This window comes from Novosphingobium sp. Chol11, from assembly GCF_900218065.1.
In the GTDB taxonomy this organism is placed as follows: domain Bacteria; phylum Pseudomonadota; class Alphaproteobacteria; order Sphingomonadales; family Sphingomonadaceae; genus Sphingobium; species Sphingobium agri.
Window position 1 is genome coordinate 1 of sequence record NZ_OBMU01000001.1, and the last position, 112,213, is coordinate 112,213.

Consider the following 112,213-nt stretch of genomic DNA (forward strand, 5'->3'; position numbering starts at 1 on the left):
TCCGTTTCAGCGCCGTGTTGGCGTCGTTCCGTCCGGTGAGGCGGCATATATGGAGGGGTTCTCGAACCGTCAAACAGTTTTTGCATTTTTGTTTCAGAAATTTTTGGACTTCCTGCTTTAGGGGTCGATCGGGCGCATGGTGCGCCAGAGGGATGGGTTTAGAATGGCTTTGCAGGATGCCGACGCAGATGATGCGGGCTTTGGCGCGCGCATAAGAAGCGCGCTCTTCTGGCGATCAGGCAGCCAGATCCTGTCGCAGATGATCAGTTGGGTCGTCACATTGGCAGTGATCCGGCTGCTCGATCCTGCGGATTACGGCCTGTTCGCGATGACGCAGGTGATCCTGAACTTCGCGACTTTCCTCAACGGCTATGGATTGGTGAGCGCGCTGGTTCAGTCGGAGACGCTCGATTCGCATAAGCTGCGCCAGGCATTTGGCATCATGCTGCTGCTGAACGGCGGCCTTGCCCTGGCGCAGTTGATGATCGCGCCGTGGGCAGCCGATTATTATGACCAACCCATGGTGGCGGACCTGCTGCGGGTGCAGGCGCTGCTTTACCTGTCGACTCCCTTCATCTCCATCCCTGAAGCGCTCATGGGGCGGGCGCTGGATTTCAAGCGGCCTGCCCTGGTCAACCTGATAGCGGCAGCGGCATCAGCCGCTGTAGCCCTGACAGGTGCGCTGTCAGGATGGGGGGTCTGGACGCTGGTATTTGCACCGATGGCGGGCTTTTGGGTCAAGGCGGTGGGCTATATCATCGCTACGGGCTTCCGACCGATTCCCAGCTTTGATTTTCGGGGTACGGGCGCGATGGTCGCCTATGGCGCATCGCTGCTCGGCGGCCAGCTTTTCTGGATCATCCAGAGCCAGGCGGATATCTTCATCGGCGGTCGCGCGCTCAATCCCCATCAGCTTGGTCTTTATGCCGAAGCCCTCTTTCTGACGCAGATCTTCGTGTCCAAATTCATCCCCCCGCTGAACGACGTCGCCTTTCCCGCCTATGCGCGGATGCAAAAGGATCCGGCGCGAATCGCCTGGTCATTCTGCAAGGCCGTGCGGCTGCTGCTGCTCATTTCCTGCCCTGTATATCTCGGCATGGCGGTTACTGCCGAGCCGTTGGTGGAAACCCTTTTCGGAGCGAAGTGGCTGGAGATGGCGCCCTTTGTGTCGGTCCTGGCGCTCTCCATGCCGTTCATGACGCTGCAGGTCATGTTCGCCCCGGTGAGCAATGCCCTCGGGCGTCCTGGGACTACGGCGCGAATCGCCGCCGTGGGGGCTGTGCTGATGCCGATCGCATTCCTGCTGGGCATTCGATTCGGAGCGATCGGCTTGGCCTGGGCGTGGCTTGGGGCCTTCCCGTTGCTAACCGCGGTCACTGCGCGCCTTGCCGGGGGAGCGATGGGATTGCGGCTGATGGACCTGATTCGCGCTGCGGCTCCGGGCCTTGGCTGTTCCATTATGATGGCGGGGATAGTGCTGATTGTCGATTCGCTGCTGCCCCCACTGCCGGCACTGGTGCGGCTTTGCGTCCTGGTGCCTTCAGGCGCCCTCGCCTTTCTTGCCGCGCTGATGCTTTGCGCGCGCGGTACATTGATGGAACTCGTCAGCCTGGTGGTGAGGCGGACAGCGCCACAGCCCGCCCCCGCCTGACTTACGCCGACTGTATGTAATCGCGCAGTGCTGCTGCTTCCGATTCGATGCTGTCGATCCGGAATTTGACGAGGTCGCCAATCGACACGAGACCTGTCAGCCTACCATCGACAACAACAGGAAGGTGGCGGACCCGCTTCTTCGTCATGAGTGACAGGCAATGGATCACCGGTGTCTTGTCATCGGTGGTTATGGGAGGAGCGGTCATCACATCCCCCACCCTGCGTTCCAGCACCGACGCGCCATCTCGCGCAATTTGATGGACGAGGTCGCGTTCGGAGAAAATCCCGAGCACCTGACCATCATCGACAACAGGCACGCAGCCGATCCGCCGTTCGGACAAGAGCTGGACTACCGATAGCACGCTGTCCTCCGGTCGGACCTGGGTGACCTCATGGCCTTTGCCCTGCAGTATCGCGGTGATCGTCATGCCCCGTCTCCTTGCGTTCAGACATTATGCGTCCGTCCCTTGATGATCCCACTTTCGTTCCCCAAAGAAAAGGGATGAGAGATAAACAGGGCCTGGACGATCCACGGATCGCAGCGACCGCCTGGGGGCGGTTTCGGCGCATCATGCTTTGGATGGCGCTTGGCGGAGCCTTGTGCGTTGGCGTGGCACTGGGCTGCCTTCGCCTATGGGCTGGCCCGATGCCCTTGCACATGGTCCTGGCCACCGTCATCGGCGTCTGGTTGACCTTCATGCTGGGGACCGGCCTGATGGCCTTGGTATTCCTTTCGAGTGGGACGGGCCACGATGATCAGGTCATGGACCCACTAAAGGACGAGGTATCCATCGATGACTGAAAAGAGGGGCGAACTGGTTCTGCGGGTGGTGCCCGGCATTACCGAGATCAACAGCAACGGCCATATTTTCGGCGGATGGATCTTAAGCCAAATGGATATCGCCGGAGGGATCGTGGCGGGCCGATTGGCTGAAGGCGCAGTGGCGACGGTGGCTATCGACGGCATGAAATTCATTTCGCCGATGCTGCTTGGCGATATCGTGACAGTATATGCGCATGAAGAACGGCGCGGTCGAACGTCCCTCGGCATTCGCGTAGATGTGGTGGCGACACGTGGGACGGATCAGCGGCAGATCGACCTGACGAGCGGTATCTTCACCTTCGTCGCGCTTGACGATCAACATCGGCCACGCGTGTTGCCCGCGCGCTGAGTTGCCGCAGCCGAAAAGAAAAAGGGAGCGGCGCGTACGCCACTCCCTCTAAAACCCGTTTCGCTGTTTATCCGAAGCGAAACGCTAGATCATTCCGCCGCTTCGGCAGCCGGACGCGCGCGGCGCGTACGCTTGCGCGGCGCTTCCTCGGCAGCGGGCTCGCTGTCATTGTCGGCACGGGCAATCGAAGGCGGCAGGACGGAAAGGTCGAGCCCTTCGCTGCCTTCAGACTTTGCCACATCCACCTTCCGGGGACGGCCGCGACGGGCGCGGGGCGCTTCCGCTGCTGCCGCAGCTTCCGTTTCAGCCTGAGGTTCAGGCGCACGCTCTGCGACCGGTGCCGGAACTTCCGGGGCTTCTTCCTCCTGCCGCTCGGCCACTTCATAGGCTGGGCGCTCGCGGCGCGGGCGGTCGCGGCGGTTACGGTTGTCGCGATTATCCTGCTGGTCACGCTGCTGATCGCGGCGGCGATCGCCTTCATAGCCACGCTCGAACTGCTGCTGCGGTTCGCTACGATTGTCGTCGCCCGCGAAGTCCGGGGCGTCGAAATCATCGCCTTCATAATCGCCATTGTCTTCCGGACGGCGGAAGCGCTGCTGCTGCTCCTCCTGCCGGGCGCGATTGTCGGCCAGCACGCGGAAATAATGGTCCGCGAACTGCAGATAATATTCCGCATTCACACGGTCGCCCGCCATCTGGGCGTCGCGAGCCATATTCTTGTACTTTTCGAGAAGCTGGACCGCGTTACCGCGTGCGCGGCTATCAATCCGGTTGCCGCTATCGCCGCCGCCCCGGTTGCCGCCACCCGGACGTCCGTTATTGTTCCGGCCGCGATTACGGCGACCGGCCTGCCTGTTGTTGATCAAGAGCTGGTCCTTGCGTTCACTTTGCCATCATTCACTGAAAACATCGTTCAGTCGCATCCTAAAACACCGCCTGCTCATCAGGCCGGGTAGGGCTCCGCCGGACAGGGGCTGTGCGACAACCCTTGCCCTTACGCTGCCAGAGGCGCCTGCGCAGCAGCGCCATCGTGACTTTGAAGGAGCGGGAAAACGGCCTTTTCTCAGCTAAGCCCCACAGGGCAGATCCTCAGGATAATGCCGTCCCTGCTCTCCATGTAGTGTCTTTGCGGAGATAAACCAAGCAATTTTCACTTGAGCCGAAGCGATTCCGGCGAGTTTGGCGGGCGAACCCATAGGTGGTCGTCCGCAGCCGTCAACGCGGCGCGATACAGCGCGGTAAAACCAGCATATTTCCCGCTCTTGAAGCGGCTCCGGCGCGCCCTCGCCTTTCAGGATTCCGAGGGGCGAGTGGCGATCAGGCAGCGGTCGTGCCCTGCCATGTCCTTGCGGACCGCTACGCCAAGTCTCTCCGCGCGAAGCAGCCCGGATACGCTTTCCCTCTGGTCATGGCCGATCTCGATGGCAGCCACGCCGCCATCCGTGAGAAGCCCGGCGATCATGGGCGCGATACGCCGATAGTCGTCCAGACCATCTGCTCCCGCAAAGAGAGCGCTTGCGGGTTCGTGCAGCACGTCGCCGGTCAATTCCTCTTCGCTCGCAATATAGGGCGGGTTGGCCAGGATGAGGTCAAAAGGTTCGGTCATCCCCTCCGCCCAATCCCCCAACCGAAAAGACGCCCGCCCGGCAAGGCCGAGACGTTCGGCATTAACTTGCGCCACGGCGAGCGCTCTAGAGGAAAGATCTACTCCAATCCCGCTCGCTCGCGGCCATTGATCAAGCGCCGCGAGCAGCAGCGCGCCTGATCCAGTGCCCAGGTCCAGTATCCGTTCCGGCGAACGATCCTTGAAATGCTCGATCGCCGCCTCGATCAACGTTTCGGTATCGGGGCGAGGGATCAGCACATCGGGCGTGACCCGCAGGCTGATCGTCCAGAAATCCCGAACGCCGGTGATATAGGCGATGGGTTCACCGCCAAGCCGCCGGTCGAGAAGAGCGGCGAAGCCATCGGGCACGGACAGATCCTGCTGGCGAAGCAGCAACGCATTCCGATTCAGGCCCAGCGCGTGCGCGAGCAGCAGTTCGGCATCAAGGCGCGGCGTGCCGCTGACCTTGTCGAGACGCGCAGCCGCATCGCGGAGCGCTTGGGCGATGCTCACCCGATGCCATCCAGCTGGGCAAGGCGTGCGGCTTCATCCTCGGCAATCAGCGCATCGATGATTTCGGCCAGGCCTGCGCCTTCCAGGATTTCCGGCAAGCGATGCAGGGTCAGGTTGATACGGTGATCCGTCACGCGCCCTTGCGGGAAATTATAGGTGCGGATGCGTTCGGACCGGTCGCCTGATCCGACCATCGCCTTGCGCGCGCCTGCCTGCTCGCTCTGTGTCCGCTCGCGTTCCGCTTCGTAAAGACGGGCGCGCAGCACCTGCATGGCCTTTGCCTTGTTCTTGTGCTGCGATCGTTCGTCCTGCTGCGTCACGACGATGCCGCTGGGCAAGTGCGTGATCCGCACGGCACTGTCGGTCGTATTCACATGCTGCCCGCCAGCGCCCGATGCGCGGTAGATGTCGATCTTGAGGTCGCTGTCGGCGATCTGCACATCGACCTCCTCGGGTTCCGGCAGGACAGCGACGGTCGCGGCGGAGGTATGGATGCGCCCGCCGCTTTCGGTCACGGGCACACGCTGCACCCGATGGACGCCACTCTCGAACTTGAGCTTGGCGAACACGCCTGCGCCCGTGATGCTGGCAACCACTTCCTTGAAGCCGCCGACTTCAGCAGCATTGGCGGAGATCATCTCCATCTTCCAGCCTTGGGCGTCGGCATAGCGCTGATACATGCGGAACAGGTCGCCCGCGAACAGCGCAGCCTCATCTCCACCGGTTCCGGCACGGATTTCCAGCATCGCCGGGCGCGCATCGGCTGCATCGCGCGGCAGCAGTTGCAGGGCCAGCGCACGCTCGGCGCCCGGCAGCTGGCTCTTGATCAGCTGCATTTCCTCCTGCGCCATCTCGCGCATCGCTGCGTCTGCGTCGGCGCCATCGCCACCCGCCATATATTCGAGCGCCTGAAGTTCCTGCCGAAGCCGCCGCACTTCATGCGCGGCGCGCGCGACCGGCTCGATCTCCGCATATTCCTTCGACAACCGCACGAACTCCTCGGGCGCGAGGTCGGCACGCGTCATCGACGCCTGCACCTCGTCCCGGCGCGCCTCGATCTGCGCGATGCGTTCGGCGGAAATATGCATCAAAGGGCCGTCAGCTTCTCGACCAGTCCGGCCAACGGCACGGCCTGCTGTTCCCCGGACCGCAGATCGCGCAGACCCGCTTCTCCCCGAGTCAGTTCATCCTCGCCGATGATGACAGCCCAGGAGGCGCCCGAAGCATTGGCGCGCTGCATCCGCTTCTTCATATTCCCCCGAAAACCTATGTCGCACATAATCCCGGCGCGGCGAAGATCAGCGACAAGGCCCGTCGCCCTCGCTTCTGCCACCTCGCCCAGCGGGATCATGACCACTGTAGGCGCGGAAGGTTCCGGCGCATCCACCAGCATGGCGAGCCGCTCAATGCCCGCAGCCCAGCCAACGGCGGGCGTAGCCGGGCCGCCAAGATTCTCGATCAACCCGTCATAGCGTCCGCCGCCAAGCACGGTGCCCTGTGCGCCCAGCCGGTCGGTGATGAACTCGAACGCGGTGTGGCGGTAATAATCAAGACCGCGCACCAGCCGGGGGTTGCGCTGCCAAGCGACGCCCGCCGCGTCCAAGCCCGCCGTCACCTTATCGAAGAAAGCACGGGCCTCGTCGGTCAAATAGGCATCGATCTCGGGGGCGGTGTCCGCCACAGGCCGATCGCGCGGGTCCTTGCTGTCGAGGATGCGAAGCGGGTTGCGGCTCAGCCGGTCGAGACTTTCCTCTGAAAGCTGATCGCGATGCGCTTCGAAATGGGCGACTAGCGCGGTGCGCCAGGCGTCACGGCTTTGCGCGTCACCCAGCGTGTTGAGGTTCAGCGTGACGCCCTCGGAAACGCCAAGTTCGCGCAGCAACTGATCGGCAAAGACCAGCAGCTCGATATCCGCTCCCGCCTCACCTGCGCCGATGATTTCGGCGTCCAGCTGGTGGAACTGGCGAAAGCGGCCTTTTTGCGGACGCTCGTAACGGAACAGTGGGCCATGGGTTGCCACTTTGAGCGGCGCATATTGCTGCCAGCCTTCGGTGACATAGGCCCGCGCGATCCCCGCGGTGAATTCGGGACGAAGCGTGATGCTGTCCCCGCCGCGGTCCTCGAAGGTGTACATCTCTTTCGAAACGACATCGGTACTTTCGCCAAGCGAACGGGCGAATACGGCCGTTGCTTCAAACACCGGCACTTCGACCCGATGAAAGCCATAGAGCCTGCGGACGCGATCGAAGGTCGCGATCACATGGGCAAAGCGTTCCTGGAACGCGTCAGCGGTGCCCCCCAGCATGTCCTGCGTGCCGCGCACCGCATTGGGTGTCTTTGGGCGCGGATTTTCGATTTTCGCCATGGGGATGCGCCTTTAGCGGCAAAGAAGGCTCAAGGAAACGCGCTTTTTTATCACATAATGTCGCCGCTCTTCTTCCGGGTGGACGCGGTCATCTTGGTTCGTCATGCTAATTTCATAAGGCATTCCTGCCGCGTCTTTTTTCGGAGACAGACATGATCCGCAGCCTCGCTGCCGCCCTCTTGCTTTCCACCGCCATCATCAGCCCGCTTGCTGCCCAGGATGCCGTAAGGTCAAAGCCTGCCGCACTGCCAGTGAACGACGCCGCTCCGGCGCCCCGCGACGCACCTTACCCCGGCGGCACGATCCGGCTGGAAGTCGATGCGACCGACACAACCCAGAGAATCTTTCGGGTAAAGGAGCATATTCCAGTCGCGACGAGCGGCCCCATGACGCTGCTGGTGCCCGAATGGCTGCCGGGCAATCATGCGCCGCGCGGGCAGATCGAGAAGATCAGCGGGCTGACTTTCACCGCCGATGGCAAACCGGTCAGCTGGAAGCGCGATCCGCTCAACGTCTACGCCTTCATCATCGACGTGCCGCAGGGCACGCGCGAAGTCACAGCATCTTTCCAATTCCTGTCGGCTACCCAGCCCAATCAGGGCCGGGTCGTGGTGACGCCCAAGATGCTGAACATCCAATGGGAGTCGGTCTCGCTCTACCCCGCAGGCTATTATACGCGGCAGATTCCGATCCAGGCGACAGTGACCTATCCCGACGGTTGGCAGGCGGCCACCGCCTTGCGTGGACAGAAGACCGGATCGACCGTCACCTATGAGACGATCGACTATGAGGCGCTGCAGGATTCGCCGGTCTTCGCCGGGCGCTATTTCAAGCCGGTGGACTTGGGCCACAACGTCACCCTCAACATCGTCGCCGACGAGGCGGATGAGCTGGAGGCCAAGCCTGACCAGATCGCCAAGCACAAGAAGCTGGTCGATGAAGCGGGGGCGCTGTTCGGCACCTATCATTTCGACCATTATGATTTCCTGTTCGCGATCACCGATGAAATGGGCGGCATCGGCCTTGAGCATCACCGTTCGTCGGAGAATCAGGTGGAACCGGGCTATTTCAAGAAGTGGAGCGACAGCGACGCGCTGCTCGATCGCAACCTTCTGCCTCATGAATTCGTCCATAGCTGGGACGGCAAGTTCCGTCGCCCGGACCTTTTGTGGACGCCCGATTTCAACGTGCCGATGCAGGACAATCTGCTGTGGGTCTATGAAGGGCAGACGCAGTTCTGGGGCTATGTGCTGGGCGCGCGGTCTGGCCTGTTCACCAAGCAGGAAACGCTCGACGCCTATGCCCATATCGCGGCCAAGCTCGACACCACGCGCGGCCGTGAGTGGCGGGCGATGGAGGATACGACCCACGACCCGATCATTTCGGCTCGCCGTCCCAAGGGCTGGACCAGCTGGCAGCGGTCGGAGGACTATTATAATGAAGGATTGATGATCTGGCTGGAGGCCGACGCCATCATTCGCCGCCAAACACGCGGTGCAAAGGGGCTGGACGATTTTGCAAAGGCATTCTTCGGCATCAATCCGGGCGATTGGGGACAGGTCGTCTATAATCGCGATGATGTCATCCGGACGCTGAACGGCGTCGCGCCCTATGATTGGGGGGGCTTCTTTTCCCGACATGTCGACAGTACGACGCGGGAAACGCCCAAGGGCGGCTTCAGCATGGGCGGCTACAAGCTCGCCTATGGCGACACGCCCAACGCCTTCACCAAGGCGGCGGAAAGCGCAGGCAAGAATGTCGATCAAAGCTTTGGCGTCGGCATGATCGTCAAGAGCGACGGCGAGATCAGCAACGTCGTCTGGGACAGCGCTGCCTTCAAGGCCGGTCTGGTCACTGGCGCAAAGATCGTCGCGATCAATGGCGATGAATATTCGGGCGAGGTCTTCAAGGCTGCGCTCAAGGCCGCCCAGCCGATGCAGATAATCGTCAAACAGGATAAATACTACCGCACTTTGACGCTCGCTTATTCCGGCGGCCTGCGCTATCCGCGCCTCGAAAAGACAGGAGAGGGTGACGGCAGCCTCGACCGGCTGCTCAAACCAAGGACATAATCACCCGCAACGCCAACGTGCATCAAAAGGCTTTGAAGTCCATGAATATCGAACTGATCCCGGTCGGCGACGATCCGCCCAACAGCCTGAACGTCATCATCGAGGTGCCGACTGGCGGCGAGCCCGTGAAATATGAGTTCGACAAGGCATCGGGCGCGCTGTTCGTCGATCGCATCCTGCATACGCCGATGCGCTATCCGGCCAATTATGGTTTCGTGCCGCACACCCTTTCGCCCGATGGCGATCCTCTGGACGCGCTGGTAATCTCGCGCTCGCCCTTCATCCCGGGCAGCGTCGTGCGTGCACGCCCGATCGCCGTTCTCAATCTGGAAGATGAAGCGGGCGGCGATGAGAAGCTCGTCTGTGTGCCTGACGACAAGACATTCCCTTATTATTCCAAGGTTGGTGAAAAGGACGACCTGCCCGGCATCGTCATGGAGCAGATCGAACATTTCTTCACCCACTATAAGGATCTGGAAAAGCAGAAGTGGGTGCGCATCGGCACATGGGGCGGCGCTGAAGACGCTCGCCAGATCACGCTGGAAGCGATCGAGCGTTACAAGGCTGACAAGAAGGCGGCATAAAGCTGCGCAGTGAGTTAGGAGCCGCGCAGGATATGTCCTGCGCGGCTCTTTTTCATCAAGGCTGTTGCGTCCCCAATCCGTCCTGCCAGCGATAGCTGGCATCTCAGTAGATGGCGCGCAAGTTGGCCTGAGATGCCAGCTTCCGCTGGGAAGATGCTTAAATCGGGGCCTGCCCCCGATCCCACCTCAAATCAGCCGATCCGCCTCCAGCGCCGCCGCCAGCGAATCACGCCCACGCGGCAGACGCGCATGGAGGCGCGCATCCGCCTCCGCCAGCCGCTCGACGCCCAAGGTCAGCTGCTCCTCCGGCAAGGTGAAGGGCAGGCGCAGGAACCGCTCAAAAGCGCCGCTCACTCCAAAGCGGGGCCCGGGCGCAACTCGCACGCCATGGCTTTCCGCGATCGCGGCCAAGGCAGTCGCTTCCGCGCGGGGCAGTTCCGCCCAGAGCGACAGGCCGCCCGCTGGCGATTCGACGCGCCAGTGCGGCAGATGCTTCTCGATCTCCGCGATAAGATGGTCCCGCCGCGCCCGGAGAACCTCCGTGCGCGGCCCCAGCCCTTCCTCGCTGTCGATCAGTTGCGCGGCGGCAAGTTGCTCCACTACCGGGCTTGCCATGTCCATGGTCGTGCGCAGCCGTCCAAGCGCGGCGATCGTCTGCGGATCGGCCCGAATCCAGCCAACCCGCAAGCCACCCCAATAGATCTTGCTCGCTGATCCCATCGAGATGACCTGCCGTCCTGACGGATCATGGATCGCGACTGGCGGCGGGGCGGGGAAATCGAGCCCCATCGCCACCATGGTCTCGTCAATGATCAGCGGCGTATGCGTCCGCGCGGCCGCAGCGACCAGGGCGCGCCGGGTCGCCGGATCCATGCTGCGACCGGTCGGATTGTGGAAATCGGCGATGATATAGGCGAAGCGCGGGCTTGTCTGGCGAAACGCCGCCTCCATGGCGTCAATGTCCCAGCCCTGGACGGGGAGTCCGACCGGCACAGGCACGACATGGGAGCGCTGCAAGGCCTGGATCACATTATGATAGGTCGGATGGTCGATCACCACCCGGTCGCCCGGTCCCGTCAGCCATTGCATCAGCAGTGCAAAGCCCTGCTGCGCACCATTGGTGACGATGATCTGGTCGGGACTGGTAGGACATCCACGCCGCTCGAACTGTGCCGCAATCGCACGGCGCAGCGGCGGCAGGCCAAGCGGGTCATAGCCAAGTTCACCGAGGAAAGCAGGTAGCGCCTCCACGGCAGCCTTACAGGCGCGCCCCACGCCAGCGGCTGCGGGCAAAGCGGCATGGGTCCAATTCAGGACATTGCCCTGCGAGGAGATATCCATTTCGGGCGGCTCTACCTCCATCCGCCCCGTTGGCAGCCGAGTAACGCTGCCCGACCCCTGCCGGCTTTCGAGATACCCTTCGTCCCGCAGCCGATCGAAGGCGGCAGCGATAGTCGTACGGCTGAGGCCGAGCGCAGCGGCCAGCTCCCGCTCGCCCGGCAAGCGGACATTCAGCCCGACGCGCCCATCCAATACCAGCATGCGCAGCGCCTGCGCCAGTTGGCGATAGGCTGGTTCGGCGCTTTCCTCCACACGCCAGGCGCCAAGCAAGCGGAGCAGAGAGGGCGGACGGAGCGCAGAGGTGGACATGGCCAATAGTCATCCAAATGGGATCTACAAAGTCCACTTAAGAAAAAATGGACGTTTTGTAAAAGGCCATTTGGCGCCACATGTTGATCGAGACCCTTGTCCCCTGACCGGCCAGCCTGAACCCGCTGGCCGGTTCTTTTCAGTTTCAGTACGCAACAAACCGGATCGAAGCGCTCGAGACCCAGCCGCTAAGGCATGGCCCTTCATAAGGCTGCCTGCGCTCGACTGGTTCAGACAGGCCACAATCATGGGGAGCGGGCATCAGCACGACCACGCCCAGCCATTTCTGATCGAGACTGCGGGTACAAACATGAACGCGCCCGCCCTCAGCCAGCCGTCCGACTTCCTGCGCATCGGCAAAGGGGGCCGCGCGGATCGCAAGACCTCGCGTGCCCACGCGCGCCGCCTGCCCCATCGCGCCGCATGCATCGAGGCGGGGACCATCTTCTCCGATCGTCACCGGACGGATGATCTTTGCCTCCAGCCGCGTTTCCGGCATGGCGTCGCGCGGCGCACCGGCGATGGAACTGTTGGGCAGCTCCTCCAGGACGTCGCTGCTGTCGGAGCAGGCGCCAAGCATGAGAAACAAGGGAAAGATGGCGCGCATACCACCCTGATAGACCGCCCCACCCCCAAGCGGAAGCAGGCATGTTTCGCTTTAGTTTCGGCGGGCCTTTCCCTATATGCTCGGGCATGAGCGAGGAAAGTCAGAGCAGCCCCAACAGCAACGCCTATGGCGCCGACAGCATCAAGGTCCTCAAGGGCCTCGACGCAGTACGCAAGCGGCCCGGCATGTATATCGGCGATACCGATGACGGGTCGGGCCTGCACCATATGGTGTTCGAGGTCAGCGACAATGCAATCGACGAAGCGCTGGCCGGGCATTGCGACCGTATCCTGATCACGCTTAATCCCGATGGATCGGTCAGCGTTGAGGACAATGGCCGCGGCATTCCGACCGACATCCACAAGGAAGAAGGTGTGTCAGCGGCCGAGGTCATCATGACCCAGCTGCACGCTGGCGGTAAGTTCGAGAATACCTCGGACGACAATGCCTACAAGGTTTCGGGCGGCCTGCATGGCGTGGGCGTCAGCGTTGTGAATGCGCTCAGCGAATATCTCGACCTCAACATCTGGCGCGAAGGCAAGGAGCATTATATGCGCTTTGCCTATGGCGATGCCGTGGCGCCGCTCAAAATTATCGGCGATGCGCCGGAAGGCAAGAAGGGCACGCGCGTCACCTTCCTCCCTTCGACCGAGAAGGTTCCGGGTGACGGCGGCACGTTCAAGAACCACACCGAGTTCGATTTCGACAAGCTGGAGCATCGTTACCGCGAGCTCGCTTTCCTGAACTCCGGCGTGCGACTGTTCCTGATCGACGCGCGGCATGAGGAAAAGAAGGAAGTCGAGCTGTTCTATGAGGGCGGCATCGCGGCTTTCGTGAAGTGGCTCGACCGGAACAAGCAGCCGCTGATGCCCGATCCCATCGCGATCGCGGGGAGCCGCGATGATGTGACGATCGACGTAGCGCTGGAGTGGAACGATTCCTATTATGAGAACGTCCTTTGCTTCACCAACAACATCCCTCAGCGGGACGGCGGCACGCACCTGGCCGCTTTCCGCGCGGCGCTGACCCGTACGCTCAACAGCTATGCCGACAAATCGGGCATGCTGAAGAAGGAGAAGGTCTCGCTGACTGGCGAGGACATGCGCGAGGGCCTCACCGCCATCGTGTCGGTGAAGCTGCCCGATCCCAAATTCTCGTCGCAGACCAAGGACAAGCTGGTCAGCTCCGAAGTCCGCCAGCCCCTGGAAAGCCTGATGGCCGACAAGATGGCGGAGTGGCTGGAGGAGAACCCCAGTCACGGCAAGATGATCATCCAGAAGGTGATCGACGCCGCCGCCGCACGCGAGGCCGCGAAAAAGGCGCGCGAACTGACCCGGCGCAAAGGCGTGATGGACATCGCATCGCTCCCCGGTAAGCTCGCTGATTGTCAGGAGCGCGATCCTGCCAAATCCGAACTCTTCCTCGTGGAAGGTGACTCGGCGGGCGGCTCTGCCAAGCAGGGGCGCAACCGCCATAACCAGGCCATCCTCCCGCTCAAGGGCAAGATCCTGAACGTGGAGCGTGCCCGTTTCGACCGGATGCTCTCGTCCAAGGAAGTCGGCACGCTGATCCAGGCGATGGGCACCGGCATCCGCGACGATTTCAACCTGGAAAAGCTGCGCTACCACAAGATCGTCATCATGACCGACGCCGACGTCGACGGCGCGCATATCCGCACGCTGCTGTTGACCTTCTTCTATCGCCAGATGCCGCAGATCATCGAGGCGGGGCATCTCTACATCGCTCAGCCGCCGCTCTACAAGGCGACGCGGGGCCGTTCTGAGGTGTATCTGAAGAATGAAGCGGCGCTGGAAAATTATCTGGTCGACAATGGCGTTGAGTCCATGGCGCTGGAAACGAGTGGTGGCATGCGTTCGGGCGAAGACCTGCGTCACCTGATCGAACATGGCCGTCGGATGCGGGCGGTGATGCGCTACGTGCCGCGCCGCTATAATCCCGCCATTATCGAAGCGCTGGCGATCAATGGCGCGCTTGATCCGGAACTCAGCCAGCAGGCCCAGGCCGAGCGGCTGGCCGCGACTGTCCGCTGGATGGACGCGCAGGATGAAGAAGGAAAATGGAGTGGGCGGATCGCCGAAGAAGGCGGCTTCCACTTCGAACGGCTGTGGCGCGGCGTGACCGATCACCACATGATCGAACATGGCTTCATCGGTTCGGCCGAGGCGCGCAAGCTGCACGCGATCGCCGCCGAAGAAGCGGACAGCTATCGTACCACCAGCCGCCTCGTCACCGCAAAGGCCGCGGCCGCCGCTGAAGAGGCTGGTGACGATGATCTGCCGGTCGTATCCAAAGGCGCGGTATCAGTCACCCGGCCGAGCGAATTGCTGGAGGCCATTCTCAGCTCGGGCCGTAAGGGTCTCGCGATCCAGCGCTATAAGGGCCTAGGCGAAATGAATGCCGAGCAGCTTTGGGAAACAACGCTGGATCCGGACAACCGCTCGATGCTGCGCGTCGAGGTCGAGCAGGCGGATGTGGCGGACGAAATCTTCACCCGGCTGATGGGCGACGTCGTCGAACCCCGCCGCGAATTCATTCAGGACAACGCCCTCAACGTCGCGAACCTGGACGTTTGATCTTAGTAGAGTGAAGCGGCTCTTGCAGCCGCTTCAACTTATCAGCCGGACGGCGCTTATCGACCATTTGGATGCTCCACCTGGAGGATCGCACGTGTTCGTGATGGTAGCGTTTCCGCTGAAGGACAATCGCATCGCGACCATCTGAAAGCAGGTGAGCGACATTCCGGATGTGCCGTTGAAAGTAAGCGTATCGTTGGGGAAGTAAAAAGCGCCGCTCAGAGTTGAGTATGAATTGCCGTTGACCTGACAGCACTGATTGCTCGCCGCGGCCCTGCTGTCCCTGTAGATGGTGATGCCATTATAGGTGCCACTGGTCGATTGGGAAAGGTCCACTTCCGCACCACCGTTTATGTCCATCGTGGCAAAACTGTTCGCATTGTTGGGCGTGGTGCTGGTCAGCACGAAAGTACAGCCCATGCAGGTAAGATGCCCCTGAGCACCAACCTGAAGACCCGCGTTATTAGCCCCGTTGGCCAGGTAGTAGACGCCCGGCTTCAGCGTCAGCGTGCCTTGCACATTGATCGTTCCATAACAACCCGGAGCATAGGGACTTCCGCTGCTGCTATCGACCGTCGTTCCTGAAGAGACGCTGATGACGTTCCAGTTGCTGCCATTTTTGCACTTGCCATTTGAGACATCACTGGTCGTCGGGTCATAGTTGTTCCCCGCAAACGGATCAGTGAGCGCTGCATGGTTAGGCATCAGCATCGTGCCGGACGCATAGGCGGTAGATGATGGAATACCGCCCATGGCTACGATCGGCGACACCCTGACGGTCGGCTGGCCGTTAACATTTACAGCATTATTGCTGATCGAATTGGTCCCGGCCCCGCATCCCAGGTCCAGCGTCGAATTGCCCGCGAAGGTGATCCCCGTGTTGTTCCCATTCTCCTTGGCGAAAAAGCAGACTTTGCCATCGGAAACGACCGCCGCCCGCGCTTCGGCAGCCACCGTGGAGGTCGACATTCCGAACAGGGCCATCAAGGCAGTGGGCTGCGTGCTCACCAGCCGGACGTACATTGCCGAGGTATAGGTGATGCTGCCGCTGGTATAAGCCCCCGGCGTGATCGTAGACGTGGCCCCCGGCACGAGGGCATTTTGCGTCAACGCCTTGTTCGCCTGAGCTGTCGCGGCGCTATTCCCCTGGTCCTGATACAGCGAATAGGCCCCAGCCATGGCCGCGGAGTCAGCTTCGCGCTGCAATTCCCGCTTCACATGCGCCAACTGCATCGTATGCACGCCAAGGCCCGCTGCACCGATCATGACCGGCAGCGCCAGCGCCGTGAGCATGAGGGCATTGCCTTGGGCATCAGGCCAAAGTGTGCGCAGGCGGGACAGGCAATTGGAGAGGGGCATCGTCAGGTCCTCGGCTTTAGCTCGCGACATAGGCTCGACGCGTTTCAGACAGCGTGATTGTCTTGCTGACGAACAGGAAGTTCACGGCCAGATTGTAGCCCATGGTTATCGTCACATAGCTGGGGGACGAACTGCTGGTGCCAGAGGTAAAGGTGACGGTCGGCCCAACGATGTCCGCCGGATTTATTCCGAACCGGTTCGACGCGATTCGCGCTTGTATGTCTGCTTCGCCTGGCTTGGGCCAGGTCGTCGCATATCGCGCAGCATCCTCGACGGTGCTGCGCAAACCTGCTTGCGCATAAAAGAGGATGCCGAGCGCCGGAATACCGATCAGCATTGCGAGCAGGACGGGCGCCACGATCGCGAATTCGAGCACGCCGACGCCGCGGCAGTCGCGCGCGAGTCGGTTGAGAAGGCGAAAAAAGCGGGTCATTGGATCCTCAGGACGCCCGTTGCCGAAATAGGTACGACGCCATTGGAATTGCCCAACATCTTCGCCAGCGCACTACCCGCAAAGGACGGGGTGAAGGTCGTCGAAATCTCAATTTGGGTATAACGGGCAGCTTCGCCCGAAGCGCAGCTGGTGGTGCTCCAGCTCGTCGCCGTGCCACCGCACTCGAACGTCTGGGTTACCGTCACAGCGCTGGCTGGCACGTCCGCCTGAGCGGCCGCCTGCGCTTGAATATCGCTCGTGGTCACGTTCGGGCCGCCCATCCACGACATTTCCAGCCCACGGTTTACGGCCTGCTGAACCTTCATCTTGGCCGCGCCATAGCGGGCGGCATCTGTCGTTCCCATGATGATCATGGCGAGAAACGGAGCGACCAACGCCGTTTCCACAAGCGCCATGCCCGATTTGTCGATCCGCAACCGGTTCATCACGGCACGAACAGGCGCCCGATCAGCATCGAGCGCCGGAACGCGAGGCGAAACACTGATCGCACCGCTCGACAACGCTTGGCTGAACATAAAAGGACGCATCGAAAATCCCTTCGCACCGGGATTTTCTACTCAGCATATGCTGTCCATTGCGTTAAACGGCATGCTTAATAATATGCTAATATGCTGTTTATGTTCAGGTATATATCTGAGGTTATATTAATTAGCGGTAAAGAAGCGGGGGAGTTTATGAAGCTTTGGCTTGTTGTTGCGAGCGGCTTGCTCCTCACCGGCTGCGGTCGGAATGAGGATATGGCTGATCGGCCCGCAAAGGACCTGCACATGGCAAATGCGCAGATCGTCGAGGGCCAGACGACGGAGCAGCAACCGGCCATTTTCTCCAAAGCTGAAGCTCATGCCGACCCGGAGATCGCTTCACCGCCGCCACAAACTGTCGATACGGCGCCGCTGAGCAGCGAAACACGCTACAGGGCGCTCGGCACGGAGCCGTTCTGGTCCGTGACCGTCAAGGGATCCGTTGCAACCCTGGAACGTCCAGACAAACCTCCAAGACATTTCACTGTCAGCCGAACGGATGATGGCCGCGCCATACGCTATTTGGCAGACGGATTCGCCATGACGGTGACCGAAGGTCCGTGCAGCGACGGCATGAGCGACGCGCATTGGGCCGATAGCGTCGCGCTGTCCTTCGGCGAAGGCACCTTGAAAGGCTGCGGCGGCGTACGCGAGGACTTCTAATCCGTTCGCATCGCCTCTGCCACCAGCGCCTCGGCTTCCATGAGCAAGGCGTCCTCCGCCGCCGCCTGCGCCACCTGTTCACGGCCGATCAGGATCAGCACCGGCACGGCCAACGGACTGACCCGATCAAGGTCGACATGCAACATCGTCGCCGAAGCGCGGTCGATCAGATCACCGAGCCGCCCGACATCCGTCATGCGCGCACGGGCGTCGGCCCAGGCCGCCTTCAACAGCAAATGATCCGGCTGATATTTGCGCAGCACGTCATAGATGAGGTCGGTCGAAAAAGTGACCTGCCGCCCGGTCTTCCGCTTGCCGGGATGCTGGCGTTCGATCAGGCCCGCGATGACGGCGACGTCCCGGAACGCCCGCTTCAACAGGCTCGATTGTTCAACCCATTCGACAAATTCATGATCCAGAATGTCTGCGGAAAACAGGCTTTGCGGGTCCGTCACCGGTTTCATCCCATAGACGGCAAGCGCATAATCGTTGGACACGAAGCCGAGCGGCATCAAGCCCTGCGCATCCATGCGGCGGGTCAGCAGCATCCCCAGTGACTGATGGGCGTTCCATCCTTCAAAACTGTAGCAGACGAGATAATGCCGCCCCTCATGCGGGAAGGTTTCGATAAGGAGTTGCCCCGGCTCCGGCAGGGCCGACCGATATTTCTGGACTTCCAGCCACTCCCGCACATCGTCGGGGAAGCGATGCCATTCCTCCGGCTCGGCCAGAAAGTGGCGCACCCGGTCGGCAAGCCGCGTAGACATGGCCATCCGCGTGCCACCCCAGGCGGGCACCCGCGCCTGCTTTGAGGTGGAGCGCACGACCAGGTCGGTGACGTCCATACGCACCACTTCCAGCGCCAGCCCAGAAAAGAAGAAGCTGTCGCCGGGACGCAGCGTCGCGGCAAAGCCCTCCTCCACTGTGCCAAGCTTGCGTCCATTGGCGAACCGCACATCCAACACCGGCTGATCGACGATGATCCCGGCATTCATGCGGTGCTGTTGAATGAAGCGCGGATGCGACACGCGCCACAAGCCGTCCTCGTCATGGGTCAGCCGCTTGAACCGGTCATAGGCCTTCAGCGCATAGCCGCCCCCTTCAATAAAGTGCAAGACGTTGGCGAACCCCTCATCGGTGAGCGCACTGTAGGGCGTGGCCGATCGGACTTCGTCCAGCAACTCCGGTTCCGCAAACGGTGCCGCGCAGGCCAGCGCCATCACATGCTGCGCCAGAACGTCGAGGCTGCCCGTGCGGAAATCATCAGCATCCCGCTCCCCCGCCTCCACCGCATCCAGCGCCGCGCGGGCTTCCAGATATTCAAAGCGGTTGCCCGGAATGATGATGGCCTCGCTCGACTGGTCCAGCCGGTGATTGGCGCGGCCGATGCGCTGGAGCAGGCGGGATGAACCTTTAGGCGCACCCATCTGGATCACGCAATCGACATTGCCCCAATCGACACCAAGATCGAGGCTGGCCGTGGCGACAAGCGCGCGCAGCCTGCCGTCGGCCATCGCATTTTCCACCTTCCGCCGCGCCTCCACCGACAGGCTGCCATGATGGATGCCGATCGGCAGGTTGGCCTCGTTCGCGGTCCAAAGCTCCTGAAAGATCAGCTCCGCAAGTCCACGCGTATTACAGAATATCAGCGTCGTCTGCCGCCGCTCGATTTCGGCCATGACCTGCTTTGCGGCATATTTGCCCGAATGGCCCGACCAGGGAATGCGCCCTTCCGGAATGAAGATGGCGATGTCCGGATCAGCGCCCTCCTCCCCCATGACCGGCGCGACGCTGTTGATGTCACCGTCGGGCGCAAGCCAGGCGCGATAAGCGTCGACATCCGCCACAGTCGCCGACAGAGCGACGCGGCGCAGTTCGGGATTGATCCTCTGCAAGCGCGCAAGCGACAGACTGAGCAGATCCCCCCGCTTCTGCGTGGCGAAGGCATGGACCTCGTCGATGATCACCGTCTTCAACTGCGCGAACATCAGGAAGCTGTCGGGGTAACTCAACAGGAGGGACAGGGATTCCGGCGTGGTCAGCAGGATCTGCGGCGGCCGAGCGCGCTGCCGCGCCTTGCGGTCCGAGGGCGTGTCGCCGGTGCGCGTTTCGACCCGGATGGGAAGGTCCATCTCCTCGATCGGGGCAAGGAGATTGCGCCGCACATCGACCGCCAGCGCCTTGAGCGGTGATACGTAGAGGGTATGAAGACCCTCGCCCGGTTCTTCGATCAGATCGGCAAGCGTTGGCAGGAACCCCGCCAATGTCTTCCCCGCACCCGTCGGCGCCACGAGCAAGGCATGATCCCCTGCCCGTGCGGCTGCCAGCATCTCCATCTGGTGGCGTCGCGGCGACCAGCCGCGCGCGGTGAACCATTGCTCCAGCTGTTCAGGAAGGCCTTGGTTCATATCGACAGAGGTAGGAACGCGCACCGGCGCTGTCACGATCCCTCCCTCGCAAGATCATGAAGGCGGCGAGATAAATGCCGGATGGCTGCTCTCTTTCCCTCCCAAAGGCGTTACACTCCAGGACATCAGAGCAAGGCTGCAAAGCCGCCAACTCAGGAGAACAGCGATGACCGGCGAAACAGAGGCCGACCTGTCCGGGGCCGAGCCCACCCGCAACCGGCGCCGTGCCAAAGCCGCCATCATGGAGATCGGCGGGCGCAAGCTGAAACCAGCGACGCTCATGATGGGCCATGGCTATGATCCCATGTTGTCGGAAGGATCGCTGAAGCCTCCCATCTTCCTGACATCGACTTTCGCCTTTGAAAGCGCGGCCGCTGGCAAGCGGCATTTCGAAGGGGTGACGGGGATCAGGCCGGGCGGCGCGGAAGGACTGGTCTATTCCCGCTTCAACGGCCCCAATCAGGAAATCGCCGAAGACCGGCTCGCGGTGTGGGAGGAAGCGGAAGACGCCCTGCTTTTTTCCAGTGGCATGTCAGCGATAGCGACAACGCTCCTCGCGCTCGTCCAACCCGGCGATGTCATCGTCCATTCGGCGCCGCTTTACGCAGCGACGGAATCACTCATCGGCCGAATCCTCGGCAAATTCGGCGTGCAATGGCTCGATTTCCCGGCGGGCTCGACCGAGGAGGAGATCGGCGCGGTAATCGAACAAGCAAAGTCGCTTGGCCGCGTCGCGCTTATCTATCTGGAAAGCCCCGCCAATCCCACCAATGTGCTGGTCGATGTGGAAGCGGTCGTGGCCCGGCGGGACCATCTCTTTGCCGGAGAGGATCATATTCCGCCGGTAGCGATCGACAATACGTTTCTTGGGCCGCTCTGGCATCATCCGCTCGCCCATGGCGCCGACCTCGTCATCTACAGCCTTACCAAATATGCGGGCGGCCATAGCGACTTGGTGGCAGGCGGGGTGTTGGGGCCAAAGGACCTTATCAACACCATCCGGCTGATGCGCAACACCATCGGCACGATCCTCGACCCGCACAGTGCCTGGATGCTGCTCCGCAGCCTGGAAACGCTCGAACTGCGCATGAGCCGGGCTGGCGACAACGCAGCGAAGGTCTGCGCGTGGCTCAAGGACCAGCCGCAGGTGGAAAAGGTCGTCTATCTCGGTTTCCCGGAAACGGAGCGCCGGGCAGACATATACAGGCGCCACTGCAAGGGGGCGGGCTCGACCTTCTCCCTCTATCTGAAGGGCGGCGAGGGCGAAGCCTTCGCCTTCCTCGACGCGCTGAAGATCGCGAAGCTGGCGGTCAGCCTGGGTGGCACGGAAACGCTGGCCAGCCACCCGGCAGCCATGACGCACCTGTCCGTGCCGCCTGAGCGCAAGAAAGCTCTGGCGATCAGCGACAATATGGTGCGCATATCGATCGGCTGCGAAGATGCCGACGACCTGATCGCAGACTTTGCGCAGGCGCTGAAAGCCGTGGGATGAGCGGTAGCCGTCCTGTCGTCCTAGTCGGACAGCCGCTCTTGGCTCCGCTGCTACCAATTCTGCGGCCACTCTATGACGCCTGGCCGCTTTGGGAAGACGAGGGCGAACGCCGATGCCGTGATGCCCGGGCAGTTGTTTGGGCCGGAGAATTCCCGCTGGCGCCAGCACTGCTCGACATCATGCCGCAACTTGGCCTCATCGCCTGCTTCACCGTAGGCTATGACGGCGTCGACCTGATGGAGGCGGATCAGCGCGGTATAGCGGTGACCCATGGTGCCGACGCCAATGCGGAAGATGTTGCGGACCACGCTATAGGGCTCATGCTCTCGCACCGCCGGGGCATTGTCGAAGGCGACCGGCTGTTACGGGCGGGCCTGTGGATCGCTGGCCCCGAAAGGCTGTCGCATTCGATGGCCGAAGCAAGGCTCGGCGTCGTCGGCATGGGCCATATCGGGCGAGCAGTCGCCAGGCGCGCGGAGTCGATGCGGATGCAGATCGGCTGGTGGGGCCCGCGCGACAAGCCGGCCCTACCTTGGCCGCGATCGGAAAGCCTGAACGCGCTGGCGCGCGATAGCGATATATTACTCGTCGCAGCCCGTGCCGACAGCGGCAATCGCGGGATGATCGATGCGGGCGTTATGGATGCGCTCGGCCCGGACGGGCTCCTCGTCAATGTCGCGCGCGGACAGCTGGTGGACGAACCGGCTTTAAGGCAGGCGCTGCGACAGCGAAAACTCGGCGGCGCGGCGCTGGACGTGTTCCAACAGGAGCCTACTCCGGCCGATATCTGGGCGGATGTCCCCAACTGCGTCCTGACGCCGCACATGGGCGGTGCCACGCATGAAGCGGTAGCGCGCATGACCGGGATGGTGCTGGCGAACCTTGAGGCCTTCTTCGCCGGAGAAGCACTGCCGAACCGCGTCAGGCCTGATTGACTAGGCGAGCCTTAGAGCCAGTCCACGCGTGGCCACCCCTTCGCCGCCGCCAGCCTGGCGAGCGGCTTGTGCGGATTTGAGGCAAAGGCCATGTCGGCAAATTCCAACATCGGCGCGTCGGACACATGGTCTGAATAAGCCCTGATCTGCGCCTGCTCGCGGTCGATGGCCTCTGCCGCCATCCACGCCTTGATCATCCGCAGCTTGCCGGTGTCATAGCAATTCTCGCCCGCGATCTTCGCGCGAACATAGCGCAGGTCCTGGCTCAGATGGTCGGTCGCGATTACGGCGTCGAACCCCAGCCTGCGGGCGATCGGTTCCACATAAAGGCGGTAGGACGCGGTGGCGAGCACCAGACGGTAGCCATCGGCTCGATCTCGGGCGATCTGGTCGAGAGCGCCGGCGCGAACGTTGGTGGCAACGACCTTCGCCGCATAGCTTTCCACATGTGGCATCAGCTTGGCACGTTCGACATTGAAGCCGATCATCAACGCCTGATTGAGTTCTTTCAGCCGCTGGCGGCTGATCAGCTTAAAGACATAGGCCAGCATCAACAGGATGACGCAGGGCAGCAGGACCAGCCGCCATGGCGCCATCGCTTTGGATACATGAATGAGGAAGCCGGTATAGGTGCCCGAAAAGGTCACCGTTCTGTCCATGTCGTAGATTGCCAGGCGGTGCGTCATGCCGTGTCCGAAACTTTTTGGCCGCTATTGTCGTTCTACCGTGCGGATGGGCCGTTTCGGCTTGCCGTGCAACCGATAATGGACCACTAACCGCCTTTGATGAACAAAGCCGCCGATCTTGTCGAAGAAACGCGCGATGGCGGTGCTGTCATTCGGCTTCTCGGGCATCTCTCCATCGCCTGTCTGCGCGATCTGCCTGCGCGTCTGGATGCTGTGACCGGCCCCGTCTCGGCCATCGATCTGTCCGGCGTGGAACATATGGACACGATTGGCGCCTGGACCGTGCACCGCACGGCCAAGCGGCTGGGTTCGGAGGTGACTGGCGGCAATGATGACGCACAGCGCCTGATCGAGGCGGTGGGCAAGCTGGATGAACCGGTCAACATCCGCCCCGATTATGTCCCCCCCCTCCAACGCGTCATCGGCCAGATCGGCGAGGCGGTAGTCAACTCCTTCACCACGCTCCTTGGGCTGCTCGGCTTCTTCGGCGCGACCTTGGTGGCAAGCTGGAACGTCATCCGGCACCCCAGCAAGTTCCGCGTCAACGCCGTCGTGCAACGCTTCGAGGTCGTCGGTGTCTCGGCGCTTGGCATCATCGGCCTCATGAGCTTCCTGATCGGCATCGTGATCGCGCAGCAGGGTTCGGTACAGCTGCGGCAATTCGGCATGGAAATGCTGACGATCAACCTCGTCGGCCGGCTAACCTTCCGCGAATTGGGCGTACTGATGACGGCGATCATGGTCGCAGGCCGTTCGGGATCAGCCTTCGCGGCGCAGCTTGGCACCATGAAGCTGACCGAAGAAGTGGACGCGATGCGCACCATCGGCGTGTCGCCCATGGAGGCGCTCGTCCTGCCCCGTACGCTGGCGGTGGTCATCATGATGCCGCTGCTCGGCTTCTATTCGTCCATCGTAGCGGTCATCGGCGGCGGTTTTCTCTGCGCCGTGTCACTCGACATTCCGCCCATTACTTTCATTCAGCGGCTGCGAGAGGTCGTACCAATTACCGACCTTTGGGTCGGCTTGCTCAAGGCGCCCGTGTTCGGGATCATCATCGCGCTTTCCGGCTGTTTCCAGGGCATGCAGGTAAAGGCCAATGCCGAGGAAGTAGGACTGCGGACGACCTCTGCCGTGGTCCAGGCCATTTTCCTCGTGATCGTGATCGACGCTTTCTTCGCCGTCTTCTTCACTTGGCTGGGGTGGAATTGATGGCTGAGGAAGAGGAAGCGGCGGCCGAAGAAGCGCGGGTCGACAAGGCTGTCGAGAAAAGCGATGTCGCCATTTCCGTAAGGGGCCTCAAGAACAGCTTCGGCGATCAGGTCGTGCACGAGAATCTTGATCTCGATGTGCGTAAGGGCGAGATTTTGGGCGTCGTTGGCGGCTCTGGCACCGGCAAGTCGGTGTTGATGCGCTCGGTCATCGGTCTTCAGACGCCGGATGAAGGCGAAATCCACGTTTTCGGCGAATCGATGATCGGCCGCCTGGATGACGAGGCCTTGGCGATCCGTAAGCGCTGGGGCGTGCTGTTCCAGGGCGGCGCGCTGTTTTCGACCCTGACGGTGGCCGAGAATGTCGAAGTGCCGATCCGCGAATATTATCCCAACATCGGGCCGCAACTGCGTGACGAGATTGCCGCCTACAAGATCCGGCTGACTGGCCTCCCAGCCGAAGCTGGCCCGAAATATCCGGCCGAATTGTCAGGCGGCATGAAGAAGCGGGCGGGCCTCGCCCGCGCACTGGCGCTGGATCCGGACCTGCTGTTCCTTGACGAGCCCACTGCCGGGCTAGATCCGATCGGCGCAGCAGCCTTCGATGATCAGACGCGCAAACTCCAGCAAACGCTCGGCCTCACCGTATTCCTCATCACCCATGACCTCGACACGCTCTATTCGATCTGTGATCGCGTCGCGGTGCTGGCGGATAAGAAGGTGATCGCTGTCGGCACGATCGATGAGCTGCTGGCGACGGATCACCCCTGGATTCAGGAATATTTCAATGGCCCGCGCGGGCGCGCCGCGACGGCGGCCGTGACCCGCGAACGGGAAAAGACGGCGCCGCAGCCATCGGACGGAAGGCGATAGGATATGGAAACCCGCTCCAACCATGTGCTGGTGGGCACGGTCACATTGCTGCTGCTGGCGGCAATCATGGTCGCCGCCTTCTGGTTTTCGCGCCTCTCCGAGGGCGACAACATGGAGTATGACATCTTCTTCAAACAGTCGGTGAACGGCCTCGCTAAGGGGTCGAGCGTAAATTATTCCGGCGTTCCATCGGGACAGGTTGAGAAGATCGAGCTTTGGAAGCGCGATCCAAGTTTCGTCAAGGTACGCATTTCCGTCAAGGAAGGCACGCCGGTCCTTCAAGGGACCACCGCAACGATCGCCGGGGTCGGCTTTACCGGGGTCAGTGAAATCGTGCTCGATGGCGCTGTGAAGGGCGCCCCGCCCATCACCTGTCCGGAAGAAAATCCCCTGACTGCCTGCCCTGACGGCGTGCCGGTCATCCCCACAAAGCCGGGTGCGCTGGGTGAATTGCTGAACAACGCTCCGCAACTGTTGGAGCGGCTCTCCACCCTGACCGAGCGGCTGACCGAACTTCTGAACGACAAGAATCAGCAATCGATTGCGGGCATCCTCGCCAATGTCGAACGCGTATCGGGCGCTCTCGCAGATCGCAGCCCCGAAATCGCCGCCACGCTTGCCGAAGCGCGCATTGCGGTTCAGCGCACGGGCATAGCGGCGGAGCAGATCGGCAAGCTCGCCGCGACGACGGACTCGATGCTCACCGAAGAAGGCAAGCCGCTGATGGCCGATCTGCGCAAGAGCGTGCAATCGGCCACCCGCAGCATCGAAACGCTCGACAAGACGATTGCCGAAGCGCAACCGGGCGTCCGCGCGTTCAGCAATCAGACGATGCCCGAAGTCAATCAGCTGGTGCGCGACCTGCGTGAAATGTCGCGCGCGTTCCGCGGCGTTGCCGAAAAACTGGATCAACAGGGTGCGGGTTCGATCGTCGGGTCACCCAAACTCCCCGACTACAAGCGATGAGAGGGACAGCGATGACGTTCCACAAGAAACCTGCCACCCTCCCGATCCTGCTGGCTTTCGCCGCGTCCCTGTCAGGCTGCGTTTCCTTCGGCGGCAAGCCGCCCGAACGGCTGCTGTCGCTGGATGCCGCGCGGAAGGTCGCACCGGGCACGCTTCGCAGCACCGCTGCGGGAACAACCATCACGGTCGCGGATCCGGAGTCTCCCAAGCTCCTCGACACGGTTCGCGTTCCCGTACGCACGTCGCCCACGTCGCTCGCCTACGTGACAAAGGTGCAGTGGGCCGACACTCCGCGCCACCTGTTCCAGAAGCTGCTGTCCGAAACGATCGCCGCCAGCAGCAACCGCATCGTGCTCGATCCCGGTCAATATTCAGCGGATGCAGGCCAGCGACTGATGGGCGAATTGGTCGATTTCGGCCTGGATGAGGCAAGCAACAGCGCCGTCGTCACCTATGATGCCATCCTTGCGGGCCCCGGCGGCACGGCAATTGCGCGGCAGCGCTTTACTGCCAGCGTGCCTGTAGGTGGCAAGATCGACGCAACGACGATCGGCGCGCCGCTCAACAGCGCGGCGAACAAGGTTGCTGCTGACGTGGCCGCATGGCTCACTGCTAGCGGACGCTAAGCCCTCTGAAGGATGCCATTCTGAATGACGTTCAGCATGGCATCCTCAGCCTTACTCCAGGCTCTTGCTCACTTGTTCGGTGACGTCCTTTGACAGACCGGGCTGCGACAATATTCTCTGCAATTCCCCACGCATCAAAGCGGCTCGCTCCTCGTCGAAACGCCGCCAGCGCCCGAGCGGCGGCACCAGGCGCGCAGCCGTTTGCGGATTGAGTTTGTCGAGCGCGATGATGCAGTCCGCCACAAGCCTGTAGCCCTTCCCAGACTGATGATGGAACGCCCACTGGTTGCCTGCAAAGGCGCCGAAGAGCGAACGCACCCGGTTGGGATTGGCCAAGGTAAAATCAGGATGTCCGGCCAGCTCCTCGACCAGATCAACGGTGTCCGGATGCGAGGCAAAGGCTTGCGTCTGGAACCACTTGTCGAGCGTCAACGCATCATCCCGATACCGATTGTAGAAGATGTCGAGTGCCGCCTCGCGCTCGTCACTGGGGTCATTCGCCAAGGTAGCGAGCGCCGATTGCCGCTCCGTCATATTGTCGGCTTCGTCAAATTGCGAGAAGGCCACTGCGGGCCCATCCGCCGCGCCTGACGCCACCAGATAGATCAGGGCGATGTTGCGCAGCTTGCGAGCGCCTTTCGCAGCAGCCGAGAGCGAGAACCCGTTGGCTCCGGTCCGGGCATGGACATCGCGCCAAAGTGGTTCCAGTTCCTTTCCGACGCGCCGCTGCAACGCGTCACGCGCCGCATGGATGGCGTCTGGATCGACTTGCACCATCTGATCGCCAATATAGGCTTCGCTGGGCAACCGAATGGCTTCGGCGATGAAGGCGCTGTCGAGATGCGGATCGTTAACCGTATCGCGGATCGCCGCGATGACTGCTGTCTCATCCACCGCCTGCCCCGCCACTCTGCCCACCAGCGCGTTGACCATCAATTGCTGCATTGCCTCATAGCGGGCGAAGGGATCATCATCATGCGCGGCGAGGAAGGCGAGATCGGCCTGACTCCTGCTGGTCTCGACAATCACCGGCGCTGAAAAGCCCCGGTTGATCGACAAAACAGGAGCCACAGCAAAGCCATTGAAGGTGAAGCGCTGTTGCTCCTCCGTCAGCATCAACAGCGTCTCGCCACTGCTGCGGCCGCTATGCCGGTCGAACAGTGCGGCGCGTAGCGGTATGGCCAGCGGCGCTTTGTCGGGCTGCCCCGGCGTCGGCGGCGTATTCTGCTCCAGCACCAGTTCCACTGATTGCGTGATAGGATCATGCGTCAAGCTGGCCCTGACACGGGGTGTCCCCGCCTGTTCATACCAGCGGCGAAATTGGGTGAGATCGATCCCGCCGCCCTCTTCCATTGCCCGGATAAAATCCTCACAGGTCGCCGCTTCTCCATCATGCCGCTCGAAATACAGGTCGGTAGCTGTGCGAAAGCGATCCGGGCCAAGCATCAGGGCAACCATCCTGATCAGTTCGGCGCCCTTGTTGTAGATCGTCGCTGTGTAGAAGTTGCTGATCTCCATATAGGATTCCGGCCGCACCGGATGAGCCAGCGGTCCTGAGTCCTCCTGAAACTGCGCGGCTCGCAAAACGCGTACGTCTTCGATCCGCTTGACGGCGTGGCTGCCCATATCCGCCGAGAAATTCTGGTCCCGAAAGACGGTGAACCCTTCCTTCAGCGACAGTTGGAACCAGTCGCGGCACGTCACTCTGTTGCCCGACCAGTTGTGGAAATATTCATGGGCCACCACCCCTTCGACGCCATCATAATCGGCGTCCGTAGCGGTCTCCGCGTCGGCAAGAATGTAGCGCGAATTGAAGATGTTAAGCCCCTTATTCTCCATCGCTCCGAAATTGAAGTCAGCTACGGCGACAATGTTGAACACATCGAGATCATATTCGCGGCCATAGACCCGTTCATCCCAGGCCATGCTGTCCTTCAAAGCCTGCATGGCGTGGCTGGTGCGGGGCGAGTCGGCCTCCTTGACCCAGATGCCCAGCTTAACCGCGCGTCCGCTCATCGTGGCAAAGCTGTCGCTGTTGCAGGCAAGATCTCCGGCGACGAGGGCAAAAAGATAGCAAGGCTTCGGGAATGGATCGATCCACTTCACCCAATGCCGCCCGTCCGGCAGCTCGCCTTGCTCTGTCGGGTCGCCGTTCGAAAGCAGGATCGGATAGCGGGCCTGGTCGGCTTCCAGGCGGACGGAATAGCGCGAGAGAATATCAGGCCGGTCAGGGAAGAAGGTGATCCGGCGAAATCCCTCCGCCTCGCATTGCGTGCACAGCAGCCCGCCGCTGGCATAAAGGCCCATCAGTTTGCTGTTTTGCTCAGGAGCCAGCTCGACCACAGTTTCCACCTGATGCGCGGTTTCAGGCAGAGGGATGACCAAAGCGCCCTGTTCGATACTCCACTCGCCCGGCCCGAGCGCGCGCCCATCGACTTTCACCTCGATCGGCGTCAGCTCGTCGCCGTCGAGCTTGAGTGGCCGGTCATGCCCTCCGTTGCGAGTGACGCTAAGGCTCGCCCGGACGATCGTACGCGCCGGATCGAGGCTGAAATCAAGATCGATAGTGGGGACAAGCCAGTCGGGTGGACGGTAATCCCGACGCCGAACAACTACAGGAGAGGAAGCACTTGTCGATTGAATGTCAGCCATGACCGCAACCTAAGAAGCCCGCAGTCAAAAGGCCAGTGGTTCGCGTTTGTCAGACGGCAGCCAATCCCATCAGATCCGTTCGCCTGAAAGCCGCTGGCACAGCATGTCCAGCTGGTCGAGCGTCGAATAGCGCAAGGACAATGTGCCGCCCGCACCTTCACCATGCCCGATCTCTACCTTGACCCCCAGAATGTCGGCAAGATGCTGCTCCAACGCAGCGATGTCGGGATCCTTGCCTGATGAAGGCGCGGAGGGCGCGCGGCTGCGCGGGGCTGCCCCTTCCCCCTTCTTCGACCGGCGAACCAGTTCCTCGGTATCTCTGACCGACAGGCCCTTGGCTTCGACAGTCTGCGCCAGCGTTTCGCAATCGGGAGCGCCAATCAAGGCCCGAGCGTGCCCCATGGACAGCTTCTGCTCCACCACCTGCCGCTGTACGGATGCTGGCAAGTCCAGCAGCCGGATCAAATTGGCTATATGGCTGCGCGATTTGCCGACGATCCGGCCCAACGCTTCCTGGCTGTGATGAAAGTCGGCGATCAGCTTGCGGTATGCCTCCGCCTCTTCAATCGGATTGAGATCCTCGCGCTGGATATTTTCCACAAGCGCGATTTCCAGTGTCTCTGCTTCATCAAAATCACGAACGATTGCTGGAATACGATGCAGTTGCGCACGCTGGGCGGCACGCCAGCGGCGTTCGCCCGCCACGATCTGAAATCCGCCACCATGCGGACGGACGATGATCGGCTGTATGACGCCGCGTTTCCCGATGCTGTCGGCCAGTTCCGCCAAAGCGCCTTCGTCAAAATGGCGGCGGGGCTGTTCCGGGTGAGGCTGGATCAGCGCGACCTCGATGCTCTGGATCGCCTTGGTCGAAGCTGAGGGGGCTTGAGGCGCCACCGGCTCCTCTCGAGAAACATCGCCCAACAATGCTGACAAACCGCGGCCAAGTCCGTGAGGACGCTTGGCCACCTTCAGCTTCTCATCACTTTCACTGCTCACGCTGCAGCCTCCTGTCGGGGCAGTCGTGAAATCAGTTCGCGGGCAAGGCGCATATAGGCTTCCGATCCGGAGCAACGAAAATCATAGATAAGTGCGGGCACGCCATGACTTGGCGCTTCAGAAAGCCTGACGTTACGCGGAATCACCGTGGAAAATACCAAGTCTCCCAAGCACGCCCGAACATCATCAGCGACTTGATCAGTCAGCCGGTTTCGACGGTCATACATCGTAAGAGCCACCCCCAGGATCGAAAGACCGGGATTGAAACGCCCACGTATCCGCTCGACCGTTTGCAACAACTGCGACAGCCCTTCCAACGCAAAGAACTCACATTGAAGAGGGACAAGAAGTGATTGCGCCGCCACCATCGCGTTGATGGTGAGCAGACCAAGGGAAGGAGGACAGTCGATCAGGCAAATGTCCCACCGCCCTGCCTGGGCTTCACTGAGAACCCGCTCCAGCCTGTGGGTCCGCTCTTCATATTCGATCAACTCGATTTCAGCACCAGACAGGTCCTGGGTTGCAGCGACGATATCCAACTTGGGCACGCGCGTAGGATGGATAGCATCTTCGATGGCGCAATTACCAACCAGCAGATCGTAGCTCGACCATGTCCTGTCAGCTTGATTAACGCCCAAACCCGTGGATGCATTTCCTTGCGGATCGAGATCGATTAGCAGCACCCGCAACCCCGTCGCTGCCAGCCCTGTAGCCAAATTTATCGCGGTCGTGGTTTTCCCCACACCGCCTTTCTGATTGGCAATAGCGATACGGATCATTTGCGACCTTTCTTGCCCCTTGGCGCGACTGACCGTGCTATAATAATTGCACTTTCCGGATCAGTGATGCTGCGTTCCACGTGAAACACACCTTGCCATGAGGATCGCGCCGCCTCCAGTTCAATTTGCGCATTGCGCCCTTTCGGTAAGATCCACAGGCTTTTATCCGTGGATAAATGCAGCGCCGATGAAAGCAGTCGGTCCAGTGGCGCATAGGCCCGCGCGCTAATCACAGCTGCCTCCGTCGCCGGGGCACTCTCGACCCGACCGCCATACACATCTGCATTGTTGAGCGACAATTCACCGACAAGCCGGTTCAAAAAGTCGATCCTCTTTCTGCGCGACTCTATCATCAGAACGGGCCGTTTGCTCAATATAGCGACCACGATCGCCGGCAGCCCTGCTCCTGATCCCAGGTCGATCCATAGTCCTTCATTCGCGGCGCCATCCAACTTCATCAACTGGGCAGAGTCTACGATGTGCCTCGACCACACATGCTCGCGCGTCGATTCCGCGATCAAATTCTGCTGATCCATCTCCGCCAAGAGCATCTGCACATAGCTGTCCAAGCGTGCCCATGTTTCACGTGGAACGTCGAAATTCGCCTTCAGCCACGTCTTCGCTTCGTCCTCGGTCATGCCGCCTGCCGACGCACATGAACCAGCAATGCCGCCAAGGCCGCAGGCGTAACACCCCTTATGCGCGCTGCCGCTGCGAGCGTATCGGGACGAGCCCGGTCGAGACGCTCCACCATTTCACTGGAAAGGCCACCGACTGAGGCGAAATCAAAATCCATCGGAATGATCACCCGCTCGTCACGGCGCAGAGCCGCAATCTCGGCAGCCTGGCGCTCGAGATAGGGAGCATAATGCGCATCTTCCAAAATCTCTTCCCGGAGGTCAGGGTCGATGTTGGTAAGCGACGGCGCGAGGGCAAACAGTAGTTCCCGCTGCACCTCCGGAAAACGCGCCCATTCAAACAGGCTTCGCCGCGCGCCGTCTTGCCGGACATTTGCTCCGGCACGGGCAAGCTGGGTGGCGCTGAACTGCTCTGCGAGCTCCTTGTCGACAACGACCCTTTGCGCCGACAAGTTATCATGGTGAGCGAGCCGCTTTTCACCCAGAAGGCCATGCTCCCGGCCGATATCCCCAAGCCTCGAACCCGCATTGTCTGCCCGCAGTCGTAGCCGATACTCCGCACGCGCAGTCAACATCCGATAAGGCTCAGTCACCCCTTGAAGAACCAGATCATCGATCAGCACGCCGATATAGCTACTCGCCCGGTCAAGGATCATCGGCTCGACCTCTAGCGCCCGCGCCGCCGCATTGACGCCAGCGACGAGCCCCTGAGCAGCGGCCTCCTCATACCCGGTCGTGCCATTGATCTGGCCTGCACAGAAGAGACCCGGCACGTCCCGCATCTCCAACGTATGCTGAAGGGCGCGCGGATCGATATGATCATATTCGACCGCGTAGCCCGGAACAACGATCTCCACCTGCTCCAGCCCGATCATCGAGCGGACCATCCGTTCCTGGACATCTGCAGGCAGGGACGTGCTGATCCCGTTCGGATAGACCAGCTCTGTATCCAACCCTTCAGGCTCGAGGAAAATCTGGTGACCATCCCGATCCCCGAAACGGATCACCTTGTCCTCGATCGACGGGCAGTAGCGCGGCCCCCGCCCTTCGATCGCGCCACTGAACAAAGGTGACCGTCCTAAGCCATCCCGTATGATCGCGTGCGTAACCGCGTTCGTACGCGTGATTGCACAAGTCAATTGAGGAAGCTGCCGGTGCTTCGACAGCGCCGACATCGTCCAGCCCCCCTCATCCGATGCCTGCTCTTCCAGCACAGCCCAGTTGATTGTACGACCGTCGAGCCGCGGCGGCGTACCAGTTTTCAGACGCGCCATCGGCAGCCCAAGCTCACGGAGTTGCAGCCCAAGCGCCGCCGCAGCCCGCTCTCCCGTCCTCCCGCCAAAGCTTGTTTCTTCGCCTCGGAAAAGCTTTCCGCCAAGGAAGGTGCCGGTTGCCAGAATGACGGCCGGTGCCGACAGGCGCGTGCCATCCGCCAGCGCCAGTCCAGCCACTTCACCCTTGTCCAGCAACAAGGCGGAGGCTTCACCTTCAACTAGGGTCAATCCCGGCTGAGCCTCGAGCATGCGATGGATGGCGGCGCGATAATGCGCTCGATCCGCCTGCACTCTTGGCCCCTGAACCGCGGCGCCCTTACTGCTGTTCAGCATGCGATAGTGGATGGCGGCAGCGTCCGCAGCTCTCGCGATCAGCCCATCGAGCGCATCGACCTCTCGGACCAGATGGCCCTTGCCCAAGCCGCCAATGGCAGGGTTGCAGGACATCGCGCCTACGGTCGCCTTCTCGAAGGTGAGAAGTGCCACTTGCGCACCCTTTCGGGCAGCAGCAGCCGCCGCTTCGCACCCGGCATGGCCGCCGCCAACCACAATCACATCAAAAGCTGTCCGCATGGCCGTGCCCATAACAGACTTGGCGGAGCGGGGCAAAACTGTTCCACGTGGAACAGCACTCATTTGCCGATGCAAAATCCTGCAAAAAGGCGGTCGAGCATATGCTCGGTACTGGCCCGGCCGGTCAGACGGTCGATGGCTGCTCGAGCGTGGCGTAATTCCTCCGCAACTATCAGGAAGTCGCCACTTGCCGCTGCGCTGCTCAAATGTTCGGAAAGCGACAAGACCCCCCGCCGCTGGCGCTCATGCAACGCATATTCGCTTTCGCCAGGCAAGAGCGCAGCGGCTCGCTCCAGCAATGTGGATATGAGTTCGGCCATTCCTTCCCCTGTGACGGCCGATATCGGCAAGCCTTGGGCAACGCCCCGGCGGTCGCACTGGGCGGCCACCAATATTGCGTCGGGCCGGGGCAGTTCCGCAGAGTCTCCAAGCCACAAGATGATATCCGCGCTCTCCAAAGCCGCGCGTGCGCGATCCATTCCGATCATCTCGATGGCGTCCGACGTGCTACCCCGCAGTCCAGCGGTGTCGGTAAAGAGGAAGGCTGTGCCCCCCAGCGCCGCAGGTACTTCGATCCGGTCGCGCGTCGTCCCGGCAACTTCGGAAACGATCGCGGCATCCCGCCCAACGAGCGCATTCAGCAGTGTCGATTTCCCGGCATTGGGCGGTCCGGCAAGCACCACCCTGATACCGTCGCGCAGCCGCTCGGCCGAAGGGGCAGCGAGAACCGATCTCACCTCAGTAGCCAACTGCCGGGCACCACTGGCAACAAGCTCTTCGGCACCAGCCTCCGGTACGTCGTCCTCGTCGGAGAAATCCAGCACAGCCTCAACCATCGCGGACAGATCAAGCAGCCGTGTCTGCCACGCCTCCAGCCGTCGAGAAAAATGCCCTTCCGACATGAGCAAGGCCGCGCGCCGCTGCTGCTGTGTTTCGGCAGCGAGCAGATCGGCCAACCCTTCGACCTCATTCAGATCCATGCGCCCGTGAGCAAAAGCACGCCGCGTGAATTCACCTGGAGCCGCAAGCCGCAGCCCGGAGAAGGATTTAAGTGCGTCTTGAATACCGGCCACCACGGCGCGCCCGCCATGACAATGGATTTCAGCCAGATCTTCACCCGTCGCGGTTGCCGGCCCAGGAAACCACAATATCAGCGTCCGATCGAGCGGCATCCCATTGCGGGGGTCCTTCAATAATGCCAAACGCGCGCGCCTGGGCTTGGGAAGGTGTCCCGCCAAACCCTGAAGCACCGCAGCCGCAGAAGGCCCGCTAATCCGGATGACGGCAATGGCTGCCGGCGGCGCACCGCTCGACAGTGCAAAAATCGTGTCAGCCATCAACGGCTCAAGGCTTGTCGCCATTCTTCCCCGGAACGCTGGCCAAGCCGATATCCATCATCTGCCGGAACAAGCGCATCCCCGCATCACCGAGCGGAGAGAAGCTTTTGAACATGGTTTCCATCTGCTCGACATTGGCGATGCCGTCGAAACTGTCGAGCATGGTCTTCACATATTTGTCGTGTATCGGCGTCACGTCAGGCAGGCCCAGGAAAGACCGTGCTTCGGCTGGGGTACAATCTACGTCCACGGTCACTTTCATGTCATGCGCCTTCGTCTGCGGAGCCCTGATCGTCATGCCGCAACATGGGCCTCAAACGCAAATAAATTGGCAAAAGCGGCGTTGGCGGCTCACCCAAAGCCGATTATCCTCACCATAAACTCCGATATTAGGGAAGGATAACAGCCATGGGATCATTCACGTCAGTTTCGACCCTGGAAGGCGATGGCCAATTCGACGCCTATGTCGCGCAGCCGCAAAGCACGCCCCGCGCGGCGATCATCGTCATTCAAGAAATCTTCGGAGTGAATGAAGGCATCCGGCGCAAATGCGACAATTGGGCGGCCCAGGGCTATCTGGCCGTCGCGCCCGATCTGTTTTGGCGCGATACCCCGCATGTCGAACTGAACGCGGATGTCGCCGAGGATTTCCAGGCAGCGATCAACCATATGCAGAAGCTGGATCAGGACCGCGCCATTTATGATATCGAAGCAGCGATCAAGTTCGCGCGGGCCCAGCTTGGCGGTGATGGCAAGGTTGGCGTTGTCGGCTACTGCCTCGGCGGCCGCCTGACGTTCATGGCTGCCTGCCGGACCGATGGCGACGCTTTTGTCGGCTATTATGGCGTTGGCATCGACAATCTCCTGAGTGAGCAACATGCGATCGGCAAGCCGGTGATGCTGCATATTCCCACCGCTGATGGCTTCGTGCCGCCGGACGTGCAAAAGAAGATGCATGAGGGCCTGAAGGACAACCGCCATGTGGTCCTCCATGATTATGAAGGGCTCGATCACGGCTTCGCCGCCGAGATGGGCGACCGCCGGGTGGAAGAAGCCGCTCAATTGGCGGACCAGCGGACAGCCGACTTCTTCGCTACCCATCTCTAAACAGGGGACGCCATCAATGGCTCAGGCTTGGCGCATGGTCATTCGCGAGACCGGCGGTCCGGAGGTGATCGAGCGGGAGGATTTCCATCCCGCTCCCCCGGCAAAGGGTGAGGTGCTGATCGCGCAGGACGCCATAGGCCTGAACTTCATCGATACCTATCACCGCTCTGGCCTCTACGGCACCCCGCTCCCGCTCACCCTCGGCGTGGAGGGCGCGGGCTATGTCGCGGCTGTCGGGCCGGGCGTCGAGGGCCTGGCCGTTGGGGACAAAGTCGGTGCGGCGGGTGGTTTTGGCGCCTACGCCACCCATCGTACCGTCGCGGCCGACCGCGTGATCAAGATACCGGCCGAAATCGGCACGGATGAAGCGGCCGCGATGATGCTGAAGGGGATGACCGCATGCTTCCTGGCCGAAGACACACTGCCCTTGCGGTCCGGCCAGGTGGCGCTGGTTCATGCCGCGGCGGGCGGTGTCGGATCAGTGCTGGTGCCTTGGCTTCGCGACAAGGGCGTGGGCGTCATCGCGCATAGCGGCTCTGCAGAAAAAGCCGCTCAGGTCGAGGCGGACCATAGCCTGTACTGCCCATTCACAGACCTTGCCGGCCAAGTGCGTGAACTGACGGAAGGAAACGGCGTCGATGTGGTCTATGATGGCGTGGGCAGGGACAGCTGGACCGCCTCACTCGCCTCGCTCAAGCGGCGCGGCATGATGGTGAGCTACGGCAATGCGTCGGGTCCGGTGTCGCCCATTTCACTGCTGGAGCTCAGCCGAGCCGGATCGCTCTATGTGACCCGGCCCACCCTGTTCGACTATATCGCCACGCGGGAAGAGTTGGACCATGTCAGCGCGCGTCTGTTCGATCGCATGCGCCGCGGCATCGTTCGCCCGCATATCGGGCAGCGCTACGCCTTATCGGATGTTGCCGAAGCGCACCAGGCGCTGGAAGGGCGGAAGACGATGGGCAGCACCATATTGGTGCCCGACAGGGTTTAAAAAGCAGGAAAGCAGGCGGCGGGCATCAAACCCGCCGCCGCTCATTAGCTGAAGAGAGTCAGGACGCCGACTTGGTGGTCGACGAAACCTTCATAGATCATCTTGACCGCGACATAGATGATTACGGCGAGACCCAGATAAGCGATCCACCGGAAACGCTCGATATATTTGGCGATGATGTTCGCCGCGACACCCATCAGTGCGACCGACAGAACAAGCCCGATGATCAGGATGCCGGGATGATCCCGCGCCGCGCCCGCGACAGCCAGCACATTGTCCAGGCTCATCGACACGTCGGCTACGGCAACGGCCCAGGCTGCGGCCGCGAAGCTCTTGGCGGGCCGCAGCCCCGAAATGTCGTCGTCGCTGGGGTCCGGCGTATCCGCACCCCGCTTCGGGTGCAGTTCGCGCCACATCTTCCAGCTGACCCAAAGCAGCAGCAACCCACCGGCCAGGATGAGGCCGACGATCTGCATCAACTGCGTCACGACCAATGCGAAACCGATACGCAGCACCAACGCCGCGATGATGCCGATCAGGATGACGCGCTGACGCTGCTGCACCGGCAGCCCCGCTGCCAGGGCGCCCACGACAATCGCATTGTCGCCAGCCAGCAGAATATCGATCATCAGCACCTGGCCAAAGGCCGCCAGAGCAGCTGGAGAGCCGATATTGCTGAAGTCGCTGACGATGTGCCCCCAAATGTCGGCGGGCGATCCCAAACCCTGCGCAGCGGCAGCGGCAGTCGTAAGAAGGTCGATCATAACGGCCTGATATAACTCCGCTTACTGGTTCATCGAGTCGAAGAAATCTTCGTTGGTCTTCGAATCCTTCATCTTGTCGAGCAGGAATTCCATCGCATCGACCGTGCCCATCTGCATCAGGATACGGCGCAGCACCCACATCTTGCTGAGCTTGGCCTTATCGACCAGCAGCTCTTCCTTGCGGGTGCCCGACTTGCCGACATCCAGTGCCGGGAAGATGCGCTTGTCCGCAACCTTGCGGTCCAGCACGATTTCCGAGTTACCGGTGCCCTTGAACTCTTCGAAGATTACTTCGTCCATGCGGCTGCCGGTGTCGATCAGAGCCGTCGCGATGATGGAGAGCGAACCGCCTTCCTCGATGTTGCGCGCCGCACCGAAGAAACGCTTCGGACGCTGCAGCGCATTGGCGTCGACACCGCCAGTCAGAACCTTGCCCGACGAAGGAACAACCGTGTTGTAGGCGCGGCCCAGGCGGGTGATCGAATCGAGCAGGATCACCACATCCTTCTTGTGTTCCACGAGGCGCTTGGCCTTTTCGATCACCATTTCGGCAACCTGCACATGCCGCTGCGCCGGTTCGTCGAAGGTGGAGGACACCACCTCGCCCTTCACGCTGCGCTGCATGTCGGTGACTTCTTCCGGACGCTCGTCGATCAGCAGGACGATCAGGAAGACTTCCGGATGATTGTCGGTGATCGCCTTGGCAATGTTCTGCAACAGCACCGTCTTGCCGGTGCGCGGCGGCGCGACGATGAGCGCGCGCTGGCCCTTGCCCTGCGGCGACACGATGTCGATGACACGGGCCGACTTGTCCTTGACCGTGGGATCAAGCGTGTCGAGCACCAACTTCTGCGTCGGATAGAGCGGCGTCAGATTGTCGAAATTGACGCGGTGGCGGACGACTTCGGGATCGTCGAAATTGACCGAGATCAGCTTAGTCAGCGCGAAATAGCGCTCGCCATCTTTGGGCGCCCGGATTTCGCCCTCCACCGTGTCGCCGGTGCGCAGGCCGAACTTGCGCACCTGGTTGGGCGACACATAGATATCGTCGGGACCGGCAAGGAAGTTCGCCTCCGGGCTGCGCAGGAAGCCGAAGCCATCGGGCAGCACTTCGATCGTGCCCTCGCCCATGATCTGCTCGCCATTCTCCGCCTCGGCCTTGAGGATTGCGAACATCAGGTCCTGCTTGCGCAGGGTCGACGCGCCTTCCACGCCCAATTCTTCCGCCATGGTGACAAGATCGGCGGGGGATTTCTTCTTGAGGTCCTTAAGGTGCATTCGACTTGAGTCCGATGGAGAGAGATGAGGAACGAAACTGCGATAGAAAAGGAGAGATCTGCCCGGTATGGAGAAACACGGGACTCCGGCGCGGGACGGCCGGGATAGACTGTCCGCGTTTAGCGATCAGCGCCCATGCAAGTCAAGGCACCGCGTCGCGTCCCGTTCCCGGAAAATGCGCGCTCCGCCGCTCCTGTCGGCAAATGGTGCAACAGTTGCGGCAATGGACCCGCGCCGCTCATCCATGCTATGATCTGGCCTTCCCGCTGAAGAGGCGAAGGGCATGAGAAACGCGTATCTCGTCCCGCCATTGGCAATGCTGATGTTCTGCCTGCCTGCTGCCGGTCAGCCCGTCCCGGCGGTCGATCCGCCCGCCATTGTCCGCACCCTTGCCGCCAGCGATGATCGCGTTTCCATCCCGATCCACATTGATGGCCGGGGCCCCTGGAACTTCATCGTGGATACGGGCTCGCAGCGCACCGTCATATCCCGTGACCTTGCCGATCAACTCGCCCTGCCCGCCCGCCGCCCCGTCACCATCGTCAGCATGGCAGGGCGCAGCGAAGCGCGGACGGTTGCCCTCCCCCGCCTCGGCTATGGCAAGGAAATGATCGACGATATCGAGGCTCCGGTTCTGGAGGCTGATCATCTCGGCGCGGCTGGACTGCTGGGGCTCGACAGCCTGCATGCCAAGCGTCTCCTCCTCAACTTCCGCACCGGACGCATGGAAATCGGCGCCAGCCGTCCCTCATGGCGAGATCCCAATGCGATCATCGTCGAGGCGAGGCGGCGCAAGGGACAGTTGATCCTGCTCCATTCCGACGCGAACGGGCTGAAGGTCAACATCATCCTCGACACCGGCACACACCTCAGCGTCGGCAACCTGGCCCTGCGCGACAAGCTGATCCGCAAGAAACGTGCGCCCTTGATGAGCGAAGTCAGCCTGATCAGTGTCACGGGCGAGACCTTGACCGGTCAACTGGGGCGCATCGGCAAGATCCGCATGGGGCCGATCTCTCTGACCGACCTGCCGGTCATGTTCGCCGATGCGCAGCCTTTTCGGGAACTCGGCCTGGCCGACAAGCCCACTTTGCTGCTCGGCATTCAGGCGCTCAAGATGTTTCGACCGCGTCGCCATCGATTTCGGCCGAGGAAAAATCGACTTCCTGATGCCGGACGGGAGTGCGCTCGACCAGCAGCGCCTGGCCAGCGCACCGCGTAAGGCCGGTTAGCGCGGCGGCGGCCGCCGCCCTTCGCGGCCGAGCACCTGGTCGATCCATTGCTGATCCAACCGGGGCGGCGTCGTGCGGGCGGGAGGCGCCTGCTCGACGGGTTGGTCGTCCGGCTCCGTGCCGTCATCCTCTTGCTGCTGGTCCTGGCTGATCGGCATGCCATTTTCATCCACCATCATGCCACCGCCCGATCCATTGTCGGGCTCGCCATAATAGGCTTCCTCGTCCGGCTCCAATTGCCATTCGGGCAGCGTCACCTGCGTCTCGAACTGTTCCACGGGTCGGCGCGAAACGGCGACCTTCATATAGTCGGCGAAGGCATGGGCGGGCGCGCGTCCCCCCTGCAACACGCCGACAGGGCGCGCATCGTCCCGGCCCATCCAGACGCCCGTCGTGATGCCGCTGGAAAAGCCCAGGAACCAACCATCCTTGTTGCTGCTCGTCGTGCCGGTCTTGCCCGCCACAGGGCGGCCAATCTGCGCGGCCTTGCCGGTGCCTGTGCTGACCGCCGTCTGCATGAGGTCGGTCATGCCCGCCGCCACCCAGGGCGCGACAAGCACGCGGCTGGTATCATCCTGATGCTGGTAAAGCAGCCGCCCGTCGGCCGTCGTTACCTTGGTGATGCCATAGGGCGTCACCGCCACGCCCTTGCGCGCGATGGAGGCAAAGGCGCGCGTCATGTCGATCAGGCGCACGTCGGACGTGCCGAGAACCATCGAGGGATGCGTGTTGATCGGCGTCGTCACGCCAAAGCGCCGCGCCATGTCCGCCACCGTGGGAAAGCCGACTTCCACGCCCAGCTGCGCCGCGACCGTATTGATCGAATAGGCGAAGGCCGTGCGCACATCGATGTCGCCGGAAAAGCGCCCCGAACTGTTGCGCGGGCTCCAGCCGTTGATCGTCACCGGCTTGTCCGTCACACCCGTGTCAGGCGTGTAGCCCGCCTCCAAAGCCGCCATGTAGACGAAGATCTTCCAAGCCGAACCCGGCTGCCGCGTCGCAGTGGTCGCGCGGTTATAGTTGGACGTCACATAATCGAGCCCGCCCACCATCGCCCGCACCGCCCCATCGCGATCAAGCGACACCAGCGCGCCCTGTGCGCCCCCTGGCACATTGGCCTGGATCGCCGCGGTAGCAGCCTTCTGCATGCCTAGGTCGATGGTCGTATACACTTCCAGCGGCTCATTGGGCTCATCGACGAGCACGTCGAGCTGCGGCAAAGCCCAATCCGTGAAGTAACGGACGCTGTTTTGCGGCGGCTCCGGCGCCATCTTGACGTCGTCCAGATCGACGCTCGCGCGCTCGGCCGCGCTGATCGCGCCATTTTCCTGCATCAACTGCAACACCACACCCGCTCGGCCAATCGCCGCCTCGGCGTCAGCGGTGGGGGAGTAGCTCGACGGTGCCTTCACCAGGCCTGCGATGATCGCGGCTTCCGGCAGATCAAGCGTGGTCGCGGGATGACCGAAGAACTTGCGGCTTGCGGCATCGATGCCATATGCGCCGCCGCCGAAATACACCTTGTTGAGGTAAAGCTCCAAAATCTGCCGCTTGGAAAATTTCCGCTCCAGCGCCAGCGCCAGGATCATCTCCCTGACCTTGCGCCCCCAGCTATAGCTGTTGTTGAGGAAGATGTTGCGCGTCACCTGCTGGGTGATGGTCGACGCACCCTGCCAGCGGCGGCCCTTGCCCCGGTTCTCCAGCGCAACCCAGGTGGCGCGCGCCATGCCGATCGGGTCGACGCCGGGATGCATGTAATAACGCTTGTCCTCGGTCGATACCATTGCATCGACCATGACCGTGGGGATCTGATCATAGGACAGCCAGCGGCCAAAGCTCGGCCCCAGAGAGACGATCACGCTACCGTCGGCGGCATGGACGCGGATCATCTGGCCATTGGGCGATGATTTCAGCGATTCATAGCTGGGAAGCGACTGATAGGCGATCACCACCGCAACGATGATTGCGAACAAAGCGCCGAGGGTCGCGACCAGCCCGAACTTGAACGCCCTCACGAGCCACCGCTTCGCGCCCCCGGGCGTGTCCTTGCTCTTGCCTGATCGTGCCATCTATCCCGCCCGGATACGCGCTAACTGATAGAGCCGCCAGCGCAAATCAGACGCGAGCCTGCCCATGAGCCTGTTTCTCAAGAGGGACGACGCTTTACCGGCGATGAATGATTATTCAACCTCGTCACGCGGCTTGAAATCCAGCGACGCGCTGTTCATGCAATAACGCAGGCCGTTGACGCCCGGACCATCGGGGAAGACGTGGCCCAAATGCCCTTCGCACTTGGCGCAACGCACTTCGGTGCGGATCATGCCATGGCTGCTGTCGCGCACTTCCTCCACCGCATCGATGTCCACGGGTGCGGTAAAGCTCGGCCAGCCAGACCCGCTGTCATATTTTTCCTCGGCATCGAACAACTCGGCTCCGCATCCGGCGCAATAATAAACGCCATCGGCCTTGTTGCCATTATATTTGCCGGTAAAGGCCCGCTCGGTCCCGGCCTCTCGCAACACATGAAATTGTTCGGGGGAAAGGCGCTCGCGCCATTCGGCATCGGTCAGGTTGAGCTTGTCCATGGCCGCAATATGGCAACGGCTCTTCCTGCGATCAAGCGCCTAGCGCTCCCGCGCCGCCTGCCGGGTAATGGCGAGCAATTCGTGCCGCACCATCAGGTCGCCAAGCCCCCTGCCCGATCGGCTCGCCCGCTCTGCCTGCGCCAGCCGTTGGATCACGCGGGCGATGCCATGCGCGTCCCACAGCCGTACCTGCCGGGTCACGACAGGCTTGTCCTTCCAGAACACCTGCTTGCCGGCAGCTTCGACCGCGCCTTCCAGCCGCCCGCTTTCATCGAAGGACGTACGAATATTGGCGATCAGCATCGCCCGCGTCAGCAGCGGCCGCAGCACCGCCGCCATCGCTGTTCCCGCCTCGCCCAAGCGGCCCAGTTCCCGGTGCATCGCGCGCAAGTCGCCTCCCAGCACCGCGTTCACCAGCGGAGCAGCGTCCGCATCGGAATTGTCGGCCGACAAAGCATCCAGTGCTTGCGCCGTCGCCTCGGCAGGGCGATCCGGCGCGGCGTCGAGATAGAGGATCAGCTTCTCGATCTCGCCGCTCATCAGCGCGCGATCGCCATTGGTAAGGTCGACGATCCGCTTGGCGAGGTCGTTGGGCAGGCGCAGCCCCCCTTCCCGCGCCAGCGCTATAGCGATCTGCTCGGCCTCTCGGGCATCCGGCTGGTACGAAATGAACGCCATGGCTCGCGGACTGTCGAGCACCAACTTCAAAAGCTTCGACGTGCCCTTCAACGCCCCAGCCGTCGCGACCACGGGATTGCCTGCCGCCTCCGCCTCCAGCAGCGCCGTTACGGCAGCCAGCGATTCCTCGCCCATGCCATTCACCCGCACCCAGCGGCGGTCGCCGAACATGGAAAAGGACGCAGCTTCATCAGCCAGCCGCGCAGGATCGTCCCGCAAAATGGGCCCGTCCAGATCGACGCGCTCGGCCTCGGGTCCCATCGCCCGCTCAAGCCTTTTGCCTAGCGCGGCGCTTCCCGCTTCATCGGGACCGTAGAGCAGGAAGAAACGGATATCGGCCGGCGGTGCGTCGAGCGCCTTTTCAATCTGGCCGCGATTGGCCTTCAACGCCGCTGGTCCCTCGCCGCGAACAGGGCGAGCCGGGATATGATCTGATCCGCGATCGTCTGCGACAAGCGCTCAAGCGCAGTGTCTTCCGCCGCGATCGTCGCATATTCGCTCGACGTGACGTCGATGCCGGCATCCGATCCGGCCGTGTCGTCGATAATCTGTGCGCCCTTGTCATCGATCAGCTGATAGCGCGCCCGCAAGGTCCGCCGCTCGCGCGTGATCGCCTGGTCGGCGCGCAGGCCAAAGCCGCTGATCTGGTCATCCAGCTTCACCACCAGACGATATCTCGGCCCCTCGCCGTTCATCGCGGCCAGGCGATCGTTCAGCGCGTTGCGAACCAGCCAACCAGCCTTGCCCTCGATCGGCGCGATGTCGATGCTCCCCAACTTCTGCGCAACAGCGCCATGACTGCCGCCGCCGTAAACGGGACGCAGCCCGCAGGCGGAAAGGGTAGCGAGGAGCAGGAGGGGAACAGCGTATCTCATCAGCACCCTATATCCGTTCGCCCTTAGCTTGTCGAAGGGCTCCTCTTCTCCTTGTGGAGAAGGGAGAGACTTCGACATGCCAAGCCCGAACGGCGATCTTCAAATCACCAGATTGACCAGCCTGTCAGGCACCACGATCACCTTCTTCGGCGTCGCGCCGTCCAGCGTCCGCGCCACATTGGGCGCCGCCAGCGCGAGCCGTTCGAGTTCCTCCTTGGCCGTCCCCTTGGGCACGGTGATGGTATCACGCAGCTTGCCCATCACCTGGCATGCGATCGTCACTTCATCCTCGACCAGCAATGCCGGATCGACCTGCGGCCAGGCTGCGTCGGCGATCAGGCCGTCCTCGCCCATGTCCGCCCAGGCTTCCTCGGCCAGATGCGGCGTCATCGGCGCGACCAGAAGAGCCAAGGCCCGGATCGCCGCGCTTCGACTGGCGGATGGCTTGGCCTTCTCCACCGCATTGGTCAGCTCGTAGATCTTCGCCACCGCCTTGTTGAAGGACAGCGCCTCGATATCCTTCGCCACGCCGTCGATCGTCTGGTGCAGCTTGCGGTCGAGCGCCTTGTCCTGCCCCTCGGCAGCCTTGTCGGCCTCATCGAACAGCCTCCACAGGCGATTGATGAAGCGCCAGCTGCCCTCGATGCCGCTCTCCGTCCAGGGCAGATCGCGCTCCGGCGGGCTATCGGACAGCATGAACCAGCGTACCGCGTCCGCGCCATATTGGGCGATGATGTCATCGGGATCGACGACATTCTTCTTGGACTTGGACATTTTCTCGACGCGTCCGACCGTGACCGGAGCACCGCCTTCGACCATGACCAGCTTATCGCCTTGCCGCGCTACATCCTGCGGCGCGAGCCAAGCCCCCTCGGGCGACTTGTACGTTTCGTGCGTCACCATGCCCTGCGTGAACAGGCCGGTGAACGGCTCGGCAAAGCCGATCTGCCCCATATGCTGGAGCGCGCGGGTCCAGAAACGGGCGTAGAGCAGATGCAGGATCGCATGTTCCACGCCGCCGATATATTGCCCGACCGGCAGCCATTTCTCTACCGTCTCGCGGTCGAACGGCTTGTCCTTGGGCTGGCTCGCGAAGCGGATGAAATACCAGCTGGAGTCCGCGAAAGTGTCCAGCGTGTCCGTTTCACGCCGCGCCGCATTGCCGCATCTTGGGCAATCGACATGCTTCCATGTAGGGTGACGATCCAGCGGATTGCCGGGAATGTCGAAGCTGACATCTTCGGGCAGCACGACCGGCAACTGGTCCTTGGGCACGCCCACCGGCCCGCAATCCTCGCAATGGATCACCGGGATCGGGGTGCCCCAGTAACGCTGGCGCGACACGCCCCAGTCGCGCAGGCGGAACACGGTGGTGCCGTTGCCCCACCCTTCGCTCTCCGCCCGGCGGATCACCTCGTTCTTGGCATCCTCTACGCTCATGCCATTGAGGAAATCGGAGTTTACGAGACGACCGGGACCAGCATAGGCCTCGTCACCGATGCCCTTATCCTCATCGCCCTCGGCAGCGACCACGCGCTCGACCGGCAGCATATATTTGCGGGCGAAATCCAGGTCGCGCTGGTCATGACCCGGCACCGCCATGACGGCGCCCGTGCCATATTCCATCAGCACGAAGTTCGCGACGAACAGCGGCAGCTTACGGCCGGTAAAGGGGTGGATCACCGAACGCCCGGTGTCATAGCCCTTCTTCTCCTGCGTCTCGATCTCCGCCGCAGCGGTGCCGCTATGACGGCATTCCTCGGCAAAGGCGGCGAGTCCTGCATCCTTCGCCTCCAACGCCAGCGCGATGGGATGATCCGCCGCGATCGCCGCGAAGCTCGCACCGAAAATGGTGTCGGGCCGGGTGGAGAAAACCTCCAGTTCCTCGATGCCGTCCACCGGCTCGTCCAGCTGGAAGCGGAACTGCAGGCCGACCGACTTGCCGATCCAGTTCTCCTGCATCAACCGCACCTTTTCGGGCCACTGGTCGAGCGTCTTGAGCCCCTTCAGCAGGTCATCGGCAAATTGCGTGATCTTCAGGAACCACTGGCTGAGCTTGCGCTTCTCGACCGGTGCGCCAGAACGCCAGCCCTTGCCGTCGATCACCTGCTCATTGGCCAGCACGGTCATGTCGACCGGGTCCCAATTGACCGCGCTTTCCTTGCGGTAGACCAGCCCCGCTTCCATCATGTCCAGGAACAGCGCCTGTTCATGGCCATAATAGTCCGGCTCGCATGTCGCGAGTTCGCGGCTCCAATCAAGCGCAAAGCCCAGCTTCTTGAGCTGCGCCCGCATCGTCGCGATGTTGGATCGGGTCCAGTCGCCCGGATGCACCTTCTTTTCCATCGCCGCATTTTCGGCGGGCATGCCAAAGGCGTCCCAGCCCATCGGATGCAGCACTTCATGCCCCGTCATCCGGCGGAAGCGCGCCAGCACGTCGCCCATCGAATAGTTGCGGACATGGCCGATGTGGATGCGCCCGGACGGATAGGGGAACATCTCCAGCACGTAGGATCGCGGCTTGGTGCTCGTATCCGACGCCTTGAACGTCTGCTTCTCGTCCCAGACAGACTGCCAGCGGGCGTCGGCCTCCAGCGGGTTGAAGCGCCTTTGCATCTATTCCAAGTCCTCAAAATGCAGGCGGGCTGAGCTTTCGACAAGCCCAGCCCCAGTTATTCAGGAAATCCTTTGAAGGGAACGGCTTATCCCGCAATGGCCATGCGGCGCAGGTCGCGCGCCTTGGTCAGGATGATCTCTTCCAGCTTCTGCACGGTCGCAGCCTGCACCGGCGCATCGACCCACTGGCCGCCCTGGTTCACCTGGCGGCTGGCCGCGACGCGCAGCGCATCGGCGCGCAAGTCCTGGTCCAGGATCGACACAGTCAGCTTCATCCGCTCATTGGGCGTGTTCGGATTGGCGTACCAGTCCGTGACGATCACGCCGCCGTTAGAATCGGTCTGCACCATCGGCATGAAGGACAGCGTGTCCAGCGTCGCCCGCCACAGATAGCTGTTGACGCCGATCGTCGTCACCTTGGACGCGGCCAGGTCGGCCTTGGGCCGCTCCTTGGACCCGCCACCGCACGCGGCGAGCGGCAGAAGCGCGGCCAGCAGCAGACCGGCGGAAACAGGAGCGGGTAGGCGGCGGACCATCAGGATATGTCCCATATTTGAAGAAAAACGCCCCGCATCTATAGAGAAGCCGTGGCAATGGGCAAGGGGGCGTCGCCGCCGCTGAAACGCTTGGCCGCCTCGCGCGTTTGGACTCTGTGTGTTCCGTGCAACAGCGCGGACAAAAAGGTCATGACGCACTACCCATCGCAGGCACATAGGTGTACAGCTTTAAAAAATTAGTCGGTGGGGAAGAGATTCGTGTGATGCGCATGAATAGGGGACATTTGGCGTTAGCGGGCGCGGCAGTTGCCGTCGCTGGCTTCATGCTGTCTCCTGCCATTGGCGCTGCCACCGATCTTGTGAAGCTCCGCGCCGATGTCCCGGTTTCGCTCGGCGCGCTGGGCAGCATCTCCTCCTTCACGCCCACGACCAAGGATCCGCGCCTCGCTGCCGCCTATGCGCGCATCGCAGCTTCGGCCGGGCGTCAGAATTTCAAGTTCACGCCCACCAGCGGTTCGCTCAGCGGACAGCGCTCGGTAACGGTCATGGTCCGCGCGGCCGACCTCAATGATCGCGTGACGGTCAGCCGCACGATCGACCCGGTCGGCATCGCGCCCGTCGCTTTCAGCCTGAACAATGCGCATAACTGGCGCAAGTTCGCCCTGCCCGAAGCGGTGGGTCGCAAGGAACTGGACCCGGTTTCGATCGAGCAGATGGCTGGCGCGAAGAATTTCTCGCTGGATCAGGGCAAGAATCGTTTCAGCACCAAGGTGATGATCGAAAGCCGCCGCGATCCGGGCACGGCGATCCGCAACCCGAACGCGGACAAGGATTATTCGCTGGATCTCGCCAGCTCCTATTCGCTGACGCGCAACCTGAACGTCACCGCTGGTCTTCGCTACAATAATAGTGTGATCGGCCGCCTGACCCCGATGACCGACGACCGCCAGGATAATCAGGCGGTGTATCTGGGCACCGTATTCAAGTTCTGATCCTGGTCTCCAGCTGCCTTCAACCTATGATTTGAGCCACTCCCCCGTCATCCCTGCGAATGTTGGGATTTCGTGAGGGTGAGCGCTGTCAAAAACCAACAGGCCTGGGGCGCATTGTCTAGCGGCCAGGATCCAAAACATTCCCCTGTTCCCTTCAGGGATCAGCCAGAGGCACCTGACCCTGGCCGAGGTGCCGAGCGAAGTGAAGGCGGGAGCGGGGACGATTAGGGCGACGTTCCCTCCAATCCCCGCTCCCCACCCCTCTCCCCTGAAGGGGGAGAGGGGAAATTCACTCCTGTGCAAGCCACTATGATCCCTCAGTAAGACCATCGATCGCCGCCCAGCCTGAAGCGCCGATCCCCTTCAGCATCAGCCGATGCTCCGCACGAACGCCTCCCAATGCGACGATCGGCACCCTCGCCCTGCGCGCCAGAGCCGCGAAAGCGACCCGCCCCAGCACCCTGCCCCCCGGATGCGACCGCGTCGCAAAGAGCGGCGAGAGGAAGACAAGGTCCACCCCCGCCTGCTCGGCCGCTCGCAATTCGCGCGCATTGTGAACGGCCATGCTGCGAACCAGAGGCCGCGCCGCCCGCCAATATCCCCGTCCATGCCAGCCATCGGCACCCCAGGCCGCTGCCTCACGCGCCGATCCCGCCAGCAGCAGCATGAGGCCCCGCCGCCGCGCCACCTGCGCCAGCCTGTGGAACAGGTCCCGTCGCGCACCCACGCTGGTATGATAATGGCGGAACAGAATACCTCCCTGCCCCTTCGGCAACCGCGCAGCGCTCGCCAGCAGCACGTCATCCGACACGCGCTCGTCCGTCACCAGCCAGATCGAGGGCAGATTTTTAGCGTAGCGGGCTCTCATCGCCCTCGCCTATAGCAGCCCCTATGACGACCGACAGCATCGAAGCCGCCGACCGGCTGAACGCCCTGCGCGATAGCATGGGGCGTGCGGCCCGCCTCACCGGCCGCACCGCCGATGATATAACCCTCATCGCCGTCTCCAAGACGCAGGAAGCCGCCGCTATCCGGCCCCTCATCGCCGCGGGCCAGCGCATATTCGGCGAAAACCGTGTTCAGGAAGCGCAGTCCAAATGGCCCGTGCTGCGCGAGGAAACCCCCGGCCTTTCCCTGCATCTTGTCGGCCGACTGCAATCGAACAAGGCGGCCGACGCCGTCGCCCTGTTCGACGTCATCCATTCGCTCGATCGCCCTTTCCTGCTCACCGCGCTCGCCAAGGCCATGGATGCGGCCGACAAGCGCGTCCCCTGCTTTATTCAGGTCAATATCGGCGCGGAAGAGCAGAAGGGCGGCTGCCCAATCGCGGAAACCCCGGCACTGATCCGCGCCGCGCGCGATGCCGGCATCCCCGTGGCCGGCCTGATGTGCGTCCCCCCCGCGGACGTCGAGCCCGCGCCCTATTTCGCGCTGTTGGCAAAGATCGCCCGGGACGAGGGCGTGGATCAGCTATCCATGGGCATGTCGGGCGATTTCGAAACGGCGATCATGCTGGGCGCCACCCATATTCGCGTCGGCACGGCCCTGTTCGGCGAAAGGCCTTCTCCCGCCCGCCCTGTTCCGGCGAGCGGGAGAGGCATGATCAGAAACTCCCGCGAAGGGTAATGCCGTAGGTGCGCGGTTCAGCCAGATAGGCCGAGATAAGCTGGTTTGCCATTGGCGCGCCAAGCGCGAACTGACCCGTCGTCGATGTCGAAGGGCTGCTCGACTGCAACGGACTGCTGAACGCCACCTGGGTATAATCCTGGTTGAAGATATTCTGGCCCCAGAATTCCACCGCCCAGCGCTGCTCGGGTCCCCGAATGCCGACCCGCGCGTTGAACACGGCAAAGCCATCCTGCCGCTTTTCTGGGAACAGGTCCGACCCCGTGTTGAAGTCGCTGGTCATGCGCCCGTCGATATAGAAAAGCGCGGACAGCCCGGAGGAGCCGATCTCCGGCGTCCAGGATGCGCTGACCGTCGCCACCACCTCGGGCGCCTGGCTGTTGAGCGATCCCGGCAGCAGGAACAACGCCGGATCGAGCGGTACGGACCCGTCGCCACTGCCCACCAGCCGGTTGGCGAATTTCGCCCGCGCATAGGTAAATCCGCCCGCCACGCGGACATTGCGCACTGGCGACGCCGACAGTTCCAGTTCGACGCCCTGGCTGATCAGGCCCGGTCCCACATCATCGCTGTCACAGGTGCGGCCTGCCGACAGCGATCCATCACAGCCATTGATATTCTGGACGACGAAGCTGGTGCCGTTGAAGGTGTTCAGCTGGAAATTCTTGAACTCCTGCCGGAACGCCGCGATGTTCACGCTCCACTTGGGCTGGGTATATTTCAGCCCCACTTCAAAGGCATCGACCTTCTCCGCCGCAAAGCGAAGGCTGCTCACATCGGCATTGCTGCGCGGAGAGAAGACGGCGGGAACGGGGTTCAGCCCGGTCGATCCAAGCTGGAACCGATCGAGATTATAGCCGCCCGCCTTATATCCCTTCGAATAGCTGCCATAGACCAGCATTTCGTCCAAAGGCTTCCATGACAGCACGGCCGTTCCGGAAAACTCGCCATCGCTGATCCTGTCGTTGAGGTTCAGCGTATTGAGCCCGGTCGAACTGTTGCCCAGGCAACCCAGCGTCAATATACCCTGCGCCAACGCGGCGGCGCTCCCCAATGCAGGGGTGGTGGCGATCTCGAACAGGTCGTTCAGCGCCCCGGGATTGCGCGCCTGCAACGCAGCGCAAGTTCCGTTATTATTGCTGAAATCTGCCGAGAAACGCTTTGTCTCATGCGTGTAGCGCAGGCCCAGCGTCAGATCGAGCTGCTTGGTGATGTGAATGATGTTGTGGGTGAAGAGCGCCCAATTTTCGCTCTTCTGACGATATACCGACGCCAGATCGCCCGTGCCGCCGGGAATCGCCGCCAATGCGCGTAGCCCGTTCCCAAGGCCGGTTGAAAGTGCGCCCGCGGCGCCAGCGCCGATTGCAGGCGTCAGACCCGCATTGAGCTGCGCCTGCGTCCCGCTGATCAGCGCCTGTGTCGCGAGGCCACTGCCGCACGCCGCGAGTTGCTGCGCCGTCAGGTTGCTGTTGACCCCAGCCCCGGCCATCAGGCGGCACGCGGCAAAGCGGCCATAGTCGTCGCCGAAGACGATGTTGTCCTCCAGCGTCAGCTTCTCATGCGCATAGTAGCCGCCGACCAGCCAGTCGAGAACCTCGCCAAAGGCGGAGCCTTGCGCGCGCAATTCCTGCGTAAAGGTGCGGAACTGACGATAGGTATTGGGATCGCGGTACAGCAGGTCAGCGCCGCTATAATCATAATCGCCATAGTCCTGGCTCTTATAATCACGATAGGCGGTGATGCTGGTCAGTTTCGCGCCGCCCAAGTCGTAATTGACCTCGCCCGACAGGCCCCAATCCTTGACCTTGCTGACATAATCGCGCCCGGGCGTGATCGTCAGCTCCCGGTCGTAGGGATCGGACGGGAAGACACTGCCCTGTCCCGCCAGGATCGCGGCGATGCGATTGAAGGGAGCCGTGCTGTACCCGCCGCCCGCCACCGGCCGCCGCTCGCGCGTCTCGATATAGGCCGCGCCGCAGCAGCTTTCGTCACGATTGGTATAATCGCCGATCAACCGGATCGACAGCGCGTCATTGGGTTCGAACAACGCCTGCCCGCGCAGGAAATAGCGGTCGCGATCATTGGTCTCGCCAACCTTGTTTCCGCTCGTGTCCACCAGGTCGAAAAAGCCGTCCCGCTTAGACCAGACCCCATCCAGGCTGAGGGCAAGCTTTTCGGATACGGGCCCCGTGATGCGCCCGGCGAGCCGCCAATAGTCATAATTGCCGTAGGTGACCTCGGCCTTGCCGCCCAATTCGAACTCCGGCGCCTTGCTGATCACGTTGATAAGGCCAGCCGAGGCGTTGCGCCCGAACAGCGTTCCCTGCGGCCCGCGCAGCACTTCCACGCGCTCGATTTCGCCCAGTTCATTGAGGCCCGCGCCAGTGCGGGAACGGTATACGCCATCGATGAACACCGCGACCGAGCTTTCCAGCCCCGGATTGTCGCCGACCGTGCCGATGCCGCGAATGCGGGCGGACGCATTGGCTTCCGACCCGGTCGAAGACACCAGCAGCGATGGCGCGAGCTGGTTGAGCGACCGGATATCGCTGGCGCCGCTATTCTGCATGGCCTGCGCCGTCACGGCGGATACCGCGATCGGCACGTCCGACAGCGGACTGGCCCGGCGCGTCGCCGTTACGATGATGATGCCTTCATCCTCTGCCGCGCTGGTCTGCGATTGGGTTTCCTGCGCCTGCGCATGGGATACGGATCCAGCCAGCGCGATGATGCCGGCGGACAACAGCCAAAGATTCTTCTTGCTCATGAGACCCTTTCCTCTCCTGCAGCGCATGATTGTCCCATGTCGTCTACGGAGTGCGATTATGCGGACACAGCAGGCCAAAGGCAAGGCAAGCCAGCTTTTCCAACCCTTTGCGTCCGTTGGTTTACCTGATTACAGGTTTCTGTGGCTTAGCAGCAACAGCTTAACGCTACGTTTCCGTAGCGTTGCTAGCCAAGCGGGAAACGCAGCATGCGGTCGGCCACCGGCACCATCGCCATAGCGCCGGGCCCGACGGCGCGACGGATTTCGCCATGTCCTGCGTCCAGCCCGCCGGTTAGCGCGCCCAAGGCAGGCAGAATCAGCTTGGAAGAAGAGCCGACAAAGCAACGCCGCGATACCCGTCGCCCACGCAACGACAGGCGGAGCTTGGGGTGGAAATGGCCTGAAATTTCCGGTCGCGGATCGACCGGATCGGCCTCATGCCGCAGCCAGATGCCATCGACCTCGGCTTCCACGACACGCCGCCCACCCGGCGTCGCATCCATGCCGGCGTCATGATTTCCAGTGATCCACAACCAATCCAGCCGCGCCGTCAGCGCCTCCAGCCGCTCGCGGGCCTTGGACGGCAGCCGCGCCGCGCCATCGGCATCGTGAAAGCTGTCCCCCAGCGACCACACCGCCCGCGCGCCCGTCCGCGCCACCAGCGCCTCGATCACGTCCAGCGTCGCCTGGCTGTCATGCGGGGGCAGGAACTGGCCGAACCGGCTGAACCAGCTCGCCTTCTCGAAATGCAGGTCCGCCACCAGCAAAGCCGATCGCGCGGGCCAGAATAGCGCCGCCTCAGGCAAAGCCATGAATTCGTGACCCGCGAACGAAAAGGGAACCATGGCTCGCCTATGCGCGCTCGCGCCCGCCCTTTCAAGAGCGGTTTGAAGCCGCTATGGGCGCGCCATGGCTTCGCCTTTCACCATCGCCGCGCTTTACCGCTTCGCCAGCTTTGCCGATCCTGAAGCTCTGGCGGTTGAGCTGCGGGACATCTGCGCGCGGCTCGGCACATGCGGCACGCTGATTCTCGCGCGCGAAGGCATAAACGGCACGGTCGCTGGAAGTGCCGAAGCGATCGACGCCCTCCTCGCCCATATCCGAACGCTTCCGGGCTGCGCCGATCTCGACGTCAAATTCGCCACCGCAGAAGAACCGCCCTTCGCCCGCATGAAGATCAAGGTGAAGGCGGAAATCGTGACGCTGGGCGCAGGCGACCTTGACCCCGCATCCCAAGCCGGGCGCTATCTCAACCCGGCCGAGTGGAACGCGCTGATCGCCGATCCCGACACGATCGTCATAGACACCCGCAACGCCTATGAGGTTGCCGTCGGCAGCTTCGACCGCGCGATCGATCCCGGCACGCGCTCCTTCCGCGAATTTCCCGCCTGGTTTGACCGCTTCGCCGAGCAGCTGCGCGAAGAAGGCCGCGAGCCGCGCATCGCCATGTTCTGCACCGGCGGCATCCGCTGCGAAAAGTCGACGGCGCTGGTGCGCTCGCGCGGCTTTGAGCATGTCTATCATCTGCGCGGCGGCATCCTGCGCTATCTGGAAGAAATGCCGGAAGACCAGAGCCGATGGCAGGGCGACTGCTATGTGTTCGATGAACGCGTGTCGGTCGGCCACGGCCTGACGCCCGGCAACCACATCATCTGCCGCAGCTGTGGCCTCGCCCATCGTCAGGGCGCAGCGCATGTCTGCGTGGCAGAAGGTGACACCGCCTCATCTCAGGCGTGATAGCGGTGCAACCCCGACCCATGCTCCCTTAGCCAGGCGCGGGCGGGCTTGGGATCTTCTCCCAATATCCGCGCATGGGCCGCGTGAAAGGCCGGGCTGTGATCCATGTGCAGCAGATGGGCGAGTTCATGCGCCACCGTCGCGCGCCGGACATGCGGCGGGCACAGGATCAGGCGCCAGCTGTAGCGGATCGCCCCGCTTGACGCGCAACTGGCCCAACGGCTGCGAGGATCGCCTATGCCGACCGACGCCACGATCAGGCCATGATCGCGCGCCATCGCATGGCTTTCCTCTTCCATCACCACCCTCGCACGCGCCTTAAGCCAGCGCAGCACACGCGGCCCCACCGATTCGCGCACGCCGCCAAGCGTCAGCCGGTCGCCCTCGATCCGCACCGTGCGCGACGCGTCCGCGATCCAGCAGATGCGGAACTCCCGCCCTTCCAGAGGAAAGCATGTCCCATCCTCTAATCGCACCAGCGCGGGCCGCGCCGCCATCTGCGTCCGGACCCAGCCTTCATGCCCCTGCGCCCACCCCAGCGCGCGGTTGAGATTGGCCCGCATCGGCAGCGACAACCGCAATTCCCCGCGCGCATGGTCGAGCGACAGACGATAAGCTTTGGCCCGCGCTGACCGGCGGATGCGGACAGGAACGGCAACCCCGTCGATCGTGATGCTGCTGTCAGATTTCGCGGTCGACAAGATGGTTTTCCCAATCGCCCGCGTCCGCCTCCGCAATCGTCCAGCCGCGCACTGATTCCCGCGCACGATGCACCGCCTCGCGATCGCCGCTGATCAGATAGTGCCAGGACGGCAACGGCTTGCCCTCGCCCCGCAGCCGATACGCGCAAGTCCGCGGAAGCCAGCTGATGGTCTTCACCTTTTGCGGGGTCAGCCGGACGCAGTCGGGCACGAAGCGCCGCCGTTCGCTGTAATTGCTGCACTGCCCGCTATGCCGGTCGAGCAAACGGCAGGCGACGTTGGTCGGATAGACGCGCCCCGTATCCTCATCCTCAGCCTTGTGCAGGCAGCATTTGCCGCACCCGTCGCACAGCGCTTCCCACTCCGCGCGGTCCAGCTTGTCGAGGGGCTTTTCCCAGAAGTTCAAACCGTCACTTGACCCATTTTTCCAGGAAGGCGCGTACATCATCCGCCGTGCCTTCCTGCTTGTCCGCCGATCCCGGATCATCCACCGGCACCAGAGCCACGGGCTGACCGTCGGGCCCGAACAGATAAGGCGTGCGGCTATGGCTTACCAGATAGCCGCTGGCTCCTTCCGCCTTTTCCTTGTTGGCAATGACGACGAAATCCTTCGCCACCTTCGCGACGTCCTCCGGCGTACCGGTGAGGCCGATCAGCCTGGGGTGAAACGCCGCGACATAGGTCTTCAGCACGGCCGGCGTGTCGCGATCCGGATCGACGCTGATGAAGATCGGCTGCACCTTCGCCGCGCGCTGCGCATCCGCCTTCTCGAATTGGGAAAAGCCCTGCATGATATGCTGCAAGTCCAGCGGGCAGACGTCGGGGCAATAGCTGTAGCCGAAATAGACCAGCCGGTACTTGCCCTTGAAATCGTCCCACCGCACCTTCTTCCCATCCTGGTCGGTCAGGATGAAAGGCGCACCGATGCGCGCTCCGGCCAGATCACCACGCATGCTCTCCGCCTCGCTTGATGCGTTGCCGCCGCCACCCATATTGCAGGCGGCCAGCAGCGCTATGAGCGGCAGGATTAGGGGACGGATCGCTTTGTTCATGGCGCCGCCAGCCATGCCCTGCTATGGGCGCCATTGCAAATGCCAACGGGGCTCAAGGACGATGATGAAGGCTTTTCCGGCTTGGATGGGTGCGGCTCGCGCTGCTGCCCTGGCGCTGACTTTGCTCTCGCCGGTCGCGGCGCAGGCGCAATTTTCGGACGCCTATAATTTCCTGAAGGCGGTGAAGGATGCCGATGGGCAGAAAGTCACCGACCTGATCCAGAAGCCGGGATCGACCGTCATCAACAGCCGCGATGTCACCAGCGGAGAGACCGCGCTGCATCTCGTCATCGCCCGGCGCGATAATACATGGCTTTCCTTCCTCCTCGCTAAGGGCGCCAATCCCAATCTTGCCGACAATCGCGGCAACACGCCGCTCATGAATGCGGTGCAGGCCCGTTTCGAGGATGGCGTCCGCACGCTGCTCGGCAACGGCGCACAGATCGACAAGACCAATGGCAGCGGCGAAACCCCGCTGATCCGCGCGGTGCAGCTACGCGACATCGGGATGGTCCGCCTGCTCGTCGCGCAGGGAGCGAATGCCGACAAGCGCGACACGATCGCTGGCATGTCCGCGCGTGATTATGCTGAACGGGACGCCCGCACTTCGGGAATCGTCGAAGCACTGGCAGCTGCCAAGCCGAAGGCCACGCCATCGGGTCCGGTCCAGGGTCCGACTTTTTAAAGTTGCCAAGCCCGCGGTCTACAACGGACGCGCTAGTCTAAGTCTGCCGTCCACTTTTCGCCCTGAGCCTGTCGAAAGGTCTTACTTCCTTCAAGAAAGGAAAAGGGCTTCGACAAGCTCAGCCCGAACCGCCTTGTCTCCGGCCCCGCGCCTTCCCATCTTCTCTCCATAATCCTGAAAGCCTGGAGAGGCCGGTCATGGAGCGCAAGAACGATATCGAAAAAGCCTGGGAACAGGCACTCGGCAATATATTCCAGCCCTATACGCATGCCCCCCATGACATGAAGAAGGCGCTGGACTCATTTCATGGCAGCCTGACCAACAGCAGCTACGACATCCGCCGCCACATGGCCCGAACTGCGGCCCGGCAGGGTTCCACTGCGCTCAACCGATTCCTGGCTGACGAATATTGGGGCAAGCGCCCCCGATAAGGATGAAGGTGGTGGCGTTTAGCCCTCACCACCCCAATTCCGCAGCATGGTCCGGGTCCGCCAGCGCGGTCAGCCGCCGCGCTGCTCGCCGCGCAAAGCGCAGCGTCTCGGCCTTCCGCCGCGCAGCCGCAAGCGGCTCCACCGGCGCAGGCCGCAGCAATTCCGCATCATATTGATCCGCCACGATCAAGCCGGTGCGCGCGGGCCACAGCGCCTCGCTGTCGAAGAGCGACAAGTCGAAGCCGGAAGGCACTGCCCAAAAGAAGCGGTCGCAATAATCGAGATAATCAGGCCATTTCATGTCGCCCAGCAAATCTGCGCGGCTGCACTTGATTTCTACGATGGTGATGCGCCCCGCGCTATCCAGCGCCATGATGTCGGCACGGCGGCCGTTGGGCAGCGGCACTTCCAATATCCCGCTCATGTCGTGCCGAAAGAACAGCCGCAACGTCCCACGCGCGACGGCCAAGGCGGTGCCGTCAGTCAGTGGAGAGCAGCCCTCATCAGGCGCGGGCAGGGAAGAAGCCGGACTCATGGTCCAGCTTTTAGAACAGGAAGGGAACAAAAGAAAAGGCCGATTCAGTTTCCTGAACCGGCCCGCTGTCCTTGTGATGTGCGACCCGAGGATCAGCGATAGAAGATATGATTGTCGATCGCGGCGAGCTGGCGCTTGCCCCAGCCCGGCGAAACCCGGCGGGCATGGAAGAACAGGGCGCCTTCCGCCTTGCTGTTCCAGCTGTCCTGCATGGCGATCTGGGCGATCGCAACCGCCTCGCGCCAGCTTTCGCTTGCCATCGGAATGGCGGGCATGCCGCGCCCACGCACGAAGCTGAACTGGCCCGGCTGATAGACGACACCGCACAGGCTGCTGGCGAAACGGCCCGACTTCGCCCGGTTGATGATCACGCGAGCGACGGCCAGCTGGCCTTCCAGGCTTTCGCCCTTGGATTCGAAATAGACCGCGCCAGCCAGGCACTTCATGTCGCCTTCGACGCTTTCGGCTTCGCCGTGCGAGGCGACCAGGGCAGACAGATTGTCGGCGCGCACATCGGCGCTGTCGGAAAGATTGGCCAGCGGCTGCGCGACTTCGCGCGGCGCGGCGAAAACAACAGCGGGCTTGGAAGCCGCCGGAGCTGCATTCAGCTCTTGATTTCCGGGAAGGGAAACGACCGATGGAGCGACTTCGCTAGCGCTCGACATGTCGGCCGCAGTTACCGCGACGGTGGCGGTCAGGGCAAATGCCGCGGCAGTCGCGGCCTTCAAACGAAAACTCATTACAACTCAGAAACATGCGGTTCTTGGCCAGGGACGTCGGGAAAAACCCCACACAACTATCGACGTCAGGCCGCCCCCCGTCTGCGTGTTTACCTCCCCCGCCCCCCACGGGCGAATTTGGCAACCTGCGCGTTAAGCGTTGGGAGCGGCCAGTGCCTTTGGCCAGCCGGAGAGTCAACGATTAGCAGATCGTTTCAGCGGCGAACCGTTCCGCATCCGCGATATCGAGTTCGATTACCCACAGATCGGGGTCCGAACGTCGCCGCCTCGCTAGATATTGATTGAGGGAATCGGTTCCCTCTTCCGCCGCAGGCCCGCACCGCTCCATCCTGTACCCGCCAGCAAAGTCCGACACCCGTTCGAACAGCCCCGCGAACTGCCCTTTTTCCGCTGCTTCGATCAGGATCACGCCGCTGATCTCGTCGCCCTTGACCAGCACCGTGGCGAAGCCCCCTGCCGCCGCTGCGCGCCTTACCAGCACGCCGATCAGCATCGCGCTGGTCAGCCGGTCAGCCTGCATAACCCGGCAATGACGACAGCGGGATGTGCGACCGCATGAAAGTGCCCGTTCCCCGGCCGACCTCTTCGCCGTCCATATCGACCAGGCTGGCTTCGGCGACGAACACGCGCCGCTTGCCGCTGATCCAACGGCCTTCCGCACGGATTCGCCCTGGTCCGATGGGCCGGGTGAACAACAGGTTGAACGCGGTCGTCAGCAGAAAACGATCGCTGACCAGGCTGTTCGCCGCATAGAAGGCCGCATCGTCCATCATCTTGAAATAGACGGTGCCATGGACAGCGCCTGCCGCATGGAACTGTTCTTCATCGACATCGAATTCGATGATGGAACGGCCGGGTTCGGCGATCGTCAGTTCCGACCGGAACATCCGGTTGATCGGCGCGGAGCGGTAGAGATTCTCCAGCGCACGAAAATGCGCTGCCTCACCGCTCGGCACATCGGCCATGTCAGGCGGCGTCACGCGCTTCGCCGCCAGCCAGCAGCGCGTGCAGCGCTTCGGCCGATTTCGCCCCCCGCAGCCGCGCGACATGTCCCTCGTCGCGCAAATAGCGCGACACGCGGGCCAATGTCTTCAGATGCTCCGCCCCGCTGTCCACAGGGGAAAGCAAGGCGAAGACGATGTCCACGGGCGCGTCATCGACCGAATCGAAGGCGAGCGGTGGATTGAGCTGCACCACGACGCCGCTCATCCGTTCCAGGCCGGGAATCTTCGCGTGCGGAATGGCGACGCCGCCGCCAAAGCCAGTCGACCCAAGCCGCTCCCGTTCGAACAGGGCATCCGATACCGCGGCTGCATCCAGCCCGTAAGCGGAAGCGGCGAGTTGCGCGATCTTCTGGAACAGCGGCCTTTTGCCGTTAGCCGAAACGTCCGTTGCAAGTGCTTGTGGCGCGACGATGTCGTTGAAATGAACCATGACCAACCTGGAACAGCCGGGCGCGCGCCACGCCCCTTTTGATCACGCGTGCCCGGGGATATAAAGCCCGGCCCCATAAGCCGCCTGCCGCTTCGGGTCAATGGCGGCCCGGGACCGGGCCCGATGGTCAGGCGCGTGCTTGCTCCCGTGGTTCCACCCAGCCGATCGTCCCATCCTGGCGGCGATAGACCATGTTATAGGCCGATGTGCCCGCGTTCAGGAACAACAGCGCGTTGGTGTTGCGCAGGTCGAGCATCATCACCGCGTCAGAGACGCTCGCTTCGGGAATATCGACCCGCGTTTCCGCCACGATCAGCGGTGCGTCAGCCGGTTCCTCTTCCTCCGGCGACGAAGCGAAAATGGTATAGCCCGCGCCATCCAGTCCATTGAGGTCATAGCCATTGGCCCGCTGCGCCTCGGCCGCGACGGCCTGGGGATGACGGTCCTTCAGGCGGCGCATGTAGCGCCGCAGCTGCCGCTCGATCTTTTCTGCCGCCTGGTCGAAGGCCGGATGCGCTTCCTGCGCCTCTCCCGCTCCTTTGAGGATCAGGCCGGTCATCACATGGCAGACGATATCACAGTGGAAAGCCCCGTGGGGCGCAGGCCGGAACGTGACCTGGGCGGAAATCGTGCGCGAAAAATATTTCTCGGCCATCGCCTCCAACCGGGTCGCCACATGCTCTTTTAGAGCGTCGCCCGTATCGACCTGATGCCCGGAAACACGAATATCCATATGCCTTCTCCTTGTTCTTGCCGGGCTGCGGGAGGCAGTCCGGTTGGGCGAAGCGTGAAGGGCAGTATGTCGAACCAGCCTTCAAGCCTCCTCCAGCCAGAGCGGCTTTTCCAGCGTTGCGACAAACGCTGCATGCCTTTCCAGCTCCATCGCGCTGGCCGTGAAAACCCGCGCGGGACGAACAGGGCGAACCGCGATATTGGCCGCAAGTTCCACCCGAATGGCGTCTTTCTCTTCCTCCTGTGCAAGACCAAGGCCGATCTGACGGCCTCCTCTCAATTCGATATACAGCTGCGCCAGCAATTCGGCGTCCAGCAACGCGCCATGCTTGACGCGATGGCTGCGATCGATGCCATAGCGGGTGCAAAGCGCGTCCAGGCTATGCTTGGCGCCCGGATGCAGCTGCCGCGCGATCGCGACGGTATCGATCATCCGGTGCATGCCGATTTCCGGCAGGCCGCAAAGCTTCAGCTCATGGTTGAGGAAGCCGAAATCGAACCGCGCATTGTGCGCGACCAGATGGCTGTCTTCCAGAAAGTCGAGCAGCTCCTCCACGCCATGGGCGAAAAGCGGCTTGTCCTTCAGGAATATGTCGGACAGCCCGTGGATCGCCTCGGCGGCGGCGGGCATCAGGCGCTGGGGATTGTAATAAGCATGGAAGGTGCGGCCTGTGGGCACCCGATTCACGAGTTCGATGCACCCGATTTCCACCATTCGATCCCCAGAAGCGGGGTCAAATCCAGTCGTTTCGGTATCGAATATGATTTCGCGCATTGACCTCTTCATGCCGACTCTGCGGCTCACCCCTGTCGGCCTATCCCTTATCGGCCCGTCTTTGATCCAAGGCAAGCAACCAAGCGCCGCACCTGGCGCTGCGTGGCCGCAAATGTGGTGCCTGTATGGATGATATAGTGTGCGCGCCGCCGCTTTTCAGCATCGGGCGTCTGCAAGTGCAGGATTCTGCGGAATTTCTCCACCGTCATGCCCTTGCGCGCCAGCACGCGCTTGCGCTGCTTCCAGGCTGGCGCCGTCACGACGATGACGCCTGCCAGCTTGCGCTCCATATGCCCTTCGAACAGCAGCGGAATGTCCAGCACGACAAAGGCGCGCGAGCGATGCCGACGCAGGAACGTCATCCGCTCTTCCTTCACCGCCGGATGGACGATCGCTTCCAGCACCTTGAGCTCCTGGGGATGCCCGAACACCGCCGCCCCCAGCTTCGCCCGGTCGACGCCCGCAGGCCCGGTCGTCCCGGGAAAGCGCGCCTCGATGGCTGGCAACAGCCTGCCCCCAGGCCCTTGCAGCCGATGCACCTCCGCATCCGCATCAAAGACTGGCACGCCCTCCCGCCGCAGCATGGCGGCCACGGCCGACTTCCCCATGCCGATCGATCCGGTCAGCCCATAGATTTTCATGGCGCGTCAGGCCGCCAGCAGCAATGCGCGCAATTCCTCGTCCCGCTCGCGGGGGGCCTGCGCGTCGAAAAAGATATCGAACGCCAGCGCCGCCTGCCCGATCAGCATCTCCAGCCCGTCCAAGGCCTTCAATCCGCGCGCCCGCGCTGCCTTGAGCAGTGGAGTCTCCAGCGGCGCATAGACAATGTCATAGACCGTCGCCCCATCGGGCAGGGTGGAAAGGTCCAGATCGAGCACCGGCTGACCCACCATGCCGAGCGAACTTGTGTTGACCAGCAGATCGGCCGCCGGAAGCATGTCGCCCATGCCGATCACGCGCCCCTTGACCTTCGCCCGGTCAAGCAAGGCCTGCCCCTTCGCCGCATCGCGCGCCATGACGGTGATATCGGCCACGCCCAGGCTGGTGAGCGCAAACAGGATCGCCCGTGCCGCGCCCCCCGCGCCAACCAGCACGGCGCTCTCCCCTTTCCACTTGTCGCGGAGCAACGGCTGGAGGAATCCGCCCGCATCGGTATTGGTCCCGATCAGCGGCCCGCCAGTTTCGCTGGCGATCGTGTTCATCGCCCCGATCCGCTCGCGCACGCCGCCCGGATCGTCGGTATAGTCCATCACCGCGATCTTGTGCGGGATCGTGACATTGCATCCCAGCCAGTCCGGATCCGCCCTGCGCTCCAGAAAATAGGCGGAAAGCCCCTCCGCCGTCACATGCGTCTTGCGATATTCCGCTTCGATACCCAGGCAATCGAGCCAGAAATTATGAATGAGCGGCGATTTGCTGTGCGCGATCGGATCGCCGATCACCTCTGCATAGGGAAGCGTGTCAGTCATGACGGCAGAACGCCCCGCACGCGCAGAAAGTCAAGCAGCGGCAGCAACGGAAGCCCCTGAATCGCGAACTGGCTGCCTTCCACCTTGCTGAACAGTTGCACGCCCGGCCCTTCGATCCGGTAATTGCCAACGCACCAGCGGCACTGCTCCCATTCATCATCCAGATACTTAGCTATGAAACTATCGGACAAGGGCCGCACCGTCATCCGCACCCGTTCGATGTGCCTCCAGATCGGCTCGCCATTCAGCGCGATGACGGCCGCGCTATGCAGATGATGCACCCGCCCCGACAACAGGCGCAAAATCCGCTCCGCATCCGCCCGGTCCACTGCCTTGTCGATCATGCTGCCATCATCAAGGCTAAGCGTCTGGTCGCATCCCAGGATCAATCCACCTGGCACCCGGCGTGATATGCGCAGCGCCTTCAACTCCGCCAATGCATCCGCCAACGCCCGCGCGTCCAGTCCTTCCGCCCGCAGCGCTTCCTTCGCCGCTTCTTCATCGACGCCGGGCCAGAGCGCTTCGAACGGGACGCCCGCCAACTGCAACAGCGCCCGGCGGCTTGCGCTTTGTGACGCCAGCACGATCATGATTCACTTCCTTCCGCCAACACGCGGTCATTGAACAGATTGATGATCGCAGCCGCCGCTTCCTCAATCGAGCGACGCGTCATGTCAATCACTGGCCAGCCATTGTCGGCAAACATGCGCCGGGCAAAGGCCAGTTCCTCCTGCACCTTTTCCAGATCGACATAGCTGGTTTCGGGCGCCTGGTTCAAAGAGAGCAGCCGGTTGCGGCGGATCTGCACCAGCCGCTCAGGACTGACGGTCAGCCCCACGACCATCGGGTGCCTCAGCGAATAAAGGCTGCGCGGCGGCGGCGATTGCACCACCAGCGGAATGTTCGCCGTCTTGTATCCGCGATTGGCAAGATAAATGGACGTCGGCGTCTTGGACGCGCGCGACACGCCCGCCAATACGATGTCCGCCTCCTCCCAATTTTCATGGCCCACGCCATCATCATGGGCGATGGTGAACTGGATCGCCTCGATCCGCGCGAAATAGGCTTCGTCGAGGATATGCTTGCGCCCTGGGCGGTTGCGCGTCTCCTGACCCAATATGTTGGACAGCGCGTCGGTCACGCTGTCGAGCGCAGCGACATGGGGCAGGCCCAGTGCCCGGCAGCGCGTTTCCAGCCGCCGCCGCAGCTGGTGATTGGACAGGGTGAACAGGACGAGGCCCGGATTGGCGGAAATCTCCTCCATGATCCGGTCGAGATGGACATCGGACCGCACCATCGGCCAGAAATGCCGCACCGCCTCGACATTTTCAAAGGCGCCGATCGCCGCCTTGGCGATATTTTCCAGTGTCTCGCCGGTGGAGTCAGACAGCAAATGCAGATGGATACGCGACATGACGCATATCTCTGTGTGGAGCCTGTGGATAAAGCAAGGGATAGGTTGCGGACGAAATACCCCTTTTTAGGTAGCTCACATTAGCCGGAATCTTATCCACATGGCTCCCACAGGCCGTCATTTTCATCCACAGCCTGTGGGTAACGTGGATGAACGGACTGACTCGCACCGGAATCCTTGACGTGAAGGAGTCAAGCTGTTGGCAAATCCGGGCACAGCGCATAAACCCCGCTGCCAACGCCTCTACTATCTCCATCATCCTTTTTAAGAATCTAAATAAGAGAGATTATGACGGGACCAGATGCCGGCCTTTCCGCTGGACCTTCCAAGCCGCTGCTTTCCGTCCTGAAGGGTGAAAGCCTGTCCCTGCCGCCCATGTGGCTGATGCGCCAGGCGGGCCGTTATCTGCCTGAATATCGTGCCTTGCGCGCGCAGAAGGGCGGATTTCTCGAACTGGTCTATGACAGTCCGGCGGCCGCTGAAGTCACGCTTCAGCCGCTGCGCCGTTTCGGCTTCGATGGTGCGATCCTCTTTTCAGACATTTTGATCGTGCCTTACGCGATGGGGCAAAATCTCTGGTTCGAAACAGGGGAGGGGCCTCGCCTCGCACCCATCCTTGGCGAAACCGATTTGTCAGCGCTGAAGCCTGACCTCAGCCGCTATGAAGCCGTCTATGAAACAGTGCGGCGGGTGAAAGCGGCGCTGGACCCCTCCGTTACCTTCCTCGGCTTTGCAGGCAGTCCCTGGACCATTTCCACCTATATGGTGGCCGGGCAGGGCAGCAAGGATCAGGGCGCGGCTCGTCGTCTCGCCTATCAGGACCCGGAACGGTTCGGCGCGATCATCGATGCCATTATCGAGTCCACCGTCACCTATCTGTCAGGCCAGATCGATGCCGGCGTAGAGGCGGTGCAGCTGTTCGACAGTTGGGCAGGCAGCCTGGCGCCGCTTCAGTTCAACCGCTGGGTGATCGAACCCAATCGCCGCATCGTCGAAAAGCTGAAAAGCCTGCATCCTGGCGTCCCGATCATCGGCTTCCCCAAGGGCGCTGGAGCGAAGCTTGCCGACTATGCGGCAGGGACCGGCGTTGACGCGATCGGTGTCGATGAAACCATCGATCCCCATTGGGCGAACCGGGTGTTGCCGGAGGGGCTGCCTGTGCAAGGTAATCTCGATCCGCTGGCGCTCATCGCCGGGGGCAGGGCGGTCGAGGAATCGGTCGACAACATCCGCGCCGCCTTTGCGAGAAGGCCCCACATTCTGAACCTCGGCCATGGCATTCTCCCCGATACGCCGATCGCCCATGTCGAGGCGCTCATCGCCTATGTCCGGCAAGGAAAGGGAAGCTGATGCCTTATCTTGGAGCTGCCTATCTGTGGGTGAAGGCCGCCCATGTCATCTTCGTCATCTTCCTGATGGCGGGACTGTTCATGATGCCGCGCTTCTTCGTCTATCATCACCAATGCGCCGTCGGATCGGATGAGGACCGCAAATGGATCGACCGCGAGCAGCGGCTGCTCAAGATCATCCTCAATCCCTCTCTGATCCTCGTCTGGGTCTTCGGCCTCATGCTGATGGTGGAAATTGGCGCCTGGCAATTCGGCTGGTTCCACTTGAAGCTGCTCTTCGTCCTTGGCCTTTCCGCCTATCATGGCTGGATCGCAGGCTATGCGAAGAAGCTCGCCAAAGGCCTGCGCCCATTAAGCGAAAAGAAGCTGCGCCTGATCAACGAAGTCCCCGGCATCGCCGCCGCAGTCATTGTGGTCGCCGTGATCGTCAAACCTTTTTGAACAGCGTCATCCCAGCGAAAGCTGGGATCTCATGAACCTCGTCATTCCAGCCTCCGCTGGAATGGTTCAGGAAGGCTCCACCGCAATATTATCGATAAGCCGCGTCCGCCCCAGCTTCGCCGCGCCCAGCAGCCGCGCGGGGCGATCCAGCACGTGCATCGGCTCCAGCGTCACCGCGTCGCACAGCGTCACATAATCGATAGGTTCAAAGCCATGCGCGCTCAGCATCGTGATCGCCTTGGCAATCGCCGCTTCGACACTCGCGCCTTTCTCCATCTGCCGCGCCGCTTCACCCAAAGCGCGGGGCAGGGCGAGTGCTTCCTTGCGCTCTTCGTCGGTCAGGTAGGCGTTGCGCGATGACAGGGCCAGCCCATCCTCGGCCCGCTGCGTCGGCACGCCGATGATCTCGATCCGCATGTCAAGGTCGCGCACCATCTGCCGGATCATCGCAAGCTGCTGATAATCCTTCTCCCCGAAGAGCGCGACATCGGGCTGCACCTGGTTGAACAGCTTGGTGACGACCGTCGCCACGCCATCGAAATGCCCCGGCCGCGCCGCGCCGTCCAATCCTTCGGTGATCCCTGAAACGGAGATGTTGGTCGCATAGCCCTCCGGATACATGACCTGCGGGGTAGGCGCCCACAGCGCATCGACGCCTGCGGCCTGCAACATCTGCGCGTCCTTGGCCTCGCGCCGGGGATAGGCGTCCAGATCCTCGTTCGCGCCGAACTGCCGCGGGTTGACGAAGATCGACACCACGACATGCCCGGCATGCCGCCGCGCTTCCTCGACCAGCGCCATATGCCCTTCATGCAGCGCGCCCATCGTCGGCACCAGCGCGACGGGCCGCCCAACGCTTTTCATCGCATCGATCGCGGTTCTTAAGGAAGGAAGGTCACGCAGGGTTTGCACGGGACGAGGGGCTCCGATATGGCAGGTGCACGGGGACTATCCTGCTAAAGGCACGACCCGACAATAGGGTCAAGAATCGTTGCGGCAATAAACGGGGTTATCAATGGGTACGAACACCCAAACGCATCATATCGTCTTCGCCAATGAAAAGGGCGGGACCGGCAAGTCGACCACCGCCGTGCACACCGCCATCGCCTTGACCGCGCTCGGCTACAAGGTCGGCATGATCGACCTCGACCCGCGCCAGCGCACCGTCACGCGCTACATGGAAAATCGCGCCGAAACCGCCCGCCGCCGCAGCATCGACCTCCCCGCGCCGGACTTCGCCGTGCTGAAGGGCGACACGATCGAGGCGCTGGAGGAAGAATCCGCCGCCGTGGCAGAGGGCAAGGATTTCCTGGTCGTCGACACCCCCGGCCGCGATGACCTGTTCGCCCGCCACATGGCCGCCCGCGCTCATACGCTGGTAACGCCGATGAACGACAGCTTCGTGGATTTCGACCTGATCGGCCAGGTCGACGCGGAAACCTTCAAGGTCCGCCGCCTGTCCTTCTATTCCGAACTCATCTTCGAAGCCCGCAAGACCCGCGCCAAGGCGGACGGCGTCTCGATCGACTGGGTCGTCCTGCGCAACCGCGTCCAGCATCATGACGCCCGCAACAAGAAGCGCGTCGGCGACGCTCTGATGGAACTCTCCCGCCGCGTCGGCTTCCGCGTCATTCCCGGCCTCTCCGAGCGCGTCATCTTCCGCGAGCTTTTCCCCTCCGGCCTCACCCTGCTCGACAAGGGGCATCTGGGCGACCTCGGCGTCAGCCACATCGCCGCCCGCCAGGAACTGCGCGAGATGGTCTCCGGCCTTGCCCTTCCATCGCGTGAGGAAAGGACGCCGGTCGATCTTCTCGGCGCGGCCTGATGGGTCTTTTCGCCTTTCTTCTTCTCGGGCTCGCCGCCTGGCTCATCTGGACGGGACGTTTGCAGCGCATGAGTGTGAAGGATGGCATGGTGTTGGGGGGCGCGCTGGTGGGCGCGGTCATGGCGGCCAAGGGCAAGCCGCTCGCCGGAGCGCCGTTGCTTTTGGGCGCGGCGCTCTTTTTCATGAACCAGTCGCGCCATAAAAAGCGCTCCGCCGCTCCCAAGGCAGCTCCCGAACCGGCCAGCATCGCCAGAGCGCGCGCCCTGCTCGGCGTCCCTGAGGATGCCGACGAAAATATGATCCGCGCAGCCCACCGGCGGCTGATCGCCTCGGTCCACCCCGATCGCGGCGGCACGGAAGCCTTGGCGGCGGAAATCAACGCCGCCCGCGACCTGCTGCTGTCTGAATCGGACAAAAAGCAGCAGCCGCCCAGCTGCTAGGGCGGTAGAACAGGGTTCATGTCCCACCACTTCCACCCTTCGCTGCTGCGCGAATATGACATGCGCGGCATCGTCGGCAAAACACTGGGCGAGGAAGACGCCTATGCCTTCGGCCGCAGCTTCGGCACGATCGTCAGGCGCAGGGGCGGTTCAGCGGTCGTGCTTGGGCACGACGGCCGTCTCAGTTCGCCCATGCTGGAGCAGGCGGTGGCTGATGGCCTTCAAGCCTGCGGCATCGACGTACTGCGCATCGGCATCGGCCCCACGCCAATGCTCTATTATGCCGAAACGCTGCTCGATGTTGATGGCGGCATCCAGGTAACCGGCAGCCATAATCCCGCCGATCACAATGGCTTCAAGCTGGTACTTGCGCATGAAGCCTTTTTTGGGCCCGACATCGCCCGTCTTGGCGCCATCGCCGCTGCTGGCGATTGGGAAGAGGGCAGCGGCAGCAGCTCCGCCATCGACGTCATGGACTGCTATGTCGCGCGGCTTATGGAAGGATTTGACGGCACCGCCTGGCGCATCGGCTGGGACGCGGGCAATGGCGCAGCGGGTCCGGTCGTGGACAAGCTCGTCAAGCTGCTGCCGGGTGAGCATCACACGCTTTTCACCGAAATAGACGGCAATTTTCCCCATCATCACCCCGACCCGACAATCGAGGAGAATCTGCACGACCTTCGCAACCTTGTCCTCGCGAACAAGCTCCATTTCGGACTGGCCTTCGACGGTGACGGCGATCGTGTCGGTGTCGTCGATGCACAGGGCCGCACCATCTGGGGCGACCAGCTGCTCGCCCTGCTGGCCGCGCCAGTGCTTCAGGAACGGCCCGGCGCCACCATCGTCGCCGACGTGAAATGCAGCCAGATACTGTTCGACCGGGTCGCCGCGCTGGGTGGCCAGCCGCTCATGTGGAAAACCGGGCACAGCCATATCAAGTCGAAGATGAAGCAGATCGGCAGCCCCTTGGGCGGCGAAATGACCGGGCACATCGTCTTCGCCGACGATTATCTGGGCTTTGACGACGGCCTGTACGCCGCGCTGCGCGTCATCCGCATGGCAGGCTATGAGGGCAAGACCATCACGGCCCTGCATGACGATCTGCCGCCGCTGGTGAACACCCCCGAACTGCGATTTGCCGTCGAGGAGGACCGCAAATTCGCGATCATGCGGGATATCATCGCCCGGCTGCGGGCGGAGGGCGCGATCCTGAACGACATCGATGGCGCCAGGGTGACGAGGCAAGAGGGCTGGTGGCTATTGCGCGCCTCCAACACCCAGGCGGAATTGGTCGCCAGAATCGAGTCGCACGATCAACCCGGACTCGAGCATCTTCGGACCGACCTGTGGAGTTATCTGTCACCGCATGTGCCGGGCCTTGATGGGTAAAGAAGCAGAGGAAAGCGAAAAAAAACGGCAACCGTCAACGTTCCTGGTTGCATCTTCCGCTACGGCATCAGCCGGTTTCACCGACAGTTGCAATAAACGCAACCGTGTAGTTTTCTTTCGCAGTTGCGAAAAGCAGCGCCGATCTGCACAAGGAACGGGCCTTTCAGGCATCCTCTCCTAAAACTTTCAGGCCGTCCCTTGGGGCGGCTTTTTTTTGCCTCCAGCGGCCACAGCGGATTTTCCGAACGGGAAATTTACCATATCGCTGCCATAGCCGGTGCCACATCTGCGCGCTTCGCGCCGCACGGGTTTGAAGAAGGGGGATCTGCATGTTTCTAAGCCGCCGCGCTGCCAGCGCTTGTCTGTCCGCAGGGCTGGTCGCACTGCCACTCCCAGCATTCGCAGGCGGCTTCTATCTTCAGGAACAATCGCCCAAGGAGACCGGACGGGCGCTTTCCGGTGCGGGCGCGGCTGCCGATGATCCTTCCGCCATCTATTTCAACCCCGCCGCCATGACGGAGCTTCCGGGCGTTCAACTGTCTGCTGGGGTGATTGCCCTGTTCGCGACTGCGAGCCAGCAAAATCAGGGCAGCAATCGCACCGTCCCCGGGCTGCCCGGCGCCACCGTTCCAGTTGCTGGCAATTCCGGCGGCAATCCGTTCGACAAACTCATCCCCGTGCCCAGCTTCTATGTCACGGGGCAGGTCACGGACCGGCTCTGGATCGGCGCGGGCGTCAATGCGCCGTTCGGGCTGAAGCTTGCCTATGATGACGGCTTTTTTGGCCGCTACGACTCCCTCCACACCGACCTGAAGACCTATAACATGCAGGGATCGGCCGCCTACAAGCTGGACGATCATTTCTCCATCGGCGGCGGCGTGGACGTGCAATATGTGAAAGTCACGCTGACCAACGCCTTGCCGCAGCTCTCGCCGCTCATCGCGGCCGATGGGCTTGCGGAGGTGAAAGGGAAGGATTGGAGCGTCGGATGGCACGCTGGCCTTTTCTACACCAACGGCGTGACAAATATTGGCATTTCCTATCGGTCGGGCATCGATCATAGCATGACGGGCAGTCAGACCATATCGGGCCTGCAAAGCCTCCTTGCCGCCCAGAATGGCAGCACCGGTGTCAGCGCCCCGCTCAATCTTCCCGACATCGTGACCGCCGGTTTCATGCACCGGTTGACGCCGCGCCTGCGCGCCTTGATCAGCGCGCGCTGGTATAATTGGTCGGTTTTCAAATCGATCGCGATCACGGCCGGTGGCCGCACCTCGGTCAAGGAACTGGATTACAGGGACAGCTACAGCGTCAGCCTGGGCGGCGAATATGATGTCAATCCGGCGCTGACCCTGCGCGCGGGCACGATGTTCGATCGCACGCCCACCAATGCGCAGTTCCTGACGACCCGCGTGCCCGATGGCGATCGCGCCTGGCTGTCGGCAGGGGCGACCTATAATGTCTCGCCCAATCTCGCCCTCAATCTCAGCTACGCGCATAATTTCGTGGAAAAGGCGACGATCATCCGCCCCGACACCTATTATGCCGGAACTGCGGCGGCGACGACCGTCACCACCCTGTCCCGGACCAGCGGCAATGCCGATCAGATTGCCGCATCGGTGACGGCACGCTTCTAACTTGGTCCGCGAATGACTATAGGGGCTCCATCAGCACGGAGCCCCCAGTTCATGTCCGACCATAATCCCGGCCTGCGTCCCTGGCGCGACATCGCCCGGCGTCAATGCCGCCAGATCATGGTGGGCAATGTGCCGGTGGGGGGCGGCGCGCCCGTCACCGTGCAGACGATGACGAACACGCCGACCCATGATGTGCGCGCGACGATCGACCAGATTCGCCGCTGCGAGGAAGTCGGCGTCGACATCATCCGCGTGTCCTGCCCGGACGAGGAATCGACTGCCGCATTGAAGCAGATCGTGCGCGCCGCCCGCGTGCCGATCGTCGCCGATATCCATTTTCACTATAAGCGCGCACTCGAAGCGGCCGACGCGGGTGCGGCCTGCCTGCGCATCAATCCCGGCAACATCGGGTCGGAGGCGCGCGTCAAGGAAGTGGTGGACGCCGCCAAGGCGAATGGCTGCGCGATCCGCATCGGCGTCAACGCGGGCAGCCTGGAAAAGGACCTGCTCGAAAAATATGGCGAGCCTTGCCCGGAGGCGCTGGTGGAAAGCGCGCTCGATCATATCAAGCTGCTGCAGGATCAGGACTTCCACGAATATAAGGTTGCGGTGAAGGCGAGCGACGTCTTCCTTGCCGTCGCTGCCTATATGCAACTCGCCGACGCGGTCGATTGCCCCCTGCACCTTGGCATCACCGAAGCGGGCGGCCTGATCGGCGGCACGGTGAAAAGCGCGATCGGGATCGGCAACTTGCTCTGGGCCGGGGTCGGCGACACCATTCGCGTGTCCCTCTCCGCCGAACCGGAGGAGGAAGTGCGCGTCGGCTATGAGATCCTGAAGTCCCTCGGCATCCGCACGCGCGGGGTGAAGGTCATCTCCTGCCCCAGCTGCGCGCGCCAGGGTTTCGACGTCATCCGCACCGTTCAGGCGCTGGAGGAACGGCTCCAGCATATCCACACGCCCTTGTCGCTCTCGGTCCTGGGCTGCGTCGTGAACGGCCCGGGCGAAGCGCGCGAAACCGACATCGGCCTTACCGGCGGCGGCGCAGGCAAGCACATGGTCTATCTCTCCGGCCTCACCGACCACACCATCCAGGATGAAGGCATGATCGACCATATCGTCCAGCTGGTCGAAGCCAAGGCAGCGGAGATCGAAGCGGCAAAGATCGAGGCGGAAACAACGGACGCAGGACGCGCGCAGGCGGCGGAATAGGGGAGGGGGCTTTCTTCTCGATCGCTCACCAGCCTGCTTGCCTAAGACGGTCCCGCTGAGCTTGACCTCTCCTCTGCGGTTCCGCCCAACCCCCGTTCGGGCTGAGCTTGTCGAAGCCTGCTCCTGAGCGTCTGCTGCAAGCAGGCAGCCGAAGGCCCTTTCTTAGGCAAACTCCAACGACCATCCCAACCGATGCCATGACCTCATGACCCAAAGCCGCTCCCTCGCCATCCCCTTCGCGGTCTCCTGTCTCGCCGTCCTGCTGTTCGCCATCATGGACGCGACGATGAAAGGCTTGAGCCTCTCGATCGGCCTTTTCAACGCCCTGTTCTGGCGCGCGCTTGCCGGAACGCTGCTCGGCCTCGCCATCATGCTGCCGACCGGCCACCGCTGGCCGGACAGGGCGGTGCTGCGCCTCCATGTCCTGCGCGGCGTCGTCGTGACGCTGATGGCCAGCCTCTTCTTCTGGGCGCTGATGCGCATGCCGCTTGCCGAAGCCATCGCGCTATCCTTCATCGCGCCGCTCATCGCCCTTTATCTCGCCGCGTTGTTGCTTGGCGAACGGATCGGCAAGCGCGCCATCAGCGCGTCGCTGCTCGGCCTGGTCGGCGTTGCCGTCATCCTGTCCGGCCGGATGCAGGACAGCTATGATTGGGACGCCCTGCTCGGCGCCATCGCCGTGCTGGTTTCCGCTGTCCTTTTCGCATGGAACCTCATCATCCAGCGTCAGCAGGCGCAGCTCGCCTCGCCGGTGGAGGTAGCCTTCTTCCAGCATGGCATCATGTTCATCCTCTTTGGTCTCTGCGCCATCGCTGCTTGGGCGGCACCCGATCTCGTGCCCCTCCGCCTCGATCTGCCCGTGCCCGCCTCCTTCCTGCTGATCGCCGCCTGCGCGGGGTTCGCCTTCACCTCACTCGCCGCCTTTGCCTGGGCCTATGCGCGGGCGGAGGCGCAGCATCTGATCCCGGTTGAATATACGGCCTTCCTCTGGGCCGCGATCATCGGGTGGCTTGCCTTTGGCGAACGGCTGACCCTCTCCACCATCGCGGGCGCGGCGCTGATCGTCGCGGGCTGTCTCATCGCGATGCGCTCCGGTCCGCCAGCGCAAATGCATGAAGGAATCGCATGACTTGTCGATTTCGACGTCCGCTGAAAAACGCGTTTTTCTCACCACTTCCTTCATGACTTTCCCACGACCAGCCGAAACAGCGGACTCTTGACGCACACTCCTCGCTCGGCGCATTGTGCCGGAACGGAACATTTGGGGGACATTCGAAAGCCATGGCTGTCAGCCGCGGAGCAAAGCGCACGCCGGAATGGCGCGAAATGCTGAAACGCAGCCTCATCCGCAGCGGCGCGCTGATCAGCGCGATCGCGTTGATGCTGGCTACCCTGTTCCTGGCGCTCGCCCTGCTCAGCTTCCGCCTGAGCGACCCATCGATGATGACCGTCGCCGACAATCAGGTGCAGAACATCATGGGCTGGCCCGGCGCCTGGGTCTCCGCCTTCCTCTTCACCCTGCTCGGCGTCCCCGTCGCCCTTGTCCTGCCGCTGCTGGCGATCACTGCCCGCCGTCTTTGGGGCGATCAGGACATGACCGGCTGGAAAGGGCAGTTCGGCAAATGCCTGCTCGGCATCGTCCTCATCGGCATGGCGCTTGCGATGTTCCAACCGGACTCGCTCATCGACTTGCCTTCGGGCTGGGGCGGCCTCATCGGCCTCGCCACCGCCAACGGCGTGCGCAGCCTCACCTCCGCCGCGCCCGCTGCGCAAGGGTGGATCACCGGCATTCTCGTCATTTTGATGCTGATCGCCGGTTTCTTCACCTGGTATCGCAGTCTTGCGCTGGAAAAGCCGATACTAGCTCTGCGCCGCCCGACCCTGCCGCGTCTCAGCCTGCCCAAGCCCGCGCTTGCCTTCGCGGGCAACGCGCCCGCCGAAGCCGACGATGATGATGAAGGTGCAGAGGAACGCGTCATCGCGCCCCGGCGCGCCGTGTCGAACGAGCCCAAGCCGCCAATCACCATCCAGACTCCCAAACCCGCGCCCGCCCAGCGGCAAATGGCGCCGGTGTCTCAGGATGACCTGTTCGGCAACAGCTCGCTTCCCTCGGCCGATCTGCTCAACCCGATTCCGGCTGGGCAGGCGCAGAAGATCGACAAGGCGGCGCTTGAACGCAATGCGCGCCTGCTCGAATCCGTGCTCGATGACTTCCATGTCAAAGGCAACATCGTCGAAGTGCGCCCCGGCCCGGTCGTCACCATGTACGAGTTGGAACCCGCGCCCGGCATAAAGGCGAGCCGCGTGATCGCGCTGGCTGACGACATCGCCCGCAACATGTCCGCGCTGTCAGCCCGCGTCGCCACCATTCCCGGCCGCACCGTCATCGGTATCGAACTCCCCAACGCCAATCGCGAAGGCGTGTCGTTCCGCGAGTTGATCACGTCCGAACAATTTGCGCAGGACGCCACCCTGCCGATCATCCTGGGCAAGAACATATCGGGCGAGCCGATCATCGCTGACCTCGCCCCCATGCCGCACCTGCTGATCGCGGGCACCACCGGCTCGGGTAAGTCGGTTGGTCTCAACGCCATGATTCTGTCGCTGCTCTATCGCATGACGCCGGATCAGCTGCGCCTCATCATGATCGATCCCAAGATGCTGGAACTGTCGACCTATGACGACATCCCGCATCTGCTGTCACCGGTCGTTACCGAGCCGAGCAAGGCGATCCGCGCTTTGAAATGGGCGGTCGAGCAGATGGAGGACCGCTATCGCATGATGGCGTCGATCTCCGTCCGCAACCTCGCCAATTACAATGAGAAGGTCCGGGCGGCGAAGGCCAAGGGCAAGCCGCTCGGCCGCCGCGTCCAGACCGGCTATGATCCCGAAACCGGCAAGCCGATCTACGAGGAAGAACAGCTCGACTTCCAGCCGCTGCCCCAGATAGTGGTGGTGGTGGACGAACTTGCCGACCTGATGATGACGGCGGGCAAGGAAGTGGAATTCCTGATCCAGCGCCTTGCACAGAAAGCGCGCGCTGCAGGCATCCACCTGATCCTCGCGACCCAGCGCCCATCGGTCGACGTCATCACCGGCGTCATCAAGGCGAACTTGCCGACCCGCATCAGCTTCTTCGTGACCTCGAAGATCGATAGCCGCACGATCCTGGGCGAACAGGGCGCCGAGCAACTGCTGGGCAAGGGCGACATGCTCTACATGCATGGCGGCAAAGGGCTGATGCGCGTCCATGGACCGTTCGTGTCCGATGATGAGGTGCGCGTCGTCGCCGATCATTGGCGCGCGCAGGGCCAGCCCGACTATATCGCCGCCGTAACCGAGGAACCCGAAGAGGGCAGCTTTGCCCTGGATGGGGTGGATCTGGGCGATGACAGCCCCGACGCTCAGCTGTTCCGCAAGGCGTGTCAGCTGGTGTTCGAGAATCAGAAAGCCTCGACCAGTTGGCTCCAGCGCCAGCTTCGCATCGGCTATAATTCAGCCGCGCGCCTCATAGAACGGATGGAGGAAGAAGGGCTGGTCGGTGCCCCCAACCATGTCGGACGCCGTGAAGTGCTGCGCGACGAAAATGGCAATCCGCTTTGACGATTGCGAAAAACGCAATCGGGGCGATGCTCAACGCATTTGCGATAATGATCGGGACCGTTCAATAAGGACGGGCCTTTCAGGCATCCTCTCCTAAAACTTTCCAGGCTGGTCTTCGGACCAGCCTTTTTTTTGATCTGCCAGGAATTTACATCCGGCTGCAGAACGGCCTTATTGGCGCGCGCGATCAGGAACGCATCAGTTCACGATGGGTTCAACGCCTGACCTTACATATTGTTTTCTCAACAAAGCGGAGAAAAATACATGAAGCGCTTGGTTGCGCCCCTCGCCTTGGCTCTGGCCGCCGCGCCCCTGATCATCCCTGCGTCGCCCGCACCAGCGCAGCAGGCGCAGGGCGGCTTGGCCCAGGTAAATGCCTATATTCGTGGCGTCACGACCATGACGGCCGACTTCGTGCAAACCGACCGCGCCGGTCAGACATTGTCGGGCAAGCTCACCATCAGGCAACCGGGCAAGGTGCGGTTCCAATATCAGAAGGGGGTGCCGCTGCTCATCGTCGGGGATGGCAAGGCATTGACCATGATCGACTATGAGGTCCGTCAGGTACAGCGCTGGCCGATCGGCAGCTCGCCGCTCGGCGCCTTGCTCGACCCGAAGAAGGACCTGTCCCGCTTCGGCAAGCTGATCCAGACCGGCGATCCGAAGGTCATCAGTGTACAGGCGCGCGATCCCAAGCGGCCCGAGTTCGGGACCATCACGATGATCTTCCAGAAGGACCCGGCTGGCCCGGCTGGCCTGCAACTCTATGGCTGGGTGGCGCTGGATTCGCAGAATAATCGCACGACGGTTCGTCTGTCGAACCAGCGTTACGGCGTTCCCGTTGCTGATTCTGCGTTCCGCTGGACAGACCCACGGCCGAAAGGGCGTGCTGCCGGTGGATGAAGCGGGTCTGGCGTGAGATGGACGGTGATACGATAAATCCTGTTCATCTTGGGCTCATATCCGCAGCCCTAATAAGGACTCCACGGCGCGAGACGAAATCCGGGATTTCCCCCCTGTTACTCGGATGTCACTCCCGCCGCAAAGCGCTTCAAGGGCGCGATCGAGACCCCCGTTCCATGCCCCCGGAGCGGGGGTCTTACTGTGTCAGGATCATGCGGCGCGGCGCCCAAGCTTGCGCGGGCCTTCACAGGGTCTTAGGGGATCAGCATGCCGAAGACACTCAGCATCGCCTCCTGGAACATCAACAGCGTCCGCGCCCGAATCGACATCGTCGAACGCTTCCTGACCGAAGAAGCGCCTGACCTTCTTTGCCTTCAGGAAACAAAGGTCGTGAACGAGACATTCCCGACGGAGATGTTCCGGCGCTTGGGTTATGTTCATCAGGTGCTGAACGGACAGCGCATGCACCATGGCGTCGCGATCATGAGCAAGGTGCCGATCCATGAGGATGACCGGTTGGACTGGCAAGCCAATGGGGAAGCGCGCCATGTCGGCGTCCGTCTGGACAATGGGGTCCGCATCGAAAATGTCTACGTCCCGGCGGGCGGCGATGTTCCCGACCGCACGGTCAATCCGAAGTTCGGCCAGAAGCTCGACTTCCTTGAGCGAATGATCGAGTGGTCTTCCCAGCTCGAAGACAAGCCGACCATCCTGACCGGCGATTTCAATATCGCCCCGATGGAATGTGATGTGTGGAGCCACAAGCAACTGCTGAACGTGGTCAGCCATACGGCGATCGAATGCGAACTGCTCAACCGGTTGCAGGATTCTAACAATTGGGTGGACATCGGCCGCAAATTCTTTCCCGCGCCCCAGCGCCTTTATACCTGGTGGAGCTATCGCGCGCGCGACTGGGCGGAGTCCGACCGGGGACGGCGGCTGGACCATATGTGGATGACGCAGGACGTCGCTGACAAGGCCGTCTCACATCGGGTCGTCGAACCGGCGCGAAGCTGGGTCAAGCCGTCGGATCATATTCCGATCATCACGGAGTTCGCCTTCTGATGAGGCTCTTGTCATGAACGCCCGCGCTGCCGCCCGTGCAATAGATGCCCTGCGTCGTGGCTGGGCCATCAGCGTCCATGCAGCGGACGGCGTCGTGCATGTCATGGCTGTAGAAGGCGCGGACGCTGTGACGCTGAAGGCTTTCGATCCTTCGGGCAAGGCTGACATATTGGTCGCGGCGGCCAGAGGCGAGACGTTGAAGCTTGCCAACCAGTTGGCGGCGGCTGATCCCGACATGCCGGTGCTGATCGCCCGCGCCCCCTGGATCGATGGCGATGTGGCGGCTGCGATCGCTGATCCGGTGCTCGACCTCTCATCACCCTTGAAGGGGCCATTTGCCGCAAAGCCGCTCGGCGCGCCGCTTGCAGCGAAAGCGACGCTCAGGCTCGCCCGCCTCGCGGGCATTCTTCCCGCCTTCTTCGTTGGATCAGAAGGATCAAGCGAAGCGTCAGTCGATGCAGCCGACATCGACGCTTATGGCGATGCGGCGCACCTTGCGATCGCAACGCGCGCCCGGTTGCCGGTCTCTACAAGTGAAACGGCCGAGATCATCGCCTTCCGCAGTCCTGATGAGCCGCGCGAGCATGTCGCGCTGGTCATCGGCACGCGCGATGACTCGCCGCCCGTGGTGCGGCTGCATAGCGAGTGCCTGACGGGCGATGTTCTCGGGAGCCTCAAATGCGATTGTGGCCCGCAACTGCATGAGGCGCTGCACCGGATCGCCGACTCTCGCTGGGGCGTGCTGCTTTATCTCAGGCAGGAGGGGCGCGGCATCGGCCTGATCAACAAGCTGCGCGCCTACGCTTTGCAGGATCAGGGCTTCGATACGGTCGACGCCAATATCCGCCTCGGCTTTGCCATCGATGCGCGGGATTTTTCCGTAGCGGCGCGCATGCTCGAATTGTTGGGTATCGATGAGGTCAGGCTGCTCACCAACAACCCGAAGAAGGTCGAGGGGTTGGAGCAAGCCGGCGTCAAGGTCGCCGAGCGCCTGCCCATCATATTGGCGGCCAATCCCCATAACGAACAATATCTGGCTACCAAGCGCGACCGCACCGGGCACCAGCTATGAGCGTCATCCAAGTCGACAGCGCCAGCGGCCGACTTCAGTTCGGTACGTTGGATATCGAATTTACGCTGGGCCGCAGCGGCGTTTGCGCGGCGGCCGACAAGCGGGAAGGGGATGGTTGCACTCCTTTGGGCGAATGGCCGCTGCGTGGCGTGTTGCTGCGCCAGGGGAAGATTGATCCCGCCGCTATCCAGCTTCCCTGGCGGTGGGTGAGGGAGGGCGATGGCTGGTCCGATGATCCGGCTGATCCCGCCTATAACCGCCCAGTCCATCTGCCACGGCCTTTTTCAGCCGAGTCGTTGCTGCGTGAAGATGATGCCTATGACGTGATCATCATACTCGGCCACAATGACGCGCCGCCGGTGCCAGGGCAGGGGAGTGCCATATTCCTCCACCTCTCCGAAGGTCGTCCGACCGCTGGCTGCATCGCGATCGATCGCGGTGACATGCTGAAGCTGTTGCCGATGCTCGCCCCGGGCGACACGGTGGAGATCGTCTAGCGGCGGCAATCAGGCCTGCTGAAGCGCTTCATCCGCCTGATCGCCCGCAGCCTCCAGCAGCCGCCGTTCCAATGTCTGGATGCGCGCCTTGCTCTCGATCTTACCGCCCAAAAGGTCCGTCACGTAAAAGGTGTCGACCGCCCTTTCGCCATAGGTGGCGACATGGGCGCTATGCACCGTGACCTTCGACTGGAAGAGCGCGTTGGCGAGACTGAACAGCAGGGCAGGGCGATCGCGGGCATTGACCTCGATCACCGTGAAGCGGTTGGATGCCTTGTTGTCGATCAGCACATTGGGTTCGATGCGGAACGCCTCGGCACGGGTGCGGGACAGGGGGCGCGCTTCCAGCTTCGTGATCATGCGGTGACGGTTGGCCAGCGAATCCTCGATCGCATTGCGGATGCGGGTCAACTGCTCCGGGCTGTGGAAAGCGCCGCCCAGCGGGTCTTGCACCAGGAAATTGTCGATCGCGACGCCATCCCGCGTGGTGTGGATGCGCGCGTCGATGATGTTGCCGCCCGCCAGGTGAATGGCACCGGCAATCCGGTAGAACAGGCCGGGATGGTCGGCGGCATAGACGGTGACCAGCGTCGCGCCGCGCTGCGGATAATATTGCGCAGCAATCGACAGCGGCGCGTCGCCGGACGCCAATATATGCTGCGCATTGTGGATCAGAATGTCTTCGGGCTCGGCGATCCAGTAGGATTCGGGCAGGCGATTGCTGAGCTTCTGGAACTCGGCCTTCGTCATGCCAAGTGCGTTTCGCAGCGATTCCTGCTTGGCGGTGACACGCTCGCTGCGTCCCTTTTGCTTGTGGCCAAGGCGCAATACTTCCTCGGCAGCTTCATACAGGTCGCCCAGAAGCTGCCGCTTCCAGCTGTTCCATACGCCAGGCCCGACGGCGCGGATATCCACGACAGTGAGGCAAAGGAGGAGGCGCAGTCGCTCCGGGCTTTGCACCACCTCCACGAAATCCAGGATCGTCTTGTAATCCGCCAGGTCGCGCTTGAAGGCGGTGGCCGACATCAGCAGATGGTGCCGCACCAGCCAGGCAACGGTCTCGGTTTCCGCAGCGGACAGCCCCAGACGCGGGCAGAGATGTTCCGCGACCTCTGCACCCAATATGCTGTGGTCGCCTCCTCGCCCCTTGGCGATGTCGTGGAGCAGAACCGCGACATAGAGGACCCGGCGCGACAGCAGCCTTCCCATGATTTCGGTCGAAAGCGGGTGATCCTCTTCCAGATCGCCCTTTTCCACACGCGCCAGAAGCCCGACAGCGCGGATGGTATGCTCATCGACCGTGTAATGATGGTACATGTCGAACTGCATCTGTGCGACGACGCGCCGAAAATCGGGGATGAAGCGGCCGAAGACGCTCGACTCGTTCATCCAGCGCAGCACGGTTTCGGGATCGCGGCGTGATGTCAGCACGTCCATGAAGGCGGCGTTGGCGCGGGCATCTCGGCGGACCTTGGCCGTGATAAGGCCCGCATCCCGGCTCGCCGCGCGCATCGCGCTCGGGTGAATGGCCAGTTCATGACGGTCGGCCACGGCGAAAATCTCCAGCAGCCGCACTGGATTCTGTTGGAAGAAGTCGTCGCTTGGCAGCGCGAGGCGGCCGCGGTCCAGCACGAAACCGTCCAGCTTCTTTGGACGGCGGAAAATGGACGGAATGTAGCGTCGGCCCTTGGCGCCCAGCTGATCATCGAGATGCGCCAGGAACACGGCGGTCAGGTCGCCGACGATCTTCGCGTTCAGGAAATAATAGCGCATGAAGCGCTCCACCCCGGACCGGCCTTGCCGCCCGGTAAAATGCATTCGTGTCGCCGTTTCCAATTGCAGATCGAACGTCAGACGGTCCTCCGCCCGCCCGGTGATCATGTGCAGATGGCACCGCACGGCCCACAGGAAGTCCTCCGCCTTCTGGAACTGCCGCAGTTCAAGGTCGGTGAGCAGGCCGACATCCACCAGTTCGGCAACGGACTTCACCCGGTTCACATATTTGCCGATCCAGAACAGCGTATGGAGGTCGCGCAGGCCCCCCTTGCCTTCCTTGACATTGGGTTCGACGACATAGCGGCTGTCACCCATCCGCTTGTGCCGCTCGTCCCGCTCTTCCAGCTTTTCGGTCACGAACGCGCGGGCGGTTCCCTGCATCACTTCGGCATCGAAGCGCCGGGCGGTTTCCTCATATAGCGCGCGGTCACCCCACACATAGCGCGCCTCCAGCACCGCCGTGCGAACCGTCAGGTCCGCCTTGGCCATGCGCATGGTTTCATCGATCGACCGGCTGGAATGTCCGACCTTCAGCCCCAGGTCCCAGAGCGAATAGAGCATCGATTCGATGACCTGCTCGGTCCATCCGGTCGGCTTCCATGGCGTGATGAAGGCGATATCGACATCGCTGTGGGGCGCCATCTCGCCGCGCCCATAGCCGCCCACCGCCATCAGCGTGATGCGCTCACCGGTACTGCGATTGCTGGCGGGATAAAGATGATGCGTCGTCGCGTCGTACAGCAGCCGCAAAATCTGATCGATCAGGAAAGCGAAGGCCGTCACAGCCTCCCGTCCGCGCGTCGGCTTGGCTTCCAACCGCCTTGAAACGTCCAGGCGCCCCGCGTCGAGGGCTGACTTTAGTTCCCGGACGATCAGGCCCCGCAGCTTCGCCGGATCACTCCTGTGCTCCCGCGCCAGATCATGGATACGATCTGAAATCGCGCGACGATCGATGATGGACCGGCGGGAGCCGAGGGAGGGGTACTGCATGACCATCGGCTCAATCTAATGTCAGCTGCTGGCCGCGGCCAGTTGTTTCAAGTGATAAAGCTGCTCCAGCGCCTCGCGCGGAGAAAGGGCGTCGGCATCGATCAGGTCGATGGCGGCGCGCAGGGCATCGACCTTCTCTTCCTCCTGCGCGGCGGCAGCGGCGAAGAGGGGAAGGTCGCCAAGCCCCGCCGCAATGCCGCCCGTTTTGGCGCGGCCTGCTTCCAACCTGTTCAGCACATCCTTGGCCCGCTTGAGCACAGCGGGCGGCAATCCCGCCAGCCGCGCGACGGCAAGGCCATAGCTGCGATCGGCTGGCCCAGGTGCCACCTCATGCAGCAATATGAGGTCGCCTTTCCATTCCCGCGCGCGCACATGGTGGAGGGACAGCGAGGAGAGCGTTTCCGCCAATCGCGTCAGCTCATGATAGTGGGTGGCGAAGAGGCAGCGGCAGCGATTGACCTCATGCACCGCTTCAACAACAGCCCACGCAAGAGCCAGCCCGTCATAGGTCGATGTGCCGCGTCCGACTTCGTCCAGGATGACGAAGCTGCGCTCGGTCGCCTGCGCCAGGATGGCCGCGGTTTCGACCATCTCCACCATGAAGGTCGATCGTCCGCGCGCGAGATTGTCCGAAGCACCGACCCGGCTGAACAACCGATCCACCAACGTCAGCGTCGCCGACTGCGCCGGAACATAGCTCCCTGCCTGCGCCAATATCACGATCAGCGCATTTTGTCGCAGGAAGGTGGACTTGCCGCCCATATTGGGCCCGGTAACCAGCCAAAGCCGATCATCGGCACCCAGGCAGCAGTCATTCGCGACAAAGGGCTGCCCTTCCTTGCGCAGCGCGTCCTCGACGACGGGGTGACGGCCACCGATGATCTGCAGGCACGGTCCTTCGCCATCCTGCAGCAGGAAGTGGGGCCGCTGCCAGCCCCCTTCGGCGGCCCGCTCCGCCAGCGCAGCCGCGACATCCAGCCTGGCGAGCGCATCCGCTGCAGACGCGATCTCCGCCTTGCGCGCCAGCGCCGTCTCGATCAGATCCTCCAGATGGGCCGCTTCGGCCACCAGTGCATGGGCGCCTGCCTGCGCGACACGCCCGGCCTGCTCATGCAGGTCGACCGAGTTGAACCGCACCACGCCTGCCAGCGTCTGGCGATGGGTGAAGCCGCTGTCCGGTTGCATCAGCGGGTCGGCGGATCGGGCGGGTACTTCGACATGATAGCCGAGCACGCCATTATGCCGGATCTTCAGCGATGCGATGCCGGTACGCTCACGATAGCTGGCTTCCAGGGCCGCGATGGCGCGCCTGCCGTCACCGGCCATCCGCCGCAGTTCGTCGAGTGCCGAGTCGTAGCCATCGGCGATATAGCCGCCATTGGCCGTCTCTGTCGGAGGGGTGGGCACCAATGCGCGGGATAGACTGTCGACCAGCGCTCCATGGCCGTCCAGCGCTGGCAATAATTGCCGGAGCAGAAGCGGCTGATCAGCCAATCTGCCCAGCCGCTCGCGCAGCATCCGTGCCTCATTCAGGCCGTCGCGAAGCTGCCCTAGGTCACGCGGACTTCCCCGACCTACGGCGATCCGTCCCAACGCTCGCCCGATATCGGGAAGGGCCCTCAGCGCAGCACGCAGCTGATCGCGGAGCAGCGGGTCGTCATGGAGCAGTTGCACCAGTCCAAGCCGGGCCTCGATGAGCTCTTGATCCATCAGCGGAGCCGACAGATCCTGTGCGAGCAGCCGCGCGCCTGCGCCCGTGACGGTCCTGTCCACTGCCCCCAACAGGCTCCCGGCCCTCGCGCCGCTCATCGTGGCGGTGATTTCCAGGCTTTCCCGCGTCGCGGCGTCGATCGCCACATGCGCGCCGCTCGTCTTCCGCACGGGGGGAGCCAGGAAGGGCAGGGTGCCCTTGCCCGCATGGTCGAGATAGGCGATAAGCCCGCCCATCGCGGCAAGCTCCGTCCGGCTGAACTGACCGAATCCGTCGAGAGTGGCGACACCAAAGAGCCGCTTGAGCGCCGTCTCCGCCCGGTTGCTCGAAAAGGCTGCACGGTCGAACGGATGTGCCTCGGGCAGATCAAGATCGAACCCATCGGGCAGTACGATCTCACTGGGCCTCAGTCGTGCCAGCTCTGCCGGAAGATCGCTCGACCGCAAGGTCAGCGTCTCGAACCGACCTGTTGAAATGTCGGCGGCGGCAATCCCGATTTCGCCGGTGCCTTCACCGCCTGTCTGCGCAAGCGCAACCAGCATATTGTCGCGCCGGGAATCGAGCAGCGTCTCCTCGGTGAGCGTGCCCGCCGTCACATACCGCACGATCGCACGTGCGACGAGCGCCTTGCTGCCCCGCGCCTTCGCCTCGGCGGGGGTCTCCGTCTGCTCGGCGATGGCGACCCGGTGCCCTGCCTTGATCAGCCGGGCGAGATAATTTTCCGCGCTGTGCACCGGTACGCCGCACATCGGGATCGGTGCGCCGCCATGTTCCCCCCGGCTGGTGAGCGCGATGTCCAGTGTGGCCGCCGCCGCCTTTGCATCGTCGAAAAAAAGTTCGAAAAAATCGCCCATGCGATAGAAGAGCAGGCAATCCTGCGCCTCCGCCTTCAGCGCCAGATATTGCGCCATCATCGGCGTCGGCTGGCTCGCTGCGATATCCTTGGGGCTGTGCATGGCCTTTTGGCGATAGCGGCAAGCAGCAGATCAGGAAAGGGTGTGGAAAAAAGGTGGCCGTGCGCTTGCCGACAGGTCCGCCTTGCCGCTAGGGCCTCATCAGTAGGTAAAGAGGGGCGGATGCGTCATGGCAGATAAGTCGAACGTGGAATTTTCCGAGCGCGAGGCGCTGTTTTTCCATTCGACTGGCAGGCCAGGCAAGATCGAGATCATCGCATCGAAGCCGATGGCGACCCAGCGCGACCTCAGCCTCGCCTATTCGCCCGGCGTGGCCGTTCCGGTGCGCGCCATCGCGGCCGATCCGCAAACCGCCTATGACTATACCGCCAAGGGCAACCTCGTCGCCGTCATCTCGAACGGCACGGCCATCCTTGGCCTTGGCAATCTCGGCGCGCTCGCGTCCAAGCCGGTGATGGAGGGCAAGGCGGTGCTCTTCAAGCGCTTCGCTGACGTCGACTCGATCGATATCGAGCTCAAGACCGAGGATGTCGACAAGTTCATCGACGCGGTCGAGCTGATGGAGCCGAGCTTTGGCGGGATCAACCTTGAGGATATCAAGGCACCCGAATGCTTCATCATCGAACAGACGCTGAAAGAACGGATGAACATCCCCGTCTTTCACGATGACCAGCATGGCACCGCGATCATTGCGGCGGCGGGCGTCATCAACGCGGCGATGCTGACCGGGCGCGATCTCAAGGACATGAAGGTGGTGGTAAACGGGGCGGGCGCCGCCTCCATATCCTGCACCGAGCTGATCAAGGCGATCGGCGTCGCGCACGACAATGTCATCATGTGCGACAGCAAGGGCGTTATCTACCAGGGCCGCACCGAAGGCATGAACCAGTGGAAATCGGCGCATGCGGTGAAGACGGATGCACGGACGCTTGGCGAAGCGATCAAGGGTGCGGACGTTTTCCTCGGCCTCTCCGTCGCGGGCGCGGTGTCGCAGGAGATGGTGAAGTCGATGGCGCAAAAGCCGATCATCTTCGCCATGGCCAATCCCGATCCCGAAATCGCCCCGCCCGAGGTTCTGGAAGTTCGGCCCGATGCGATCGTTGCGACCGGGCGCTCGGATTATCCGAACCAGGTCAACAATGTGCTGGGCTTCCCCTTCATCTTCCGCGGCGCCCTAGACGTCCGGGCGACAGGCATCAACGAGCCGATGAAGGTCGCCGCGGCCCAGGCGATCGCGGAACTCGCGCGCGAGCAGGTGCCCGAGGAAGTGGCGAAGGCCTATGGCAGGTCGCACAGTTTCGGCCCCGATTACATCATCCCCGCACCGTTCGACCCGCGCCTGATGGAGGTCGTTCCGGCGGCCGTGGCGCAGGCTGCGATGGAAAGCGGCGTCGCGCAAAAGCCGATTTCTGACATGGCCGCCTATCGCCAATCGCTTAAAGGTCGGTTGAATCCCACGACCTCGGTCCTGACAAGCGCCTATGAGGTGGCGAAAGCCAACCCCAAGCGCGTGGTGTTCGCCGAAGCAGAAGAGGAGGTGGTGCTGCGCGCCGCCATCCAGTTCCGTGACCTTGGCTATGGCATCCCCGTGCTGGTCGGGCGGAACGAAGTCTATGACAAGCTGAAGGCGCTGGGCGTCCGCGATCCTGAAAGCTTTGAACTGCACAACAGCGTCAACTCGCCGCTGGTCCCAGAGATGGTGGATGCGCTCTACGGCCGGTTGCAGCGGCGTGGACATCTTCGGCGCGACTGCGAGCGTATGGTCAACCGGGACCGCAATATATTCGGTGCTTTGCTGGTCAGCATGGGCCATGCCGACGCGATGATCACCGGCGTGACGCGGCCGTTCGCGCAGACGCTGCGCGAAGTGAAGCGCGTCATGGATCCGGCGGTGGGCCGCACCGCCTTTGGCATTCATATCATGGTGTCGAAGGACAAGACGGTGTTCCTGGCCGACACCACGGTCAATGAGCGCCCTTCCGCTAGTGAACTTGCCGATATCGCCGAGGGCACGGTCGCCGTCGCGCGGCGCATGGGACATGACCCGCGTGTCGCTTTCCTTTCCTATTCCAACTTCGGCAACCCGCCGGGTGGCCATCTGGAAAATGTCCGTGATGCGCTGAAGGTGCTCGACGGCCGGAATGTCGATTTCGAATATGAGGGCGAGATGACCGCCGACGCGGCGCTCAATCCTACGGTCATGAAGAATTATCCGTTCAGCCGTCTGTCGGGTCCCGCCAATGTGCTGGTCATGCCGGGCCTCCAGTCAGCCAACATCTCGGCCAAGCTGCTGCGCGAACTTGGTGGTACGACGATGATCGGACCTATGCTCGTGGGCATGGAGAAGTCCGTGCAGATCGCCACCATGTCGTCCAATGCGTCCGAACTGCTGACGCTCGCGGTCCTGGCTTCGGCGGGTGTCGCCCTTTAAGGGCCGATGTCAGTGAACTCGGCTCTGCCGCCAGAACGCGAGTTCTTCCGGCCGATCGATATCAAGTTCCAGTCCCCGCCGCCGAAGGCTGAGAAAGGGCAGGCCCAGCCGGCCTGCTTCGGCCCGGTGGGCGGCGAAGCTGCCATCGCCATAGTGGAACGCGAACTTGGCGGCCGAGGGGAGGGGTAGCGATACAGCGTTGGTGCCGGTGCCCGCATGGTCAGGCGCGATGGCGACACTCTCCCCCGGCAGGTTCAGCAGGGCGGCGACATCGTCAGCTTTGATCAAAGGCAAATCTGCCGACACTATCAGCAGCCGACGGACCCCCGCCCCGATAGCCGCATTCCGCGCTCCTTCCAGCGCCACATTGAGCCCCTGTCCAGCGTCGGGAAGCAGCGGGATGTCGCCTGGTAGGTCATGGCGTGACGGGCCGAGTAGCAATACCCGCTGCAGACCGACAATGCTTTGCGCGGCAGATACGGTTTGTGCCAGCATGTCAGCCACCAGCTTTCGACGCTCTCTATCGCCGAGGACAGGCGCAAGCCGCGTCTTGCACCATTCAGGGGCCTTGATCGGTATGACGACCCAGCAGTTCACGATCAGCCAGCGATCCGATCCGCCAACGCCAAAGCAGCGCGCGCGACGCGTTCCCGGTCCGCTAGCGTCTTCATCAGCGTGTCGGTGACGTCATGTGGAATGGTCAGGCCAGACGCATCGTCCCGCTCATCGACCAGCAAGCCGTCGATGACATCGGCATAATGCGCGGCGATACTTTCGTTCGTCACGGCCAATCCCATCTCGCCCATCAGCTTCGCAGTAGGCCCCTTGACTGCTTGCCCGCCTACGATCGGCGACACGGCCACGATCGGTGCATGCGTATCGGCGAGTGCCTCCTTTATGCCGGGCACGGCCAGGATCGGGTCGACGCTGAGCCAAGGATTGGAGGGCGCTATCAGAATGGCCTTGGTGGCTGAATCCGTGATCGCTTCGATCACGCCCGCCGCCGCTGACGCCCGTTCGGCGCCCTCAAACCGGATGGCCTCCACCTCAGGCGCGCAACGGCGTTCGACAAAATAGCGCTGAAACGGCATGTCGCCCTCACTTGTAGTGAGATGAGTGGCCACAGGGTCATCGCTCATCGGCAGAATGGAAAGACCCAACTCCCACGCAGAAGCGAACCGCGCCGTGATAGCGCTTAACGTCTCGCCCTCTGCAAGCAGATGCGACCGCAGTACATGCAGCGCCAGGTCCCCATCGCCCAGCAGGAACCAGTCTTCGCCGCCCAGCGATTTGACGGCATCCATGAAGCTCCAGCTTTCGCCCTCCCGGCCCCAGCCTTGCGTTTTATTGGCCTTTCCGGACAGGGTATACAGCAGCGTGTCGATGTCTGGCGATATGGCAAGCCCCAGGTGCCGGAAATCGTCTCCCGTGTTCACGATGGCGGTGATCTGTTCCGGCGGGCATATCTGCATCAACCCCAGCACCAGCTTGGCTCCGCCCACGCCTCCGGTCAGGGTCACGACCCGGCTCATCGAAACAGATCCTCCTCGATCGGCCGCACAAGCGTGGCGGCTGGAGCATCCCCGGGCGGCAGACGCAATCCACGCATGAGAACAGCCGGTATGCTTTCGGCCCCTTCACCGGTGACCAGGGCGGCGGCGGTCGCAATCTGATCAGCCAGCGCGATCTGCGTCACTTCCAGCCGCCGCCCATCCCTATCCTCCTCGCCCCGCCGGTCGACGAGCGCCGGCAGTCCCGCAGCGCCGATCGCCACACCCACGACACCGTGGCGCCAAGGCCGTCCGAAACTGTCGGAAATGACCACGGCAGGGGCGGCGCCGTCGCTCGCAAGATCATGGCTAAGCGCGGCGGCTGATCCATCGGGATCCACCGGCAGCAGCAGCGCCCGTTCCGCGCCACCCGGACCGATATTGGATCGATCTATGCCACCATTGGCCATGACATGGCCAAGCCTGTGCCGGGTAATCAATATGTGCGGCACGGCACGTACGATGGCGCTGCTTTCACGAAGCACAAGTTCGACGAGGCGGGGATCTTTCCTCGTCGTTTCCGCCAGTTCCAGCGCTTGCTCGCTAGGCACGACCTCAGTGAGGTCCACCATGCGGCCTTCCGCCTTGGACAATATTTTCTGCGTGACGACCAGTATATCGCCTTTCAGCAGCGGCCACAGCCCGGCCTGCCCAAGCGCATCGCGCAACAGCATGGCCAAGTCGTCACCGGCACATATTTCTGCCAGGCCGGTCAGCGGATGAATCGAGATCATGAGGCGATGTAGCGCGCGACCATCCCTGTGGGTAGCCGCTCCATTGCCGTGATCAGCATGGCGTTACGGCTCCTTAACATGGATGAAGTAAGGCGTTGATGATGACCGCCCTTCTGATCACCGTAGACACGGAATTATCGTCGCTGCTTCATGAGCGGGGGATGGGTCTGGAAGACAATGTCCGTTCATCCATCTGGGGAGAAGCCGAGGGCCGAGCCTATGGCATTGGCTGGCAGATGGATGAGCTGGAGAGCCATGGCCTGAAGGGTGTGTTCTTCGTCGACCCGATGCCCGCGCTTTTATATGGGACGGAGTTTCTGAGACCCATCGTCACGCCGATCGTGGCACGCGGACATGAGGTGCAGCTGCATATCCACAGCGAATGGCTTCGCTGGGCGCGTCACTCTCCTGTGAGCGGGCAACTGGGCCGCAACGTCGGCGATTTCAGTCAAGCAGACCAAGCCATATTGCTGCGCCTCGGCAAGGCATGGCTGGAGGAGGCGGGGGCACCGCCGATTACCGCCTTCCGCGCGGGAAATTTCGGTGCCAATGACGATACATTACGGGCGCTTGCTGACGTCGGCCTGGCTTGGGACAGCAGCGTCAATCCGGCCTATCATCGCTGTGGCTGCCGGATCAGCGGCGCTCGCGATCAGATCGCTCCTTCTCACCGCTTCGGCGTTGGCGAACTCGCGGTGTCAGGTATCACGGACCGGCCCGGCAGCTTCCGCCCCGCGCAAATCTGCGCGATGTCGGCGCGGGAGATGCGCACGGGTCTGCGCCACGCCGTGCGCGAAAGCCATGCGGCTTATGTGGTCGTCACGCACAGCTTCGAAATGCTCAGCCGCGACCGCAAACGTCCCAACCATGCAATCATGCGCCGGTTCACTTCTCTCTGCCGCGCCGCAGCCCAATTACCAGGCCTCACTGTGTGCGGCTTCCACGATCTTCCATCCGACATGGCGGCGACCGCACCCTCCTCACACAACCGCGTACCGCCAAGCCGCGTGCGAACGGCAAGCCGCATGGCGCAGCAGCTATGGGCCAGCTGGCGCTACGAACGCCGCTTGATACCGGCGTGATTGCCGCAGCTGTGATCTAAAATCGGAATGATGGCGGAGACGGAGTCCGCAGTCCGCCATACTCAAACGTTCTCAGGAAATCAGAAAACCATTATTAAATAGTACTTTAGCAAAAATCCGTTCTTAAGCGTTCTCTTCGAACCTTCTCCATTTCCAAAAATTTTGTTGGGCGGTATGTGGGGCGGCTGATGTTGGGCGGGATGTTGGTTGATGAGCGGATTTAAACCTGCGGGAGTGCATCGGGAGAAGCGGCTGACGGCTGCTACGATTCGTACCCTGACGAAATCGGGCCTTCATGCCGATGGCAACGGCCTCTACCTCAAGGTGGACTCCAATGGGTCCAAGCGCTGGATTCAGCGTATCGTCATCAACGGGAAGCGTCGGGACGTTGGGTTGGGTTCCATTGCTCTGGTAAGCCTCGCAGAGGCCCGTGAAGCGGCCATAGAGAACAGAAAGGCTGCGAGGGCCGGTGCTGACCCCATCGCGGCAAAGAGGGCTGCACAGGCCGTTCTCACGTTCGAGGAAGCTGCTAAACGAGTCCATGAGCTCAACAAGCCAACCTGGCGCAATGAAAAGCACGGCAAGCAGTGGATAGATACTCTCGATAAATTCGCATTTCCCTTCATCGGCAGCAAGAGGATCAGCACGATTAGTAGTGCCGATATACTTTCCCTTCTGACCCCCATATGGACCAGCCGCCCTGAGACTGCTCGCCGTGTTAAGCAGCGGGTGGGGACCGTCATGAAATGGGCAGTGGCAAACGGCTGGCGTCTCGATAACCCTACCGAGGCTATTGGGCAGGCGCTGCCAAAACATGATCGTTCAAAGGTAAAGCATCGTGAGGCGCTGCCTTACGACCAGGTAGCCGCTGCCATAACCCACGTCCGCAATAGCGATGCGGGGATTACTACAAAGCTGGCGTTTGAATTTCTTGTTCTGACCGCGACTCGATCCGGGGAGACCCGTGAAGCAAAGTGGGGTGAGTTCGACCTGACAAAGAAGGTGTGGACGATCCCAGCCAGCCGCATGAAGGCAAAAAAGGCACACGAAGTTCCGCTCTCTGATCGATGCCTGATGATCCTCAAGGAGGCTGAACAGCATAAGCAGGAGGGATCGGACTTGGTGTTTCCTGGCACCAAGGAGAATAGGCCACTTTCAGACATGACCCTCTCCAAGCTGATGAAGGAACTCAACATACCGGCAGTGCCTCATGGCTTCCGATCTTCATTCCGTGATTGGGCAGGTGAGCAAACCCATCACCCGCGCGAAGTTATAGAATTCGCGTTGGCCCATGTGATCAAGGATAAGGCTGAGGCGGCCTATGCTCGTTCTGCCCTGCTTGAGAAGCGCAGATTGCTCATGGATGATTGGACCAGTTTTCTAAGTCAGACATAGAAACTGTTCTGCCAAGAAAACAACGACTTACATTTTTAGAAATCATAACAAATAAACATTTGATATCATTCGATTTTTTCCTTGACGGTCACCGCCGAAGCGCCATTTTACACGCTATTGGCAGCATGGTGAGGTTATGGATCAGGATCGATATCTTAGGCGAAAAGAGGTAGAGGCGCTTACGGGCCTCTCTACCGCTTCTATTTACCGACTTATGACGGAAGGCCTTTTCGTTCGCCCATTCCGTGTGGGAAAGAATGCCGTCCGCTGGCGATATTCAGAGGTTAGTGAATGGCTATCCAATCGCCCCAGGACCAAAGGAGGCTGGCTTTTAAGCCCCGCCTTCGCTGAATAGGCTTGTCCAGGGGTGAGGTTAGAAAAGCCGCGTGTGAATCCTGTTCACTTGTTCTGGATTACAGCCAAAAAGGTTTGTCATGGCGGTTCTTAAGCTATGTAGACACCTATCAAGTTGTAAGAAGCTGAGCTATGTTTAATCTTGTACACTCGTTTATGCTTCTGTTGATAAGGTTTCCTAAATATAGCTAAATATACGATAGAAGCTTTCAATTATATTGTTTAAGTCAATATCAAATAGATAATACTTCTCCTTCCGCTAGGGTGATATAGTTATAAATGGGATAATGTTAAGACAGTTCTTAATAACCAATTATATTATATCAAAGCGGATTAACCCAAAACCTTCTCTGCTCCGTATAGCCTAACTGCTTTATTTGTCTTCCCCTTGAAAGGGAAGAATGGAAGCCACTCCACGTATGATACCTAGTGATTGCACTAGGACATTATATCACCCATTATAGGTTAGGTTGTTCCTTAGGCCGGTTTCAGGCTTTACAGGAGGGTCGGAAGGGTAAGTTCCCCCGGAGCACCTAGCCTCTTCTTCGTGGAAGATCGAATGACAGGCTTTGAGCACATCGGCAGTTCGCCTTCGCTAACCAATAGACACTGTTCTGTCCAAGCTTCTCAGCATCATGCCGGAATATAGAGGATCGGTTTGAAAGAGATATTTTCTCTTACACGCACATTGTAACTGAAACAGTGCTGAGGAACAACCGTTACTATTCAGTATTTTTAGTAGAATATCTATAAGGAAGTTTGATCTCATATTTATTAGATGAATAGCTGGTACCTAATTCTTCGGATGGACGCACTCGACGTTAGAGAAGGTGGATGGGAGTGAAGCCAGAGTTCAAGGCAAACTGGGTTTTATTCAGTATATGCCATTACGGGCTCTGGAAGGTACCTTACAGTGGAAAAGCCTACATCCAGGCAGAAGGATGGCCAAATCGACAAAGTGGCTCTTAAAACAGCTCTAAGGGCCTATTGTCATATTTATGAATACGTTATTGCTGTTGGAGCCGACGCAACTCTGCCTGATCCTCCTTTAGGCTGGACCTGTTTAGCTCAAGGCGATCACAAATTTCCTTTTGTTCCTTATCGCGCTCAGCCGCTTTCTGCTTCTTCTCGCTTTCGATCCGGGCGAGGGTTGCTTTGGCAGCTTGTGCCCGGCTTTCGTAAATCTGCTTCCAGCCGTTTACCTGGCTTGGCGGCAGGCCCATTTCACGACCTAAGGCTGTTCTGATTGCCCACTCCTGATCGGGCGCTATGTTGACGAGATTATCACCGACCGCTGCATCCCATTCGGCAAGATAGCGTTCCCTTGCGTCTTCGGCATTCTCTTTAGGCCCGTACTTACATTGGGTTTGCAGGTCGGGAATTCGCGCGCGTGTTTCAGCAATGTCCCTTTGCAACGCCTCTATACGGCCCTGCCGTTCGCTCTCTGCCCATGATGAGCTGCAACTATTCACTCCCCAGATCAGAGCTCCGCAAAGGGTGACACCCATAACAAGGCGAGATGCGGAAGAGCCACTACCTCCGTTGGACTTAGGGCCTCTTCGCGCTTCTCCACTGCTGTCTCGTTCGCCGTTGGTCGGTCCAGCGGATTTCCGAAAGGAATGATCACAGTGGATGCAATAGCCGATGGCTTTCGATGTGGGTTTCGAACAATGGGGGCAGCGATACAGCGGCGCAGGATCGATGCGCTTAACTGGTTTAGGCAAAGCAGTGGCTGCCGTCTTTGCAGGAAAGCGGAGCCCGCAGTGCTTGCATACTTTCGCAGCAGTCTTGATCGTTTCTGCACAATCGGGGCAAGTTCGTTCGTCGGCAGAGGGCATGTTAATCCCCCATCACATAAGCCGTTACCATCTTTGCCTTTAGGTCAGCGTAATTCTGGTCAAAACGCTCTACCAAATAGTCCTGATTAGGGCTTAGTTCCAAAGAGAGCTGGTACAATGCCCGAGCATTTTTTTGCTCGTAGGCACATGCTCCCTCTACAGCCAGCTTATAGGAGTCTACGGAAACTTTCTTAGCTCTTGCCTTCGCGTCGAACGTCTTAAGGCAGTTGTTCCTCTCGGTGATAGCATCAGTCTGAGCCTGAGCATTGCTGGTCAGGGCAACCAAGGCGCACACGAAGATGGCACAGTTATAAGAAATTCTTTTCATATCGCCCCTGCATTCAAGTTAGAGGCGGAAACCCGACGAAAGCCGGGCGTTAGTATCCCTGCACATAGCACAAGGCGCATGTGCCTTTACCGGTGAAACCGGCTGGACATACGCACATGCCACCCGGCCGAAAATTCGACCGAGCTATGTGATGAGAGGATACTAAGCCTCACAGCCGGGACTCACCGACTGCGAGATTGTGATGGCAAACAAGGCCGTCGAGGTAAATCCTCTATTTGTTCTCCTGACCCTTTCTGGAGAATGCGATGATGCCGTGGCGATGCTGCTGACTGGTCACGCCTTCCAATCAATTGAGCGCAGCGCCCCTCTTCTGGATCAATGCCACACTGCGAAAGCGAAAAAAGAATCGAGCAAAATCAGTGAGATATTATTAGATAGTACAACAAAAAATCTCTTGTTGCGTTCGATATTTTTCCGCTCTTAATAGGTCTCCGAGGCCAAAAGCTCCGGAGTCCGGCCTCTTAATTGCAATGAGCAAAGAAGAGGTGTGAACATGACAGACAAAGTTGATCTCGAACAATATTGTTTCGGTGGCTGGCGATTCAGCGAAAGCAAACGGGCGATTGTTTATAGCAGAGACGATATACTGTTTTACATCATAGCTGTGGAAGACCTCAAACATTCAGAAGCGGTGGATTACTGGGAGGATCGCTTTTTGCATTCAGCGGTGTTCGACGAAATCGGCTATTATGGCTGGAAAGATATACTAGATTTTGTGTTCCTCAATATTATCAATTGATGGACGGGGCTGTGGGGGAGATATTCTCGCGCAGCCCTATTCACAACTGTGCAATGATGATTGTAAAGAAGCGTAACGTTGCGGATCGATGGAACAACCGAATTCAAAGACTTAGAAGATGCCTTGAACTAAACTAGATAACTACTTTAGAGAGTTGTGTCTTTAGTTATCCCGACTCGCTGGATACTTGTCAGTAGGAGATTTTAAACCCCATAGAGCAACGTTGTTAGGCAAGAGGTAGGGTAGTAGCCTAAAGTCCTTTTTTGACGCCTGGCGACCCCTTAAATCGCCTCAAAACGACATTTTAGATGGCAACGTCAGACCTATTGACCTTGGGCGCATGGGAAAGGGCTGTTTTATGGCTGGGATGGCTGGGATGGCTGGGATGGGTGGGAAGCCGACCCTCAGACGGTCCGCAGAACTGCTTCTTCAAAGTGCAAGATCAGCACTATTCTGCCCTGTTCATCCGTTACTTCGATGAAGCCGGAGAGGTCCAGCACACCCCCAATCACGTCCGCGCTGATCACCGAACGGGCCGCAGCAATGGCGTGATTGCGAGCAGAGGTTACGCTTTCAAGCGTCTGGCCTTCGGCGTCAGGCAACACACCGCTGCGGTCATGCAGGTGGAAAAAATACTGTGCCACACGATTACCTTACATCCTCGGGGAGGAGCGCGCACTAACTTAGGCTTGGCACAGATTGCATTGAGAAAAAGTTCTTGAGCGCTTGTAAAAAAACAGATGCGCGAACCTGATGCCACGTCTATCGAGCAGGGCAGCGGAGCGCTGAAAGGCTGATCTGCGCTGGGCCGGAATCGAGTATGGGTCGCACTTTTCTCTTCCGGCCCAGCAAACTTAACTCAAATGCACTCAGTGCTGTATTATTTGTTAACCACAAATGTGTCATTAGATATCAATACGTTACTCTTTTTATTATCCGCATAAATGCGTAGCGTATTGCAATGAACCTGGAATTGCAGCCTATTTGACGCGCAGGTTAGCCTGCATTGCGACCCAAACTGGCCCCGCCCCCTTGTGGCGCGGGGCATTTTGATAACGACCCTGTGCCGAAGGTCAGCTAATGGTCGCTTGCTGCTGGGCAGCTTTCTACACGCTCACATGAGAGGCCAAGCAAAAACGATGCTGTTGCGATTCTCGACCATATTTGTTTCGATATCGTTATTTTCTAAGGGGTACCCCTGGAAAATGAAAGCAAGTCCGGCTGTGCAACCCGGCAAGCACGGGGGCCTTTCGCAGCAAGGAACAAAGTTTCTGTGTGGTCGCCTTAAAAATTCCAGCGTGAGGTAACTCATCAATCGTCCGACGACTTTCCTCGTCTTCTTTGTTTTCGGTGGGACGCTCGATCCATGGTGGCCAATCCCCGATATCAGCCGGAAAGCGTTTCCCATTTCGTTGTGTAGGGTCTTCTATGAACATGCATTGCAGATGGTCATGACCGGCCTTCGTGCAAGGGGAGGGGTGGGACACCACCTAGGCGCACAAGTTCTAACTAGAAGGCGGGGTGCTTTCGCCTCGGGTAAGTGGGCTTGTAAGATACCATATTGCCATATGCGCTATAGCTCATAAAGTGAATGTATCTTATGAGCGAGTCGAATAGGAGCTTTATGAGCAAGCTGGCATATTATCGGGTATCCACTGGCGACCAGTCCATTGAAGGTCAGCGGAATTCCCTTGCCGGTCCTTTCGACAAGGAATTTTCTGATGAAGGTGTGTCAGGTGCTATCCCTGCCGCTGATCGTCCGGCGTTTGCTGCCCTGCTCAATTATATCCGAGAAGGCGATGTGCTGCATGTTGCAGCAATCGATAGGTTGGGCAGAGATGCCCTTGATGTGCAAGCGACCGTACGCAAGCTGATCGACAAAGGTGTTACGGTCGAAGTGCTTGGCCTTGGCCCCATTGCAAAAGGCGTCGGGGAGCTCATTGTCGCTGTTCTGGCGCAGATTGCAGATATGGAGCGGAACCGGATCAAGGAACGCTGCGATGCCGGTAGAGAAGCGGCTCGGGTAGCGTTGGCGGCTACAGGGCGCACCCATCGGGGTAAGGTCAGCCTTGGCCGTCCGTTCGCTGCTGACGCTGCCCATGTAGTTCAATGGCGCAAGGAAAATGGGGCCAGCATTAAAGGCACAGCACGACAGTTTGGTTTGTCAGAGGCAACGGTGAAGCGATATTGTGCATCCCTATGAGCAAGAAGGAAGATCAAAAGGACTCGACTTTTCAAATGTTCCCTATCTGTTCTTGTCTTGATTCGGCGAATCATTTCATATAGCGTGAGCGCCGACGCTATGAACCTGCATCACACCTTCGACAGGCCCAACGCCGATAGGAGTCAAGCGGATCGCTTTAGACCCACTATGAAATATCGCGCCCCCCTGAACTGGATGCATGTCGAGGTAAACGAACTTCTTAAAGGCTCGCCGCGCGAAACGGCTGCCAAGGAACAATTCGATTTTTGGGCTGGCAAGCCGAAGTCGAAAGCAGGGGTTCAGTCCCTTTTTTGCGCCGGTGATGTGACGCTGCTGAAAAAGCGGTGCATAGCGGTTATTGGCAGCAGGGAAGTTTCAGAGGATGGGATCAAGCGGGCACGCCGCATTGCCCGCGAACTAGCCGAGGCGGATGTGGTGATCGTATCCGGCCTAGCTGCTGGTGTGGACACGAACGCAATGGAATCTGCCATCGCTAACGGCGGGCACACTGTCGGAGTTATTGGTACTCCGCTGGATAAGGCTTACCCTGCCGCCAACGCTCGCCTCCAAGAATGTGTATACCGCGAGCATCTACTGATATCGCAGTTCGAATTTGGAGAGCGCACATATCGTTCGAGCTTTCCAGAGCGTAATAAAACCATGGCGATGTTAAGTGATGCTACCGTGGTTATTGAAGCATCTGATACTTCGGGTACTCTTCATCAAGCCGCAGAGTGCGTCCGGCAAAATCGCTGGTTGGGTATTTTGAAAAGCGTTGTGGATAATCAGCGACTTACTTGGCCAAAGACCTTTCTCAATTACGAACGCTGCCTAGTAATTGATTCAACAGAAACCTTGCTTGAGCATGTGTATCGCAAGTGATCGAACTCTATGCCCAATGCTATTATCCGTCTTATACCGGATATCAAAGCACCGACTATCCCCCCAACAAATTCATCAAGTGCCTCAAGGGCGCTGCTGTGAACGGCTACGCTCATGTGGTCGATATAGACGGCATTGCGCGTGAAATTAGCCAGACACACCGGGCCACCGCATTTTCGATTTTCGGCAAATGGGCGGCGCAGAAGATCGCATCCCTAGGATTGCACAATCTAACTTTAGTTCCGATCCCCTCTTCCTCACATGTCGATACTAGGGCCGACTTCACTGCTTTGAAGCTCTGCCGCGCTATAAACCAAGCCGGCAACGACGCCTTTGAAATCTTGCCGTGCCTTACTCAACGGGAGGCTGTGCAGGGGTCCAGCAAGGGCGGGAGCCGAAAATTCGTTGATATCCGCGACAACCTCGTCTGCCATCAGGGATTACACGGTAAGACTGTCGTGATGGTTGACGATGTTGTGACGTCTGGAAATCACATGAAGGCGTGCGCTACGGTTCTCCGCAACAACGGTGCCGCAGTCGGTCACGGTATGGCAGCGGCGCGCACCATTTGGGAACGCCCTGATAATATGTGGGCCGTCCCGATGGAGAATATCGATTGGGACGCTACCGGTTGCGCCTTTGATTTTGACCTTTGAACCTCAGGTCGTCCAATTAACCTTCGAAATGGTCGCGATCGACTCATCTTAATGGGGACGATTAGCTAGGCACCTAAAACCGATTCGGATCCATCGGTCCGCAATCCGCAATGTTGGGCGCAATGTGGGACGACTTCCACGGATCTCCCATAAACCCTGTAAAAACAGGGGCTTAATGAGAAGGGTGGCGGAGACGGAGGGATTCGAACCCTCGGTACCGGATTTACCAGTACGACGGTTTAGCAAACCGTTGGTTTCAGCCACTCACCCACGTCTCCAAACATGGCCTGAACGCCCGCTTAGGGCGGGACAGCGGCTAGGCGAGAAGCGCTATAACGGCGGCTTTCCCGCAAGGCAACGGGCTATGCCATGAAATTCTTACAAACTTCGCTGCCGGATTCGTTCCAGCCCGGAATCGACTCGGGTCGCCGTTCGTTCATTGTCGTTTCAGCTTGGCTTCCGATAATCTGATAGATGGTCGAAGAGCGGCAAAGTCGGGGAGTAGCGGGCATGATCGGGATTGTAAGGCGAGTGTCGGCTCGCGTGGCACGGCGTGGCGCATGGACGCTTGCCGTTGCCGGGGTGGCATTCAGTCCGCTCGCGGCGGAGGCGCAGGTGCGCACGGTCGATCCGAACAGCGCGATTGACGCTGATCTCGCGCCCGTGCCGCAGGCGAACAGCACGCCGACCGAACCGGGTGTGGACAATAGCGTTCCGCCAGCGAGCAGTGCGGCACCGGAGTCTTCGGCATCCACGGCAAATAGTACAGCGACGGGAGCCCCCGTTACCGCCAACTCTCCGCCCGCTGCGTTGAGCCCCAGCGAATCCTATCAGGAAGATGACCTGATCGGCGCTGCCGAAGGCGTCTTCGGCAAGGGGGCGGAGGGGCTGGCCGGCATGATCGAAAAGATCTTGAAGGATCAGGGCCGCCCCAACGCCTATATCGCTGGCCGGGAAGCGTCGGGCGCCTTTGTGGTTGGTCTGCGCTATGGATCGGGCACGCTCAACCACAAGGTGGAAGGGCGCCGGGAAGTATATTGGACCGGGCCGTCGATCGGCTTCGACGTGGGGGGCAACGCCGCCAACACCTTCGTCCTGGTCTATAATCTCTACGACACGCAGGATCTTTACCATCGTTTCCCTGCGGCGGAAGGCACGGCCTATCTGGTTGGTGGCTTCACGGCGAGCTATCTTCGCTGGGGCAGCGTCGTGTTGATCCCCATCCGTCTCGGCGTAGGATATCGGCTTGGTGTGAACGCCGGTTACATGAAGTTCACGGAAAAGCGGAACTGGCTGCCCTTCTAAACCCTTTCACAGGGGGAAGCTGAGCTGCTGACTTTGTTCGACCGGCTCCTCAGCATCAAGATTATGGACACCCAGGCCCAGCAGCCGCGCGCCCATCCGCAGCGGCAACTGGGCGATCAACAGGGCGCGCGCCGTTTCCGCGAGCAGGTCTGGCGAGCGAACCGGCGCGTTCATACTGCGTGACCGGGTGATGATCCGGAAATCAGCGAACTTGATCTTGAGGACGACGGTGCGGCCATAGGCGCCGCTCTTCTCGATCCGGGTCCAGAGGCTTTGCGCGATCCGGTCGATTTCCGCGACCAAGGCGTCCTGAGTGATCAGGTCATCGAAGAACGTGTCTTCGACGCTGACCGATTTCCTTTCCTGCCTTTCATGGACGGGCCGATCATCCTCTCCCCGCGCGGCGCGATAGTAGAAAGGCGCAGCGCTCCCGAAATGCTGCTGCAGGAAACCGAGGTCACGGGCCAGCAAGTCGGCGCCTGTCTCTATTCCCAAAGCTTGCATCCGCCGCGCTGTTACGGGTCCCACACCATGGATTCGCCGGACCGGCATCTGCGCCATGAAGCGCGCTCCTTCGTCCGGCCGCACCACGCAAATACCGTCCGGCTTGTTCTGATCCGACGCGAGCTTGGCGATCAACTTGTTGTAGGAGACCCCGGCTGAGGCAGTGAGGCCGGTTTCGTCCCGGATCATGCGCCGGATCTGCTGCGCGATCGCGGTGGCGGACGATGATCCTGCCTTGTTTTCGGTCACGTCCAGATAGGCTTCATCCAGCGACAGAGGCTGAATGACATCGGTGAAGCGGGCGAAAATCTCACGCACATGAGTGGAAACCGCGCGGTACACCTCAAATCGGGGTTTCACGAACAACAGGTCCGGACAGAGCCGCCGCGCTCGCGCGCCCGGCATGGCGGACTTCACGCCAAAAACGCGCGCTTCATAGCTGGCCGTCGCCACCACCCCCCGGGGCCCACCGCCGCCTACTGCGATGGGTTTCCCGCGCAGGCTTGGATCGTCGCGCTGCTCGACCGACGCGTAAAAGGCATCCATGTCGATATGGATGATCTTGCGCAGCCGGGAGTCCATGAAGGCGGTTTATGCCACAGCAAGGACGAGAGTGAAACGCGTGGAGGCCGGTCCCTCAGGACTTATTGTCTTTGAGCGACTGCAACACGGCAAAAGGACTTGCTTGCTCTTCTGTCAATACGCCCGCTTCTCGCAGATAAGCATCGGCTTCCGCTGATCGAGGATAAGGCGTCATCGCCAGCGCCATCGTCTCGGCGACCGCTTCCCCCATGTCGATCGTCTGCCCGTCATAGCCGATCGTGTCGCAATCTTCCGAATCGATCTCCAATTCCTCACCACCATCGGCACCGCCACCTTCCGGAACGAAGCGCAACAGGAAGTCGGTATCGATGGTCTCCGGCACCGCTACACCGGTGGCGACGCAGGGCTGAGCCAATCTTGCGCGTACCCGGCCCCGTGCCTCGATGGCGCCGTCCTGTTCGCTCAACGCATAATCAGCCTCAAGCGAATCCAGTGATGTCAGGTTGAAGCGTCGCGCCAACGCGTCGCGCTCCCCGGCGTCGGCGGTGATGGTCATGCCTTGCGCATGCCGCGCGATCTGGTCGGCCCGAACGGGTCGAGAAAATTCGGGCGCAGGATTAGTCATCCAATATCTCCCGCCATCAATGCGTCGAGCGGCAAGGTGGAAAGGCCGACCCAGCGCGACCTCAGCCGGGATTCGACATGCGTCACGGCGTCTCCAGCAGGCGTCGCCCCACGGTACAGGTTACGCGCCAGGGCGTCCCGCAGTTCCGCTCCGCCCAAAAGGGCCGCTTTGTAGGCTGAGAGCCTTCCGCCGAGCGCGCTCACCATGCGGCCGACATGTTTGCCTACGACCACGTCGCCTACGCCCTCCTGCCGTAACTGCCCGTCCATGTCGTCGACGAACAATTCGGTGAGCCAGACGCTTTCCTGAGCTGCTCCGAGCGCTTCAAGCCGCATCAGCACCTGCGCCAATATGGCGACGATCATGTCGAACCGGCCATCCATCGTGTCGGGCACCTGGCCTTCCATATACCAATGCGGCGCGCGGCCTTCGCGGACGACGGCTTGGTAAAGCGGCTGCATCGCATCCTTGGGGTCGGTGCGCGCGAACAGGCGCTGGAAAAGCTTTGGCATGTCGAAACGGTTTCCTGGCTGAGCTGAGCGGAGGCCCCCTTGCCGGGGGGCGCGCAATTCCATATTGATCGGCGGGCCGCGCGATGCAATGGCGGCTTTGGTATTTGGTTTCCGGGTCCATTCCCGGCAGGAGAAGTTCATGCGTCAGTTCAGCCGACATCTGTTGCTTGCCGTCGGCCTTGGCGCGCTCGTGCTCGGAACCTCGGCTTGTTCGCGCATCCGCACCCATCAGGGATATCAGGTGGACAAGCTGCTGGTCGATTCGATCCAGCCGGGCATCGACAACCGGGCTTCGGTAGAAGGGACGCTGGGCCGCCCCAGCTTTACTGCCCAATTTGGCGATCAGGACTGGTATTATGTGTCGCGCGACATGCGGGCGCTGGCCTTTTCCAATCCCAAGCCGGTGGCGCAGACGGTGCTCCATGTCCGCTTTGACCCTGCGGGCAATGTCGTGGCGGTTGACCGCATGGGCCTTGAGCAGGTGGCCAAGATTTCGCCGTCCGGCGACAAGACGCCCACCCTGGGCCGCCATCGCAGCCTGTTCGACGAAATATTCGGCAATATCGGCGCAGTAGGGGCCGGTGGCATGGGTGGCGGCGGTGGCGGCAGCAATACCGGCGGCGGCCCTAACGGAAGCTGACGGCCGAAGAAGGCGTCATTGAGCTTGAAAACGCCCTGACGTTCGGCACGTCCTTCCTACTGTGACCTAGAATCCTCGCTCTATCGAGTCTCTGCAGGATCTACCCGCGAAGGAGCGCCGCATCCTCGCTTTTGGCGCAGGGCAAGTCTTTGGACTTGTTAGGAAAGATAGTTAACAGCTGAAGTTAACCAATAGAGACTCGCAACCATCGTTCGTCCGGCATATGCTCGAGTCACGTTCTTCGCAGTAAGCCCAAAGTATTATCGGGAACGCTGTGCTTAGGACATAACTCCCATGGTTAAGAACGAAATACACAACCTTACCAATCAGTTAGCGAGTTGTTGAACTAACCCTAAATTTCCATAGGTCAGTTCAGGACTCTAGCGTCGTAAATATGCTAGTCATAACTTATTGAAACGAAAAGAAAGGGTTGCACTGCAGGCATTTGATCACTGGTCTTTCACGCTTCGTTTGGGGCCTGCTAACGAAAGTGGAAGGGATCATGAGGGGACTACCCAATGGCTTACCCAGTCAATGTGCGTCTGTTGTGCGGTAATGCAATCGTAAGAGAAGGTTTGAGCCGGATTCTCACTGAGCGGGACTTCCGGGTTAATCAATATCCAAATATTGCCGCCGCGCTCCAAAAGGTGGAGGTGCCGGAGGAAGATACGGGGCCTTCGTTGCTCCTGATAGATAATGGAACCGAAGAGCTGGACGCCGACAGTGTCGCCGTTCTTCAGCGGAAATTCCCTTGCGCCTATCTGGTACTATTATCCGATCGGTTTGACTTCCAAACCATGCTGAAGGCCTTCCGCCTGGGCGCGATGGGTTACATCATCAAGGAAATCAGTTGCGATCGCCTGGTGGCGACATTGCATCTGGTTGCGATGGGTGAGCGGGTCCTGCCGCCGCAACTTGCCGACGAATTGCAGTCGCGGCCCACGCTGACAGATGCGTTGGAGGTGGAACGGCCCGTCGATGCTGCAAGCCTGTCCGATCGTGAGCTGGAAATCCTGCGCTGGCTCATCATGGGATGCCCGAACAAGGTCATTTCCAAGAGGATGGATATCAGCGAGGCGACGGTGAAGGTCCATGTGAAGGCGGTGCTGCGCAAGCTCCGCGTCAAGAACCGCACCCAAGCCGCCATCTGGGCAGCCAATCACGGCATGCGCGGCCGTGTCCCGGAAGTGGAGCCGGCTGTGCCCATGGACGTCACGATCCCGCATCCTGCGCAGCTTCCCCAGCTTGAGGTCGCCGCAATGCCTCTCAGCCGTGCCTGACCCACACCGCGGCTTGTGATAGCCGCGGCAAGTATTCTCTAAAGGATCGCTATTGGTGCATGCTGCACTTCGCCGGATGTGGCGAAGTGCAGCAGCGGCAGCCTAGCTCAGCGACCGCCGCTCGCATTGGCGGCCCTCGCCTGCCGGTCAGCCGATAGTTTCTTCAAAGATCGCCATGGTGCGTTCGAAACAAGCGAATAGCTCGTCAAGCTCTTCCGCTGTGATGATGAGCGGGGGACAGAAGACGATCGTGTCGCCAAGCGCCCGCACGATCAGGCCCTGGGTGAGCCCGATTTCGACAAGGCGTGCACCCGCCTTTGCTGCTGGATCGAAGCTGGTCCTGTTCTTGGGATCGGCATATAGCTCGATCGCGGCTACCAACCCTACGCCACGCACTTCGCCGACATATTTGCGGCCTTCATAACTACGCAGCGCCTTCCAGAATTGCGGTATCAGTGACTGCACATGGCCGACCACATTATCTTCTTCGTAGATCTTCAGGGTTTCGAGCGCGATGGCACAACTCACCGGGTGGCCGGAATAGGTGAAGCCATGGCCAAAGGTTCCGATAGTGCCGCTGTTCCGGGCGATCGGCGCATAGACCTTCTCATTCACCATCACCGCCGAGATGGGTGCATAGGCCGAGGACAGGCCTTTTGCCGTCGTCAGAATGTCAGGCTTCATGCCGAAGGTGGTCGAACCGAACATCTCGCCCGTCCGGCCATAGCCACACACCACTTCGTCCGCGACGAGGAGCACGTCATATTTGGCGAGAACTTTTTGAACCTTCTCGAAATAGGTCGCCGGTGGCGGAATCACCCCGCCGGCGCCCATCACCGGCTCAGCGAAGAAAGCGGCGACGGTGTCAGGACCTTCAGCCAGGATCCGCTTTTCAAGATTGTCGGCCAGGCGAGTGGCGAAATCCTCTTCGCTTTCGCCGGGCTCGGCGTAGCGGAAATAATGCGGGCAATCGACATGCAGGATATTGGCGATCGGCAGGTCAAAATCGCGATGGTTCGTGACGAGACCGCTGAGGCTTGCCGACGCGACAGTCACGCCATGATAGGCATTGAGCCGGGCGATGATCTTCTTCTTTTCCGGCTTGCCGATGGCATTATGATAATACCAAATCATCTTCACAGCGGAGTCGTTGGCTTCAGATCCGCTGTTTGCGAAGAACACCTTCGACATCGGAACAGGCGCGACCGACAGCAGCTTGTTGGCCAGTTCGATCACGGTCGGATTGGAGCGGCCGGTGAAGGTGTGATAATAAGGCAAGCCTCGCAGCGCATCGCTTCCTGCCTTGGCAAGACGCTCATTGCTGAAGCCCAGCGAAGCACACCACAGCGCCGACACCGCCTCAAGATAGCGGTTACCTTTGTCATCTTCCACGAACACGCCATCACCCTTGGTTATGACAAGGGGGCCGACCTCAGGATGGGCCGCCAGGTTCGTGAAGGAATGGAAGTGAGCTGCAATATCAGCCGCGGCATTTTCGCTGGGATCGTACATTATCGTCGTGCTTCCGATCGTTAAGAACAGACTCTCGCGGCCATCCCGTGGACGAGCGTCCGACAGCCGTTATGCGCCAAACATGTGGGTATCGACGTACCTCATTCATGCGCGATCGCACTCGTCGGCGCATCTTGCAGGTAAGCAGCTTGCCCACCTGCGTCATAAGCGATTTTGTGGACAGTTATCAACAGATGATCTGGAAGATTTCTGACCTGTGACGGAGCTTCACCCGTAGCTAGCATGGGTCAGCGTCCCCCCTAACACACTGGGAATGCTGGCAGGGCGAAGAGGAATCAATTCGTATGATGGCTATTGCTTCGCTACGCATACATCAAGATGGTCGCCCTTTGGTGCGGATCTGCATGCGTTGCGCGCATTACCGTTCCGCAAAACGATAAGCCTCCATTGCCAAGAGGTGCCAATATGTGTAAACATGGAGGCAAGGCGCAAAAATAAAGCGCAGACAGTGGGGAGGTAAGAGCTTGGGTTTCGCCGAAGAACTCACCGCAGTCGGCGTTAAGGCACCTATGATCCGAACCATTGCGCGCGGTTTTGCCTTTCCGGAGGGGCCGCGCTGGCATGAAGGGCGTTTGTGGTTCGCCGACCAGCATGGCGGAACCGTGTACGTCCTTGAGCCTGATGGTAGTATTCACGAGCATTTCGATGTGCCGGGCGGGCCATCGGGCATGGGGTGGCTGCCGAATGGCGATCTGCTGGTCGTGTCGATGGACGAGCGCAGACTTTACCGCAGGCGATCGGATGCGCAATTAGTGGTGCATGCCGAATTGGCGGACATTCACTCGGGGCAGAGCAACGACATGGTCGTTGATCATCTGGGCCGCGCCTACGTAGGCAATGTCGGATTTGATTATTTCAATGGTGAAGCGCCCCGGCCAACATGTATCGTTGCGGTTGCGGACGAGGGGATGGTTACAGTCGCGGCGGATCACCTGCATTGCCCGAACGGCAGCGTTATCACACCAGATGGTCGAACATTCATCGTTGCCGAAACATTTGCGTTTCGCCTGACAGCTTTTGACATAGATGCGGAAGGACGGCTCTCCAATCGGCGGATATTTGCTGACTTGGGCGGCTATGCACCAGATGGCATCTGCCTTGATGCGGAAGGCTGCGTCTGGGTGGCAGTTGCCCTTGCGAACTCTGTCGTGCGCGTGCGCGAAGGTGGCGAGATCTTGACGCAAATCCCGATTGAGGGCGCCCGACCATATGCCTGTATGCTGGGCGGAATGGATGGGCGTGACCTGTTCATCTGCTGTGCTTCGGATCATGATCCAGCAGTGACAGTGAAGGTCAGGAGTGGTCGTATCGATGTTGCTCGTGTCGATGTCGGGTCATCGGGGGCAAGACCTTAAATAAGTTGATAACGTATAATGTTCATGTCGGAGAAGTTGTCATAGCTGATAAATGGCCATTGCAGGTCATATATCCTAGTGGTAGGTAGATTAAAATATTCGGAAAGAATAAACAGGTTGGAGAGGGTCGGAGTGGAAACGCTCTGCCATGTCATACGTCTCAGTGAATTCAGCGACCCTGAGGTCGGCATTATGATGGCTGTGCGTTGTTGGCGGCAATCTTCTTTGTTTTCTTCCAATATTCAATGGTTCTCGCACGAGAAGATAAGGGAGAGGATGACATGGGGGCTGAATTCCTAGCGTTTAGACGACTTGCGGGTCGGCTGTTACTTGCAGGTGTTGCTGCGGGTGCGGTGATCGCGCCTGATATCGCGGCTGCGCAAACTGCGATCGACGAGATTGTCGTAACCGCCCAGCGGCGTGAGGAACGTGCGCAGGATGTTCCAATCACCATTACAGCGGTTTCAGGTGAAGGGCTGCGGGAGCGCGGCGTCACAAGCCTTCAAGACATGCAGGCATCGGTGCCCTCGTTGGTCATCGCGCCCAATGGTCAGGCGTCGCGCGACGTCATGTCACCTTCCATTCGAGGTCAGTCGGCATCGTTTCAGGGTTCGCCCGCAGTTGTCGTGTACATGAACGAAGTACCGCTGCCATCCGGCTACACACTGTCGAACCAAGGCGGCCCAGGTAACTTCGTCGATCTTCAGAGCGTGCAGGTCTTGTCGGGTGCGCAGGGCACTTTGTTCGGCCGTAACACTACGGGTGGCGCGATCCTGCTTACTCCGGCCAAGCCGACGGATCGGCTTGAGGGCTATATCGGCGGTGGCGTCGGTAACTATAATATGACCGAACTGGAAGCCATGCTCAACGTGCCCGTTACGGACAAGGTGAGCATTCGCCTGGTCGGTGCAACGCGCGATCGTGACGGTTTCACCTACGACGTTAATTGGCGCAAGGATCGCGACGACACGCATTGGCGCATGGCTCGCTTAGGCCTGTTGTTGACCCCGACCGAAACTCTTCAGAACTATACAATGGCTTATTACGGCTATTCCCGGACAAACGGTTCGGGATCAATAGCCAAGGGGTTCAACACGGGATATTTTCAGGCGCTTGACAGCTTTGTGCCATCATTCGATTTCTGTCGTTCCGCCGGGAACTGCAATTACTACACCGATCTAATAGCGAAGGCCAATGAGCTTGGGCCCCGGAAGACTGCTCATGGCGTGGATGATTTCGCCAAGACAGTGACATGGGGGATCACGAACACCACTGATTTTGATGCAACTGACAATATAAAGATACGTAACATCATCAGCTATGCTCGTTTTAAATCTTATTATTCGAACGATCAGGACGGCACGATCGCGCCGATCTATAACACTGGCACGACGGTTGAAAGTCGCCGGTCTCCGCGTGATCATTACAAGCTGTTCACGGAAGAACTGCAGTTGCAGGGCAATGCCCTGGACAACAAGCTTACTTATACCGTAGGCGGCTTCTACTTCAAACAGTCCCCCGCAGGCCTGATGGAATCCTTCTCCATCAACGTATGTAGTAACAAAACCGAAGCTGGCTGCGCGCTTGGCACCAGCCAGGTTGGGGTGACCAATGAATCAAAGGCGCTCTATGCTCAAGCGAGCCTTGATCTCGGAGCGTTTGTGCCCGCGCTGGATCGTGTTCGGCTGACTGGTGGGTATCGCTATACCTGGGATCATGTGGAGGGCTTTACGGCTTCCTGGTCGGCGATCCCGGTGGGCGGGGGTGCCGTGATCAACCTGTGCTCCTGGAAATCGCAGTTCACAACGACGCCGCTCACTGATTGCCGGTTTACCGGCAACCTCAAAAGCTCGGCGCCGAACTGGACAGTGGGGATCGATTATCGGCCGAATGACGACCTGATGCTCTATGCGAAGGTGACCAAGGGCTACAAGGCAGGCGGCTTCAACGCCTATGCAGTGTTCCCGAACACCCGGACCTTCGGGCCGGAATATCTCACCGACTATGAAGCAGGCTTCAAATCCGACTTCGAGGTCGGCGGTATGGCCACGCGGTTCAACGTCAACGGCTTCTATCTGGATTATTCGAACATTCAGCGCGCTGCGGGTGACCGCAACAACGCCACCGGCGGCAACGGCGCGATCACGCTCAGCACTGCTTCGGCCGTGATCAAGGGTGTGGAAGTGGAGGCCATGATCCGGCCAACTCGGGAAATCGAACTCGGCTTGAACTACAGCCATACCTCTTCCCACTACAAGTCGTTCAAGTTCGACTCCAACTCGGGTGTCTGGGATTGCACGGCTCAGTCCATCACGTCGCCCAAGGTTTTTGCCGGAGCAGACATGACCTGCCGCCCGTTGCAATATCTGTCTCCCAATATTCTCTCGGTCTACGGTCGCTTCACGATCCCGACCTCCGAGAAGTTCGGCAACGTCAGCCTGTTCGTCAGCTATAACTGGACGGACGCGCAGGAAACCGCGCCTTTCTCGACGGAGACATTCCCAGACGGCACCACAAACGAGCCAGGTGTGCGCCTGCCGGCTTTCGGCTTGCTCAACGCCACCCTGGACTGGAAGAATGCTCTTGCCAGCGGGCTGGACCTGTCGCTGTTTGCGACCAACCTGACCAACAAGCTTTATGCGATCACCAATACCGGCACATACCAGACGATCGGTGCCTGGACGCAGATGTATGGCGAACCGCGAATGTTCGGCCTGCGCGCGCGTTACAAGTTCGGCGGGTCGGACTGATGGCGTGATGACCGGCTTATAGCGGTTCTACTTTTGCAGGTGAAAAGTAAGGCTCAGCCGCTAACAGGCGGCGGAGCCTTACTTGCACAAGGAGGCGCTGGTCTGATGATGTAAGGATGAAGGGTCTGTTGATCTGCTGCGATATCGCTACGCATCCTAACAACCGCCTCCATCTGACGGGCCATTGGCTAACAATGCCCCGTCGCGGACTTTCGTTCTGGCCAAATATTGTTCAGAGTGCGTAGTCGATCTGCGCCCAGAACTTCTTCGTGTCGGCGTCGCCCGTGAAGCTCGCGATGCCCTTCCGCTCATAGTCCGCATATTTGACGAGAGCGCTCAGATGCTTGTCGATCTTCAAGGTCACTTGGGCGTTATATTCGTCCCCATAGTGGATCGAGAGTCGGTCACTGCTGAAACGGTGATAGACGAAGGATGCGACCAGCGGCCCCATCTTGCCGACCTTCGGCATCGTGTAGGCGATGCCGCCATAATAGTCCTGAATGCCCGTCGCCGGGGTCGTCAGGAACTTGTCCGCCCAGCCATTGAACTTGTGCAGCGTCGCGAAGGGCGTCTGGAAGGCGAAGCCGCCCGCGATGCCAGTGGCGCTGCTGTCCGAGCCCAACAATTCATAACCGGCCGTCAGCTTGAAGGGAGCGACTTCCAGCCCCAGTTCCGCCGCGACATAGTCGGCCTTATAGTCCACCGGGTTCTTCTGATAATCGCTCTGCCGCGCGTAGCTGGCGAGGTAGCTCAGCTTCACCTTCTTGGTGAGCGGAACGGCCCCGGCGAAGCGAGCGCCATAGGTCTGACTGCTGTTGCGCAGCAGTGCGGCGACAGGCTCGTCCTCATCGATCAGATAGGCAAAGCCGGTGAGCGTGCCCAGCTTGGTCTTGTAGGAGACGTTCACGAAGATGTCGTCGCCGTCAATCTCGGTAGGCCGGTTCACTGATCCGAACTTGCCGCCATCGATTCCCCAGATCGTACGTGCGGCGATGGCATAGGTCACATCGACCTTCAGATTCTTGACCCCCATATATTCCACGCGCAGTGCGTCGAAGGTCTGCTCATTTTGGCGCCACGCGACCGAACCGACAAAGCGCTGATCGTCCAGGTTGATGCGCTGCCGCCCCAGCGTGACCACCAGCGGCTTGGTG

The 112,213-nt window shown here is 61.1% G+C and carries 105 protein-coding genes, 1 tRNA gene and 2 pseudogenes (1 of these 108 cut by a window edge); 48 read left to right on the forward strand and 60 right to left on the reverse strand.

The window, feature by feature from the left end:
* The first annotated feature begins 163 nt into the window (after nt 1-163).
* Entirely contained in the window at nt 164-1,651 is a 1,488-nt protein-coding gene (locus NCHOL11_RS00005) for a lipopolysaccharide biosynthesis protein (protein WP_097090507.1), read from the forward strand.
* 1 nt (nt 1,652) lies between these two features.
* On the opposite strand, the gene NCHOL11_RS00010 is transcribed toward NCHOL11_RS00005, so the two are convergent.
* On the reverse strand, nt 1,653-2,081 hold the full coding sequence (locus NCHOL11_RS00010; protein ID WP_097090508.1) for a CBS domain-containing protein: 429 nt from the start codon (nt 2,079-2,081) through the stop codon (nt 1,653-1,655).
* Between the two features lie 74 nt (nt 2,082-2,155).
* Here NCHOL11_RS00010 and NCHOL11_RS00015 point away from each other — a divergent pair, with 74 nt between their 5' ends.
* Both NCHOL11_RS00015 and NCHOL11_RS00020 read left to right on the forward strand, forming a co-directional pair.
* Complete coding sequence (locus NCHOL11_RS00015; protein ID WP_097090509.1) at nt 2,156-2,455, forward strand: hypothetical protein; 300 nt, start codon at nt 2,156-2,158, stop codon at nt 2,453-2,455.
* Nucleotides 2,448-2,825: an acyl-CoA thioesterase gene (locus NCHOL11_RS00020; RefSeq protein ID WP_097090510.1), complete on the forward strand. Its 378-nt coding sequence runs from the start codon at nt 2,448-2,450 to the stop codon at nt 2,823-2,825. Before NCHOL11_RS00015 ends, NCHOL11_RS00020 begins: the two co-directional genes overlap by 8 nt.
* Before the next feature lie 89 nt (nt 2,826-2,914).
* Here the strand turns inward: NCHOL11_RS00020 and NCHOL11_RS00025 are convergent, their stop codons facing one another.
* The 4 genes from NCHOL11_RS00025 to hisS all read right to left on the reverse strand — a co-directional run bounded on the left by NCHOL11_RS00025 (nt 2,915) and on the right by hisS (nt 7,309).
* On the reverse strand, nt 2,915-3,691 hold the full coding sequence (locus NCHOL11_RS00025; protein ID WP_097090511.1) for a DUF4167 domain-containing protein: 777 nt from the start codon (nt 3,689-3,691) through the stop codon (nt 2,915-2,917).
* Nucleotides 3,692-4,116: 425 nt separating this feature from the next.
* On the reverse strand, nt 4,117-4,944 hold the full coding sequence (prmC, locus tag NCHOL11_RS00030; protein ID WP_097090512.1) for a peptide chain release factor N(5)-glutamine methyltransferase: 828 nt from the start codon (nt 4,942-4,944) through the stop codon (nt 4,117-4,119).
* Nucleotides 4,941-6,032 (reverse strand): peptide chain release factor 1, encoded by a 1,092-nt coding sequence (gene prfA / locus NCHOL11_RS00035; RefSeq protein ID WP_097090513.1) that lies wholly within the window; start codon nt 6,030-6,032, stop codon nt 4,941-4,943. The genes prmC and prfA overlap by 4 nt, the downstream gene beginning before the upstream one ends.
* Entirely contained in the window at nt 6,032-7,309 is a 1,278-nt protein-coding gene (hisS, locus tag NCHOL11_RS00040; protein WP_097090514.1) for a histidine--tRNA ligase, read from the reverse strand. Before hisS ends, prfA begins: the two co-directional genes overlap by 1 nt.
* 152 nt (nt 7,310-7,461) lie before the next feature.
* Here hisS and NCHOL11_RS00045 point away from each other — a divergent pair, with 152 nt between their 5' ends.
* Together NCHOL11_RS00045 and ppa are read left to right on the forward strand one after the other, a co-directional pair.
* The gene (locus NCHOL11_RS00045; protein WP_097090515.1) at nt 7,462-9,381 is read left to right on the forward strand and encodes a M61 family metallopeptidase; all 1,920 of its coding nucleotides are present in this window, start codon (nt 7,462-7,464) and stop codon (nt 9,379-9,381) included.
* Between the two features lie 41 nt (nt 9,382-9,422).
* Nucleotides 9,423-9,965: an inorganic diphosphatase gene (gene ppa / locus NCHOL11_RS00050; RefSeq protein WP_097090516.1), complete on the forward strand. Its 543-nt coding sequence runs from the start codon at nt 9,423-9,425 to the stop codon at nt 9,963-9,965.
* Between the two features lie 186 nt (nt 9,966-10,151).
* Here ppa and yczR read toward each other — a convergent pair whose 3' ends face one another.
* Nucleotides 10,152-11,615 (reverse strand): MocR-like transcription factor YczR, encoded by a 1,464-nt coding sequence (gene yczR, locus NCHOL11_RS00055; RefSeq protein WP_097090517.1) that lies wholly within the window; start codon nt 11,613-11,615, stop codon nt 10,152-10,154.
* A 145-nt stretch (nt 11,616-11,760) separates the two neighbouring features.
* Complete coding sequence (locus NCHOL11_RS00060) at nt 11,761-12,222, reverse strand: hypothetical protein (protein ID WP_097090518.1); 462 nt, start codon at nt 12,220-12,222, stop codon at nt 11,761-11,763.
* Nucleotides 12,223-12,308: 86 nt separating this feature from the next.
* On the opposite strand from NCHOL11_RS00060, the gene gyrB reads away from it, so the two are divergent.
* Nucleotides 12,309-14,816, forward strand: a complete 2,508-nt coding sequence (gene gyrB, locus NCHOL11_RS00065) for a DNA topoisomerase (ATP-hydrolyzing) subunit B (RefSeq protein WP_097090519.1) — start codon at nt 12,309-12,311, stop codon at nt 14,814-14,816.
* A 33-nt stretch (nt 14,817-14,849) separates the two neighbouring features.
* On the opposite strand, the gene NCHOL11_RS00070 is transcribed toward gyrB, so the two are convergent.
* From NCHOL11_RS00070 to NCHOL11_RS00080, 3 genes are all read right to left on the reverse strand, one after another.
* A complete protein-coding gene (locus NCHOL11_RS00070; protein WP_176502152.1) occupies nt 14,850-16,109 on the reverse strand; it encodes a pilus assembly protein TadG-related protein in 1,260 nt (419 codons plus the stop codon).
* A gap of 82 nt (nt 16,110-16,191) precedes the next feature.
* Nucleotides 16,192-16,608 carry a TadE/TadG family type IV pilus assembly protein gene (locus tag NCHOL11_RS00075; RefSeq protein ID WP_097090521.1) on the reverse strand — a complete coding sequence of 139 codons (417 nt, stop codon included), beginning with the start codon at nt 16,606-16,608 and terminating at the stop codon, nt 16,192-16,194.
* Nucleotides 16,605-17,156, reverse strand: coding sequence for a TadE/TadG family type IV pilus assembly protein (locus NCHOL11_RS00080; RefSeq protein ID WP_097090522.1), 552 nt, complete (start codon nt 17,154-17,156; stop codon nt 16,605-16,607). The genes NCHOL11_RS00075 and NCHOL11_RS00080 overlap by 4 nt, the downstream gene beginning before the upstream one ends.
* Nucleotides 17,157-17,237: 81 nt before the next feature.
* Between NCHOL11_RS00080 and NCHOL11_RS00085 the strand changes: the two genes are divergently transcribed.
* Nucleotides 17,238-17,813: a COG3650 family protein gene (locus NCHOL11_RS00085; protein WP_441339458.1), complete on the forward strand. Its 576-nt coding sequence runs from the start codon at nt 17,238-17,240 to the stop codon at nt 17,811-17,813.
* Here the strand turns inward: NCHOL11_RS00085 and NCHOL11_RS00090 are convergent.
* Nucleotides 17,810-20,221 carry a ligase-associated DNA damage response DEXH box helicase gene (locus NCHOL11_RS00090; RefSeq protein WP_097090524.1) on the reverse strand — a complete coding sequence of 804 codons (2,412 nt, stop codon included), beginning with the start codon at nt 20,219-20,221 and terminating at the stop codon, nt 17,810-17,812. The genes NCHOL11_RS00085 and NCHOL11_RS00090 overlap by 4 nt on opposite strands.
* A 166-nt stretch (nt 20,222-20,387) precedes the next feature.
* Here NCHOL11_RS00090 and NCHOL11_RS00095 point away from each other — a divergent pair, with 166 nt between their 5' ends.
* A complete protein-coding gene (locus tag NCHOL11_RS00095; RefSeq protein ID WP_097090525.1) occupies nt 20,388-21,713 on the forward strand; it encodes a cystathionine gamma-synthase family protein in 1,326 nt (441 codons plus the stop codon).
* Nucleotides 21,710-22,648 carry a 2-hydroxyacid dehydrogenase gene (locus NCHOL11_RS00100; protein WP_097090526.1) on the forward strand — a complete coding sequence of 313 codons (939 nt, stop codon included), beginning with the start codon at nt 21,710-21,712 and terminating at the stop codon, nt 22,646-22,648. The genes NCHOL11_RS00095 and NCHOL11_RS00100 overlap by 4 nt, the downstream gene beginning before the upstream one ends.
* An 11-nt stretch (nt 22,649-22,659) precedes the next feature.
* Here the strand turns inward: NCHOL11_RS00100 and NCHOL11_RS00105 are convergent, their stop codons facing one another.
* Nucleotides 22,660-23,334, reverse strand: coding sequence for an HAD family hydrolase (locus NCHOL11_RS00105; RefSeq protein WP_097090527.1), 675 nt, complete (start codon nt 23,332-23,334; stop codon nt 22,660-22,662).
* 99 nt (nt 23,335-23,433) lie between these two features.
* Here NCHOL11_RS00105 and NCHOL11_RS00110 point away from each other — a divergent pair, with 99 nt between their 5' ends.
* Genes NCHOL11_RS00110 through NCHOL11_RS00125 form a run of 4 tightly spaced genes read left to right on the forward strand, consistent with a single transcriptional unit; the run spans nt 23,434 to nt 27,007 of the window.
* Nucleotides 23,434-24,543 carry an ABC transporter permease gene (locus tag NCHOL11_RS00110; RefSeq protein ID WP_097090528.1) on the forward strand — a complete coding sequence of 370 codons (1,110 nt, stop codon included), beginning with the start codon at nt 23,434-23,436 and terminating at the stop codon, nt 24,541-24,543.
* Nucleotides 24,543-25,415, forward strand: coding sequence for an ABC transporter ATP-binding protein (locus NCHOL11_RS00115; protein WP_097090529.1), 873 nt, complete (start codon nt 24,543-24,545; stop codon nt 25,413-25,415). The genes NCHOL11_RS00110 and NCHOL11_RS00115 overlap by 1 nt, the downstream gene beginning before the upstream one ends.
* A 3-nt stretch (nt 25,416-25,418) precedes the next feature.
* Nucleotides 25,419-26,381 carry an MlaD family protein gene (locus tag NCHOL11_RS00120; RefSeq protein WP_097090530.1) on the forward strand — a complete coding sequence of 321 codons (963 nt, stop codon included), beginning with the start codon at nt 25,419-25,421 and terminating at the stop codon, nt 26,379-26,381.
* An 11-nt stretch (nt 26,382-26,392) separates the two neighbouring features.
* Nucleotides 26,393-27,007 carry an ABC-type transport auxiliary lipoprotein family protein gene (locus NCHOL11_RS00125; protein WP_097090531.1) on the forward strand — a complete coding sequence of 205 codons (615 nt, stop codon included), beginning with the start codon at nt 26,393-26,395 and terminating at the stop codon, nt 27,005-27,007.
* Nucleotides 27,008-27,058: 51 nt separating this feature from the next.
* On the opposite strand, the gene pepN is transcribed toward NCHOL11_RS00125, so the two are convergent.
* The 7 genes from pepN to NCHOL11_RS00160 all read right to left on the reverse strand — a co-directional run bounded on the left by pepN (nt 27,059) and on the right by NCHOL11_RS00160 (nt 35,521).
* The gene (gene pepN, locus NCHOL11_RS00130) at nt 27,059-29,659 is read right to left on the reverse strand and encodes an aminopeptidase N (RefSeq protein ID WP_097090532.1); all 2,601 of its coding nucleotides are present in this window, start codon (nt 29,657-29,659) and stop codon (nt 27,059-27,061) included.
* A gap of 69 nt (nt 29,660-29,728) precedes the next feature.
* On the reverse strand, nt 29,729-30,658 hold the full coding sequence (locus tag NCHOL11_RS00135; RefSeq protein WP_097090533.1) for a ParB/RepB/Spo0J family partition protein: 930 nt from the start codon (nt 30,656-30,658) through the stop codon (nt 29,729-29,731).
* Entirely contained in the window at nt 30,655-31,437 is a 783-nt protein-coding gene (locus NCHOL11_RS00140; RefSeq protein ID WP_097090534.1) for a ParA family protein, read from the reverse strand. The genes NCHOL11_RS00135 and NCHOL11_RS00140 overlap by 4 nt, the downstream gene beginning before the upstream one ends.
* A complete protein-coding gene (gene rsmG / locus NCHOL11_RS00145) occupies nt 31,434-32,075 on the reverse strand; it encodes a 16S rRNA (guanine(527)-N(7))-methyltransferase RsmG (protein ID WP_097090535.1) in 642 nt (213 codons plus the stop codon). The genes NCHOL11_RS00140 and rsmG overlap by 4 nt, the downstream gene beginning before the upstream one ends.
* Nucleotides 32,072-33,922, reverse strand: a complete 1,851-nt coding sequence (gene mnmG / locus NCHOL11_RS00150; protein ID WP_097092613.1) for a tRNA uridine-5-carboxymethylaminomethyl(34) synthesis enzyme MnmG — start codon at nt 33,920-33,922, stop codon at nt 32,072-32,074. The genes rsmG and mnmG overlap by 4 nt, the downstream gene beginning before the upstream one ends.
* Before the next feature lie 59 nt (nt 33,923-33,981).
* Nucleotides 33,982-35,259 (reverse strand): tRNA uridine-5-carboxymethylaminomethyl(34) synthesis GTPase MnmE, encoded by a 1,278-nt coding sequence (mnmE, locus tag NCHOL11_RS00155; protein WP_097092614.1) that lies wholly within the window; start codon nt 35,257-35,259, stop codon nt 33,982-33,984.
* 7 nt (nt 35,260-35,266) lie between these two features.
* On the reverse strand, nt 35,267-35,521 hold the full coding sequence (locus NCHOL11_RS00160; protein ID WP_097092615.1) for a DUF6489 family protein: 255 nt from the start codon (nt 35,519-35,521) through the stop codon (nt 35,267-35,269).
* Nucleotides 35,522-35,667: 146 nt separating this feature from the next.
* Here NCHOL11_RS00160 and NCHOL11_RS00165 point away from each other — a divergent pair, with 146 nt between their 5' ends.
* Both NCHOL11_RS00165 and NCHOL11_RS00170 read left to right on the forward strand, forming a co-directional pair.
* Nucleotides 35,668-36,366: a dienelactone hydrolase family protein gene (locus tag NCHOL11_RS00165; RefSeq protein ID WP_097090536.1), complete on the forward strand. Its 699-nt coding sequence runs from the start codon at nt 35,668-35,670 to the stop codon at nt 36,364-36,366.
* A 16-nt stretch (nt 36,367-36,382) separates the two neighbouring features.
* Nucleotides 36,383-37,360: a quinone oxidoreductase family protein gene (locus NCHOL11_RS00170; RefSeq protein WP_255254664.1), complete on the forward strand. Its 978-nt coding sequence runs from the start codon at nt 36,383-36,385 to the stop codon at nt 37,358-37,360.
* A gap of 44 nt (nt 37,361-37,404) precedes the next feature.
* On the opposite strand, the gene NCHOL11_RS00175 is transcribed toward NCHOL11_RS00170, so the two are convergent.
* Nucleotides 37,405-38,124 carry a YjbE family putative metal transport protein gene (locus NCHOL11_RS00175; protein WP_097090537.1) on the reverse strand — a complete coding sequence of 240 codons (720 nt, stop codon included), beginning with the start codon at nt 38,122-38,124 and terminating at the stop codon, nt 37,405-37,407.
* Between the two features lie 21 nt (nt 38,125-38,145).
* Nucleotides 38,146-39,402 carry a transcription termination factor Rho gene (rho, locus tag NCHOL11_RS00180; protein WP_097090538.1) on the reverse strand — a complete coding sequence of 419 codons (1,257 nt, stop codon included), beginning with the start codon at nt 39,400-39,402 and terminating at the stop codon, nt 38,146-38,148.
* 316 nt (nt 39,403-39,718) lie between these two features.
* Between rho and NCHOL11_RS00185 the strand changes: the two are divergent.
* Nucleotides 39,719-40,634 (forward strand): annotated as a pseudogene (locus NCHOL11_RS00185) (retroviral-like aspartic protease family protein).
* On the opposite strand, the gene NCHOL11_RS00190 reads toward NCHOL11_RS00185, so the two are convergent.
* The 6 genes from NCHOL11_RS00190 to NCHOL11_RS00215 form a co-directional block, all read right to left on the reverse strand.
* Complete coding sequence (locus NCHOL11_RS00190) at nt 40,631-42,703, reverse strand: transglycosylase domain-containing protein (RefSeq protein WP_097090539.1); 2,073 nt, start codon at nt 42,701-42,703, stop codon at nt 40,631-40,633. The pseudogene NCHOL11_RS00185 and the gene NCHOL11_RS00190 sit on opposite strands and share 4 nt — an antisense overlap.
* Nucleotides 42,704-42,814: 111 nt before the next feature.
* A complete protein-coding gene (gene msrB / locus NCHOL11_RS00195; protein ID WP_097090540.1) occupies nt 42,815-43,219 on the reverse strand; it encodes a peptide-methionine (R)-S-oxide reductase MsrB in 405 nt (134 codons plus the stop codon).
* Between the two features lie 39 nt (nt 43,220-43,258).
* Complete coding sequence (gene holA / locus NCHOL11_RS00200; RefSeq protein WP_097090541.1) at nt 43,259-44,284, reverse strand: DNA polymerase III subunit delta; 1,026 nt, start codon at nt 44,282-44,284, stop codon at nt 43,259-43,261.
* Nucleotides 44,281-44,772 carry an LPS assembly lipoprotein LptE gene (gene lptE / locus NCHOL11_RS00205; RefSeq protein ID WP_097090542.1) on the reverse strand — a complete coding sequence of 164 codons (492 nt, stop codon included), beginning with the start codon at nt 44,770-44,772 and terminating at the stop codon, nt 44,281-44,283. Before lptE ends, holA begins: the two co-directional genes overlap by 4 nt.
* A gap of 99 nt (nt 44,773-44,871) precedes the next feature.
* On the reverse strand, nt 44,872-47,388 hold the full coding sequence (gene leuS, locus NCHOL11_RS00210) for a leucine--tRNA ligase (protein WP_097090543.1): 2,517 nt from the start codon (nt 47,386-47,388) through the stop codon (nt 44,872-44,874).
* Between the two features lie 86 nt (nt 47,389-47,474).
* Complete coding sequence (locus NCHOL11_RS00215; RefSeq protein WP_097092617.1) at nt 47,475-47,924, reverse strand: DUF3576 domain-containing protein; 450 nt, start codon at nt 47,922-47,924, stop codon at nt 47,475-47,477.
* A gap of 224 nt (nt 47,925-48,148) precedes the next feature.
* Here NCHOL11_RS00215 and NCHOL11_RS00220 point away from each other — a divergent pair, with 224 nt between their 5' ends.
* Entirely contained in the window at nt 48,149-48,877 is a 729-nt protein-coding gene (locus NCHOL11_RS00220) for a hypothetical protein (RefSeq protein WP_097090544.1), read from the forward strand.
* Between the two features lie 307 nt (nt 48,878-49,184).
* Here NCHOL11_RS00220 and NCHOL11_RS00225 read toward each other — a convergent pair whose 3' ends face one another.
* Nucleotides 49,185-49,745 (reverse strand): thiamine phosphate synthase, encoded by a 561-nt coding sequence (locus tag NCHOL11_RS00225; protein ID WP_097090545.1) that lies wholly within the window; start codon nt 49,743-49,745, stop codon nt 49,185-49,187.
* Nucleotides 49,746-49,768: 23 nt separating this feature from the next.
* Between NCHOL11_RS00225 and NCHOL11_RS00230 the strand changes: the two genes are divergently transcribed.
* Nucleotides 49,769-50,503: a YggS family pyridoxal phosphate-dependent enzyme gene (locus NCHOL11_RS00230; protein WP_097090546.1), complete on the forward strand. Its 735-nt coding sequence runs from the start codon at nt 49,769-49,771 to the stop codon at nt 50,501-50,503.
* On the opposite strand, the gene NCHOL11_RS00235 is transcribed toward NCHOL11_RS00230, so the two are convergent.
* Both NCHOL11_RS00235 and pdeM read right to left on the reverse strand, forming a co-directional pair.
* Nucleotides 50,481-53,270: a TonB-dependent receptor gene (locus tag NCHOL11_RS00235; protein WP_097090547.1), complete on the reverse strand. Its 2,790-nt coding sequence runs from the start codon at nt 53,268-53,270 to the stop codon at nt 50,481-50,483. The two genes, NCHOL11_RS00230 and NCHOL11_RS00235, sit on opposite strands and share 23 nt — an antisense overlap.
* 185 nt (nt 53,271-53,455) lie before the next feature.
* The gene (gene pdeM / locus NCHOL11_RS00240) at nt 53,456-54,115 is read right to left on the reverse strand and encodes a ligase-associated DNA damage response endonuclease PdeM (RefSeq protein WP_097090548.1); all 660 of its coding nucleotides are present in this window, start codon (nt 54,113-54,115) and stop codon (nt 53,456-53,458) included.
* Between the two features lie 64 nt (nt 54,116-54,179).
* Here pdeM and trhO point away from each other — a divergent pair, with 64 nt between their 5' ends.
* The gene (trhO, locus tag NCHOL11_RS00245) at nt 54,180-55,007 is read left to right on the forward strand and encodes an oxygen-dependent tRNA uridine(34) hydroxylase TrhO (RefSeq protein ID WP_097090549.1); all 828 of its coding nucleotides are present in this window, start codon (nt 54,180-54,182) and stop codon (nt 55,005-55,007) included.
* On the opposite strand, the gene NCHOL11_RS00250 is transcribed toward trhO, so the two are convergent.
* From NCHOL11_RS00250 to NCHOL11_RS00260, 3 genes are read right to left on the reverse strand one after another with little or no spacing between them, the layout of a single operon-like run.
* Entirely contained in the window at nt 54,998-55,708 is a 711-nt protein-coding gene (locus tag NCHOL11_RS00250) for a M48 family metallopeptidase (protein WP_097090550.1), read from the reverse strand. The two genes, trhO and NCHOL11_RS00250, sit on opposite strands and share 10 nt — an antisense overlap.
* The gene (locus tag NCHOL11_RS00255; RefSeq protein WP_097090551.1) at nt 55,689-56,114 is read right to left on the reverse strand and encodes a YcgN family cysteine cluster protein; all 426 of its coding nucleotides are present in this window, start codon (nt 56,112-56,114) and stop codon (nt 55,689-55,691) included. The genes NCHOL11_RS00250 and NCHOL11_RS00255 overlap by 20 nt, the downstream gene beginning before the upstream one ends.
* A 4-nt stretch (nt 56,115-56,118) precedes the next feature.
* Nucleotides 56,119-56,775: an SCO family protein gene (locus NCHOL11_RS00260; protein WP_097090552.1), complete on the reverse strand. Its 657-nt coding sequence runs from the start codon at nt 56,773-56,775 to the stop codon at nt 56,119-56,121.
* A 46-nt stretch (nt 56,776-56,821) separates the two neighbouring features.
* Between NCHOL11_RS00260 and NCHOL11_RS00265 the strand changes: the two genes are divergently transcribed.
* Nucleotides 56,822-57,445: an ankyrin repeat domain-containing protein gene (locus tag NCHOL11_RS00265; protein ID WP_247232044.1), complete on the forward strand. Its 624-nt coding sequence runs from the start codon at nt 56,822-56,824 to the stop codon at nt 57,443-57,445.
* Between the two features lie 197 nt (nt 57,446-57,642).
* Nucleotides 57,643-57,876, forward strand: coding sequence for a hypothetical protein (locus NCHOL11_RS00270; RefSeq protein WP_097090553.1), 234 nt, complete (start codon nt 57,643-57,645; stop codon nt 57,874-57,876).
* Between the two features lie 25 nt (nt 57,877-57,901).
* Here the strand turns inward: NCHOL11_RS00270 and NCHOL11_RS00275 are convergent, their stop codons facing one another.
* From NCHOL11_RS00275 to NCHOL11_RS00325, 11 genes are all read right to left on the reverse strand, one after another.
* Entirely contained in the window at nt 57,902-58,411 is a 510-nt protein-coding gene (locus NCHOL11_RS00275; protein WP_097090554.1) for an MmcB family DNA repair protein, read from the reverse strand.
* A 92-nt stretch (nt 58,412-58,503) separates the two neighbouring features.
* Complete coding sequence (locus NCHOL11_RS00280) at nt 58,504-59,151, reverse strand: cell wall hydrolase (RefSeq protein WP_097090555.1); 648 nt, start codon at nt 59,149-59,151, stop codon at nt 58,504-58,506.
* Nucleotides 59,152-59,332: 181 nt separating this feature from the next.
* Nucleotides 59,333-59,671 carry a DUF1491 family protein gene (locus NCHOL11_RS00285; protein ID WP_247232061.1) on the reverse strand — a complete coding sequence of 113 codons (339 nt, stop codon included), beginning with the start codon at nt 59,669-59,671 and terminating at the stop codon, nt 59,333-59,335.
* On the reverse strand, nt 59,661-60,116 hold the full coding sequence (locus tag NCHOL11_RS00290) for a PaaI family thioesterase (protein WP_097090556.1): 456 nt from the start codon (nt 60,114-60,116) through the stop codon (nt 59,661-59,663). The genes NCHOL11_RS00285 and NCHOL11_RS00290 overlap by 11 nt, the downstream gene beginning before the upstream one ends.
* Nucleotide 60,117: 1 nt before the next feature.
* The gene (locus NCHOL11_RS00295; RefSeq protein WP_097090557.1) at nt 60,118-60,585 is read right to left on the reverse strand and encodes a PTS sugar transporter subunit IIA; all 468 of its coding nucleotides are present in this window, start codon (nt 60,583-60,585) and stop codon (nt 60,118-60,120) included.
* Nucleotides 60,586-60,712: 127 nt separating this feature from the next.
* The gene (gene hpf / locus NCHOL11_RS00300) at nt 60,713-61,318 is read right to left on the reverse strand and encodes a ribosome hibernation-promoting factor, HPF/YfiA family (RefSeq protein WP_097090558.1); all 606 of its coding nucleotides are present in this window, start codon (nt 61,316-61,318) and stop codon (nt 60,713-60,715) included.
* 81 nt (nt 61,319-61,399) lie between these two features.
* Nucleotides 61,400-62,092 carry a DNA polymerase III subunit epsilon gene (gene dnaQ, locus NCHOL11_RS00305; RefSeq protein ID WP_097090559.1) on the reverse strand — a complete coding sequence of 231 codons (693 nt, stop codon included), beginning with the start codon at nt 62,090-62,092 and terminating at the stop codon, nt 61,400-61,402.
* Nucleotides 62,093-62,139: 47 nt separating this feature from the next.
* Nucleotides 62,140-62,733: a dephospho-CoA kinase gene (gene coaE / locus NCHOL11_RS00310; protein ID WP_097090560.1), complete on the reverse strand. Its 594-nt coding sequence runs from the start codon at nt 62,731-62,733 to the stop codon at nt 62,140-62,142.
* A 6-nt stretch (nt 62,734-62,739) separates the two neighbouring features.
* Nucleotides 62,740-63,561: a shikimate dehydrogenase gene (gene aroE / locus NCHOL11_RS00315; RefSeq protein WP_097090561.1), complete on the reverse strand. Its 822-nt coding sequence runs from the start codon at nt 63,559-63,561 to the stop codon at nt 62,740-62,742.
* Nucleotides 63,558-64,151, reverse strand: a complete 594-nt coding sequence (locus NCHOL11_RS00320; RefSeq protein ID WP_097090562.1) for a Maf family protein — start codon at nt 64,149-64,151, stop codon at nt 63,558-63,560. Before NCHOL11_RS00320 ends, aroE begins: the two co-directional genes overlap by 4 nt.
* Nucleotides 64,148-64,975 (reverse strand): pyruvate, water dikinase regulatory protein, encoded by an 828-nt coding sequence (locus NCHOL11_RS00325; protein WP_097090563.1) that lies wholly within the window; start codon nt 64,973-64,975, stop codon nt 64,148-64,150. The genes NCHOL11_RS00320 and NCHOL11_RS00325 overlap by 4 nt, the downstream gene beginning before the upstream one ends.
* Before the next feature lie 288 nt (nt 64,976-65,263).
* On the opposite strand from NCHOL11_RS00325, the gene hemE reads away from it, so the two are divergent.
* Nucleotides 65,264-66,325 (forward strand): uroporphyrinogen decarboxylase, encoded by a 1,062-nt coding sequence (gene hemE / locus NCHOL11_RS00330; protein WP_097090564.1) that lies wholly within the window; start codon nt 65,264-65,266, stop codon nt 66,323-66,325.
* Nucleotides 66,325-66,765, forward strand: a complete 441-nt coding sequence (locus NCHOL11_RS00335) for a CopD family protein (RefSeq protein ID WP_097090565.1) — start codon at nt 66,325-66,327, stop codon at nt 66,763-66,765. The genes hemE and NCHOL11_RS00335 overlap by 1 nt, the downstream gene beginning before the upstream one ends.
* A gap of 66 nt (nt 66,766-66,831) precedes the next feature.
* Here NCHOL11_RS00335 and panC read toward each other — a convergent pair whose 3' ends face one another.
* Nucleotides 66,832-67,677 (reverse strand): pantoate--beta-alanine ligase, encoded by an 846-nt coding sequence (gene panC, locus NCHOL11_RS00340; protein WP_097090566.1) that lies wholly within the window; start codon nt 67,675-67,677, stop codon nt 66,832-66,834.
* Nucleotides 67,678-67,780: 103 nt separating this feature from the next.
* Between panC and NCHOL11_RS00345 the strand changes: the two genes are divergently transcribed.
* The 11 genes from NCHOL11_RS00345 (at nt 67,781) to NCHOL11_RS00395 (ending at nt 80,408) form a co-directional block, all read left to right on the forward strand.
* A complete protein-coding gene (locus tag NCHOL11_RS00345) occupies nt 67,781-68,590 on the forward strand; it encodes a division plane positioning ATPase MipZ (RefSeq protein WP_097090567.1) in 810 nt (269 codons plus the stop codon).
* Complete coding sequence (locus tag NCHOL11_RS00350) at nt 68,590-69,030, forward strand: J domain-containing protein (protein WP_097090568.1); 441 nt, start codon at nt 68,590-68,592, stop codon at nt 69,028-69,030. Before NCHOL11_RS00345 ends, NCHOL11_RS00350 begins: the two co-directional genes overlap by 1 nt.
* An 18-nt stretch (nt 69,031-69,048) precedes the next feature.
* Nucleotides 69,049-70,419 (forward strand): phosphoglucomutase/phosphomannomutase PgmG, encoded by a 1,371-nt coding sequence (pgmG, locus tag NCHOL11_RS00355; protein WP_097090569.1) that lies wholly within the window; start codon nt 69,049-69,051, stop codon nt 70,417-70,419.
* Nucleotides 70,420-70,748: 329 nt separating this feature from the next.
* Nucleotides 70,749-72,056, forward strand: a complete 1,308-nt coding sequence (locus tag NCHOL11_RS00360; protein ID WP_097090570.1) for an OmpP1/FadL family transporter — start codon at nt 70,749-70,751, stop codon at nt 72,054-72,056.
* Nucleotides 72,057-72,107: 51 nt separating this feature from the next.
* On the forward strand, nt 72,108-73,268 hold the full coding sequence (gene ispG, locus NCHOL11_RS00365; RefSeq protein WP_097090571.1) for a flavodoxin-dependent (E)-4-hydroxy-3-methylbut-2-enyl-diphosphate synthase: 1,161 nt from the start codon (nt 72,108-72,110) through the stop codon (nt 73,266-73,268).
* Nucleotides 73,269-73,473: 205 nt separating this feature from the next.
* The gene (locus NCHOL11_RS00370) at nt 73,474-74,397 is read left to right on the forward strand and encodes a DMT family transporter (RefSeq protein WP_097090572.1); all 924 of its coding nucleotides are present in this window, start codon (nt 73,474-73,476) and stop codon (nt 74,395-74,397) included.
* Nucleotides 74,398-74,549: 152 nt separating this feature from the next.
* On the forward strand, nt 74,550-76,871 hold the full coding sequence (locus NCHOL11_RS00375; protein WP_097090573.1) for an FtsK/SpoIIIE family DNA translocase: 2,322 nt from the start codon (nt 74,550-74,552) through the stop codon (nt 76,869-76,871).
* A 264-nt stretch (nt 76,872-77,135) separates the two neighbouring features.
* Nucleotides 77,136-77,774: a LolA family protein gene (locus NCHOL11_RS00380; RefSeq protein ID WP_097090574.1), complete on the forward strand. Its 639-nt coding sequence runs from the start codon at nt 77,136-77,138 to the stop codon at nt 77,772-77,774.
* A gap of 267 nt (nt 77,775-78,041) precedes the next feature.
* On the forward strand, nt 78,042-78,839 hold the full coding sequence (gene xth / locus NCHOL11_RS00385) for an exodeoxyribonuclease III (RefSeq protein WP_097090575.1): 798 nt from the start codon (nt 78,042-78,044) through the stop codon (nt 78,837-78,839).
* Nucleotides 78,840-78,852: 13 nt separating this feature from the next.
* Nucleotides 78,853-79,911 (forward strand): GTP cyclohydrolase II, encoded by a 1,059-nt coding sequence (gene ribA / locus NCHOL11_RS00390; RefSeq protein WP_097090576.1) that lies wholly within the window; start codon nt 78,853-78,855, stop codon nt 79,909-79,911.
* Nucleotides 79,908-80,408 carry a L,D-transpeptidase family protein gene (locus NCHOL11_RS00395; protein ID WP_097090577.1) on the forward strand — a complete coding sequence of 167 codons (501 nt, stop codon included), beginning with the start codon at nt 79,908-79,910 and terminating at the stop codon, nt 80,406-80,408. The genes ribA and NCHOL11_RS00395 overlap by 4 nt, the downstream gene beginning before the upstream one ends.
* Before the next feature lie 9 nt (nt 80,409-80,417).
* Here the strand turns inward: NCHOL11_RS00395 and NCHOL11_RS00400 are convergent, their stop codons facing one another.
* Both NCHOL11_RS00400 and mutS read right to left on the reverse strand, forming a co-directional pair.
* Nucleotides 80,418-83,180 (reverse strand): [protein-PII] uridylyltransferase, encoded by a 2,763-nt coding sequence (locus NCHOL11_RS00400; RefSeq protein WP_097090578.1) that lies wholly within the window; start codon nt 83,178-83,180, stop codon nt 80,418-80,420.
* 15 nt (nt 83,181-83,195) lie between these two features.
* Nucleotides 83,196-85,841: a DNA mismatch repair protein MutS gene (mutS, locus tag NCHOL11_RS00405; RefSeq protein ID WP_097090579.1), complete on the reverse strand. Its 2,646-nt coding sequence runs from the start codon at nt 85,839-85,841 to the stop codon at nt 83,196-83,198.
* A 127-nt stretch (nt 85,842-85,968) separates the two neighbouring features.
* Between mutS and NCHOL11_RS00410 the strand changes: the two genes are divergently transcribed.
* A complete protein-coding gene (locus NCHOL11_RS00410; protein ID WP_097090580.1) occupies nt 85,969-88,230 on the forward strand; it encodes an NADP-dependent malic enzyme in 2,262 nt (753 codons plus the stop codon).
* A gap of 9 nt (nt 88,231-88,239) precedes the next feature.
* On the opposite strand, the gene cofC is transcribed toward NCHOL11_RS00410, so the two are convergent.
* The 3 genes from cofC to cofE are packed head-to-tail and all read right to left on the reverse strand — an operon-like array spanning nt 88,240 to nt 90,514.
* A complete protein-coding gene (gene cofC / locus NCHOL11_RS00415) occupies nt 88,240-88,827 on the reverse strand; it encodes a 2-phospho-L-lactate guanylyltransferase (protein WP_097090581.1) in 588 nt (195 codons plus the stop codon).
* 2 nt (nt 88,828-88,829) lie between these two features.
* The gene (gene cofD / locus NCHOL11_RS00420; protein ID WP_097090582.1) at nt 88,830-89,762 is read right to left on the reverse strand and encodes a 2-phospho-L-lactate transferase; all 933 of its coding nucleotides are present in this window, start codon (nt 89,760-89,762) and stop codon (nt 88,830-88,832) included.
* Nucleotides 89,759-90,514, reverse strand: coding sequence for a coenzyme F420-0:L-glutamate ligase (gene cofE, locus NCHOL11_RS00425; protein ID WP_097090583.1), 756 nt, complete (start codon nt 90,512-90,514; stop codon nt 89,759-89,761). The genes cofD and cofE overlap by 4 nt, the downstream gene beginning before the upstream one ends.
* Nucleotides 90,515-90,615: 101 nt before the next feature.
* Here cofE and NCHOL11_RS00430 point away from each other — a divergent pair, with 101 nt between their 5' ends.
* From NCHOL11_RS00430 to NCHOL11_RS18755, 3 genes are all read left to right on the forward strand, one after another.
* Complete coding sequence (locus NCHOL11_RS00430) at nt 90,616-91,596, forward strand: polysaccharide deacetylase family protein (RefSeq protein WP_097092620.1); 981 nt, start codon at nt 90,616-90,618, stop codon at nt 91,594-91,596.
* 210 nt (nt 91,597-91,806) lie between these two features.
* Nucleotides 91,807-92,991 carry a tyrosine-type recombinase/integrase gene (locus NCHOL11_RS00435; protein WP_097090584.1) on the forward strand — a complete coding sequence of 395 codons (1,185 nt, stop codon included), beginning with the start codon at nt 91,807-91,809 and terminating at the stop codon, nt 92,989-92,991.
* 136 nt (nt 92,992-93,127) lie between these two features.
* A complete protein-coding gene (locus NCHOL11_RS18755; RefSeq protein WP_097090585.1) occupies nt 93,128-93,346 on the forward strand; it encodes a helix-turn-helix transcriptional regulator in 219 nt (72 codons plus the stop codon).
* Nucleotides 93,347-94,352: 1,006 nt separating this feature from the next.
* Here the strand turns inward: NCHOL11_RS18755 and NCHOL11_RS18455 are convergent.
* From NCHOL11_RS18455 to NCHOL11_RS18310, 3 genes and pseudogenes are all read right to left on the reverse strand, one after another.
* Nucleotides 94,353-94,853, reverse strand: a complete 501-nt coding sequence (locus NCHOL11_RS18455; RefSeq protein ID WP_097090586.1) for a hypothetical protein — start codon at nt 94,851-94,853, stop codon at nt 94,353-94,355.
* A gap of 129 nt (nt 94,854-94,982) precedes the next feature.
* Nucleotides 94,983-95,183, reverse strand: a pseudogene (locus tag NCHOL11_RS18760) (zinc ribbon domain-containing protein); the annotation flags it as partial.
* Nucleotide 95,184: 1 nt separating this feature from the next.
* Nucleotides 95,185-95,511 carry a hypothetical protein gene (locus NCHOL11_RS18310; RefSeq protein ID WP_097090587.1) on the reverse strand — a complete coding sequence of 109 codons (327 nt, stop codon included), beginning with the start codon at nt 95,509-95,511 and terminating at the stop codon, nt 95,185-95,187.
* 202 nt (nt 95,512-95,713) lie between these two features.
* On the opposite strand from NCHOL11_RS18310, the gene NCHOL11_RS17965 reads away from it, so the two are divergent.
* A complete protein-coding gene (locus tag NCHOL11_RS17965) occupies nt 95,714-95,956 on the forward strand; it encodes a hypothetical protein (RefSeq protein ID WP_141397794.1) in 243 nt (80 codons plus the stop codon).
* Between the two features lie 69 nt (nt 95,957-96,025).
* The gene (locus tag NCHOL11_RS00455; protein WP_097090588.1) at nt 96,026-96,271 is read left to right on the forward strand and encodes a hypothetical protein; all 246 of its coding nucleotides are present in this window, start codon (nt 96,026-96,028) and stop codon (nt 96,269-96,271) included.
* Between the two features lie 404 nt (nt 96,272-96,675).
* Here the strand turns inward: NCHOL11_RS00455 and NCHOL11_RS00460 are convergent, their stop codons facing one another.
* On the reverse strand, nt 96,676-96,915 hold the full coding sequence (locus tag NCHOL11_RS00460) for a DUF6894 family protein (protein ID WP_097090589.1): 240 nt from the start codon (nt 96,913-96,915) through the stop codon (nt 96,676-96,678).
* Nucleotides 96,916-97,895: 980 nt separating this feature from the next.
* Between NCHOL11_RS00460 and NCHOL11_RS00465 the strand changes: the two genes are divergently transcribed.
* The 3 genes from NCHOL11_RS00465 to NCHOL11_RS00475 all read left to right on the forward strand — a co-directional run bounded on the left by NCHOL11_RS00465 (nt 97,896) and on the right by NCHOL11_RS00475 (nt 100,012).
* A complete protein-coding gene (locus tag NCHOL11_RS00465) occupies nt 97,896-98,474 on the forward strand; it encodes a recombinase family protein (protein WP_097090590.1) in 579 nt (192 codons plus the stop codon).
* Nucleotides 98,475-98,558: 84 nt separating this feature from the next.
* Nucleotides 98,559-99,356 carry a DNA-processing protein DprA gene (locus NCHOL11_RS00470; RefSeq protein WP_217991032.1) on the forward strand — a complete coding sequence of 266 codons (798 nt, stop codon included), beginning with the start codon at nt 98,559-98,561 and terminating at the stop codon, nt 99,354-99,356.
* Nucleotides 99,353-100,012, forward strand: a complete 660-nt coding sequence (locus tag NCHOL11_RS00475; protein WP_097090591.1) for a phosphoribosyltransferase family protein — start codon at nt 99,353-99,355, stop codon at nt 100,010-100,012. Before NCHOL11_RS00470 ends, NCHOL11_RS00475 begins: the two co-directional genes overlap by 4 nt.
* A 185-nt stretch (nt 100,013-100,197) precedes the next feature.
* Here NCHOL11_RS00475 and NCHOL11_RS00480 read toward each other — a convergent pair.
* A tRNA-Ser gene (locus NCHOL11_RS00480) sits at nt 100,198-100,290 on the reverse strand.
* Between the two features lie 232 nt (nt 100,291-100,522).
* Between NCHOL11_RS00480 and NCHOL11_RS00485 the strand changes: the two genes are divergently transcribed.
* Nucleotides 100,523-101,317 (forward strand): DUF1134 domain-containing protein, encoded by a 795-nt coding sequence (locus tag NCHOL11_RS00485; protein WP_097090592.1) that lies wholly within the window; start codon nt 100,523-100,525, stop codon nt 101,315-101,317.
* A gap of 6 nt (nt 101,318-101,323) precedes the next feature.
* Here NCHOL11_RS00485 and dinB read toward each other — a convergent pair whose 3' ends face one another.
* The 3 genes from dinB to NCHOL11_RS00500 are packed head-to-tail and all read right to left on the reverse strand — an operon-like array spanning nt 101,324 to nt 103,501.
* Entirely contained in the window at nt 101,324-102,403 is a 1,080-nt protein-coding gene (gene dinB / locus NCHOL11_RS00490; protein ID WP_097090593.1) for a DNA polymerase IV, read from the reverse strand.
* A 55-nt stretch (nt 102,404-102,458) separates the two neighbouring features.
* Nucleotides 102,459-102,989 carry a YceD family protein gene (locus tag NCHOL11_RS00495; protein ID WP_097090594.1) on the reverse strand — a complete coding sequence of 177 codons (531 nt, stop codon included), beginning with the start codon at nt 102,987-102,989 and terminating at the stop codon, nt 102,459-102,461.
* Nucleotides 102,986-103,501: a ubiquinol-cytochrome C chaperone family protein gene (locus NCHOL11_RS00500; protein WP_097092623.1), complete on the reverse strand. Its 516-nt coding sequence runs from the start codon at nt 103,499-103,501 to the stop codon at nt 102,986-102,988. Before NCHOL11_RS00500 ends, NCHOL11_RS00495 begins: the two co-directional genes overlap by 4 nt.
* Nucleotides 103,502-103,589: 88 nt before the next feature.
* Between NCHOL11_RS00500 and NCHOL11_RS00505 the strand changes: the two genes are divergently transcribed.
* Complete coding sequence (locus NCHOL11_RS00505; protein WP_097092622.1) at nt 103,590-104,141, forward strand: outer membrane protein assembly factor BamE; 552 nt, start codon at nt 103,590-103,592, stop codon at nt 104,139-104,141.
* Between the two features lie 575 nt (nt 104,142-104,716).
* Nucleotides 104,717-105,421 carry a LuxR C-terminal-related transcriptional regulator gene (locus tag NCHOL11_RS00510; protein WP_255254666.1) on the forward strand — a complete coding sequence of 235 codons (705 nt, stop codon included), beginning with the start codon at nt 104,717-104,719 and terminating at the stop codon, nt 105,419-105,421.
* A 147-nt stretch (nt 105,422-105,568) separates the two neighbouring features.
* Here the strand turns inward: NCHOL11_RS00510 and NCHOL11_RS00515 are convergent, their stop codons facing one another.
* The gene (locus NCHOL11_RS00515; protein WP_097090596.1) at nt 105,569-106,933 is read right to left on the reverse strand and encodes an aspartate aminotransferase family protein; all 1,365 of its coding nucleotides are present in this window, start codon (nt 106,931-106,933) and stop codon (nt 105,569-105,571) included.
* Nucleotides 106,934-107,463: 530 nt separating this feature from the next.
* Here NCHOL11_RS00515 and NCHOL11_RS00520 point away from each other — a divergent pair.
* Nucleotides 107,464-108,309 (forward strand): SMP-30/gluconolactonase/LRE family protein, encoded by an 846-nt coding sequence (locus NCHOL11_RS00520; RefSeq protein WP_097090597.1) that lies wholly within the window; start codon nt 107,464-107,466, stop codon nt 108,307-108,309.
* A 209-nt stretch (nt 108,310-108,518) separates the two neighbouring features.
* Nucleotides 108,519-111,059: a TonB-dependent receptor gene (locus NCHOL11_RS00525; RefSeq protein ID WP_255254667.1), complete on the forward strand. Its 2,541-nt coding sequence runs from the start codon at nt 108,519-108,521 to the stop codon at nt 111,057-111,059.
* A 232-nt stretch (nt 111,060-111,291) separates the two neighbouring features.
* Here the strand turns inward: NCHOL11_RS00525 and NCHOL11_RS00530 are convergent, their stop codons facing one another.
* Nucleotides 111,292-112,213, reverse strand: partial view of an alginate export family protein gene (locus NCHOL11_RS00530; RefSeq protein ID WP_097090599.1) — the 3' portion only. 350 nt of this gene lie beyond the right edge of the window; 922 of the gene's 1,272 nt are visible here — the last part of the coding sequence; its start codon lies off the right edge, out of view — the gene reads right to left on this strand; its stop codon occupies nt 111,292-111,294.

What these genes read in the sequence shown, in the direction of transcription:
- dinB (WP_097090593.1), bottom strand. Translation starts at nt 102,403, where the DNA reads ATGGACTCCCGGCTGCGCAAGATCATCCATATCGACATGGATGCCTTT.
- NCHOL11_RS00095 (WP_097090525.1), top strand. Translation starts at nt 20,388, where the DNA reads ATGACCGGCGAAACAGAGGCCGACCTGTCCGGGGCCGAGCCCACCCGC.
- NCHOL11_RS00360 (WP_097090570.1), top strand. Translation starts at nt 70,749, where the DNA reads ATGTTTCTAAGCCGCCGCGCTGCCAGCGCTTGTCTGTCCGCAGGGCTG.
- NCHOL11_RS00125 (WP_097090531.1), top strand. Translation starts at nt 26,393, where the DNA reads ATGACGTTCCACAAGAAACCTGCCACCCTCCCGATCCTGCTGGCTTTC.
- hisS (WP_097090514.1), bottom strand. Translation starts at nt 7,309, where the DNA reads ATGGCGAAAATCGAAAATCCGCGCCCAAAGACACCCAATGCGGTGCGC.
- NCHOL11_RS00485 (WP_097090592.1), top strand. Translation starts at nt 100,523, where the DNA reads ATGATCGGGATTGTAAGGCGAGTGTCGGCTCGCGTGGCACGGCGTGGC.
- NCHOL11_RS00105 (WP_097090527.1), bottom strand. Translation starts at nt 23,334, where the DNA reads ATGACGCACCGCCTGGCAATCTACGACATGGACAGAACGGTGACCTTT.
- NCHOL11_RS00015 (WP_097090509.1), top strand. Translation starts at nt 2,156, where the DNA reads ATGAGAGATAAACAGGGCCTGGACGATCCACGGATCGCAGCGACCGCC.
- trhO (WP_097090549.1), top strand. Translation starts at nt 54,180, where the DNA reads ATGGCTTCGCCTTTCACCATCGCCGCGCTTTACCGCTTCGCCAGCTTT.
- NCHOL11_RS00190 (WP_097090539.1), bottom strand. Translation starts at nt 42,703, where the DNA reads ATGGCACGATCAGGCAAGAGCAAGGACACGCCCGGGGGCGCGAAGCGG.
- msrB (WP_097090540.1), bottom strand. Translation starts at nt 43,219, where the DNA reads ATGGACAAGCTCAACCTGACCGATGCCGAATGGCGCGAGCGCCTTTCC.
- NCHOL11_RS00275 (WP_097090554.1), bottom strand. Translation starts at nt 58,411, where the DNA reads ATGAGTCCGGCTTCTTCCCTGCCCGCGCCTGATGAGGGCTGCTCTCCA.
- NCHOL11_RS00170 (WP_255254664.1), top strand. Translation starts at nt 36,383, where the DNA reads ATGGCTCAGGCTTGGCGCATGGTCATTCGCGAGACCGGCGGTCCGGAG.
- leuS (WP_097090543.1), bottom strand. Translation starts at nt 47,388, where the DNA reads ATGCAAAGGCGCTTCAACCCGCTGGAGGCCGACGCCCGCTGGCAGTCT.
- NCHOL11_RS00165 (WP_097090536.1), top strand. Translation starts at nt 35,668, where the DNA reads ATGGGATCATTCACGTCAGTTTCGACCCTGGAAGGCGATGGCCAATTC.
- NCHOL11_RS00260 (WP_097090552.1), bottom strand. Translation starts at nt 56,775, where the DNA reads ATGGCTGGCGGCGCCATGAACAAAGCGATCCGTCCCCTAATCCTGCCG.
- NCHOL11_RS00230 (WP_097090546.1), top strand. Translation starts at nt 49,769, where the DNA reads ATGACGACCGACAGCATCGAAGCCGCCGACCGGCTGAACGCCCTGCGC.
- rho (WP_097090538.1), bottom strand. Translation starts at nt 39,402, where the DNA reads ATGCACCTTAAGGACCTCAAGAAGAAATCCCCCGCCGATCTTGTCACC.
- NCHOL11_RS00110 (WP_097090528.1), top strand. Translation starts at nt 23,434, where the DNA reads ATGAACAAAGCCGCCGATCTTGTCGAAGAAACGCGCGATGGCGGTGCT.
- lptE (WP_097090542.1), bottom strand. Translation starts at nt 44,772, where the DNA reads ATGAGATACGCTGTTCCCCTCCTGCTCCTCGCTACCCTTTCCGCCTGC.
- NCHOL11_RS00020 (WP_097090510.1), top strand. Translation starts at nt 2,448, where the DNA reads ATGACTGAAAAGAGGGGCGAACTGGTTCTGCGGGTGGTGCCCGGCATT.
- NCHOL11_RS00500 (WP_097092623.1), bottom strand. Translation starts at nt 103,501, where the DNA reads ATGCCAAAGCTTTTCCAGCGCCTGTTCGCGCGCACCGACCCCAAGGAT.
- NCHOL11_RS00235 (WP_097090547.1), bottom strand. Translation starts at nt 53,270, where the DNA reads ATGAGCAAGAAGAATCTTTGGCTGTTGTCCGCCGGCATCATCGCGCTG.
- NCHOL11_RS00005 (WP_097090507.1), top strand. Translation starts at nt 164, where the DNA reads ATGGCTTTGCAGGATGCCGACGCAGATGATGCGGGCTTTGGCGCGCGC.
- NCHOL11_RS00495 (WP_097090594.1), bottom strand. Translation starts at nt 102,989, where the DNA reads ATGACTAATCCTGCGCCCGAATTTTCTCGACCCGTTCGGGCCGACCAG.
- NCHOL11_RS00290 (WP_097090556.1), bottom strand. Translation starts at nt 60,116, where the DNA reads ATGGCCGATGTGCCGAGCGGTGAGGCAGCGCATTTTCGTGCGCTGGAG.
- NCHOL11_RS00280 (WP_097090555.1), bottom strand. Translation starts at nt 59,151, where the DNA reads ATGAGTTTTCGTTTGAAGGCCGCGACTGCCGCGGCATTTGCCCTGACC.
- NCHOL11_RS00060 (WP_097090518.1), bottom strand. Translation starts at nt 12,222, where the DNA reads ATGCGCGCCATCTTTCCCTTGTTTCTCATGCTTGGCGCCTGCTCCGAC.
- NCHOL11_RS00175 (WP_097090537.1), bottom strand. Translation starts at nt 38,124, where the DNA reads ATGATCGACCTTCTTACGACTGCCGCTGCCGCTGCGCAGGGTTTGGGA.
- ispG (WP_097090571.1), top strand. Translation starts at nt 72,108, where the DNA reads ATGTCCGACCATAATCCCGGCCTGCGTCCCTGGCGCGACATCGCCCGG.
- NCHOL11_RS00375 (WP_097090573.1), top strand. Translation starts at nt 74,550, where the DNA reads ATGGCTGTCAGCCGCGGAGCAAAGCGCACGCCGGAATGGCGCGAAATG.
- NCHOL11_RS00070 (WP_176502152.1), bottom strand. Translation starts at nt 16,109, where the DNA reads ATGCTCACGGCGCTGGCGCTGCCGGTCATGATCGGTGCAGCGGGCCTT.
- NCHOL11_RS00010 (WP_097090508.1), bottom strand. Translation starts at nt 2,081, where the DNA reads ATGACGATCACCGCGATACTGCAGGGCAAAGGCCATGAGGTCACCCAG.
- mnmE (WP_097092614.1), bottom strand. Translation starts at nt 35,259, where the DNA reads ATGGCTGACACGATTTTTGCACTGTCGAGCGGTGCGCCGCCGGCAGCC.
- NCHOL11_RS00455 (WP_097090588.1), top strand. Translation starts at nt 96,026, where the DNA reads ATGACAGACAAAGTTGATCTCGAACAATATTGTTTCGGTGGCTGGCGA.
- cofD (WP_097090582.1), bottom strand. Translation starts at nt 89,762, where the DNA reads ATGAGCCGGGTCGTGACCCTGACCGGAGGCGTGGGCGGAGCCAAGCTG.
- gyrB (WP_097090519.1), top strand. Translation starts at nt 12,309, where the DNA reads ATGAGCGAGGAAAGTCAGAGCAGCCCCAACAGCAACGCCTATGGCGCC.
- NCHOL11_RS00265 (WP_247232044.1), top strand. Translation starts at nt 56,822, where the DNA reads ATGATGAAGGCTTTTCCGGCTTGGATGGGTGCGGCTCGCGCTGCTGCC.
- aroE (WP_097090561.1), bottom strand. Translation starts at nt 63,561, where the DNA reads ATGACTGACACGCTTCCCTATGCAGAGGTGATCGGCGATCCGATCGCG.
- NCHOL11_RS00115 (WP_097090529.1), top strand. Translation starts at nt 24,543, where the DNA reads ATGGCTGAGGAAGAGGAAGCGGCGGCCGAAGAAGCGCGGGTCGACAAG.
- NCHOL11_RS00295 (WP_097090557.1), bottom strand. Translation starts at nt 60,585, where the DNA reads ATGGTTCATTTCAACGACATCGTCGCGCCACAAGCACTTGCAACGGAC.
- xth (WP_097090575.1), top strand. Translation starts at nt 78,042, where the DNA reads ATGCCGAAGACACTCAGCATCGCCTCCTGGAACATCAACAGCGTCCGC.
- dnaQ (WP_097090559.1), bottom strand. Translation starts at nt 62,092, where the DNA reads ATGCGCGAAATCATATTCGATACCGAAACGACTGGATTTGACCCCGCT.
- NCHOL11_RS00505 (WP_097092622.1), top strand. Translation starts at nt 103,590, where the DNA reads ATGGCGGCTTTGGTATTTGGTTTCCGGGTCCATTCCCGGCAGGAGAAG.
- hpf (WP_097090558.1), bottom strand. Translation starts at nt 61,318, where the DNA reads ATGGATATTCGTGTTTCCGGGCATCAGGTCGATACGGGCGACGCTCTA.
- NCHOL11_RS00080 (WP_097090522.1), bottom strand. Translation starts at nt 17,156, where the DNA reads ATGCGTCCTTTTATGTTCAGCCAAGCGTTGTCGAGCGGTGCGATCAGT.
- NCHOL11_RS00325 (WP_097090563.1), bottom strand. Translation starts at nt 64,975, where the DNA reads ATGTCGCGTATCCATCTGCATTTGCTGTCTGACTCCACCGGCGAGACA.
- NCHOL11_RS00140 (WP_097090534.1), bottom strand. Translation starts at nt 31,437, where the DNA reads ATGATCCGTATCGCTATTGCCAATCAGAAAGGCGGTGTGGGGAAAACC.
- pepN (WP_097090532.1), bottom strand. Translation starts at nt 29,659, where the DNA reads ATGGCTGACATTCAATCGACAAGTGCTTCCTCTCCTGTAGTTGTTCGG.
- NCHOL11_RS18755 (WP_097090585.1), top strand. Translation starts at nt 93,128, where the DNA reads ATGGATCAGGATCGATATCTTAGGCGAAAAGAGGTAGAGGCGCTTACG.
- NCHOL11_RS00350 (WP_097090568.1), top strand. Translation starts at nt 68,590, where the DNA reads ATGGGTCTTTTCGCCTTTCTTCTTCTCGGGCTCGCCGCCTGGCTCATC.
- NCHOL11_RS00335 (WP_097090565.1), top strand. Translation starts at nt 66,325, where the DNA reads ATGCCTTATCTTGGAGCTGCCTATCTGTGGGTGAAGGCCGCCCATGTC.
- cofE (WP_097090583.1), bottom strand. Translation starts at nt 90,514, where the DNA reads ATGATCTCGATTCATCCGCTGACCGGCCTGGCAGAAATATGTGCCGGT.
- NCHOL11_RS00090 (WP_097090524.1), bottom strand. Translation starts at nt 20,221, where the DNA reads ATGAACCAAGGCCTTCCTGAACAGCTGGAGCAATGGTTCACCGCGCGC.
- ribA (WP_097090576.1), top strand. Translation starts at nt 78,853, where the DNA reads ATGAACGCCCGCGCTGCCGCCCGTGCAATAGATGCCCTGCGTCGTGGC.
- pgmG (WP_097090569.1), top strand. Translation starts at nt 69,049, where the DNA reads ATGTCCCACCACTTCCACCCTTCGCTGCTGCGCGAATATGACATGCGC.
- NCHOL11_RS00270 (WP_097090553.1), top strand. Translation starts at nt 57,643, where the DNA reads ATGGAGCGCAAGAACGATATCGAAAAAGCCTGGGAACAGGCACTCGGC.
- NCHOL11_RS00215 (WP_097092617.1), bottom strand. Translation starts at nt 47,924, where the DNA reads ATGGTCCGCCGCCTACCCGCTCCTGTTTCCGCCGGTCTGCTGCTGGCC.
- NCHOL11_RS00395 (WP_097090577.1), top strand. Translation starts at nt 79,908, where the DNA reads ATGAGCGTCATCCAAGTCGACAGCGCCAGCGGCCGACTTCAGTTCGGT.
- NCHOL11_RS00225 (WP_097090545.1), bottom strand. Translation starts at nt 49,745, where the DNA reads ATGAGAGCCCGCTACGCTAAAAATCTGCCCTCGATCTGGCTGGTGACG.
- NCHOL11_RS18310 (WP_097090587.1), bottom strand. Translation starts at nt 95,511, where the DNA reads ATGAAAAGAATTTCTTATAACTGTGCCATCTTCGTGTGCGCCTTGGTT.
- NCHOL11_RS17965 (WP_141397794.1), top strand. Translation starts at nt 95,714, where the DNA reads ATGGCAAACAAGGCCGTCGAGGTAAATCCTCTATTTGTTCTCCTGACC.
- NCHOL11_RS00380 (WP_097090574.1), top strand. Translation starts at nt 77,136, where the DNA reads ATGAAGCGCTTGGTTGCGCCCCTCGCCTTGGCTCTGGCCGCCGCGCCC.
- coaE (WP_097090560.1), bottom strand. Translation starts at nt 62,733, where the DNA reads ATGAAAATCTATGGGCTGACCGGATCGATCGGCATGGGGAAGTCGGCC.
- NCHOL11_RS00075 (WP_097090521.1), bottom strand. Translation starts at nt 16,608, where the DNA reads ATGACCCGCTTTTTTCGCCTTCTCAACCGACTCGCGCGCGACTGCCGC.
- mnmG (WP_097092613.1), bottom strand. Translation starts at nt 33,922, where the DNA reads ATGCGGACAGCTTTTGATGTGATTGTGGTTGGCGGCGGCCATGCCGGG.
- NCHOL11_RS00285 (WP_247232061.1), bottom strand. Translation starts at nt 59,671, where the DNA reads ATGCAGGCTGACCGGCTGACCAGCGCGATGCTGATCGGCGTGCTGGTA.
- NCHOL11_RS18455 (WP_097090586.1), bottom strand. Translation starts at nt 94,853, where the DNA reads ATGGGTGTCACCCTTTGCGGAGCTCTGATCTGGGGAGTGAATAGTTGC.
- NCHOL11_RS00370 (WP_097090572.1), top strand. Translation starts at nt 73,474, where the DNA reads ATGACCCAAAGCCGCTCCCTCGCCATCCCCTTCGCGGTCTCCTGTCTC.
- NCHOL11_RS00160 (WP_097092615.1), bottom strand. Translation starts at nt 35,521, where the DNA reads ATGAAAGTGACCGTGGACGTAGATTGTACCCCAGCCGAAGCACGGTCT.
- NCHOL11_RS00120 (WP_097090530.1), top strand. Translation starts at nt 25,419, where the DNA reads ATGGAAACCCGCTCCAACCATGTGCTGGTGGGCACGGTCACATTGCTG.
- NCHOL11_RS00220 (WP_097090544.1), top strand. Translation starts at nt 48,149, where the DNA reads ATGCGCATGAATAGGGGACATTTGGCGTTAGCGGGCGCGGCAGTTGCC.
- NCHOL11_RS00100 (WP_097090526.1), top strand. Translation starts at nt 21,710, where the DNA reads ATGAGCGGTAGCCGTCCTGTCGTCCTAGTCGGACAGCCGCTCTTGGCT.
- NCHOL11_RS00045 (WP_097090515.1), top strand. Translation starts at nt 7,462, where the DNA reads ATGATCCGCAGCCTCGCTGCCGCCCTCTTGCTTTCCACCGCCATCATC.
- NCHOL11_RS00465 (WP_097090590.1), top strand. Translation starts at nt 97,896, where the DNA reads ATGAGCAAGCTGGCATATTATCGGGTATCCACTGGCGACCAGTCCATT.
- rsmG (WP_097090535.1), bottom strand. Translation starts at nt 32,075, where the DNA reads ATGACCGAGGACGAAGCGAAGACGTGGCTGAAGGCGAATTTCGACGTT.
- NCHOL11_RS00410 (WP_097090580.1), top strand. Translation starts at nt 85,969, where the DNA reads ATGGCAGATAAGTCGAACGTGGAATTTTCCGAGCGCGAGGCGCTGTTT.
- mutS (WP_097090579.1), bottom strand. Translation starts at nt 85,841, where the DNA reads ATGCACAGCCCCAAGGATATCGCAGCGAGCCAGCCGACGCCGATGATG.
- ppa (WP_097090516.1), top strand. Translation starts at nt 9,423, where the DNA reads ATGAATATCGAACTGATCCCGGTCGGCGACGATCCGCCCAACAGCCTG.
- NCHOL11_RS00520 (WP_097090597.1), top strand. Translation starts at nt 107,464, where the DNA reads ATGATCCGAACCATTGCGCGCGGTTTTGCCTTTCCGGAGGGGCCGCGC.
- NCHOL11_RS00400 (WP_097090578.1), bottom strand. Translation starts at nt 83,180, where the DNA reads ATGGTCATGCAGTACCCCTCCCTCGGCTCCCGCCGGTCCATCATCGAT.
- prfA (WP_097090513.1), bottom strand. Translation starts at nt 6,032, where the DNA reads ATGCATATTTCCGCCGAACGCATCGCGCAGATCGAGGCGCGCCGGGAC.
- pdeM (WP_097090548.1), bottom strand. Translation starts at nt 54,115, where the DNA reads ATGGTTCCCTTTTCGTTCGCGGGTCACGAATTCATGGCTTTGCCTGAG.
- NCHOL11_RS00320 (WP_097090562.1), bottom strand. Translation starts at nt 64,151, where the DNA reads ATGATCGTGCTGGCGTCACAAAGCGCAAGCCGCCGGGCGCTGTTGCAG.
- NCHOL11_RS00345 (WP_097090567.1), top strand. Translation starts at nt 67,781, where the DNA reads ATGGGTACGAACACCCAAACGCATCATATCGTCTTCGCCAATGAAAAG.
- NCHOL11_RS00430 (WP_097092620.1), top strand. Translation starts at nt 90,616, where the DNA reads ATGACCGCCCTTCTGATCACCGTAGACACGGAATTATCGTCGCTGCTT.
- NCHOL11_RS00085 (WP_441339458.1), top strand. Translation starts at nt 17,238, where the DNA reads ATGCTGTTTATGTTCAGGTATATATCTGAGGTTATATTAATTAGCGGT.
- hemE (WP_097090564.1), top strand. Translation starts at nt 65,264, where the DNA reads ATGACGGGACCAGATGCCGGCCTTTCCGCTGGACCTTCCAAGCCGCTG.
- NCHOL11_RS00435 (WP_097090584.1), top strand. Translation starts at nt 91,807, where the DNA reads ATGAGCGGATTTAAACCTGCGGGAGTGCATCGGGAGAAGCGGCTGACG.
- NCHOL11_RS00515 (WP_097090596.1), bottom strand. Translation starts at nt 106,933, where the DNA reads ATGTACGATCCCAGCGAAAATGCCGCGGCTGATATTGCAGCTCACTTC.
- yczR (WP_097090517.1), bottom strand. Translation starts at nt 11,615, where the DNA reads ATGTCCACCTCTGCGCTCCGTCCGCCCTCTCTGCTCCGCTTGCTTGGC.